General features: G+C 67.7%; 115 protein-coding genes (1 of these 115 cut by a window edge). 26 read left to right on the top strand and 89 right to left on the bottom strand.

Going from position 1 to position 110248, the window contains the following annotated elements:
* The 18 genes from NUG21_RS00575 to NUG21_RS00490 all read right to left on the bottom strand — a co-directional run.
* Window positions 1-267, bottom strand: partial view of an HI1506-related protein gene (locus tag NUG21_RS00575; RefSeq protein ID WP_263391992.1) — the 5' portion only. The gene continues 57 nt to the left of window position 1, outside the view; only the first 267 of its 324 coding nucleotides appear in the window; its start codon is at window positions 265-267; its stop codon lies off the left edge, out of view.
* A 253-nt stretch (window positions 268-520) separates the two neighbouring features.
* Complete coding sequence (locus NUG21_RS00570; protein ID WP_263391991.1) at window positions 521-1414, bottom strand: Mu-like prophage major head subunit gpT family protein; 894 nt, start codon at window positions 1412-1414, stop codon at window positions 521-523.
* A 43-nt stretch (window positions 1415-1457) separates the two neighbouring features.
* Window positions 1458-1862: a hypothetical protein gene (locus tag NUG21_RS00565; RefSeq protein WP_263391990.1), complete on the bottom strand. Its 405-nt coding sequence runs from the start codon at window positions 1860-1862 to the stop codon at window positions 1458-1460.
* A 43-nt stretch (window positions 1863-1905) separates the two neighbouring features.
* A complete protein-coding gene (locus NUG21_RS00560; RefSeq protein ID WP_263391989.1) occupies window positions 1906-3018 on the bottom strand; it encodes a phage protease in 1113 nt (370 codons plus the stop codon).
* A gap of 249 nt (window positions 3019-3267) precedes the next feature.
* Entirely contained in the window at window positions 3268-3831 is a 564-nt protein-coding gene (locus tag NUG21_RS00555) for a phage virion morphogenesis protein (RefSeq protein ID WP_019795888.1), read from the bottom strand.
* Between the two features lie 141 nt (window positions 3832-3972).
* Window positions 3973-5157, bottom strand: coding sequence for a PBECR2 nuclease fold domain-containing protein (locus NUG21_RS00550; protein ID WP_019795887.1), 1185 nt, complete (start codon window positions 5155-5157; stop codon window positions 3973-3975).
* Complete coding sequence (locus tag NUG21_RS00545; RefSeq protein ID WP_263391988.1) at window positions 5150-6751, bottom strand: DUF935 domain-containing protein; 1602 nt, start codon at window positions 6749-6751, stop codon at window positions 5150-5152. Before NUG21_RS00545 ends, NUG21_RS00550 begins: the two co-directional genes overlap by 8 nt.
* Window positions 6745-8349 (bottom strand): hypothetical protein, encoded by a 1605-nt coding sequence (locus NUG21_RS00540; RefSeq protein WP_263391987.1) that lies wholly within the window; start codon window positions 8347-8349, stop codon window positions 6745-6747. The genes NUG21_RS00545 and NUG21_RS00540 overlap by 7 nt, the downstream gene beginning before the upstream one ends.
* 47 nt (window positions 8350-8396) lie before the next feature.
* The gene (locus NUG21_RS00535; protein ID WP_019796457.1) at window positions 8397-8960 is read right to left on the bottom strand and encodes a phage protein Gp27 family protein; all 564 of its coding nucleotides are present in this window, start codon (window positions 8958-8960) and stop codon (window positions 8397-8399) included.
* Between the two features lie 4 nt (window positions 8961-8964).
* Window positions 8965-9270 (bottom strand): VpaChn25_0724 family phage protein, encoded by a 306-nt coding sequence (locus NUG21_RS00530; protein ID WP_019796458.1) that lies wholly within the window; start codon window positions 9268-9270, stop codon window positions 8965-8967.
* Window positions 9267-9527, bottom strand: coding sequence for a hypothetical protein (locus tag NUG21_RS00525; protein WP_019796459.1), 261 nt, complete (start codon window positions 9525-9527; stop codon window positions 9267-9269). The genes NUG21_RS00530 and NUG21_RS00525 overlap by 4 nt, the downstream gene beginning before the upstream one ends.
* Entirely contained in the window at window positions 9524-9628 is a 105-nt protein-coding gene (locus tag NUG21_RS00520) for a TraR/DksA C4-type zinc finger protein (protein WP_263393139.1), read from the bottom strand. Before NUG21_RS00520 ends, NUG21_RS00525 begins: the two co-directional genes overlap by 4 nt.
* 112 nt (window positions 9629-9740) lie before the next feature.
* Window positions 9741-9953 carry a hypothetical protein gene (locus tag NUG21_RS00515; RefSeq protein ID WP_019796461.1) on the bottom strand — a complete coding sequence of 71 codons (213 nt, stop codon included), beginning with the start codon at window positions 9951-9953 and terminating at the stop codon, window positions 9741-9743.
* On the bottom strand, window positions 9950-10639 hold the full coding sequence (locus tag NUG21_RS00510) for a hypothetical protein (protein ID WP_263391986.1): 690 nt from the start codon (window positions 10637-10639) through the stop codon (window positions 9950-9952). Before NUG21_RS00510 ends, NUG21_RS00515 begins: the two co-directional genes overlap by 4 nt.
* Window positions 10630-11352, bottom strand: a complete 723-nt coding sequence (locus NUG21_RS00505) for a transglycosylase SLT domain-containing protein (protein WP_019796463.1) — start codon at window positions 11350-11352, stop codon at window positions 10630-10632. The genes NUG21_RS00510 and NUG21_RS00505 overlap by 10 nt, the downstream gene beginning before the upstream one ends.
* On the bottom strand, window positions 11349-11666 hold the full coding sequence (locus tag NUG21_RS00500; RefSeq protein WP_263391985.1) for a putative holin: 318 nt from the start codon (window positions 11664-11666) through the stop codon (window positions 11349-11351). Before NUG21_RS00500 ends, NUG21_RS00505 begins: the two co-directional genes overlap by 4 nt.
* A gap of 215 nt (window positions 11667-11881) precedes the next feature.
* Entirely contained in the window at window positions 11882-12307 is a 426-nt protein-coding gene (locus NUG21_RS00495) for a Mor transcription activator family protein (protein WP_263391984.1), read from the bottom strand.
* The gene (locus NUG21_RS00490; protein WP_263391983.1) at window positions 12304-12897 is read right to left on the bottom strand and encodes an HI_1489 N-terminal domain-containing protein; all 594 of its coding nucleotides are present in this window, start codon (window positions 12895-12897) and stop codon (window positions 12304-12306) included. The genes NUG21_RS00495 and NUG21_RS00490 overlap by 4 nt, the downstream gene beginning before the upstream one ends.
* Before the next feature lie 5 nt (window positions 12898-12902).
* Here NUG21_RS00490 and NUG21_RS00485 point away from each other — a divergent pair, with 5 nt between their 5' ends.
* Window positions 12903-13466 carry a hypothetical protein gene (locus NUG21_RS00485; RefSeq protein ID WP_263391982.1) on the top strand — a complete coding sequence of 188 codons (564 nt, stop codon included), beginning with the start codon at window positions 12903-12905 and terminating at the stop codon, window positions 13464-13466.
* Window positions 13467-13501: 35 nt separating this feature from the next.
* On the opposite strand, the gene NUG21_RS00480 is transcribed toward NUG21_RS00485, so the two are convergent.
* The 14 genes from NUG21_RS00480 to NUG21_RS00415 form a co-directional block, all read right to left on the bottom strand.
* Window positions 13502-13771, bottom strand: a complete 270-nt coding sequence (locus tag NUG21_RS00480; RefSeq protein WP_263391981.1) for a hypothetical protein — start codon at window positions 13769-13771, stop codon at window positions 13502-13504.
* Entirely contained in the window at window positions 13771-14154 is a 384-nt protein-coding gene (locus NUG21_RS00475; protein WP_019795984.1) for a gp16 family protein, read from the bottom strand. Before NUG21_RS00475 ends, NUG21_RS00480 begins: the two co-directional genes overlap by 1 nt.
* 32 nt (window positions 14155-14186) lie before the next feature.
* Window positions 14187-14420 carry a hypothetical protein gene (locus NUG21_RS00470; RefSeq protein WP_263391980.1) on the bottom strand — a complete coding sequence of 78 codons (234 nt, stop codon included), beginning with the start codon at window positions 14418-14420 and terminating at the stop codon, window positions 14187-14189.
* Window positions 14407-14730, bottom strand: a complete 324-nt coding sequence (locus tag NUG21_RS00465; protein WP_019795986.1) for a hypothetical protein — start codon at window positions 14728-14730, stop codon at window positions 14407-14409. The genes NUG21_RS00470 and NUG21_RS00465 overlap by 14 nt, the downstream gene beginning before the upstream one ends.
* A 20-nt stretch (window positions 14731-14750) precedes the next feature.
* Window positions 14751-15002, bottom strand: a complete 252-nt coding sequence (locus tag NUG21_RS00460) for a hypothetical protein (protein WP_263391979.1) — start codon at window positions 15000-15002, stop codon at window positions 14751-14753.
* Between the two features lies 1 nt (window position 15003).
* On the bottom strand, window positions 15004-15612 hold the full coding sequence (locus tag NUG21_RS00455) for a DUF3164 family protein (RefSeq protein WP_019795988.1): 609 nt from the start codon (window positions 15610-15612) through the stop codon (window positions 15004-15006).
* 55 nt (window positions 15613-15667) lie between these two features.
* A complete protein-coding gene (locus NUG21_RS00450) occupies window positions 15668-16219 on the bottom strand; it encodes a helix-turn-helix transcriptional regulator (protein WP_263391978.1) in 552 nt (183 codons plus the stop codon).
* Entirely contained in the window at window positions 16216-16509 is a 294-nt protein-coding gene (locus NUG21_RS00445) for a Kil protein family (RefSeq protein ID WP_263391977.1), read from the bottom strand. The genes NUG21_RS00450 and NUG21_RS00445 overlap by 4 nt, the downstream gene beginning before the upstream one ends.
* On the bottom strand, window positions 16496-16714 hold the full coding sequence (locus NUG21_RS00440; protein ID WP_019795991.1) for a hypothetical protein: 219 nt from the start codon (window positions 16712-16714) through the stop codon (window positions 16496-16498). The genes NUG21_RS00445 and NUG21_RS00440 overlap by 14 nt, the downstream gene beginning before the upstream one ends.
* 70 nt (window positions 16715-16784) lie before the next feature.
* Window positions 16785-17009 (bottom strand): hypothetical protein, encoded by a 225-nt coding sequence (locus NUG21_RS00435; RefSeq protein ID WP_019795992.1) that lies wholly within the window; start codon window positions 17007-17009, stop codon window positions 16785-16787.
* Window positions 17009-18238 (bottom strand): AAA family ATPase, encoded by a 1230-nt coding sequence (locus NUG21_RS00430; RefSeq protein WP_263391976.1) that lies wholly within the window; start codon window positions 18236-18238, stop codon window positions 17009-17011. Before NUG21_RS00430 ends, NUG21_RS00435 begins: the two co-directional genes overlap by 1 nt.
* Window positions 18235-20241 carry a transposase domain-containing protein gene (locus NUG21_RS00425; RefSeq protein WP_263391975.1) on the bottom strand — a complete coding sequence of 669 codons (2007 nt, stop codon included), beginning with the start codon at window positions 20239-20241 and terminating at the stop codon, window positions 18235-18237. Before NUG21_RS00425 ends, NUG21_RS00430 begins: the two co-directional genes overlap by 4 nt.
* Window positions 20241-20693 (bottom strand): hypothetical protein, encoded by a 453-nt coding sequence (locus NUG21_RS00420; RefSeq protein WP_263391974.1) that lies wholly within the window; start codon window positions 20691-20693, stop codon window positions 20241-20243. The genes NUG21_RS00425 and NUG21_RS00420 overlap by 1 nt, the downstream gene beginning before the upstream one ends.
* A 181-nt stretch (window positions 20694-20874) precedes the next feature.
* Window positions 20875-21219 (bottom strand): helix-turn-helix domain-containing protein, encoded by a 345-nt coding sequence (locus tag NUG21_RS00415; RefSeq protein WP_263391973.1) that lies wholly within the window; start codon window positions 21217-21219, stop codon window positions 20875-20877.
* 223 nt (window positions 21220-21442) lie between these two features.
* Between NUG21_RS00415 and NUG21_RS00410 the strand changes: the two genes are divergently transcribed.
* Complete coding sequence (locus NUG21_RS00410; protein WP_263391972.1) at window positions 21443-21946, top strand: helix-turn-helix domain-containing protein; 504 nt, start codon at window positions 21443-21445, stop codon at window positions 21944-21946.
* Window positions 21897-22259, top strand: coding sequence for a hypothetical protein (locus NUG21_RS00405; protein WP_263391971.1), 363 nt, complete (start codon window positions 21897-21899; stop codon window positions 22257-22259). The genes NUG21_RS00410 and NUG21_RS00405 overlap by 50 nt, the downstream gene beginning before the upstream one ends.
* Before the next feature lie 235 nt (window positions 22260-22494).
* Here the strand turns inward: NUG21_RS00405 and NUG21_RS00400 are convergent, their stop codons facing one another.
* The gene (locus NUG21_RS00400) at window positions 22495-22974 is read right to left on the bottom strand and encodes an Lrp/AsnC family transcriptional regulator (protein WP_184502778.1); all 480 of its coding nucleotides are present in this window, start codon (window positions 22972-22974) and stop codon (window positions 22495-22497) included.
* A gap of 126 nt (window positions 22975-23100) precedes the next feature.
* Between NUG21_RS00400 and phhA the strand changes: the two genes are divergently transcribed.
* Window positions 23101-23991, top strand: a complete 891-nt coding sequence (gene phhA, locus NUG21_RS00395; protein WP_263391970.1) for a phenylalanine 4-monooxygenase — start codon at window positions 23101-23103, stop codon at window positions 23989-23991.
* A 55-nt stretch (window positions 23992-24046) separates the two neighbouring features.
* Here the strand turns inward: phhA and NUG21_RS00390 are convergent, their stop codons facing one another.
* From NUG21_RS00390 to NUG21_RS00380, 3 genes are read right to left on the bottom strand one after another with little or no spacing between them, the layout of a single operon-like run.
* Window positions 24047-24706 carry a DUF799 domain-containing protein gene (locus NUG21_RS00390; protein ID WP_019796364.1) on the bottom strand — a complete coding sequence of 220 codons (660 nt, stop codon included), beginning with the start codon at window positions 24704-24706 and terminating at the stop codon, window positions 24047-24049.
* On the bottom strand, window positions 24703-25074 hold the full coding sequence (locus NUG21_RS00385; protein WP_242082497.1) for a DUF4810 domain-containing protein: 372 nt from the start codon (window positions 25072-25074) through the stop codon (window positions 24703-24705). The genes NUG21_RS00390 and NUG21_RS00385 overlap by 4 nt, the downstream gene beginning before the upstream one ends.
* A 20-nt stretch (window positions 25075-25094) precedes the next feature.
* Window positions 25095-25769: a CsgG/HfaB family protein gene (locus tag NUG21_RS00380; RefSeq protein WP_019796362.1), complete on the bottom strand. Its 675-nt coding sequence runs from the start codon at window positions 25767-25769 to the stop codon at window positions 25095-25097.
* 534 nt (window positions 25770-26303) lie between these two features.
* Between NUG21_RS00380 and NUG21_RS00375 the strand changes: the two genes are divergently transcribed.
* Complete coding sequence (locus tag NUG21_RS00375) at window positions 26304-26822, top strand: hypothetical protein (protein WP_263391969.1); 519 nt, start codon at window positions 26304-26306, stop codon at window positions 26820-26822.
* A 76-nt stretch (window positions 26823-26898) separates the two neighbouring features.
* On the opposite strand, the gene NUG21_RS00370 is transcribed toward NUG21_RS00375, so the two are convergent.
* From NUG21_RS00370 to NUG21_RS00330, 9 genes are all read right to left on the bottom strand, one after another.
* Window positions 26899-27555: an RpiB/LacA/LacB family sugar-phosphate isomerase gene (locus NUG21_RS00370; protein WP_263391968.1), complete on the bottom strand. Its 657-nt coding sequence runs from the start codon at window positions 27553-27555 to the stop codon at window positions 26899-26901.
* A 141-nt stretch (window positions 27556-27696) separates the two neighbouring features.
* Window positions 27697-28452: a 2-dehydro-3-deoxy-D-gluconate 5-dehydrogenase KduD gene (kduD, locus tag NUG21_RS00365; protein ID WP_184502774.1), complete on the bottom strand. Its 756-nt coding sequence runs from the start codon at window positions 28450-28452 to the stop codon at window positions 27697-27699.
* 58 nt (window positions 28453-28510) lie between these two features.
* A complete protein-coding gene (gene kduI, locus NUG21_RS00360) occupies window positions 28511-29365 on the bottom strand; it encodes a 5-dehydro-4-deoxy-D-glucuronate isomerase (protein WP_184502773.1) in 855 nt (284 codons plus the stop codon).
* A gap of 159 nt (window positions 29366-29524) precedes the next feature.
* On the bottom strand, window positions 29525-29914 hold the full coding sequence (locus NUG21_RS00355; protein ID WP_263391967.1) for a VOC family protein: 390 nt from the start codon (window positions 29912-29914) through the stop codon (window positions 29525-29527).
* A gap of 124 nt (window positions 29915-30038) precedes the next feature.
* Window positions 30039-31097, bottom strand: coding sequence for a LacI family DNA-binding transcriptional regulator (locus NUG21_RS00350; protein ID WP_010343057.1), 1059 nt, complete (start codon window positions 31095-31097; stop codon window positions 30039-30041).
* Window positions 31098-31277: 180 nt separating this feature from the next.
* Window positions 31278-32561 carry a TRAP transporter large permease gene (locus NUG21_RS00345; protein ID WP_184502771.1) on the bottom strand — a complete coding sequence of 428 codons (1284 nt, stop codon included), beginning with the start codon at window positions 32559-32561 and terminating at the stop codon, window positions 31278-31280.
* 2 nt (window positions 32562-32563) lie between these two features.
* Complete coding sequence (locus NUG21_RS00340; protein WP_184502770.1) at window positions 32564-33082, bottom strand: TRAP transporter small permease; 519 nt, start codon at window positions 33080-33082, stop codon at window positions 32564-32566.
* A gap of 10 nt (window positions 33083-33092) precedes the next feature.
* The gene (locus tag NUG21_RS00335; protein WP_263391966.1) at window positions 33093-34088 is read right to left on the bottom strand and encodes a TRAP transporter substrate-binding protein; all 996 of its coding nucleotides are present in this window, start codon (window positions 34086-34088) and stop codon (window positions 33093-33095) included.
* A 36-nt stretch (window positions 34089-34124) separates the two neighbouring features.
* Window positions 34125-34949 (bottom strand): 2-keto-4-pentenoate hydratase, encoded by an 825-nt coding sequence (locus NUG21_RS00330; protein ID WP_263391965.1) that lies wholly within the window; start codon window positions 34947-34949, stop codon window positions 34125-34127.
* A 446-nt stretch (window positions 34950-35395) separates the two neighbouring features.
* Between NUG21_RS00330 and NUG21_RS00325 the strand changes: the two genes are divergently transcribed.
* Window positions 35396-36409 (top strand): alpha/beta hydrolase, encoded by a 1014-nt coding sequence (locus NUG21_RS00325; RefSeq protein ID WP_263391964.1) that lies wholly within the window; start codon window positions 35396-35398, stop codon window positions 36407-36409.
* A 115-nt stretch (window positions 36410-36524) separates the two neighbouring features.
* Entirely contained in the window at window positions 36525-38180 is a 1656-nt protein-coding gene (locus NUG21_RS00320) for a carboxylesterase/lipase family protein (protein ID WP_263391963.1), read from the top strand.
* 323 nt (window positions 38181-38503) lie between these two features.
* Here the strand turns inward: NUG21_RS00320 and NUG21_RS00315 are convergent, their stop codons facing one another.
* The 6 genes from NUG21_RS00315 to NUG21_RS00290 all read right to left on the bottom strand — a co-directional run bounded on the left by NUG21_RS00315 (window position 38504) and on the right by NUG21_RS00290 (window position 47380).
* Window positions 38504-39682, bottom strand: coding sequence for a GGDEF domain-containing protein (locus tag NUG21_RS00315; protein ID WP_263391962.1), 1179 nt, complete (start codon window positions 39680-39682; stop codon window positions 38504-38506).
* A 202-nt stretch (window positions 39683-39884) separates the two neighbouring features.
* Complete coding sequence (locus NUG21_RS00310; RefSeq protein ID WP_263391961.1) at window positions 39885-41432, bottom strand: PepSY-associated TM helix domain-containing protein; 1548 nt, start codon at window positions 41430-41432, stop codon at window positions 39885-39887.
* Window positions 41429-41701, bottom strand: a complete 273-nt coding sequence (locus NUG21_RS00305; protein ID WP_263391960.1) for a hypothetical protein — start codon at window positions 41699-41701, stop codon at window positions 41429-41431. The genes NUG21_RS00310 and NUG21_RS00305 overlap by 4 nt, the downstream gene beginning before the upstream one ends.
* Entirely contained in the window at window positions 41691-41981 is a 291-nt protein-coding gene (locus NUG21_RS00300; RefSeq protein WP_263391959.1) for a hypothetical protein, read from the bottom strand. The genes NUG21_RS00305 and NUG21_RS00300 overlap by 11 nt, the downstream gene beginning before the upstream one ends.
* Complete coding sequence (locus NUG21_RS00295) at window positions 41981-44233, bottom strand: TonB-dependent receptor (RefSeq protein ID WP_263393138.1); 2253 nt, start codon at window positions 44231-44233, stop codon at window positions 41981-41983. Before NUG21_RS00295 ends, NUG21_RS00300 begins: the two co-directional genes overlap by 1 nt.
* 768 nt (window positions 44234-45001) lie before the next feature.
* A complete protein-coding gene (locus NUG21_RS00290; RefSeq protein WP_263391958.1) occupies window positions 45002-47380 on the bottom strand; it encodes a TonB-dependent receptor in 2379 nt (792 codons plus the stop codon).
* A 362-nt stretch (window positions 47381-47742) separates the two neighbouring features.
* Here NUG21_RS00290 and NUG21_RS00285 point away from each other — a divergent pair, with 362 nt between their 5' ends.
* A complete protein-coding gene (locus tag NUG21_RS00285) occupies window positions 47743-48504 on the top strand; it encodes an OBAP family protein (RefSeq protein WP_263391957.1) in 762 nt (253 codons plus the stop codon).
* A 135-nt stretch (window positions 48505-48639) separates the two neighbouring features.
* Here NUG21_RS00285 and NUG21_RS00280 read toward each other — a convergent pair whose 3' ends face one another.
* The 6 genes from NUG21_RS00280 to NUG21_RS00255 form a co-directional block, all read right to left on the bottom strand.
* Window positions 48640-49104, bottom strand: a complete 465-nt coding sequence (locus tag NUG21_RS00280; protein WP_019798425.1) for a DUF3828 domain-containing protein — start codon at window positions 49102-49104, stop codon at window positions 48640-48642.
* 316 nt (window positions 49105-49420) lie between these two features.
* Window positions 49421-49861 (bottom strand): hypothetical protein, encoded by a 441-nt coding sequence (locus tag NUG21_RS00275; RefSeq protein ID WP_242082540.1) that lies wholly within the window; start codon window positions 49859-49861, stop codon window positions 49421-49423.
* Between the two features lie 121 nt (window positions 49862-49982).
* Entirely contained in the window at window positions 49983-50375 is a 393-nt protein-coding gene (locus tag NUG21_RS00270; protein ID WP_242082542.1) for a hypothetical protein, read from the bottom strand.
* Window positions 50376-50774: 399 nt separating this feature from the next.
* Window positions 50775-51221: a hypothetical protein gene (locus NUG21_RS00265; protein ID WP_019796746.1), complete on the bottom strand. Its 447-nt coding sequence runs from the start codon at window positions 51219-51221 to the stop codon at window positions 50775-50777.
* 59 nt (window positions 51222-51280) lie between these two features.
* Window positions 51281-51562, bottom strand: coding sequence for a hypothetical protein (locus NUG21_RS00260; RefSeq protein WP_019796745.1), 282 nt, complete (start codon window positions 51560-51562; stop codon window positions 51281-51283).
* 125 nt (window positions 51563-51687) lie between these two features.
* Window positions 51688-52107 carry an immunity 26/phosphotriesterase HocA family protein gene (locus tag NUG21_RS00255; protein ID WP_263391956.1) on the bottom strand — a complete coding sequence of 140 codons (420 nt, stop codon included), beginning with the start codon at window positions 52105-52107 and terminating at the stop codon, window positions 51688-51690.
* Window positions 52108-52318: 211 nt separating this feature from the next.
* On the opposite strand from NUG21_RS00255, the gene NUG21_RS00250 reads away from it, so the two are divergent.
* Complete coding sequence (locus NUG21_RS00250; protein ID WP_019796744.1) at window positions 52319-52996, top strand: hypothetical protein; 678 nt, start codon at window positions 52319-52321, stop codon at window positions 52994-52996.
* Between the two features lie 105 nt (window positions 52997-53101).
* On the opposite strand, the gene NUG21_RS00245 is transcribed toward NUG21_RS00250, so the two are convergent.
* The 8 genes from NUG21_RS00245 to NUG21_RS00210 form a co-directional block, all read right to left on the bottom strand.
* Window positions 53102-53560 (bottom strand): DUF1851 domain-containing protein, encoded by a 459-nt coding sequence (locus NUG21_RS00245; protein WP_263391955.1) that lies wholly within the window; start codon window positions 53558-53560, stop codon window positions 53102-53104.
* Window positions 53561-53630: 70 nt separating this feature from the next.
* Window positions 53631-53894, bottom strand: a complete 264-nt coding sequence (locus NUG21_RS00240; protein ID WP_019797617.1) for a hypothetical protein — start codon at window positions 53892-53894, stop codon at window positions 53631-53633.
* Window positions 53895-53959: 65 nt separating this feature from the next.
* Window positions 53960-54322: a hypothetical protein gene (locus NUG21_RS00235; RefSeq protein ID WP_263391954.1), complete on the bottom strand. Its 363-nt coding sequence runs from the start codon at window positions 54320-54322 to the stop codon at window positions 53960-53962.
* 689 nt (window positions 54323-55011) lie between these two features.
* Window positions 55012-55323, bottom strand: coding sequence for a hypothetical protein (locus tag NUG21_RS00230; RefSeq protein ID WP_263391953.1), 312 nt, complete (start codon window positions 55321-55323; stop codon window positions 55012-55014).
* Window positions 55324-56531: 1208 nt separating this feature from the next.
* Window positions 56532-57476, bottom strand: coding sequence for a DUF2971 domain-containing protein (locus NUG21_RS00225; protein ID WP_263391952.1), 945 nt, complete (start codon window positions 57474-57476; stop codon window positions 56532-56534).
* Between the two features lie 288 nt (window positions 57477-57764).
* Window positions 57765-58238 carry a hypothetical protein gene (locus tag NUG21_RS00220; RefSeq protein ID WP_263391951.1) on the bottom strand — a complete coding sequence of 158 codons (474 nt, stop codon included), beginning with the start codon at window positions 58236-58238 and terminating at the stop codon, window positions 57765-57767.
* A 761-nt stretch (window positions 58239-58999) separates the two neighbouring features.
* A complete protein-coding gene (locus NUG21_RS00215; RefSeq protein ID WP_263393137.1) occupies window positions 59000-62806 on the bottom strand; it encodes a LamG-like jellyroll fold domain-containing protein in 3807 nt (1268 codons plus the stop codon).
* 289 nt (window positions 62807-63095) lie between these two features.
* Window positions 63096-65876, bottom strand: a complete 2781-nt coding sequence (locus tag NUG21_RS00210) for a TonB-dependent receptor (protein ID WP_263391950.1) — start codon at window positions 65874-65876, stop codon at window positions 63096-63098.
* 295 nt (window positions 65877-66171) lie between these two features.
* Between NUG21_RS00210 and NUG21_RS00205 the strand changes: the two genes are divergently transcribed.
* Entirely contained in the window at window positions 66172-67194 is a 1023-nt protein-coding gene (locus NUG21_RS00205; protein WP_263391949.1) for a sugar kinase, read from the top strand.
* 727 nt (window positions 67195-67921) lie between these two features.
* On the opposite strand, the gene fabV is transcribed toward NUG21_RS00205, so the two are convergent.
* From fabV to NUG21_RS00190, 3 genes are all read right to left on the bottom strand, one after another.
* Window positions 67922-69127 carry an enoyl-ACP reductase FabV gene (gene fabV, locus NUG21_RS00200; protein ID WP_019798160.1) on the bottom strand — a complete coding sequence of 402 codons (1206 nt, stop codon included), beginning with the start codon at window positions 69125-69127 and terminating at the stop codon, window positions 67922-67924.
* A 362-nt stretch (window positions 69128-69489) separates the two neighbouring features.
* Window positions 69490-70122, bottom strand: a complete 633-nt coding sequence (locus NUG21_RS00195) for a response regulator (RefSeq protein ID WP_242158054.1) — start codon at window positions 70120-70122, stop codon at window positions 69490-69492.
* On the bottom strand, window positions 70119-71216 hold the full coding sequence (locus NUG21_RS00190) for a sensor histidine kinase (RefSeq protein WP_184502736.1): 1098 nt from the start codon (window positions 71214-71216) through the stop codon (window positions 70119-70121). Before NUG21_RS00190 ends, NUG21_RS00195 begins: the two co-directional genes overlap by 4 nt.
* Before the next feature lie 230 nt (window positions 71217-71446).
* Between NUG21_RS00190 and NUG21_RS00185 the strand changes: the two genes are divergently transcribed.
* The 3 genes from NUG21_RS00185 (at window position 71447) to lldD (ending at window position 74132) form a co-directional block, all read left to right on the top strand.
* On the top strand, window positions 71447-72022 hold the full coding sequence (locus tag NUG21_RS00185; RefSeq protein ID WP_184502814.1) for a methyltransferase family protein: 576 nt from the start codon (window positions 71447-71449) through the stop codon (window positions 72020-72022).
* Window positions 72023-72154: 132 nt separating this feature from the next.
* Window positions 72155-72955, top strand: coding sequence for a transcriptional regulator LldR (lldR, locus tag NUG21_RS00180; RefSeq protein WP_263391948.1), 801 nt, complete (start codon window positions 72155-72157; stop codon window positions 72953-72955).
* 13 nt (window positions 72956-72968) lie between these two features.
* Window positions 72969-74132, top strand: coding sequence for an FMN-dependent L-lactate dehydrogenase LldD (gene lldD / locus NUG21_RS00175; RefSeq protein WP_263391947.1), 1164 nt, complete (start codon window positions 72969-72971; stop codon window positions 74130-74132).
* Between the two features lie 274 nt (window positions 74133-74406).
* On the opposite strand, the gene NUG21_RS00170 is transcribed toward lldD, so the two are convergent.
* Window positions 74407-75384: a non-homologous end joining protein Ku gene (locus NUG21_RS00170; protein ID WP_263391946.1), complete on the bottom strand. Its 978-nt coding sequence runs from the start codon at window positions 75382-75384 to the stop codon at window positions 74407-74409.
* A complete protein-coding gene (locus NUG21_RS00165) occupies window positions 75384-75779 on the bottom strand; it encodes a hypothetical protein (protein ID WP_184502732.1) in 396 nt (131 codons plus the stop codon). The genes NUG21_RS00170 and NUG21_RS00165 overlap by 1 nt, the downstream gene beginning before the upstream one ends.
* Before the next feature lie 162 nt (window positions 75780-75941).
* On the opposite strand from NUG21_RS00165, the gene NUG21_RS00160 reads away from it, so the two are divergent.
* On the top strand, window positions 75942-76244 hold the full coding sequence (locus NUG21_RS00160; RefSeq protein WP_184502731.1) for a hypothetical protein: 303 nt from the start codon (window positions 75942-75944) through the stop codon (window positions 76242-76244).
* 378 nt (window positions 76245-76622) lie between these two features.
* Here NUG21_RS00160 and NUG21_RS00155 read toward each other — a convergent pair whose 3' ends face one another.
* From NUG21_RS00155 to adh, 3 genes are all read right to left on the bottom strand, one after another.
* Window positions 76623-77018, bottom strand: coding sequence for a DUF779 domain-containing protein (locus NUG21_RS00155; protein ID WP_263391945.1), 396 nt, complete (start codon window positions 77016-77018; stop codon window positions 76623-76625).
* Window positions 77018-78046 carry an alcohol dehydrogenase AdhP gene (gene adhP / locus NUG21_RS00150; protein WP_184502729.1) on the bottom strand — a complete coding sequence of 343 codons (1029 nt, stop codon included), beginning with the start codon at window positions 78044-78046 and terminating at the stop codon, window positions 77018-77020. The genes NUG21_RS00155 and adhP overlap by 1 nt, the downstream gene beginning before the upstream one ends.
* Before the next feature lie 124 nt (window positions 78047-78170).
* Window positions 78171-79700, bottom strand: coding sequence for an aldehyde dehydrogenase (gene adh / locus NUG21_RS00145; protein WP_263391944.1), 1530 nt, complete (start codon window positions 79698-79700; stop codon window positions 78171-78173).
* 243 nt (window positions 79701-79943) lie between these two features.
* Here adh and NUG21_RS00140 point away from each other — a divergent pair, with 243 nt between their 5' ends.
* Window positions 79944-81839: a sigma-54-dependent Fis family transcriptional regulator gene (locus NUG21_RS00140; RefSeq protein ID WP_263391943.1), complete on the top strand. Its 1896-nt coding sequence runs from the start codon at window positions 79944-79946 to the stop codon at window positions 81837-81839.
* Window positions 81840-81995: 156 nt separating this feature from the next.
* Here NUG21_RS00140 and NUG21_RS00135 read toward each other — a convergent pair whose 3' ends face one another.
* Both NUG21_RS00135 and NUG21_RS00130 read right to left on the bottom strand, forming a co-directional pair.
* Window positions 81996-82331 carry a hypothetical protein gene (locus tag NUG21_RS00135; RefSeq protein WP_263391942.1) on the bottom strand — a complete coding sequence of 112 codons (336 nt, stop codon included), beginning with the start codon at window positions 82329-82331 and terminating at the stop codon, window positions 81996-81998.
* Between the two features lie 74 nt (window positions 82332-82405).
* A complete protein-coding gene (locus NUG21_RS00130) occupies window positions 82406-84487 on the bottom strand; it encodes a TonB-dependent receptor family protein (RefSeq protein ID WP_263391941.1) in 2082 nt (693 codons plus the stop codon).
* 175 nt (window positions 84488-84662) lie between these two features.
* On the opposite strand from NUG21_RS00130, the gene NUG21_RS00125 reads away from it, so the two are divergent.
* Window positions 84663-85865, top strand: a complete 1203-nt coding sequence (locus tag NUG21_RS00125; RefSeq protein ID WP_010340653.1) for an amino acid aminotransferase — start codon at window positions 84663-84665, stop codon at window positions 85863-85865.
* Window positions 85866-86068: 203 nt separating this feature from the next.
* Here NUG21_RS00125 and NUG21_RS00120 read toward each other — a convergent pair whose 3' ends face one another.
* A complete protein-coding gene (locus NUG21_RS00120; protein WP_263391940.1) occupies window positions 86069-87553 on the bottom strand; it encodes an FAD-dependent oxidoreductase in 1485 nt (494 codons plus the stop codon).
* Between the two features lie 68 nt (window positions 87554-87621).
* Here NUG21_RS00120 and NUG21_RS00115 point away from each other — a divergent pair, with 68 nt between their 5' ends.
* The 7 genes from NUG21_RS00115 to NUG21_RS00085 all read left to right on the top strand — a co-directional run bounded on the left by NUG21_RS00115 (window position 87622) and on the right by NUG21_RS00085 (window position 92484).
* Window positions 87622-88089 (top strand): MarR family winged helix-turn-helix transcriptional regulator, encoded by a 468-nt coding sequence (locus NUG21_RS00115; RefSeq protein ID WP_019797007.1) that lies wholly within the window; start codon window positions 87622-87624, stop codon window positions 88087-88089.
* A gap of 119 nt (window positions 88090-88208) precedes the next feature.
* Window positions 88209-89225, top strand: coding sequence for a class 1 fructose-bisphosphatase (locus NUG21_RS00110; protein WP_242082615.1), 1017 nt, complete (start codon window positions 88209-88211; stop codon window positions 89223-89225).
* Window positions 89226-89488: 263 nt separating this feature from the next.
* On the top strand, window positions 89489-89812 hold the full coding sequence (locus NUG21_RS00105; RefSeq protein WP_019796764.1) for a hypothetical protein: 324 nt from the start codon (window positions 89489-89491) through the stop codon (window positions 89810-89812).
* 80 nt (window positions 89813-89892) lie between these two features.
* A complete protein-coding gene (locus tag NUG21_RS00100; RefSeq protein WP_263391939.1) occupies window positions 89893-90405 on the top strand; it encodes a hypothetical protein in 513 nt (170 codons plus the stop codon).
* A gap of 215 nt (window positions 90406-90620) precedes the next feature.
* Window positions 90621-90893, top strand: coding sequence for a hypothetical protein (locus NUG21_RS00095; RefSeq protein ID WP_019797179.1), 273 nt, complete (start codon window positions 90621-90623; stop codon window positions 90891-90893).
* A 186-nt stretch (window positions 90894-91079) separates the two neighbouring features.
* A complete protein-coding gene (locus NUG21_RS00090; protein WP_019797178.1) occupies window positions 91080-91691 on the top strand; it encodes a flavodoxin family protein in 612 nt (203 codons plus the stop codon).
* An 85-nt stretch (window positions 91692-91776) separates the two neighbouring features.
* On the top strand, window positions 91777-92484 hold the full coding sequence (locus NUG21_RS00085; protein ID WP_184502720.1) for a 2OG-Fe(II) oxygenase: 708 nt from the start codon (window positions 91777-91779) through the stop codon (window positions 92482-92484).
* Between the two features lie 172 nt (window positions 92485-92656).
* Here the strand turns inward: NUG21_RS00085 and NUG21_RS00080 are convergent, their stop codons facing one another.
* The gene (locus NUG21_RS00080) at window positions 92657-93742 is read right to left on the bottom strand and encodes a PA0069 family radical SAM protein (protein WP_263391938.1); all 1086 of its coding nucleotides are present in this window, start codon (window positions 93740-93742) and stop codon (window positions 92657-92659) included.
* Window positions 93743-94129: 387 nt separating this feature from the next.
* Here NUG21_RS00080 and cls point away from each other — a divergent pair, with 387 nt between their 5' ends.
* From cls to NUG21_RS00065, 3 genes are all read left to right on the top strand, one after another.
* The gene (cls, locus tag NUG21_RS00075) at window positions 94130-95602 is read left to right on the top strand and encodes a cardiolipin synthase (RefSeq protein WP_263391937.1); all 1473 of its coding nucleotides are present in this window, start codon (window positions 94130-94132) and stop codon (window positions 95600-95602) included.
* A 102-nt stretch (window positions 95603-95704) separates the two neighbouring features.
* Entirely contained in the window at window positions 95705-95971 is a 267-nt protein-coding gene (locus NUG21_RS00070) for a hypothetical protein (RefSeq protein WP_010340662.1), read from the top strand.
* 12 nt (window positions 95972-95983) lie between these two features.
* A complete protein-coding gene (locus NUG21_RS00065; RefSeq protein ID WP_263391936.1) occupies window positions 95984-96736 on the top strand; it encodes a pyridoxine 5'-phosphate synthase in 753 nt (250 codons plus the stop codon).
* Window positions 96737-96929: 193 nt separating this feature from the next.
* Here the strand turns inward: NUG21_RS00065 and NUG21_RS00060 are convergent, their stop codons facing one another.
* The 12 genes from NUG21_RS00060 to dnaA all read right to left on the bottom strand — a co-directional run bounded on the left by NUG21_RS00060 (window position 96930) and on the right by dnaA (window position 110248).
* Window positions 96930-97337 (bottom strand): ExbD/TolR family protein, encoded by a 408-nt coding sequence (locus tag NUG21_RS00060; RefSeq protein ID WP_019796500.1) that lies wholly within the window; start codon window positions 97335-97337, stop codon window positions 96930-96932.
* A 320-nt stretch (window positions 97338-97657) separates the two neighbouring features.
* Window positions 97658-98071: an ExbD/TolR family protein gene (locus NUG21_RS00055; RefSeq protein ID WP_010340665.1), complete on the bottom strand. Its 414-nt coding sequence runs from the start codon at window positions 98069-98071 to the stop codon at window positions 97658-97660.
* A 3-nt stretch (window positions 98072-98074) separates the two neighbouring features.
* A complete protein-coding gene (locus tag NUG21_RS00050; RefSeq protein ID WP_010340666.1) occupies window positions 98075-98500 on the bottom strand; it encodes an ExbD/TolR family protein in 426 nt (141 codons plus the stop codon).
* A gap of 40 nt (window positions 98501-98540) precedes the next feature.
* On the bottom strand, window positions 98541-99305 hold the full coding sequence (exbB, locus tag NUG21_RS00045; RefSeq protein WP_019796135.1) for a TonB-system energizer ExbB: 765 nt from the start codon (window positions 99303-99305) through the stop codon (window positions 98541-98543).
* Window positions 99306-99401: 96 nt separating this feature from the next.
* A complete protein-coding gene (locus NUG21_RS00040) occupies window positions 99402-100076 on the bottom strand; it encodes an energy transducer TonB (protein WP_242082628.1) in 675 nt (224 codons plus the stop codon).
* 152 nt (window positions 100077-100228) lie between these two features.
* Entirely contained in the window at window positions 100229-101422 is a 1194-nt protein-coding gene (locus NUG21_RS00035; protein WP_184502715.1) for a tetratricopeptide repeat protein, read from the bottom strand.
* 147 nt (window positions 101423-101569) lie between these two features.
* The gene (locus NUG21_RS00030) at window positions 101570-102376 is read right to left on the bottom strand and encodes a M48 family metallopeptidase (protein WP_263391935.1); all 807 of its coding nucleotides are present in this window, start codon (window positions 102374-102376) and stop codon (window positions 101570-101572) included.
* Between the two features lie 68 nt (window positions 102377-102444).
* Entirely contained in the window at window positions 102445-103296 is an 852-nt protein-coding gene (locus NUG21_RS00025) for a CPBP family intramembrane glutamic endopeptidase (protein ID WP_263391934.1), read from the bottom strand.
* A gap of 78 nt (window positions 103297-103374) precedes the next feature.
* A complete protein-coding gene (gene gyrB, locus NUG21_RS00020) occupies window positions 103375-105837 on the bottom strand; it encodes a DNA topoisomerase (ATP-hydrolyzing) subunit B (RefSeq protein WP_242157815.1) in 2463 nt (820 codons plus the stop codon).
* A gap of 113 nt (window positions 105838-105950) precedes the next feature.
* A complete protein-coding gene (gene recF / locus NUG21_RS00015) occupies window positions 105951-107051 on the bottom strand; it encodes a DNA replication/repair protein RecF (protein WP_184502711.1) in 1101 nt (366 codons plus the stop codon).
* A 484-nt stretch (window positions 107052-107535) separates the two neighbouring features.
* Window positions 107536-108636, bottom strand: a complete 1101-nt coding sequence (gene dnaN, locus NUG21_RS00010) for a DNA polymerase III subunit beta (RefSeq protein ID WP_010340416.1) — start codon at window positions 108634-108636, stop codon at window positions 107536-107538.
* A gap of 274 nt (window positions 108637-108910) precedes the next feature.
* Window positions 108911-110248: a chromosomal replication initiator protein DnaA gene (dnaA, locus tag NUG21_RS00005; protein WP_263391933.1), complete on the bottom strand. Its 1338-nt coding sequence runs from the start codon at window positions 110246-110248 to the stop codon at window positions 108911-108913.

Below are 110248 nucleotides of genomic sequence, written 5' to 3'. Positions count from 1 at the left end.
GGCCTTCTCGGCGGCGGCCTTCTCGGCGGCGGCCTTCTCGGCGGCGGCCTTCTCGGCGGCGGCCTTCTCGGCGGCCTCGCGCGTACCGCGCTCGTCCTTGGCATCGGCTGCCGGAGCGACATGCAACTCCGGGTCTGCGGCGATCGCGGCGATCTGGCCTTCGGACAGATCGGATACGGCCAGCGTGACGCCGGCGCGGGTGAAGTGCATGCCGGCGCGCCAGCGACCCTGCTCTGACTTCGCTTTGATGGTGATCTTGTTGACCATGTGCAGCTCCTGGGAATTGGGTGCGGGGTGTCCGCCCGCTGCAGCCGAGCATTTCCGCCCGGCCTCTGCCGATCACGGCGGCAGGGATTGCCGCCCTGAGCGCCCATCAGCGCTGCTCCTGCGTTCGACCTACGTCGACCAGGTGGCAGGTTTCCAGGTGCGCACGCAGGCAATTGCGCCGCCTCCCTGAACTCTGGTGCGGCCATGCCGCGACGAACATGGGGCCGAAGCCCCTGCCTGGCTCACAGGCGGATCAGATCACCCAGGGCGAGTCCAGCGGCTCGACAATTCCCTTCATGATGTTGTCGGTGCCGTTGATCTGGTTTGCGGTCAGGATCGCGGCGGCCTTGAACTTCAGGCTCGGCCGCACGACAAGCAGATCCGGGACCAGGCCAAGCGGACGGCCGTGATCACCCGCGCGCTCGGTGAATGCCGTGTACGCCGCCTGCAGGTTCTCCGCCGTCAATTCCTTGTTGCTGGCGTAGGCCATCTGCCAGAAACCGAAGCCCACGTTCCGCCGCGCGTCCACGCCGTAGCGGAACGCCTTGCGGCTGAAGACCGCTTCGTCCGTCTCGGTGTCCATAGAGACGAAGTTGGGATCCTTGCGGTTCTGGAAGATCAGCGGCTTGAGCGCGCGCTTGGTGGAAAGCAGGTACCAGTAGGAGCCGCTGCCACCGGAGTCGACGTTGCTCTGGGTGACGGTTTTGCCGGTGCCATCCACCACCGGATGATCGGTGTCGAAAAAGTTCTGACCGTCGTAGCAGGCGGTGCTGATACCGGCCTTGAGCAAGCCGAAGGAAAGCTCGTCCGGTTGCGCGGCGACCGACTCGCCCATGTTCTGCATCATCGGCGTATAGATGCCGACGTTGTCGTCTTCGATGTCGTCCCGGTCCACGCCCACGGTCAGCTCGAACGGCTTGTTCTTGATGGTGTAGCCGTGGGTGGCCAGGCCATGCACCACGCGATCGCCGATCCACTCGCGCATACCGGGGATCTTGCCGAGCCAGCCGTACTCGTTGGACTTGGTCGTGGAGGGCACGACGGTGGCGATGCGCTCGTACTGCGTCGGGGCCTGGCCCAAGCCCTGCTTGAAGGCCGCGTTGAACGCAACGAAAAGGGTGTTCAGAGTGCCACGGGTGACTTGCATTGATGTGTGTCCTGTCGGATGCGGGATTCGGATGGAGGCGGAATCAGCCGACCAGGACCCAGACGCCGGCGGCGTCCACGTCGATGATCTTGCCGGCGGCCTTGCGAGCGCCGCTGTTGTCGGTCTTCGCCACGGTCGAGTCGTCGGCGATGTACGCGGTGTTGGCGATGTCCACGATCGAGATCGCGTCGCCGCCGGCGCTGTTGTCGAAGCGCCAGGCCAGGCCGCGCTTGGCCCTGACCGTTGCGGCGCCGTCGCCGGTGACGGTCTCCTGCGCCACAGCGATCGCAGGGCCAGAGCCTGCGGTGCCGCTCGGCACGGCTTTGCCAGTGGCGGTAAGCAGCGACACCTGGGTGCCGGCATAGATGGTGGTGCCGGTATTTACCAGCAGCGCCAGGTCAATGGCGTCACGCCGCGGGGTCTGGCGGCCTTGGGTTGCTGCAGTCATGCAGGGATTCCTCGATGTGTGTCAGGGATGGCGCCGACTACGGTCAGGCGGTCGCCGGCTTGGCCGCGGCGTAGTCCTTCGGTGCGATGCCCGTCATCGAGCACACCGCCAGTTCGCCCGCCGTCAGGCCGTGCTCGTCCTTGGTCCCGGCCGGCGGCTGGCCGCGGGTCTGGGTGCCGGCGAGCGCCGCGATCGGGGCGGCCTTGTCCAGATAGGCGGACAGCGCGGCGAGATCCTTCTTGCCGAGGTCGCTGGCCCAGTCCTTCATCGACGGCAGGATGCGGCCATCGGCCAAGCCGGCCTCGACCAGGGCGTCGACCTTTTCCGCGGTGCGCTCGGCCGACAGCGCGGCGAGCTGGGTGCGGACATCTTCCAGCGCGGCGACCGGCACATACTTGGCCGGGTCCGGCGTGGCGGCGGCGGCCTTGGTCTTGAGCGCGCTGCAGGCGGCCAACGCGGCGTCCGGCGCGGCGGCGCCCAGTTCAGTGGTGAGCTTGTCGAGCGTGTCGAGCTTGGGCTTGAGCGTACTGCAGGCGGCGATGGCCTGGTCTTCGGTGGTCGACTCGGGCAGGCCCAGGGCGGCCAGCAGTGCGGCGAGCAGATTCATGGTGTCTTTCTCTTGGTGGTGGGCGAACGTGGCCGCGGCGCGGGCGGCGAGGCTGGACATGCCGTCGATAGCGGGGTTGTTGGTGATCGCAGCCATCTCGATCGCCAGCACTTCCCCGGTGGCTTCGTCGTAGTACAGAACAGGGGAGACGTAGCGGTACTCGCCTGAGCGGATGAGATCGGCAGCGCGGGCCGTCAGCTCGACGTTTGCCCATAGGCCCGACCCCTCGCGCCAACTCAGGCTGTTCATCCAACCGGCGGCCGGCGCGGGCTGCCCGTTCTCCTCGGTGCGCAGGGTCTGGTGTTCGTAGTCGAGCACCGCGGGGTTCTGCCGCGCGGCGAAGTTGGCGATCACGCGGCTGGCCACGGCCTGGTCGATGTACCAGTGCGGCACCTTCATCTCGCGGCCATCCCGCGGCTTGAAGGCCCCGGCAGGGGTGAGCTGGATCTCGATGGTCCGCGCGTCCTCGGCGGGCGCCGGCAGCGTGAAGCTGCAGGCGGCGAGCGCGATGGCGTGGCTCATTGCGGAGGAGCGGGTGGACTTCGACATGCCGCCCAGCTTCCAGGCGACACCCTCCGCGCTGGGACTAGCCCTTGCTAATGCTGCGTCGGGCGCCCGCGGCGTCTGCGGCCGGGGTGGCGCAAACCATAGCACCGAGGCGGCCGATTGCGGGTCCCGTGCGAACCGGCGGCCTCGGCGCCGGACCGAAGGGCGTTAGAGAGCCGTTTAAATCGCTGCACACGCCCCGAGCGGGGGGAGGGAGGCACCACCGCCGCGCTCAGGGGCGCGCACAGCGCTTCAGGCGCCGTTTCCGGGCGGGTCCAGATTGCCGGGGGCGGCGTCCAGTTCGAGCCAGGCGATGGCGAGGGTGGTGATGCTGGCGTCGTCCTCAGCCGAGACGCCGAGGAACGGGCGCGCCGGCAGGCCCGGATGATGCACCCGCTTTACGAAGGCAGGCCCCTCCCTGCCCGACTTGTCCGTGCGCGTCTGCATCCCCGGCCAGAACAGCGCCTTGCCCGGCTTGGCGACTATCTCGTAGGGGCCGGTGCCTTCCTGGTGCCAGCGTGCCTGCTTGGCATCTGCGCGGATCTCGACCCAGTCCGGCCCGCTGGCCGGGTGGATGCCGTCGCGCATGCGGCCGGTTTCCTTCAGCGGCGTGCGCCCACTGCCGTCAGCCAGTTCCTGCCAGGCGACGCCATCCGGCCCAATGCCGGTGTCAAAGCGCCCCTGTGTCGATTCCGTCAGCGTCTCGCCAATGTCAGCCATCAGGCCGCTCAGGTCGCTAGCGCGGCTCAGCAGCCGAGCGAACCAGCGCTCGGCCTGGTCGGTGCTGACATCCAGGATCAGCGGCTTATCGGCCATGCTAAGCTCCGGCCACGGGCTGGGGTCCAGCCGCCCCCGGCGTCGCGGCTTCGCCGCAATCCTCCCACAGGGTGGGCCAGCACCCTTGGCCCTGCAGGGAGCGCCGCAGAGCGTGTTGGCGCGTCTGTGTGCAAAGGCCCCTCACTCCGGCCGTCCCCACACCAGCAGTCCCTGGCGCGATCGCACCTGCGGCCGAGCGCCCCGGAAGAAGTCGAACGATCCCCACGCGCCGCCCGGCAGCACTTCGGCGATCGTCGTCAGCGCGTAGCGCTTGCCCTCATCCTCGATCTCAACGCGCTTGACGTAGTACCGCCGCAGGCTGACCTGGCCGGCATCGTTGCGCGCCCAGTTGGCCCAGATCTCGTAGGGGTTCTCGATCGTCTCGGCGAGCAGCGGCAGGTACTTCTCACGTCCGTCCAGGCGGGCTGGCTTCTCCAGCCAGTGCTCCACGACCTGGTCTGTGAGCATAACTTCGGCGCCGGACGGATCGCGTAGCGTGCGCGTCTGGCCATACAGATCCTGCCAAAGCTGGCGCACCTGCTGCGGGTCACGCACGCCGCGCTCGAGCGGCGCCGCGCGTGCAGTGTCCAGCGGCAACTGGGCGGGTCGACCATAGTCGGCCGCTGTGCGGCCCGGCAGCTCGCTCCACTTCGCCGCGGCGTCTTTGGCCAGCACGGCGTCAGCGATGTGCTCGCCGCTGGCAGCGTGACCGACGTTGTAGGCCCACTCCGGCGGTGGATCTCCGGGGATCGGCGGCGGCGCTTGGTCCGGCTCCTTGCCTGTGGCGCGCAGCTTTGCCTCGGACACGCCGATGACGCTGCAGCGGCAGCCCCAGCCGTTGGGCGGATAGTGCTCGCGCCACCAGGCGTCGTCTGTCGCAAGCACCAGGCCATCCCAGTGCATGTGCTGCTCGCGCGGGTTGCGCACCGAGTTGTGCTTGTACTTCAGGTAGGGGAATCGCTTGAGGGTCTCCCAGCGGCCAGCCTGGTACGCCGTGCGCAGGTTGGTGTGGTAGATGGTGGCCGTGCGCCAGGCTTCGCCGCCGGGCGTACCTTCGCCCGCCCACCCCGACCATCCGTTGCGCTGAACAATGTCCCGGAAACGCGCACGAAAGTCCTGCAGCGTCTCGCCCTTGCTGATCGCGGCATCGACGGCCTGGCGCAGGTCGGTCAACAACGCGTCGCGCGTAGCCCCTGCAACGACGAAAGCGCGAGCGTGCTGGCCCTGCCACAAATCGTCCCAGCGCCGGGTGGGCAGGTTCACCTTCTGCCTGAAGTAGCTCTCCGCCTCCGGCATGCTCCCGAAGTTGCCGCGGATCTCAGACACGGCTGTCTTCCAGAGCGTCGAGCATGCCGGCGGCGCCGGCGATCGCTAGCGCGTGCTGCATCACCTGGCCGAAACGGCGCGCGTCCATGTCCGGCAGCAACTGCAGCAGCCCATCGCGCACGTCCTCCAGGCCCTGCGCGCGATCGACCAGGTCGCGGATGCGGTCGACCCATTCGCCGATGATCGGGTCAGCCTCCTCGGCCAACAGCCGTGCCAACTGATCCTCGCGATCGCGCGGCACGACAGGCTGCGCAGCCGCTGCCGTGCGCAGGTGCAGGCTGGCGGCGGCGCGTCCCGGCGCAGCAGGGGCGACCGGGGCCGGCTGGACAGCATCGACCAGCACGTCCTGGTCGTTCGCCTCGGCTTCCGGGATGCCCAGCTCGGTGTGCACCCAGCTCCGCTTGATCCGCATGCCGAGCCGCACCAGCGCCGGCAAGGCAGTCGCATAGGTGCCGATATCCTTGATCTCGGCAACATCCAGCACGAAGCGAGGGCAGCGCCGGTAGTCGCCGCTCGCCACCAGCCCGTTGAGCACCGCCAGCGGATACACCAGGTCGCGGGAGATCGTGCGGCCGAGCTGCGCGGCGTCGGAGTCCTTCAACTCCTTACGCACCTCGTTGTGGACATTGCCCAGGGCATTCGTGCTGGTCTTGCCGTCAGCTTGGCTGGTGAGCGTGCCGCCCAGGATCGCCTTCGACTGGCTGCGTTCGCACCAGTCGATCATTGCCATGAACGCGTCCGGATCGCCGTCAGCAATCGTGGGGAAGTCCAGCACCATGCCATCGGGAATGATGCCGGCGGCGTTGTGCCCGATCTGCATCAGGGCGCGCAGCAGCGTCAGTTTCTCCTTCTCGCTGGCGCCGGGCGGGTACTTGCCCACCCGCAGTGGGATGCCGTAGATCTCGAGGAACTCGGCCAGGTCGGCGACGCTGTAGTTCTTGAACAGGTAGGGCCAGACCAGCACACGGAACAACGCGGCGCGCTCCAGATATCCGCTCTTGGCCTTGTGGACGTGCGTGATCCAGCCGAACGGCTGCAGCACCTCGCCATCGCCGGTGCCGGTGCGAAGGCGGATCTCCTGCCGATAGCCGCGCTGTAGCTGGAACCAGGACTGCGGCCGGAACTCGATCGACGCCGGCATCCATTCACTGCCCGAGCGATCCCACTCGATCTCCTGGCACGCGAAGCCCTTGCCGACCGCATCCGTGGTGTCGAACAGGATGCCGTCGATGTCTTCCACCGCCAGCAGCATCTCCTGCAGGGTTGCCGCGGCGGCCTTCTCCGCGGCGGTGGCATTGCGCGGCGGCTCGATCTTCCAGGCCAGGCCGGACACGGCCCGGCGACGTTTGCCCATCTCCGCGAATATGTGAGCATCGCGCTCTTCCATGTCCTCGAACAGCTCGTACTGGCGGATCACGTCGCCCTGTTCGGCCGCCTGCAGGATGCTAGCCAGGCGCGAGGGGGTCAGCCCGCGCGACGGGTGCCCCTGGAACTCGCGCTGCAGCGAACCCAGGCGTGCCGTCTGGGGTTCGGCCAGGTCGCCGGTTCGGATGGGCTGCCCATCGGGACCCAGGATGCGGGAGGGAGTCACCATGCTTCGGGTTCCGGAATAGAGAGATCGTCGTCGTCGTAGGAGACGGTGTCATAGCCGCGCGCGGACACCGGCATCGCCGTCCAGGCGATCTCGGCGCCGGGGTTGCGGCTTGCGTAGTACATGAGGGCAATGGCAATGCCGGCGTCGCCGTGGCGCTGTCCGCCATCCCTGCCAACGCTGCGCTCTGGCACGCGCGCCACGCCCTTGATCACCTTGATGGCACGTAGGTCGCCCAGCACGTCTTTGTCGCGCGGCACGGCGATCGTGTCGTCCTCGAACGCCTTCTTGACCGGCGGCATGTTGTCGCGGTACCAGCCCTCGGTGGCCATCACCAGCGCCACCCGGCTGAAGCCGAACTCTTGAGCCAGGAACTCGGACACCGCGTTGCCGTTGCCGCGGGCATCGACTGCCGCTTTGACGAAGCGCGGCAGTCGCTTGATCACGAACTTGCCGATCTGCTCCTGCTGTCGGTGCGGCATGTTGCGCAGTTCGAGGATGAACGGGATGCGCCGGCGCAGGTTCTGCTCGATCTGCGCTGGCACCAGTACGGTCAGATCCCCCGTGCGGCCGAAATCCTGACCCAGCACGCTCTGCAGATCCGGAACGAGGGCATCCAGTAGTGGAGCCACCTCGGCGTCCAGCCACTCTTGGATGACCTCGGCGCGATGCGCGTCCGGCAGTTCCTCGAAGCCTTTCGGGCAGGTGTAGCGCAGCACAGGTGCGCCATACATGCGCGCTTCGACCAGTGCCGTGCTCAGCCAGGCGCCGCTGCCCTGCGACGGCACCACATCCAGTTCTTCCTCGGCTGCAGCGCCATAGAAGGCATACACGTCCGCGATCCATTTGGCCTGGGCATCGGCATCCCACGGCACGCCTTTGCGCATGCAGACCCGTCCGAACAGCCCCTGGTCAACGGCTTCCTTGAAGGTGATGCGGTGGACGCTCCCTTTGCGTCCGCCCGAGCGGATTTCGTTGACAAGCTCGTTGAACGGGTTCTGGTCGCCGTCGTGCGTGCTGATCACGCGGACCTTGCCGCCCCAGATCAGCAGCGCGAGGGCGGCCTTCAGCAGTTCGTCAAGGGCGCCATGGAATGCCGCCTCATCGATCACCACCACGCCCTGTTTGCCGCGTAGGTTCGCCGGGCGCGAGGACAGTGCCACGATGCGGAATCCGCTGGCGAAGCGGATCGTGTAGGTCTTGATCGACTTCTCGTCGTCGCCGTCCTTGAAAACCTCTTCGCCTTCCTCGACCTCAGAGGCGGCCTGGTTGAACACGCGCGCCCACATGGCACAGGCTTCGATGTACTCGATCGCCATGTCCATGTTGTAGCCGATGTAGTACACGTTCATCCCGCCGGCCTTGCGGGACTTCGATGCGATCAGAACGTTGTCGGACGCCTCGGCCCATGTCAGGCCGACACGGCGGCTCTTCTCGGCAACCTTCAGGTCGCTATCGTCGGCAACCCAGTCGCGCTGGTACTGCAGCAGGACGGCCGCGATCGCGTCGTTGACTTCGTTCGCAAGCGACGCTGGCAGTTCCGCGTCCAGATCCCCTGGCGCCTTCTCCACTGCCTCAGCGAGCGGCTTGCGGGAGGGCAAGTCAGCAGACGCCTGCTTCCGGCCTCTCTTCGGCGGTGCCAGTACCATCAGCCGATCCCCAGGATCTTCTTGCGCAGATCCGCGGCGGTCTCCTCGGAGAGGCCGCCAGTCTTGACGACCTTGTCCAAGTTCGCGGCCTGCTCGCGCAGCAACTGCTCACGCGCCTCGGCGGCGATCGCGCGGCGAACGTTGACGCCGACGCGCTGGGTGTCGATCGCATCCTTCGCTGCGCGGGCCAGCTTGCGGATCTCGTCCACGCTGACCTCTTCCTGGCTCTGCATCTTCAACGCCGCGTCCGTCGCCAGCGTCGTCACGGCCTGCGCCAGCAGCGCACCGGACTTTTCCCCGATTCCATCGCCTAGCTCGCCGACCAGCGCCTGCGCGGCCTGGTCGATTTCGCGCATGCGTGCGGTCAGCTCGGAGAAGCCGCGCTCGTAGCGGTGCAGCGCCGAGCGCGAGACCTCCGCGGCCGGTGTGCCAGGGAATGCGGCTTGCAGCTCGGCGATCATCTCGTCCAGCGTCAGTCGCCCCTCGCGCAGCAGGCGCTCAACGTGCGCCTTCTGCTCAGGTGGGAGCCGGGTGATGCTCGACTTCGCGCGACGCCGTGCCATCTGATTACTTCGGGCTGGGGCGGCTGACGCCGGGCACAACCGCCATACCGCGCGCCACGTCCATGCCGCGATTGGTCAGCTCCGCGACCTGCACGCCCGGCACGGTCTCGATCAGGCGCAGCAGCGCCTGGTCTTTGAGCCAGGACAGATCGGTCAGGACATCGTCGCGGCTGCTGGCCACCGCAAGGTAGTCCAGCCCAGCATGCAGGATGCTGGAGTTCGCGCGGTAGCCGACTTGCTCCGACAGCAGCCGCAGCAGCACCAGCCGCCGGTCTTCCCGCAGGCGCTCGGCGAAAGTTTTCTGGGTCATCGATCGTTCTCCAACAGGTGTTCTTGGACCGTTTGCATGACGCGGTTGGTGGCTTGCACTTGGCCCTCGATCGAGGACAGGCGTTCGTAGATCTGGCGGGTCTCGGCGTGGGTCAGGTTGGCCTGCTGGTAGATCTCCAGCCGAGCGACTCGCTCGGCCAGGCCGGAGTGCCGCCACCACATGACCATGCCGAGCAGTAGGTTGCCGGCGGCCAGCACTGCGACCACGACCAGCAGCGGAATCACGAAGTCGCTCATCTGCGCTCTACCTCCGAGGCGCACCGCACGCAGCGCCGGGTGTGCGGCAGCGCGAGCTGCCGCGCTTCGGGGACCTCGTCGCCGCACTCCAGGCAGTGCATCAGCACGGCGCGACCGAAGACCCTGGCGCGCTCGAGCGCGTGCCGTTGGTCACGCTCACGACGCTCAGCGTCGAATAGCTCCCACGCGCGCGCTTCGTCATCGCTCGCCTTGTCAGCCGCGTCGTGCACTGGGGTGCTCCCGACCGAGGGCCAGATCGTTGATGTCCGACGCGCAGCCTTCGTAGGCGCGCGCCTGGCCACGCAACGCTGCCGCGCGATCGCCGCTCAGCTTCTTGGCCTGTTCGTGGCACAACTGGGCGCGGGATTCGTAGTCATTTCGCAGGCGGATCAACTCGGCCTCCGTTGCCCCGGGCTTTCGCTTCACCGTTGCACCCCTTCGGATCCAGGTCGGCCCGCTCCAGCGCCTTGCAGTACCACGCCCACGCGGTCGCTTCCCACTCGTCGACCGCTTGTGTCAGTCGGTACTGCTTGCTTTGGCAGTCGTGATACTGCGCCGTGACCAGGTCGTGGTTGCCCAGCAGCGTCCCCCACAGATCGTCCGGCGGCAGCGGCAGGTCCGGGCACTGCTGGCGCAGGCTTGGCTGGATCGTCGGCGGCGGCGGGCTTGGCGGTGGGCCGGGCGTTACTCTCGCGCCAGTGGCGCAAGACGTCATCCCCAGCGCGACCGTCACGCAGATCAGGGCGGCGACGCAGTAGTTCGTCCAGGCTCGCGCGGACGGCTGCCGCCTGCTTGCGGTTGATTTCATTGTCGATCTCTCTCTCTTTCGCGATGTCGTTGAGGCGCGCGATGGCTTGGCGGTAATTGACGGCGTCGTCTGCGCTCATCTGGCGTAGTTGCTTGACCTCGATCCGCATCTGACGGATGTACGTCGTCAGCTCGGCGCGATCCTTGATCGCGTGTTGTCCCTCCGCCCAGCGATTGCCCGCCCACATGCCACCGATCAACGCGACCACAAGCACCACTACGAGGAGCCAGCCCAGTACCGGCAGCAGGCCGGCCAGTGGGCTGCCGGTGCTAGCGCGCTTGAGGTCTTCGAGCTTCAGGCGCATGCCGCCACTCCCGGCCAGCCGGCGGCGAGATATGCAGGCTCAAGCTGCAGCAAGATGCGCTGCGGGTAGTGCACGTTCTCCTTGTGCGCCCACGTTGCGCGCGCTCGATACGGCTCCACAGCACGCCAGTCGTTCGCATTTGCGCCCGCCCTCGCTGCCAGCGTCCGCTCGCGGTTGAGCATGGTCTCGCCGCCGTTGTACGCGCGTAGGACGAACGCCCAGCGGCTGCACTCGGACGGCGGGCGCCCTCCATACACGGCCACGCGGTCGAGCAGCCAGCGGTCGTAAAGTGCCGCGGCCAGGATCGCCTGCTGTGCGTTCCAGGGGTCGAAGTTTGCCAGGTCCTTCGGGTAGACCGTGGCGATCCAGCGGGCCGTCACTGGCATAAATTGCGCGATGCCCTGTGCGCCGACCGGCGAGCGCGCATTGGCTCGGAAGCCCGACTCTTGGTGGAGCTGAGCGGCCAGACGGGCGCTGGAGCCTTCGACACCCCAAGCTCGCGCAACGGCCTGCTCGACGCGGTGCCGGTACAGCGCGGAAGCCGGCGACACGCGAATTGCTGACTTCGCTTGCCCCGGCGTAGCGGCGAGTGCCGGGTTGCTGAGCATCGCGGCTGCCAACGCAATCAAGGCAAACAGCGACAAGGCAACTAGAGCAGTTGCCTCGCGCCAGTCGCCATGATGGCGGGTCCAGAACGCCCTCCAGCGCTTCATCCGATCAGCCCCGCAGCGAGCATCGCGCAGCCCAGCAAAGTCACCCGGCGCGTCTGTGCCATGGACTTCTCGATACCCTCCAGGTTGCGCGGGTCAGCACCTCGGAATACCGTCAGATCGACCCCGAAGCCAATGGTGGCTGCCATCGTGATCTTGCTCGCGGCCCAGATGTAGCTGGCCAGAAGCACGGGGTTGATTGCAGCAACGATGACGAGCAGCAGCAGGCTGACGATCAGCCAGAGCCAGATGTAGCCGATGCGGTCGAGCAGCGAGCTGATCGACGCGACGGCGCGGACGAACGGATTGGGCGACATACGCGCTCCTGGCATGTGGCGCCGGCACCGAGATCGTCGGTGCCGGCGTATCCGGGGCGGTTCTGCGTGCTGGCCCACCATGGGCCGGCACTCCCCCCGGTGCGCACACATTGCGCGCGCGCGCCGATCGAGGTGGACTAACCCTTGCTAATGGCGCAAAAAGAAAGCCCCGAGCACTGGCGGGGCTGCTGGCAAAGCGAGCGGCGGCGAGCCGACTATGAGTCGCCGAAGTTGAAGCGTCCTTGCACCTTCGACACGTACAGCTCTTTCTGCTCTCGGCAGATTCGATAGATGTGGATGTCGGTCAGGCCGTACTCGGCAGCAAGTTGCTGGATGTTGCCGCGGCGTGCGCGGTGATAGATCTCCGCATCCCGTAGTGCTTTCCGCAGTCGATCGCCTCGGGGAAGATACAGCATGCGGCCGCCGGCGTACTCGGCCTGGGCAAGCACGCCAGCCGTTGCGAGCTTTGCGGACTGGGCATCGCCCAAACCCAGTCGCCGGTACGTCGCCTCCAGTACGGCCACCATGGCTGCCAGCATTGGCGCCCAGCGATCCTCTGGCACGTCGACGTTGCCTCGCTCGATCAGCTCGATCGCTGCCAGGCCGGTCGGCGTACCCCACATGTCGGGCTGGTCGCTCATTGGTTGCTCCCGTACTTCTCGCGCGCCTTCACGCGCTCTGCGTCGGCCTGTACTTGGTCGAACTGTTCCATTTCCTGCATGCGCGCGATCCACGCGAGCTGCCGCTCCAGCGGCGTCTCCTGCGGCGGGGCAGTGACTGCCGTGCCGACCTGCAGGTGCTGACCAGCACGCGCACCAGCCTCGCGCTGGCGTTCCTGCGCGGCATCGGCCTTATCGGCGAGGCCGAAGACGACAGCGCGAAGATAGCCATGGGATTCCAACGGCAGGCTCAGCGATGCCCGCTGCGCCAGCATCTGCTCAATCCCTAGAGTCCACAGGCCAGCGGAAGCGGGGCGTCGCACGCCCGCGCGCTCGTCCCTGCAAACACTTCCGGTGGCGACCAGGTCCGCGACTTCCGCAGCGATCTTTGCGGCCCGGGACAGACGTAGGGCGGTCTTCGGCGGCTTGAACAAACCGAGATAGGCGATGGTGGCGCGTCCCAGTTCTGCCGGCATGCCCGCAACCGTCATGGCCAGCCGCTTGCCATCATCTTCAGCGAAGAAGGTGCCGATATGCGCTTGAGCGCCGCATTCTGGACAGGTGGCACGCATTAACTGTGACCCCCTATCATCTGGGTCTTAAAGGCATCGGGGGCGACATGGGATCTTGCGTGATTGACTGGAATGCGACAGCGGCATGGGTGCAGGCGTTCGGCTCCATTGGGGCCATCTTTGCTGCGGTTTACATTGGAAAGCGACAGCATCGCCAGGCCATTGAGCTTGTGGAGCGCGAGCGAGAGCGAGTCGAAGCCGAACGGCGCCGAAAGGCCGAGTCCACTGAGCGTAGTGTTCGCAAGCTGTTCGAGAACGTGCTTCTGACCTTGTACTCCGTCGAGCACACGGCGCTGCTCCCGGGCGCCGAAGGGTTGAACGACCAACTTACCGCGTGCGCTTACCACGTGACCCAGTGTGAGAAAGGCATAACCCTCGTGTATGCGTCCATCGGCGCCACCCCTGCCGGTGCGTTGATGCTCCAGGAAATTGGCGGGGTTTTGCGCCACCTTGCCGTATACATGGGCGGAACGGCGAATGATCGAACTCCCGAAGAAGTCGCGAGACGCGCAGGGGACGACTACGAAAGAATTTCTGGCGCGTTGGAAAACTATATCCAGAGCCTTTAGCCACCACCAAGGCGCTGCGTTCGACGCTTGCATCTTCACCCGCGTCGCCCCTCGAGCAGCAGAGGGCGACGCGGGTCACTTGCCGGCTCCGGCTTCAGCCTGACGTGGCTCGCGGGTACTGTCTCGAAGCGAACGCGAACCGGCTCATTGACCACGTACCGCTGGTAATTATCCGGGTCGTGATCGACATCAACAGCTCCCGCGAGCAAGCTGACAACCTTCATGCCGTCAGCCGCCGGCATGAGCGGGTGCTGGTAGCCGATCGACACTATGCACATTGGGCCGTTCTTCGGTTTTGCAGCCATCACTTTCTCCTGTTGGCGTCGATCTGCAGCGCCGCCAGAAGCCGGTGCAGTTGCTCGTCGGTCAGAAACTCGAGGCGATCTACACCGAACATCTGATTCGCGGTGGCGTGTGCGTAGTCCCAGGGCCGCTTAGCATCTGCCAGTAGCGCCTCGACTTTGCGCAACATCGGTACCTTGTCGGTGTTCTTGGGCCGACCTGGCCATGCGCTAGCTGTGTTACCTGTCCATCCCTGCCGTGCCATTTCGGCTAGCACCTGGTCGCGCTGCTGCGGCGTCATGGCGGCCGAAGATTGGCAGCCAGTGATGCGTACCAGCAGAGCGCGGTATGTGTCCTCATCTAGGCCCAGGTGCTTCTGGGCCATCTTGATCTTCGCGATCTGCACGCGACGGTTGGGATCTGCGGCGCGACTCACTGTCAATGGCCTCCGCCGTCGATCAGATCGAAGCGCCATTCATCAATCGCGACGGACTCTCGAACCCGCGTGCCTCCAGGACCGGCGCGCAACTGGCGGTGCGCCTTCGCGGCTAGTTCCTGAGCCGCACTCATAGCCGCGGCGCGGGGGATGGGCGCGCCCAGGTTCGCCGACGGAAGCAGCCAACAAAGCAGCGTGTTGATCTGCAGCGCGGTGCCAGCGTCAGTGATTGCCATGTGCCGACTCCTCGAAGTGGATCAGCGCCGGGTTGTCGATGTGGCGCTTGAGGTGCCACGGCCAGATGTCGCCTCGGGCTTCGATGTACCTGAGCGCTCGCTGGACCTGGGCCAGGTCCCGCTCGGCGTCCGGTCCCGGCTCCACGATCTGCGCCGAGTCGTAGTACACGACGCCGTCGATCCAATGCTGGCGGGCGTAAAGCTCCACCTCAGCACGGACGGTGTCATCGGCGATCGCCTGGGCGAGATCAGCGATGTCGACGGTGGAGTTGCTGCGGGTTTGTTTCGTGCTGTCGAGTTCCTGGTTCATGTCAGTCTCCGTTGTGTTGGTCAGCCACCAGGCCGGCGCAGGTAGCAACGCACCTGCCAAAGCCCTTTTTTCTTGCGCAGCCAGCAGTCATAGCCAGCGGCGTCCTGCTCGTAGAAGTAGGCATGCGCGTCCTTCAGGTCCGCGAAGCTCTTCACCACGTCGGCGGTTTCCTTCCTGAAGAAAATCGAGTCCACCAGCACCACGACGATCACCAGCGCCATCAGTACAAGCGGCATTGCGGTCCACAGATCCATTGCGGTGAAACTCCCCATGTCAGGCTCCCGCGATGTCGAGAGCGATTGGCCGGTACTGTCCATCCGCGTCGCGCTCGTAGACGCGGACGTAGCTCTTCGAGCCGACGACTTGCACGGCTTCGGCGATCGCGCACATGGCTTGCTGCCAACGCGGATCGTCGATCGCAAGCCGCCGCAGTGAGAGCACTTGTCCGGTGCGGATATTGCCGGCCTGGTCGACCCGGAATGCGTCGTTGATCAATGCGCGCAGTTCGCTGCGCGCCCCCTCGGTCCACTCAGTCAGACAAGCGTCGATGAGGGACTTGGCCGCTTGAAGCCGCTCGTCAAAAGCGATGCTTTCCTGGATGGCGCGCAGGACTTTGTAGCGCCCGTCAATGCTCAGAAGCTGCACGTTGCCTTTCTTCCCGCCCAGGCGCACTCGGTACTGCTCGGCACTGAGCTGAATGAATGCTTCGATGTCGCCGAACGTGCCGGCTTTGAACTCGGCGATCGCGCGGTTGAGGGATTTGGCCTTCTGGACGATCTCGCGGACGAGTTCGTCGCGCGCCAGGTCGATCGGCTTGACGTGCGCCAGTGGGATGAGGCGGCCCTGCGCGTCTTGCACGTAACCTTCGGGAATGGCTGTCATATCTCGGTCTCTCTGTTGAAGGCCGCGCGTTTGCCGCCGCGTCGACCGGAGGCGCTCAGGCGGGAGGGAGGGCTTTGCACGCGCCGCGCACGGCACCCGCGGCAGCGACCAGATGCGCGAGCAGGTCATGCGTGAGCTTTCCACGGCAGGCATCTTCTAGAGCTTCCTGCAGGTCATCGGCGATGCAATCCAGGCGAGCGCGTAGCGCGAAGGTGTCGCGCGGCTGGGGCGGTGCTGGGGCCGTGACTGCCGGTGCTCGAACTTCATCCGAGGACGCACGCGCCGGCGCCGGTGCCGCACCTGTCGCTGGGATATCGGCAGTAGCGTTGCCAGGCCGGACCAAGCTGTACAAGCGGTTCGCGGGACTTCCTTCCGCCGTGATGACGCCCTCCTTGCTCAGCGCGCTGAGGGTGTTCCATCGTTGCGGTTTGCTCAGGTCGGGCGTCTCTTCGCGTATCTGGGCCGCGGTGGCCATGCCACCGGCTTCATCCAGCACTGCCAGGATCTTCTCCCTCGGTGTCTCCGCTGCCATGTCTACCTCGTGCGTCGATCGGGTCACCTGCACGCCGTGCAGGCCGAAGCCCAGGGGTTGGAATGGATGGTTCATGCGATGACCACCGAGGGCGGATTGCGGGCTTCGTTGACTTCCCATTCCAGGAGCACGCCCTGGAACGGCGCGACCATCACGTGTCGCCTGGTCAGCGCCGTGCTTTCGCGCCGGCGCATTGCGCCCTGGATCCACGCATCGCGCGGCGGGTCGATGACCACAACCGGCCGGTTGTCGTCCAAGCGGATCTGACGCGGCTGCACCTTGCGCTCGGAAAGCGCGTACACCGCAGCCATCGCGGCCTTCAAATGCTCATTGAAGCGCGCGCAAACCGGATCAAGCCTGTGCATGACGTTGCTCCTGCAGTGCGTTGATGAGCCGCTGAGCAGTGCGATAGCTGACCGCGCGCAGCGCCTGGTCGATCAGGTCGCCGTACTTGGCCGCGACGCCAGCGGATGCCAACGCGTCCGCGTGCTCGTCGGTGACGTAGCGGGTGGGCAGGCCACGGTGCTTGAGCAGCCGCTGGATCTCCCGGCGCTGCCGCAGCGTGGACATGGGGACAGTGGTAGCGGTCTGCCCCTGCGGCCTATAGCCTGCGGGAGCGTGGCCACGCGGCGCGCGGGGCTTAGCGAGCATGGGTCTGCGCATCCTTGCGGCCTTCGTGAGACTGAGCTTCCTTGGCAAGCTGCAGCAGCTCGCCGACCGTCAGTTCGTCCACGGCTTTGCCGTGGTCCGCGATAGATTGCACCACCCGGCAGCGCGTCGGCAACGTGGCCGTGCGCAGGCCACCGATCAGCGCCGTGGCTGTGATCAGATCTGCCGTGATCGTCGGAATGTTGGACTTACGCATCAGCCCAGCACCCCCAGCTCGATGGCTGCGTGTTTGATCTCGTCGCAGCCGATGCGGCGATTGTTGGCCTGCGCATACGTGGCGGCAAGGCGCAGCACCTTGTTCAGCACGCGCAGCGCACCCGAGGTCGACGCAATCTTTCGGATCGCCTCCTTGCAAGGCGAATCCTCGATTCCCCAGGCGGCGATGATCGCGTCCGCATCCCCAGTGGTCGCCCGCTTGAGCAGGATCTTCTTGCCGATACGGCTGTGCAGGCGATCCAGGAAGGGCGCGCGGTTGCCGCCGGCCATCTGGGTGTACACCCGCTCGTTGCCGCAGAGCACAAGGCCGATGCCGGCTTGGTCATTAATCGCACGCACCTGGTCGAGTGCTTGGACCGTCAGGTGCTGTGCTTCGTCCAGAACCAGCACACCGCCAGTGCCGCGGACCCGGGTGAAGATCGCGCGTTGCAGGTATGCCGCGGAGTTGGTCAGGTCGCGCAGGCCCAGGGCGATGGCGATCTCCTGCAGGCAGCTCATCACGCTGCCGGTGGCCGGCGTCAGCTCGACGTGCCAGACGTTCGGCGCGATCTTCCCGTAGCGCTGGATCGTTTTCGACTTGCCCAGGCCGGCGCCGCCGATGATCAGCACCAAGTCGTTGGCCATCTGCGCATAGCGCAGGCCGGCGAGGATCTTCTCGCTGGTGGGAGTCGGAACCCACTCCGGACCCTCCGGCAGCTTGCCAGCCGTCTTGCGATCGTCCAGCGCCTGCAGCCAGGTCTGCAACTTGCGGGCCACGTTCTGCACGCTGCCGGCATAGGTTCCGCCCAGGAACTGCGACAGCGTCGCGCCGCTGACATCGGCCTCGCGTGCGATGCGCGCCTGGGAATAGGTCGGATCATCCTGCGCCACGACTCGGATGCGCTCACGCAGGTCGGCCAGTTGCTCCGGCGAGAGGTCGTTGGTCATGTTGGGCAGGGCTGTGACGTTCATTGACGGGCGTTCCTTGGGCTGGTTTGGAGCAATCGGAGCAACTGGGCGGAGCGGCGCGTGCCGCAGCTTCGCCAGGCGCGCACGCCTGGCTTTCAGGGCGCTACCGGGAATCGGCGGCCCAGGGTTCTTGCGCTGATCAAGACCACTGCGGACGCGCACGTCGGTTCGGTAGCGCATCGGACAGGTCGTTTCTGAGCGGGCGTTGGCGAGGCGCTCGCGGCGGCGCAGCCAGGCGCTGCCGCTGTTCGTCGGCGTCATGCTTCGTCCTCCGCGACGTGCCAAAGCGCGGACGACTGTTGCTGTGCCGCCATCCGCTCCATGAGGGAGGCGAACGCTCCCTCATGGTCATTGGTCCCAGTGCGTTGCAGCGGCACGTCGACGTGCTCCGGCTGCGGTGCCGGAGCGCGCCGGCCGAAGATGGGCGCGACCACACCGGCCGCTGGCAGGTTCTCGGGCATCGGCGAGGGCAACTGCGCAGCCAGGCTGGCGATGTCCATGCGCCTTTCGGCATCGAGTTGCTGTTTGGTGGCGCGGCGATACTGCTTTTTCGCCCGCGCGTGATCGCGCGCAGCTTGGGTGTCAGCGAAGCCCACGGCCGCGATGCAGTCGGCCGCACCGATGTACACGTTGGCGAGGTTGTAAACCTGCACCTCGGCATGCAGGCGTTCCGGATCGAAGCGCAGCATCAGCTTCTGCCCGGCGTGCGCTGCGATCGCCTCAGACCAGTAGCGGTTGCCGGCGAGGCGCACGGCGCCGTCGCGACTGTCGCTCGTCACGACCTCGGTGGCTAGCAGCATCTGCCGCAGTTGCTCCGCCGATGCCTTGCGGATGGTGGAGAACGCATAGCTCGCGTCGAACGTCTCGTTGAAACTGCGGCCATTCGCGGCTCGCGTGCGGCGGCCGAGGCGGTTGTTGTGTGCGGCGATCTCTTCGTTGAGCACGCGCACGAATTCGTCCAGCGCGATGGCTTTGCTGCCGTAGTTCTCGGGCTTCGCGTCGGGCTTGTTGCCGGTGTATGCGCCGGCAAACGCGGGGTGCTTGGCCACGGACTCGCACAGGTCGCGCCAGGCGCGCTCGATCGGCTTGGCCTGGCCGTGGTACGGCGTCGCCCAGTGGATCTCACAGCCCATGCCGGTCAATAGGCCGGTAGGATCGTCTTCGCGCACCTTGAAGCGGAAGCGATTGGCGGTGCCGCCGGTCAGGAGCTTGGACGCGAAGCCACGGCCATTGTCGAGCCACACTTTGGCCGGGATGCCGTATCGCTCGATCACGTCCCGGAACGCGAAGCGCGCAAGGTCGGCGGACTCGGTCTCTGCAACCCGCCAGCCGAGCAGCTTGCCGCTGTAGAGATCCTGGACGCCGACCATGATCGGCCGCGCGACTGTTCCGTCTGGCCAGCGCACGAACACGTCGAACTTGTGGCCGTCGCTGTTGACCGCCTCCAGCGCGTGGAACACCGTGCGGTCCCGCTCCTGCGCCGGGAACGTGCGGTCGAACGCTTCCTGGCCAAGGCGGGCCAGGATCAACACACCCCGCGGTAGTTCCGCCTGGATGCGTCGTTGGAATGTCTTCAGCGAAGGGATCGACCAGCCCTTGACGCGCGCGATGCGCTGGAGGCGTTCGTAGCACTTCGCTGCGGTCGGCGCTTCCACGCGGAGATAATCGACCTTGAATAGGTCCCAGGCTTCCGCCGGGATCTCGGTCGTTGCGGTGCGGCCGGTATACGCCGGCACCAGCATCGCGAGACGGTGCTGTTTCTCGACGCCGGCGACCTGCGCTGCCCAGCGACCGAGGCTGGCCGTGCTGACGCCGCGCATGTTCTCTCGTTGCAGTTGCGCCGCGATCAGTGCGCGCGCGTCCATCACCGGCCGGCCGTCCGCGACGAGTTGCTCAACCGCCTGCAGGGCGCGCAAGCGGCGTGCGGCTTCGTCCTTCAGATGTTGCGGAACGGCCTCGTAGCGCTGCCACGCCGACTGGATCTGCGCGGCCGAGGTGGCGGCCGCGGTGTTGCGGCGTCGCACACGTTCAATTTCCGCATCGGCAGGCACTGCAGCGCCGGCGCGCAGAAACAGCGCTGCCTGCACGTCGGCCGGCAGCGACCGGGCCATGTAGTAGCGTTTCGCGCCACCGCGGGCAGCGCGGGACTCGAACGGCCAGTTCTCCTTTGTCGCGCGGCGCTCGGCCGAGCGCTTGGTGATCCCCAGGGCGCTGGCAATGGCGTTCAGATCCATCGCGTCGGGGGAGCGGCTGCCGTCTGCCATCAGCGCACCCTCCGGCTCAAGCTCTTGAGGGCCTTGATCTGCTCGCACGCGAGCTGGCGCTCACGCTCCAGGCGTCCGATTTCAGCGTCCAGCGTCGCAGCGCCCAGCAGCAACTGGCCGCCCACGACGCTGCCGTGCCATTCGGCCAGGCGCGTGCTGCTGCAGACCACTTCCAGAACCGGCGCCAGCCACAACGGGCAGTTGAAGGCGTCACGGCTCTCGGCCGTGTAGCCGTCCAGCATGGCCTTCGACACGTCGTGTCCAGTCAGGCGACTGGCGCGGGCAGCCACCTCGAACCGGTCGAGGCCGGCGGCGTGCGCGTCCTTCAGCATGTCGCCGACCAGTAGGCTGACCGGTTGCCGATAGTCCATGCTGCCGGGAATCTGGGCGGCAGGCCGCGGCACAGCGAACATGTCGCCGGTGAGGGCGTCGGGGCGAGCTTTGCGCTTCATGCCCCGACGCCCCCACCTACGGCCGCGTGCCGGGTCCCGCGGGCGGAGGTGCGCCCGTCAGCGTCCACGACGTGGAAGACCCGCTCCCCGGCTGCCGGTGTTTTCGCGTGTCGATTCGCGGGGCACCGCCGGCTGATCCCCGCCCATTTGCCAGAGCCAGGCGTATAGAGGGAGGCGCTGTTCATTGCGCGGCCCCGTTTTGCGGATTGCGGACCAGGCGCAGCCTGCTAGGCTTGGCGCCAGCGGGCAGCAACGCTTTCTGACCGCGTTTGCGGTTGGGCTTCCCGTCCTTCCCGTAGCGGGTGGGCCAGATCTCCGGGGCGCTGACACCCAGCGCTTCCGCGATGATGGCTTCTGCCAGCGGGTAAGGCCGGTGCAGCGCCTTCGCGAGGCTGTTCGGATTGTTGTAGCCGTTGAGGATGCTGAGCTGGCGCAGGGAGATCCCTTTCATGCGCAGAGCAGCCCCGATTTCGGCCGGGTGCCAGTCCTTGAGGCTGGTTTTTTTTGCTGCCGTTAGTGCCGTCACGTTTCGGGATATCCGTTGGCGGTGTCTATGCGGCAGATATTAGGCACATTCGTGCTTAAGTCAAGCCCAAAAGTGCGTCGCACTTCGGGCGACCGAGGCGCGGACGTAGTTTTCTGGCTTTTACTTTTAAAATTAGCGACTTACAAAAGTGCGACGCAGCACAGTGCGCGTCGCACTTCGCGTCGCAGTTGGAGGGTTCGAAGTGCGACACGCAGATCTAGGCATGATTGGAGATCGCCTCACCCACATTCGTGGCTCAATGAGCCAAAGGGCGTTTGCCGAAGCGCTGGGTGTCCCCCTAAAGACCTACCAAACCTACGAGCAAGGTCGGCGGGAGCCTGATCTGCGCACGCTTGAGGCGATCTGGGACCGCGGATTTGACCTTCACTGGCTGCTGTTTGGGGAGAAGCAAGAGGGGCTGGAACCCTTGCGGTACATGGGCGGCGCCGTCCATGAGGAGCGGGCTGCCTATCAGTCTCAGGCCGTGAGCGACGAGGCGCTCACGATCGCGCTTGAGTTGGCAGACAAGGTGTTGGGCGACGGCTACCTACCGCGCCCACGCTACGCGCGGCTCGTCAGGCTGATCTACGACGGCATCACCCAGGGGCTTCCGGTGGCCGAGGTGCTTCGGTTTGGCGAGCGCGCCGGACAAGCACTTCAAAAGGGAGACGAGGTAGATGTCGGTGAATCGAAACTGGGTCGGGCAAGTCGAGCAGCTACTGGCTGAGATCACTCCTCACAACAGAGGCGACGGGCAGCCGAAAGCGTTGCAGGACAAGGCTTTTGCCTGGTATGACCTCAACGTGCAACTCGCGCCTCTGGAGCAGTCACCCAGGGCGCGAGCCATCCGAGAGATCACCCGGCTCGCGACTTACCACGGCTGGGGCCAGGAGGTCGCCAGGTTTCTCGACCGCAACCACGCGCCTAGTCTGCCGTCCCTCTCCGACGACGCGCTGCAGGCGCTGCGAGACCACATGTTGCGGCTGGAGGACTGCCTGCACAGCGGGGCGGGGGCGCCCGATGCTCCGCCGGCCTGGTAGGGCCTTCAAACGCCCATAGAACGCCGCTCCCTCTGGGGCGGCGTTTTGCATTTCAAGTGTCTCTCTCGCCAGTCTGGCGCCGATTTCGCAAACCTAAGCCGCAGCTCAGCAGCGGTGGCCGCGTGGCGCCAAAAGCCTCGCCATCACTAGGTTTCGTGCCGTTTTGTCCCGTTTTTTTCCGCCTTGTCCCGGTTTCTCAAACCAGGTGTCCCCCCACAACGCCAACGTCGGGCCACTAGCCGCGCGGCAGCGGCAGGCCGGCGAAGTCCTTGACCGTGCGCAGCACGAAGCTGGAATTGACGTCGGCGACGCCGGCGGCGTTGAGCAACTTGTCCAGCAGAAACGCGGAGAAGTGCGCCAGATCGCGGACGTAGACGTGCAGCAGGTAGTCCATGTCGCCGGTCAGCGCATGGCACGCGACCACTTCGTCCCAGCCCTGCACGCTGTCGGCGAAATGGGCGATGCCGCTCTGGCCGTGCTTCTCCAGCTGCACGCGGACGAAGGCCTGCAGGCCCAGGCCGATCGCCGCCGGCACCAGCCGCGCGGCGTAGCCGGCCACCACGCCCTCGGCCTCCAGCCGCTGTACACGGCGCAGGCAGGCCGAGGGCGACAGGTTCACCTGCGCGGCCAGCTCGGCATTGCTGGCGCGGCCCTGCCGCTGCAGCAGGGCGAGCAGGCGCAGGTCGGTGCGGTCGAAGGTCGGCGATCCGGTCATTTATTGCTCTGCAACATGGCGTCTACGCAACAATCTTGCGCGCGGCGCCAGGATCCGTGCAACTTCGCAAGCCCATTGCGCGGCGGCGCGCCTACCATCGTGGCATCCCGTTCCGGAGCGTCGACCATGGACACCGCACCGCGCCGCGTCGAACACCAGCAGACCGACAAGGGTTACGTGCCGGTCTACACCACCGCCGTGGTGACCCAGCCGTGGGACAGCTACAGCGCCGACGACCACGCCACCTGGGGCACGCTGTACACGCGCCAGCGCGAGCTGCTGGTCGGCCGCGCCTGCGACGAGTTCCTGCAGGCGCAGGACGCGATGGGCATGGGTTCGCAGGCGATCCCGCGCTTCGACGAACTCAACGCCGTGCTGCAGGCCACCACCGGCTGGACCCTGGTCGGCGTGGAAGGGCTGCTGCCGGAGCTGGACTTCTTCGACCACCTGGCCAACCGCCGCTTCCCGGTGACCTGGTGGATCCGCCGTCCCGAGCAGATCGACTACATCGCCGAGCCGGACCTGTTCCACGACCTGTTCGGCCACGTGCCGCTGCTGATGAACCCGCTGTTTGCCGACTACATGCAGGCCTATGGCCGCGGCGGAGTGAAGGCGCATGCGATCGGCCCGGACGCGCTGCAGAACCTGACCCGGCTGTACTGGTACACGGTGGAATTCGGCCTGATCGATACCCCGGACGGCCTGCGCATCTACGGTGCCGGCATCGTCTCGTCCAAGGGCGAATCGCTGTACTCGTTGGAATCGGACGCGCCCAACCGCCTCGGCTTCGACCTGCAGCGGATCATGCGCACCCGCTACCGTATCGACACCTACCAGAAGACCTACTTCGTCATCGACAGCTTCGAACAACTGATGCAGGCGACCTCGCCGGACTTCACCCCGATCTATGCGGGGCTGGCCGACCAGGCGCACCTGCCCGCCGGCCAGGTGCAGCCGCAGGACCGCGTGTTCCATGCCGGCAGCGGCGAAGGCTGGGCGGACGGCGGCGACGTGTGAGGGGCGGCAATGCCCGTCTCCGCCGAACCTGACGGAGACGGGGCGTGAAGCAAGGTCAGTCGGTGCCGTACTTCGGGTTGTAGGGCCCGTACAGCAGACCGCCAGGGTGGCCGGCGGACAGCAGACGCTGACTGGCCACGTTGCCGATCTGATGCCCCTGGTCGGTGACCTGGTTGACGACCTGATTGATCGCAGCCGTCACCAATATACCCAGCAGGCCGCCACCGGCGTTGTTCTGATTTTCGCCGCTCGACGCCTGCGCCTGACCCTGCCACAGCACCGTACCGGTGCGCAGATCCACCAGCTTGGCGTTGGCTGAGACCACCACCACGCTGTTGATGACCTGATACACGGCGCCGTACTTCTCCACGGTGATATACAGCCCGGCGTCCGCCCCGAAGATCTCGCGCAACTTCTCCGGCGAGACCGCCTGCGCCTCATCGGCCACCGTGATGCCGTTCTGCTTGAAGGTCTCATAGACCGGCGCCACCGGCATCACGTAGTAGCCGGCTTCGGCCAACGGCAGCGTGGTCACAGACAGCACGCTCAGGCTGGCGCTGACATCCGGGGCATGACTGACCGGCGGCAGAATCAGGATCGACCGTGGCTTGCTGGCCTTGTACGCGCTGTAATCGCGCGACATCGGCTGTGTCGCACAGGCGCTCAGCAGCAGACCGAGCGCAGCCACGCAGGCCATTCTTGCGATGTTCTTCATTGCGCGCTCCTCGCGTTGCTGCTGTTCTTCAACAGCAGATCGATGTACGTGGCGGACTCGGGGTACTGCGCCTTCTCGGCAAGGAGTTGCTGCTGCGCTTTGGCATCGTTGCCGGTTTCGGCATACAGCATCCCCAGGTGCGCCTGCAGCCCGGGCGGCGGCCTGCGGTTGGCGGCCTGCATCACCTGCAGGTCCTTTTCCAGCGCCTGGATCTGCTGCTCCGGGCTACCGCCCTTGAAGTGGCTGTAGACCTGGTCCTGATAGCTGCCCCACTGGTAGAGCGATGCGCTCTGGTGGGCGCAGCCGACCAGCGCGAGCATGGCGCAGGCGCCGAGCCAGGCCCGCTTGCGGACGTTGATGGTGTTCATGTGCGAGGATCCGTTGCGGGTCACTTGACCGGCTTCCATGCACCGGCGTCGACTGCGGCGGTGAGATTGTTGACGGCCTCTCGGATGGCCAGATCCAGGACTTTGCCGTTGAGCGTGGAGTCGTAGCTGGAAGTCCCGCCGAAACCGACGATCTCACGGTTGGACAACGTGTACTCGCCGCCGCCCTGCACCGAATACACCACTTCGGACGTCGCGCTATCGACCACGTTCAGGCTGACCTTCGCATAGGCCTGCTGCTGCTTGCCGCGACCGAGAATGCCGAACAGCTGCGTATCGCCGGTCTCCTTGCGACCGAACTCGGTCACGTCGCCGGTAATGACATAGTCGGCGCCCTTGAGCTGCTGTGCCTGCCCCTTGATCTGCGCTTCCTGCTTGATCTCGCCCATGTTGTCGCGATCCAGCACGCGGAAGCGATTGGTCTGTTGCAGATGGGTGATCAGGATGGTCTTGGCCTGGCTGCCCAGACGGTCCGCGCCATCGGAAAACAGGCCGCGCATGAAGGACGAGCGATTGTCGAACTTGCCGACCGCGATCGGCGCGCGCGCGCCGGCGTAAGGCACGCTGGCCGCCGCCACGGTCTGCGGTTTGACGCTCTGATGGGTCTCGGTCGCGCAAGCCGCCAAGCCCAACACAAGCGCCAGCCCCACGGCCCCCTTGATCACACTGTCCTTCATTGACTACCCCTTGTTGATACAGCTACGAAAAGAAGAATTGCCGGCAGCTCTGTCCTTGCCCGCCGCATGCGACATGCATGCACGTCGCGTGCGTAACACGCGATGCATGCGATCGGCGAGCGGGAGGAAAGGCACAGCGGAAGATTGATGTCGCTCCATGACCATCCTGCGCAGGGCAGGGAAAGAAAAATCCATGTCGCCCCGCAACGCAGCGGGACCCAGCTAGGTGAAGGGTATCGGCGGCGTCAGCTGAAACTTTAGGCATTTTTTGCCGGCGCGTCGCGATTGCCCAGCGCGTCCCCGCCGCCGTACTGCCCGTCGGGAATGCTGCGGCTGGCGGCTGCGACAAGACTGCGTTGCGGCACAGATCCGCCGGTACACGTCAGCAAATCGGCAATGCGCCGATCCCACGCCACGCATGCCGAACCTACGCTGCGCAGCGAGCGACATCGGTGCGCCACGACGCGGCCACCCGGATTCCCGGACGCTCCCGTCCAACGCGTGTTGGCGGTCCTGTGCGTCGGGAGAATCCTCATGCTCATCTATGTCGGTCTGGACGGCGATCAGGCGGATCAGCGCGGCGCCAAGCTGAAGGCCCTGCAGTCCCACTTCGGCGAAACCCAGTCCCATGCCCTGACCCTGCTCGACGCGACGTCGCTGTCGCCCAGCAACAAGACGCGCGGCAAGCGCCTGGTGATCAATTCGCACGGCAACGTCAACGTCTTCGCTGGGCTGACGCCGGAGGCGTTCCTGCAGCAGCTGCTGGCCAAGGGGCTGGGCAAGGAGTCGTTCGAGGAGATCGTGCTGATGGCGTGCCAGGTCGGCGCGCAGAGCCAGACCAACTCCATCGCCAACAACTTCGCCAAGGACCTGAAGCGCTTGCTGGTCGGCCACGGCATCCTCGCCAAGCTGTACGCGCCGCGCGGCACGCTGACCTACCTCGTGCACACCGAGCAGAAGCTGGGCCAGACGTTCTACGTGGTGGACAGCATGCATGTCGCCTGCCCGGAGCGGAACTATCCGCTGGCGGAAGGCCTGCTGCTGGTGCAGTAGGTCCGCAAGCAAACGCCCCGCAGTGCGGGGCGTTTGGCGAGCGACCGGGCGCGCCCGCCCGGGTGTCTGGGGGACCTTACGCCGCAGCCGCCTCGGCCTTCCCCAGCAGGCCGGCGACGAAGGTGCGCAACTCGGCATCCTGGGCATTGTCGAAGAAGCACTGTTGGAAGCGCGGGCCGCCCACGGCCTGCTTGACCAGGTCCGGGTCCAGCGCGCGCAGGCCGTCCAGGTAGGACTTGGCCAGGGCCTGCTTGACCTGGGTCAGGATGCCGGCGTTGGCCTGCTGCGATTCGCGGCGCTCGGCCGGGTAGCCCATGCCGCGCTCGCCGCTGAAGGCCTTCTCGAAGATATAGCGCACGTTGATCTCCGCGCCCCAGCCGTAGCCCTTGGCGAAGGCCAGTGCCAGCGCGTTGCCGTTGTTGACCTGGGCGAACAGGTAGGCGTCGGTGGGCTCGATGCAGTAGCCGCAGAACACGCCCGGGTGCGCGTTGAGCGACATCATCGCGCCCTGGCCGGTACCGCAGCCGGCGACCACGAAATCCACCGCGCCGGCATTGAGCAGCAGGCCGGCGCAGATGCCCAGGTGGATGTAGGTCAGGCGGTGGTCGGCGTCGCCGTCCATGCCGACGTTGAACACGCTGTGGCCCTGCGCGGCGGCGACGTCGTTGAGCTGCTGCAGGATCACCGGGTTCTTGGCGGCCTGGCTGAACTCGTTCATTAGGGCGATTTTCATGGGGGTCCTTTGGTAGGGATTGGGTGGTGGGATAGATCTGGTTGGGATGAGAGGGGTCGGCGGTGGTCGCACCCTCATCCGCCCTTCGGGCACCTTCCCCCAAAAAGGGGGCCGAGGTCCCGAGGGGAGAAGGAAGGGCGGTTAGCGGGCGAGCCAGCCGCCGTCGACCGGGATCACGGTGCCGTTGACGTAGTCCGAGGCGCTGCTGGCCAGGAACACCGCGGTGCCGCCCAGGTCTTCCGGCACGCCCCAGCGGCCGGCCGGGATGCGCTCGAGGATCGCCTGGTTGCGCGCGGCGTCGGCACGCAGTTGCGCGGTGTTGTCGGTGGCCATGTAGCCGGGGGCGATGGCGTTGATGTTGACGCCCTTGGCGCCCCACTCGTTGGCCAGCAGGCGGGTGATGCCGGCGATGCCGGACTTGCTGGCGGTGTACGAGGGCACGCGGATGCCGCCCTGGAACGACAGCATCGAGGCGATGTTGATGATCTTGCCGCTGCCTTGGGCGATGAAGTGGCGGCCGGCGGCCTGGCACATGAAGAACGCGGACTTGATGTTGACGTTCATGACGTCGTCCCAGTCCTGCTCGCTGAAGTCCACCGCGTCGGCGCGGCGGATCAACCCGGCGTTGTTGACCAGGATGTCGAGGCGGCCGAGGCCGGCCAGGGTCTCGTCGAGGATGCGCTGCACCGGCTCGATGCTGATCAGGTTGGCCTCGATGGCGATGAAGCGGCGGCCCAGCGCGGTGACCTTGGCCTCGGTCTCGGTCGGCGCCTGGATGCCGGCGGCGGCGATGTCGGCGCCGGCCTGCGCAAGGGCCAGGGCGATCCCTTGGCCGAGGCCGGTGTTGGCGCCGGTGACCAGGGCGACCTTGCCTTCGAGACTGAACGGGTGGGTCATTGCGGGGCTCCTAGAGGGGATGACGGTGGAGACGGTGGCGGCGCACGCGGACGGCGGCCTACTTGAGCTGGCAGATGTCCAGCACGTGCATGTCGGTGTAGTCGAGGTTTTCGCCGCCCATCGCCCAGATGAAGGCGTAGTTGGCGGTGCCGGCGCCCATGTGGATCGACCACGGCGGCGACACCACCGCCTCGTTGTTCTGCACCACGATGTGGCGCTGCGCGTCCGGCTCGCCCATGAAGTGGTAGACGCGGTCGTTGGCGCCGAGGTCGAAGTAGAAATAGACCTCGCTGCGGCGGTCGTGCAGGTGCGGCGGCATGGTGTTCCAGACGCTGCCCGGCTTGAGCACGGTCAGGCCCAGCAGCAGCTGCGAGGACTGGCAGGTGGCCGGCACGATGTACTGGTAGATGGTGCGTTCGTTGCTGGTCTCCAGCGCGCCGCGGTCCAGCGCCACCGCCTCGGCGATCGACAGCCGCTTGGTGGCGAAGCGCGCATGCGCCGGGGTGGAGGCCAGGTAGAACTGCGCCGGCACGGCCGCGTCGTCGGAGGCGAACACCACCTCGGCGCTACCCATCGCCACGTACAGGCCGTCCTTCGGGCCCAGCGGATACGCGGTGCCGTCGACGGTGACGGTGCCGCTGCCGGCACCGACGTTGATCACGCCCAGCTCGCGCCGCTCCAGGAACGGGTGGCCGGCGGCCGAGGCGGGCTCGGTCTGCGCCGGCAGGCTCACCGGGCCGGTCACCGGCGCGGCACCGCCGAGTACGAAGCGCTCGTAGTGGGTGTACTTCAGGGTCACCGCGTCGTCCACGAACAGGCCGTCGAGCAGGTACAGGTCGCGCAACTGGTCGTTGCTGGCGCCCTTGATCGCGTCGGGATGGGTGGCGTAGTGGGTCTTGCAGTACAGGGACATGGGCTTCTCCAGTGCAGGCGACGGCATGCGGCAGCCCGCCACGGAGGACAGTCTAGCGGGTCTGGTAAACCGGTGTCATTGCGCAGTGCACGAAGTGCCGGGATTGGGGATTCGGGATTCGGGATGGAAGGCACTGCGCCGCGGGTGCGGCGCAGCGGCTCAGCGCGGCAGGGGCTGGCCGACGTCGATGCGGTTGCCGTCGGGGTCGGCGAAGACGAAGCAGCGCAGGCCGAAGTCGGCGTCGCGGATCGCCTTGATGATGCGCACGCCCTGCGCCTGCAGGCGGTCGTGCAGCGCCGCCGCGTCGTCGACCAGCAGGTGGGCGACGTTGCTGGTGCTGCCGCGGTGGCCGGCGCGCAAAGTCAGGTGCAGTTCGGCGTCGTCCTTCTTCAGGATCACGAAGCCGACCGGGCTGCCGTTCTGGAACACGCTGCGGAAGCCGAGGCGATCGGTGTAGAAGGCGACGGCGCGGGCGATCCCGGCGACGGGCACGGTCGGCGCCAGGCGGCCGAAACGGACCGCGGCGGCGGCAGGAACAGGGGACGACATGGCGAAGGCTCCTCACAGCAAGGCCGCGTGGGTCGGCCCGGGCGGTGCCGGAACGGAGCGGGCCTTGGATGGGCGGAGCGGTGTCCGCACGGTCGGCCGGCAGTCTACACCGGCCGCGCCGCGCTCAGTCTTCCGGCGGCTGGCAGGAGTCGCGCACGATCAGGTGCGGGCGCACGCTGGCCACCGCCAGCGACGGCGTGCCCTCGGGCTGGATCAGCATCGCCGCGGCGGTGCGGCCGGTGTCGCGGGTGTGCCGGCGCACCGAGGTCAGCGAGGGCCACAGCCGCGAGGCCAGCGGGCTGTCGTCGTAGCCGATGATCGACAGCTGGCGCGGGATGTTGATGTTGGCGCGCAGGGCGACCTTGTACACGCCGGCAGCCATCTCGTCGTTGCCGGTGAAGATCGCGCTGGGCCGCTGCTTGCCCAGCAGCAGCTTTTCCGCCGCGGCCACACCCGATTCGAAGGTGTAGCCGGCCTCGACGATGCGCGCCGGCGGCAGCTCGATGCCGCGCCGGGTCAGCGCGTCGATGAAGCCGGCGGTGCGCTCGTGCGCGGAGCGGTAGGCGCTGGGGCCGGTGATCAGGGCGATGTCGCGGTGGCCCAGCGACAGCAGGTAGTCGGCGGCCTCGGCGGCGCCGTCGCGGTCGTGGGTGACCACCATCTGCGAGGTGTCGTCCAGCGGCAGCGAGGCGATGCGGGTGTAGCGCACGCCGATGCCGGCGAGCATGTCGGCCAGCGCCTGGTCCTCCGAGGCGCGCGGCACCAGGATCACCCCGTGCAGCTTCTGCTGCTGCACGAAGCGGCGCACGCCCTCGATGTAGCCGGGGCTGCGGCTGTCGCAGGGATGCACCACCAGCTCGAAGCTGGAGCCGCGCAGCGCGTCCAGCGCGCCGTACTGCATGTCCACGATGTACTGCGCGGTGGGATTGTCGTAGACCATGCCGATCAGGAACGAGCGGCGGAACGCCAGCCCGCGCGCCAGCGGGTCCGGCGCGTAGCCGACCTCGCGCATCAGCGCCTCGACCTTCTCGCGGGTGTCTTTGCGCACCAGCGGCGAGTTGTTGATGATCCGCGACACGGTCTTCTTCGACACCCCGGACAGGCGCGCGATGTCGTTGATCGTCGCGGCCTTGCCGTGAGCGGAAGCGGGAGCATCGGCGGGGCGGGGCTTGTTCGGCGCCATGGACGGAAAACCGGGCGAAAGAGAGGGGATTCTACTGGGTGTCATGTTCGCACCAGCGTACGGTCACGCAACCGCTGTAGACGCAGCGCCCGGCGCGGGGCCGCGGCGGCGCCGACGCCGGCAGCGGCGCTCGGCGCGAACGGCTCGCGATTGCCGCCTGGCGCACGCCACCGGGCCGACTCAGGCGCGCAGCGCGCGCGGCAGCCACAGCGACAGCTCCGGGAAGAACGCCACGATCAGCAGCACGCACAGCGCCGCCAGCCAGAACGGCCAGATGGTGCGCATGCTCTGGGCCACGGTGATCTGCCCGATCGAGGTGCCGATGAACAGCACCGAGCCCACCGGCGGGGTGATCAGGCCGATACCGCCGGCCAGCACCATCACCAGGCCGAAATGGATCGGGTCGATGCCGTAGGCCTTGGCCACCGGCAGGAAGATCGGCGTGCAGATCAGGATCTTCGGCGCCAGGTCCATGAACATGCCCAGCAACAGCAGCATCACCACGATCATCAGCAGCACGGTGTGCTGGCTGTGGGCGATGGACTGCAGGAAGTGCACCGCTGCCGCCGGCACCTGCAGGTAGGCCAGCAGCCAGCCGAACACCGCCGCGGTGGCGATCACGAACAGGATCACCCCGGTGGTGCGTGCGGCATGCGTCACCGCGGCGAAGAACTCGGCCCAGCGCAGCTGCCGGTACAGCAGCGCGGTGACCAGCAGCGCGTACACCACCGCGATCGCCGCACTCTCCACCGCGGTGAAGATGCCGGCGCGGATGCCGACGAAGATCAGCGCGACCAGGCCCAGGCCCGGCAGCGCGCCGACCAGGCGCAGCGCCACCGCGCGCCAGCCCGGGAACGCTTCGGTGCCGTAGCCGCGCGCGCGCGCCACCGCATAGCCGGTGAGCATCATCGCCGCGGTCATCAGCAGCGCCGGGACGATGCCGGCCGCGAACAGGTCGGCGATCGACAGCCCGCCGCCGGCCGCGGCCGAGAACAGGATCAGGTTGTGCGAGGGCGGCACCAGCAGCGCCACCAGCGCCGCGGTCATGCTCACGTTGACCGCATAGTCGCGGTCGTAGCCGCGGTTGATCATCTGCGGAATCATGGTGCCGCCGACCGCCGAGACGTCGGCGATGGCCGAGCCGGACACGCCGCCGAAGAACAGCGAGGACAGCACGCTGACCTGGCCCAGGCCGCCGCGCATGCGCCCGACCAGCGAGGACGCCAGCGCGATCAGGCGATCGGAGATGCCGCCGCGCAGCATCAGCTCGCCGGCGAAAATGAACAACGGGATCGCGATCAGCGACGCCGAGCCGCTGCCGGCGGAGATCTGCTGCACCAGCACCACCGCCGGCAGGTCCAGGTACAGCAGCGTGGCCAGCGCCGCGGCGCCCAGCGCATACGCCACCGGCACGCCGATCAGCAGCAGCACCACGAACAATCCCAACAGGATGGCGATGGCCATGCTCAGTTCCTCCCCATGGTGGTGCCCGGGCGCAGCACCCGCCAGGCCTGGTACAGCGCGAACACGCTCATCAGCGCGCCGCCGATCGAAAGCGGCAGGTAGTTGATGCTCTGCGGCATCCGTGCGCCGGCCATCTTGATGTCCAGCCCGTCCAGCAGCAGCACCGCGCCCCACCAGGCGATCACCGCGCCGATCGCCGCCACCAGCAGCGGGCGCAGCAGGTCGATGCAACGGCGCAGGTTGGCGTGCAGCGTTTCGGCCAGCAGGAAGAAGCCGAAATGGCGGCGGGTGTGCACGCCGGCGGCCGCGCCCAGGCTCATCGCCGTGCTCAGCAGCAGCAGCGTCACCGGCTCGGTCCAGCTCGGCGAGTCGTTGAGCACGTAGCGGGTGAACACCTGCCAGCCCTGCACCACCACCAGCCCGAGCAGGGCGGCGGCGGCGGTGCCGATGGCGAAGGTGGCGATCCGGTCCAGCACGCGCTGCAGCGGCGGCACCGGGAGGGCGGGGTCGTGGTCGGTCATCGGCATGGGCTCAGGCGAAATCGCGGATGCGGCGGTAGAGGGCTTCGATCTCCGGCTGCTGCCGGTGCTCGGCCAGCAGCGGCGCGGCGGCCTTGCGGAAGGCCGGCATGTCGACCTCGTTGAAGGCCACGCCGTAGTCGATGACCTGCTGCCGCGCCTGCGCCTCGGAGGCGTCCCACAGCCGGCGCATCACCGTCACCGATTGCCGCGCGGTGTCCAGCACCAGCGCGCGCTCGTCCGGCGCCAGCGCCTGAAAGCTGCGCCGTGACATCACCAGCACGTCCGGCGCGTAGGAGTGATCGCTCTGCGACCAGTAGTGCGCGGCCTCGAAGTGGCGGCTGGACTGGAAGCTGCGCATGTTGTTCTCGGCACCGTCGATCATGTGCGTTTCCATCGCCGAGAAGGTCTCGCCCAGCGACATCGGCGTCGGGTTGGCGCCGAGCATGCGCATCAGCTTGAGGAAGATGTCCGAGTTCGCCACGCGCAGCTTGAGCCCGTGCAGGTCCTTGGGCTGCCGCAGCGGATGCTTGGTGTTGTAGAAGCAGCGCGCACCGGAGTCGTAGATCGCCAGCCCGACCAGGTCGCGCTGTTCGAAGCTGCGCAGGATGCTGTCGCCGACGTGGCCGTCGATCGCGCGGCGCAGGTGCGCCACCGAGTCGAACACGTACGGCAGGCACAGCGCCTGGGTCAGCGGGAAGGTGTTGTTCAACGCGCCGGAGTAGACGCGGGTGATGTCGATGGCGCCGAAGCGCGCCATGTCGATCGCCTCCGCCTCGCGGCCGAGCTGGCCGGAGTGGTACTGGCGCAGGCGCAGGCGGCCGCCGGTCTGCTGCTCCAGGGCCTGCCCGAACCAGCGCACCGCCTCCACGGTGGGGTAGTCGGCCACGTGCACGTCGGTGGCGGTGAGCAGGCGGGTATCGCCGCGCTGTGCCAGCGCGCCCAGCGGCACGCTGGCCGCCGCCGCGGCGGTGATGCCTGCACCGAGGAATCGTCTACGAGTGATCATGCTGCGCCCTCCCGCGCGTCGTGGTCATCGCGCAGCCTAGGCCGCGACCGCCCTGCAATGAAGTTCGCCGTAGCCATCGAAGCGGATCGTCGCCTGCTGGCCGATGGCGATGTCGTGGATGCCGGTGGCGTTGCCGGTGGCGATCAACTCGCCGCGGCGCAGCGGCCGCCCGCGCCTGGCCGAGCGCGCCAGCGCGAACGCGAACGCCGCACGCAGCCCGCCCGGCAGCAGCGTGGCGCCGCCGGTGCCCACGCATTGCCCTTCGATCCAGGTCTCGGCGCGCAGCGCGGTTTCATCCAGCGCGGTCCAGTTGGGCACCTGCGGGCCCAGCAGCAGGCCGTTGTTGTTGCCGAAATCGGAGATCACCACGCGCGGTCCCAACTGGTTGATCGTGGCCAGCGGGCTGCTCGCCACCTCGACCCCGACGAGCAGCGTCGCCGGCACCTGGGCGGCCTGCTGCGGAGTCCAGTGCAACTGGTCGGCGGGCACGTCCGCGTCCAGGCGCAGCACGTACTCGGCCTCGACCGCGCCGAAGCCGCCGTCGAACACCGGGATGTCGGCTGTTCCACCGGTAGCATTCCATAGCGCAGCAGCGAAGATCGGGCCCAGCAGGCGCTCGTCGCCGGAGTGGTCGCGGCGCTCGGGCGCGATGTAGCCGACCTTCCAGCCGACCACGCGGTCCGGCCATTGCGCGATCGCCAGGTCCTGCACGCGGTAGGCGGTTTCCAGGTCGTCCGGGATGACGCCAGGGAAATCGGGCAACGCGCGGCCCTGGCGGCGGGCCTGGACGAAGCGGGCCGCGATATCGGCCAACGCGGGCGGTGGCGTCTGCGACGGGCCGGAAGGAAGGCTCAAGGGCATCTCCGCAAGGATGGGGGGTCGGGAATTGCTGCGCCGCGCATCGACAGCGCGTTGCGCCGTTGTATATGGTAAACCGGTGTCATTGGCAATGTGCGGTGCGGCAAAGGGCCGCCTTTGGGCGGCGGGATTCGGGATTCGGGATTCGGGATTCGGGATTCGGGATTCGGGATTCGGGATTCGGGATTCGGGATTCGGGATTCGGGATTCGGGATTCGGGATTCGGGCAACAGCAACAGCAACAGCAACAGCAACACAGCGTCATGCGTTGGCGCAGGCCGCGCGCACACTGGAAGCCACGCGCTCTCGGCGGCCATCCGCGCCGCGCGGCTTCCTCCACCCACGACGAGATCTCGATGATGTCGGCCCACCTCCTCCCTACCCGCCTACGTCCCACCGAATCCCTGTCCCCGCGCTGCGGCAGGCGCCGGTCCCGTCCCTGCATCGCCGTGCTGGCGGCGCTGGGCCTGCTGCTGGGCGCGCTCGGTGCGGCCGCGGCGGCCGAGCGGCCGGCCAGCGAGAGCGCCGCCGAGCTGGCGGCGCGGCTGCCGCTGTGGCCCGGGCCGGCGCCGGGGTCGACGGCCGGGCCCGAGCAACCGCAGCTGGTCGAGCGCAGCGACGACCCTGCCCTGCCCGACCGCGCGCTCAGCGGCCTTTACCAGCCCTACTTGGTGGTGTACCGGCCGAAGCACCCGAACGGCAGCGCGCTGCTGGTGGCGCCCGGCGGCGGTTACGCGCGCATCGTGCTGGACAAGGAAGGGACGGCCCTGGTGCCGATCTTCGCCGAACAAGCCGGCATCACCCTGTTCGTGCTGCGCTACCGGCTGCCCGACGCAGCCGTCGACGGCGCAGCGGCGCGCGACCAGCCGCTGGCCGACGCGCAGCGCGCGCTGCGCCTGATCCGCGCGCATGCCGCCGACTACGGCGTGGACCCGCAGCGCATCGGCGCGATCGGCTTCTCCGCCGGCGGCCACGTCGCCGCCAGCCTCGGCACCCGCTACGACGACCCGGTGTATCCGGCCCGCGATGCGATCGACCGGGTCAGTGCGCGGCCGGACTTCCTGTTGCTGCTGTACCCGGTCATCGACATGGGCGGCGGCACCGCGGCGCACACCGGCTCGCGGCTGCGGCTGCTCGGCCGCCACCCGGATGCGGCGACCATGGCCGCCTACTCGCTGCAGAACCGCGTGCACGCCGGCATGCCGCCCACCTTCCTGGTGCAGGCGCAGGACGACCCGGTGGTGTCGGTGGAGAACAGCCTGCTGTTCTACCAGGCGCTGCGCCAGGCGGGGATACCGGCCGAGCTGCACCTGTTCGCGAACGGCGGCCATGGCTTCGGTGTCCGTGGCATCGCCGGCTTGCCGCTGGCGGCCTGGCCGCAACTGGCGTTGAGCTGGATGCGTAACGTGCAGGACGATCCGCGCGCCCGCGCGCCGATCCCGCCGCCGGCGGGCGGGAAGTGAGCCACATGGCCTGCGCGCCGCTGCATGCCCCGCCAGGCGATCGCACCACCGATGGCCGCCGCACCGCCACGCCGCGAACGCGTCCCCCATCGCCTCGTCAGGAGTCCATCCACGCATGACCGTCCGTCCCCGCCTGCCCGGCGCGCACACCGCCGCCTCCGCCGCTGCTGCCCCCGCCGACCACGGCCGGCGCCGCTTCCTGCGCGACGGCGCACTCGGCGCGCTGGCCTTAAGCGGCGCGCTGCCCGGTGTCGCGGCCGTGGCGGCGCCGACGCCAGCGACGCCACTGGCGCGCACCCGCAGCGGCCGCATCCGTGGCGTGCGCGACCAAGGCGTGTGCGTGTTCAAGGGCATCCCCTACGGCGCCGACACCGCGCCGCGGCGCTTCCAGCCGGCGCTGCAGGAACGGCCCTGGCACGGCGTACGCGACTGCAGCGCCTATGCCGCCTCGGCGCCGCAGCGAGGATCCGAGCCGGTCAGCGAGGACTGCCTGTTCCTCAACGTGTGGACCCCCGGCCTGCGCGATGGCGCGCGCCGCCCGATCCTGGTCTACATCCACGGCGGCGCCTACAACAACGGCTCCGGCAGCGACCCGCTGTACGACGGCGTGCGCCTGTGCCGGCGCGGCGACGTGGTGGTGGTCAGCGTCAATCATCGCCTCAACGCCTTCGGCTATCTGTACCTGGCGCCGTTCGGAGGCGACGCCTATGCCGCCTCGGGCAATGTCGGCCAGCTCGATCTGGTGCAGGCGCTGCAGTGGGTGCGCGCGCACGCGGCCGAGTTCGGCGGCGATGCCGGCAACGTCACCGTGTTCGGCCAGTCCGGCGGCGGCGCCAAGATCGCCACGCTGATGGCGATGCCGGCCGCGCAGGGCCTGTTCCACCGCGCCTGGACCATGAGCGGGCAGCAGGTCACCGCCGCCGGGCCGCGTGCCGCCGGCCAGCGCGCGCAGTTGCTGCTGCAGGCCCTGCAGCTGGCGCCATCGCAATTGGACGCGCTGCGCACGCTGCCGCTGCAACGCGTGCTCGATGCCACGCGCACGCCCGATCCCTCGCGCGCCGAACGCACGGCGCTGTACCTGGGCCCGGTGCTGGATGCGCAGGTACTGCACCGGCATCCGTTCTGGCCGGACGCGCCGCCGCAATCGGCGCGCATCCCGATGGTGATCGGCAACACCCGCGACGAGACGCGTGCCTTCCTCGGCCACGATCCGGCCAACTTCGCGCTGAGCTGGGACGCCTTGCCGGACAGGCTGGCGCAGGAGCAGTACGTGGACCTGGCGCCGCAAGTGGTGATCGCCGAATACCGGCGGCTGTATCCGCACTACACGCCGAGCGAGGTGTTCTTCGCCGCGACCACCGCCGGCCGCTCCTGGCGCGGCGCGGTGGAGGAAGCCGAGGCGCGTGCGCGGCAGGGCGCGCCGACCTGGGTCTACCAGCTCGACTGGGGCTCGCCGCTGGACGGCGGCAAGTTCGGCGCCTTCCACACCCTGGACATCCCGCTGGTGTTCGACAACATCCACCAGCCCGGATCGCGCACCGGCGACGGCGCCGACGCGCAGCGCATGGCCGATGCGATGAGCGACGCGCTGCTCGCCTTCGCCCGCCACGGCGATCCCAACCACGCCGGCCTGCCGCGCTGGGAGCCGTATTCGCTGGCCCAGCGCGAGACCCTGCTGTTCGACACCGACAGCCGCCTGGCGCACGACCCGCGCGGCGGCGAGCGCCGGCTCTACGCGCAGGTGCCGTTCGTGCAGCGCGGGACGTTCTGAGCCGATGCCAGCCGATCGCCGCGCGCGGCACGCGTGCCGCGACGACACACGGGTGCGCGCCTGTCGCACGCAGAGGCGCGCGTCCCAGGTCGGTTGGTGTGCCGCGTCGGGACTGAAGTCCCTCCCACAACGGCTGCGGCGACGTCATCGCGCGATGTGCCCATTGTGGGAGCGACTTCAGTCGCGACGCGCTGCGCTGCGATCCATCTGGTAAACCGCCCCCGGCGATCATTCCGCGCAACAGCTGCCTGCATTACGCTGCACACGAAGCGCAGCGGCCACCACACGATGGCGACGCCGCCGCATCGGCGCTCGCCACCTCCCTACCAGCCGGTGTCCTCGGCCAGCACCACACGGTTGCCGACGGCACGCGCTGAGTCCAGCAACGCCTCGGCGCGCTGCATCAGCGCGGCCGGGGTGTCCTCGGGCGTGGCCAGCAGCGCGCCGACGCTGACCGTCAGCGCCGGCGCGTCCGCCGCATCCTGCGCGATCGCCATCACCTCGACCATGTCGCGCAGCGCCGGGGCCACCTGGCGCAGGTGCGCGCCGCTGGCGTCGTACAGCACCAGCGCGAAACGGTCGGCGCGAATGCGCATGGCCACGTCCAGCGGTCGCAACAGGCACTGCATGGCCTCCGCCACCTCCAGCACCGCACGGTCGCCGGCACCGGCGCCGGCGCGCTGCACCAGCGCGGCGAAGCCATCCAGTTCGACCAGGATCAGCGCCAGCCCGCGCTGCAGGCGCCGGCGCTCGGCCAGTGCCACCGCCAGGTGTTCGTCGAAGCGGCGGCGATCGCCCAGCCCGGTGAGCGCGTCGCGCAAGGCCTCGTCGTCGCGCACCCGGCGCTGCAGGAAGCCTTCGCGGCGCGAGTGTTCGCGCAGATAGCCGCCGACCGCACCGACCGGCACGGCCGTCCACAGCAGCCATTGCAGGCGCAGATAAGCGTCGCGTGCCGCGCCGTCCAGCAACAGGTGGCCGGCGGCGGCGCTGATCGCGCACAACAGCAGCGCCACCGCCACGCTCTGCCACAGCGCCAGGCCCAGCGGAAAGAAGCCCGCCACCAGTACCAGGGTCATCACCGCGGCCGCGTAGCGCAGTTCCTGCGGTGGATAGCCGACGCTCGACAGCACCAGCCCGGTGCCGCCGACCAGCAACAGCAACGCGGCGCGGCCGGGGCCGTGCGTGTCGGCGCGGTGGATCGCGGCCGCCACCCACAGCAGTGCCAGCAGGGTCGCCGCGCGCACCGCGATCGCATAGCCGAGCAGGCCGCCACCACCGCGCCAGCCGAAATGCACCGCATCCCAAGCCAGCAGCAGCAGCGCGATCAATACGCCCAGCGAGGCCGCCACACGCTGCGCGAAGCCCAGCGTGGCGGCGGTGTAGTGGCGGTACGCCCGTTCCAGCGGGGGATCGAAACGCAGCGCGGCGAATCCCTTGCGCAGTTGCGCCGCGTAGGCCTCGCCCGGCGGCGTGTCGTGTGGCTCCTGGTAACGCTCGTGCATGCAGTCCCCTGTCGACGGCAGCGCGGCGCGAAGTGCGGAGCAGGTCACATCAAACGTGCAACCTGACTCCATTTCGCGCGGACGCTGCGGTGCCCACGTCGAGACCATGAAAAAGCACCGGCGCGTGATTGTCCACTTTCGCGGCCATCGGTTGCGTGACAGCGGCACCCCCACCGTGCCGCATGGCGCAGCCTGCGGCGCGTCAGCGCGGTAGCGGGAACGCCCACACGCTGTGCGGATCGCCGCCCTGCCCGCGACGGTACGCCGCACGCGCCATCTGCCAGTAGGCCCAGGCCAGCAGCAGCGCACAGGCGTCGATCGCCAGCAGCGTGCCGCTGCTCCACGGCGCCACCCAGCCGGCGGCACCGCGCAACCCGGCCAGCGGCACCAACGCGGTCAACGTCGCGCAGGCCAGCAGCAGTTCGTAGGCGCCGCGCGCCGTCGGCCGCAGCAGCGCCCAGGCCACCGCGAGCGCGAACACCGCGTAGTACGCGCCGCGCTCCATGCCCGGTGGCAGCAGGCGCGCGGCCACGAACAGCGCCGACACCCCGGCCACGCAGCCCAGGCACACACCGGTGGTCAGCCGCGCCATGACGTGGGTGCGCAGCGGCTGCGCGTGCTGGCGGCGCTTGCGCCGCGCTTCCACCCACAGCAGGTTGCCGCTGTAGAACAGGAACGCGCCACCGAGGCCGAGCAGGAAGTACAGCCACTGCAGCGGCCAACGCCCGTAGTTGCCGAAGTGCAGGGTCTGCAGGCCGCGCAGCGCGGCCACGCCCGGCGACATGGTCTGCGGCGACAGCACCCGCAGCACCTGGCCGTCGGCCGCGCGCAGCGCCACGCCGCCGAGGGTGTTGAGCCGGCGCTGGTCCTGGTGGCCGTAGAGCTCGACCTGCGCGTTGGCGTCGCCGGCATCGTGGAAGGACAGGCTCTCCGGCACGAAGCCGGGATTGGCCGCGCGCGCCCGCGCCACCAGCTCGGCCACCGGCAGCATCGGCGCAGGCACGTGCGCGGGCTGCACGTGCGGGGCCAGTTCGAAGTCCGGCTGCAGCACCTGCATCAGCTTGCCGTCGAACACCAGGTACTGGAACGGCGCCAGCAGCAGCACGCCCAGGGTCAGCACCGCGCCGGACCAGGCGAAGATCACGTGGAACGGCAGCGACAGCATGCCGATGGCGTTGTGCGCGTCCTGCCACAGGCGCTTGACGTTGCGGCCGCGGCGCAGCGCGAACAGGTCCTTGAGCAGCACCGGCGCGTACAGCACCACGCCGCTGACCAGGGCCAGCCCGTACAGCAGGCAGACCACGCCGAACAGGTAGGTACCGAAGGTACGCGGCAGCCCGGCGGTGAAATGCAGGTCGTACAGGAAATCGACGAAGCCGCTGCGCTGCGGCAGTTGCAGCGGTTGCCCATCGGCGCCGGGCTGGAACTGCACCATGCCGCCGAAGGCCTGCTGTGCAGCCGGCCCGAACGCATACAGCTGCGGCAGCGCGCGGCCCTCGCCGGGCAGCATCAGGGTGTAGGAGTCGGCCAGCGCCGGATGCCGCGCCAGCACCGCATCGGCCAGCGCCTGCGCGGCCTGTTCCGGCGGCAGCGCAGGCGCGTGCACGGCAGGCGGCCGCGGCCACTGTTCCAGGTCGTGGGTGAACACGTTGATCGCCCCGGCATAGAAGGCGATGAACAAGGCCATGCCGGCGAGCAGGCCCATCCAGCTGTGCGCCGACAGGAACTGGCGCAGGGTCGCGGCCTTCATGAGGTCACCTGCACGAGATGGCTGGCCTTGAGCAGGAACAGCGCCACGTAGCACAGCACGGTCGCACCGCCCAGCCACAGCCACGCGCGTGCGCCGCTGCGGAACACGAAGGCCAGCGACATCACGCCGATCCACGTCGGGAACACCAGCAGCAGCCACGGCAGCGTGTGCACCTGCAGCTGACCCGGCCACAACAGCACGCACAACCCGATCACGCCCACCGCCAGCGGCAGGCCGAGCACGATCGCCGCCAGCCACCTAGCCCACATCGCCAGCCCCTCGGTGCAATTGCCGCCACGCATCCAGGTACGGCAAGGCCACCGCCGCCAGCATCGTCGCGCTCAGCGCGGCGAAGACGCCGGCCCACACACCCAGCGCGGCGATCGCCGCACCCAGCGCCGCCACGCACAGCAGCGTGCCGGCCACGCGCAGCGCGCGCGCGTGCCGGCGCCAGGCCGGGCACAGCCGCTGGTGCGCGGTGGCCAGGTAGAACGACAGCGCCGCCAGCGCGGCGGCCAGCAGATAGCCGGCGGTGGCGAGGGCGGTCATCACCAGCGCGCCTCGAAGCCGATGCCGACCACGCGTGGCGCGCCCAGGATCGCGACCGGCTCGGTGGCCCAGCGGTACTGCACGTAGTCGCGGTCGAGCAGGTTGTTGGCGAAGATCCACGCGCTCCAGTCCAGGTTCTCGTAGCCGAACTTGGCGTTGACCACGGTGCGCGAGGCCAGCTGCACGGCGCCGGCGCCGATGTCGGTGTACACGCGGTCGCGGAAGCTGGCGTTGAGGTTGGCCAGCCAGCCCCCGGCGAAGCGCCAGTTGGCGCCCAGCGCCGCGGTCCAGTGTGGCGCGTAGGCGAACTCGCGGCCGGCGTAGTCGATGACCGAGGCGCCGGCGATGGTGGCGAAGCTGTCGTAGCGGGTGCGCGCATAGCCCAGCGAGCCGTACCAGTCGAAGGCCTCGTTGGGGCGGTGGCTGGCCTCCAGCTCGGCCCCGTACAGATGCGCGCGGCCGGCGTTGACGGTGTTGTAGTCGAAGCTGTTGAGGCCGAAGTAGGCGGTGGTCTGCTTGTCCTTCCAGTCGATGTAGTAGGCGTTGGCGTTGAGGGTTAGGCGCCGGTCCAGCCACTGCGAGCGCAGCGAGGCCTCGTAGTTCCAGGTGTATTCCGGGTCGTAGGGGAAGGCCTGGCTGCGCGCGGAGTTGAAACTGGAGCCGCCGGAACGGTAGCCGCGCTGCACCACCAGGCTGGTCGACAAGTCCGGGTTCCAGTCGTAGCGCACGCCGAGCTTGGGCAACAGGGCGTCGAAGTCGCGCGTGTTCCAGGCCACCTCGCCGTTGGCCGAGCGCACGATGCCGGCCACGCCCTGGTTGATCGCGACGATGGCCTGGTACAGCGCGGTGCCGCTGGCGGCGAAGGCGGCCGGGTCGGGATAGCGGCCGGCGAAGGCGGCGGTGGTGTCGGACGCCATGGCGTAGCGCTGGCGGTCGTAGCGCAGCCCGCCCAGCAGCGAGAAGCCGCTGCCGACCTGCCATTGGCCGTCGGCGAACAGCGCGCGGTTGCTGGAGCGGGTCGGGCTGGCGCTGACGTAGTCGACCGGAATCACCGGCAATGCCTGCGCGTAGCGGGTGGCGATCGCGGTGGCGGTGGCGGCCGGGAAGCCGGCGCTGCGCAGCAGGCCGGCGATGGTCGTGGTCGGCGTGGCGACGTTGTTCAGCAGTTGCGCATCGTTGTCTTCCACGTGCCGCGCCCAGTACGCGCCGATCAGGCCCTGCACCGAGGCGCCGGCGTAGTGCAGGCGCAGTTCCTGCGAGGCGGTGGTGTCGTCGAGCTGGCGCTGCGCGTAGCCGGCGTTGTCCGGGCCATGGTCCATGTCCCACAGGCTGGACGAGGTGACCTTGTTCCAGGCGCTGACCGAGGACAGCGACCAGGCGTCGGAGAGCGCGTAGTCGGCCTGCAGGGTGACGATGTCGCTGTCGCTGCGGGTGCGGTCCGGGGTGTTGTTGGTGGCGTCGCGGTGCTCGAGGTAGTCGGGCAGGTCGGTGCGCACGTAGGTGTACATGTACGGGCCGGTGCGGTGCGAGCGGGTGTAGCCCAGCTGCACCTTCAGCCCGGCGATCGCCGACGGCGTCCACAGCAGCTTGCCGCGGTAGATCGCCGAGACCTGCGCGTCGTCGGCGGCCTGGCGGGTGAGGTTCCAGGTGTAGCCGTCGAAGCTGCGCTGCTCCACCGAGGCGCGGAACGCCAACTCGTCGGGCACGATCGGGCCGCCGATCGCGCCGGCCAGGCTGCGGTCGGACGGATCGGAGGCCAGCACCCGCAGCTTGCCCTGCCAGTCCATGGTCGGCTCGGCAGTGCGCAGGACGATCGCGCCGGCCAGGGCGTTCTCGCCCTGCAGGGTGGATTGCGGGCCGCGCAGGACTTCCACCTGCTGCAGGTCCCACAGGCTCAGCGGCGCCCAGCTGATCGCTTTCCACGGCAGGGCGGCGCCGTCCAGGTAGATGGTGGCCAGCGGCGCATCGCTGCCGCCGTCGATGTTGCGGATGCCGCGGATGCTGAAGCCGGCGTCGCCATAGGTCTGCGCCATGTTGGCGGTGCGGTTGAACACCTCGTAGGCGTTCTGCAGGTTCTCCTGCTCGATGCGCGCTTCGGTGGTGACGGCGACCGAGCTGGTCGTGTCCTGCACGCTGCGGCCGCTCTTCTCGCCGGTGACGACGATCTGGTCGAGGGTGGTGGGATCGGGGGGAGGCGCGGCCTCACCGTCGGCTGCGCGCGTTGTGGGCGCCCAGCCCAGCAGGATGGACACGACAGACAAGGACAACACCGATCGCGCGACGCGCATGCACCACTCCCCCCGAAAGACTCACGGATGAAGGCATGGCGGCGGCTGTGCCCGGCTGCCGGACCCGGCAGCGCTGGGCGCGGACTGTAGCAGAGCGGGGGCGGGGCTGCCATGGGATTTGGGATAGGTGGCAGGTTTGCTCGGGCCTCGGGCCTCGGGGTCGGAGCCCTCGGGGTCGCAGGCGGTGGCGGCGGTCGTAGGAGCGGCTTTAGCCGCGACCGGGGTTTACCGGGAAGGTCGCGGTCGCGGCTGAAGCCGCTCCTACGATTCTTCTTGTCCGGCGCTCACGCTTGAAGCAACAGCAAAGGCTTTCGCCCTTGCGGGCGAGTTACTTTTCTTTGCTCGCGCAAAGAAAAGTAACCAAAAGAAAGCGCGCCCTGCCTCGCGCCCTCCGCGCTGCGCGCTCCGGGTTCGCGTCCAACCCGGGGATCCGCGGAAGGGGCATCCTGCCCCTGCCGCGGACGGCGCACATCCCTGTGCGCCGCCCTTCGGGTTTTCCCCGCGCTGGCCGCCGCTTCGGAAGGGAACCCGGTGAATCAAAAGCAAGAGCCAAAGCCAGGCAACAACAACAGCAACAGCAACAGCAACAGCAACGGCGACGGCGACGGCGACGGCTATGGTCACAGCGACGGCAACGTGCTCCCATCAAACGCAAACGGGCAGGAGGACCATCGCCCTCCCGCCCGCTGGCGCCGGCAAGTGTTGCCGACGTGGTGCTACGACGCTCTGCGATCAGTGCCAGTGCAGGTTGAACGAGACGCCGACGATGCGTGGTTCGTTGTAGACGGCCGCCATGTAGTTCTCGATCACGCCCTTGAGGTTCTTCTCGTTGGTGATGTTGCGGGCGAATGCGGCCACTTCCCATGCGCCGTAGTCGCCGGTGTAGCCCAGCTTCAGCCCGCCCTCGAAGTTGCCGTTGGAGGTGAACTCGGTGGAGTCGTACAGCACGAAGCTGGTGTAGCCCTGCTTGTTCCAGTCGGTGGCGACGAAGAACGCGCCGCCGTCGTTGACCGGGATGTCGTAGCGGGCGGCCAGGTTGACGTTGTACTTGGGGGCATTCGGCAGCGGGTTGCCTTCGATCTGGGCGAAGGTGTTGCTGCCGATGCGGATGGTCGGATCCTTCACCGTGCACACCACCACGCCGTTCAGGCCGCACACCTGCGCGTACACGCGCTTGTCCTGGATCTCGCTGTGCAGCAGGCTCAGGCCGGCGGTCAGCGACAGGTTGGGGATCGGGCGCCAGTCCAGGTCCGCTTCCATGCCGTAGGCCTTGGCCTTGTCGGCGTTGAACAGCACGCCGTTGCCGTTGGAGTCGTTGCCGTTGAGCTGGATGTCGTCGACGGTGTAGGTGAAGCCGGTGACGTTCAGGCGCAGGCGGTTGTCGAACAGGTTGCTCTTGATGCCGGCTTCCCACGACAGGATGGTTTCCGAGTCGGCGGTGGTGAAGTCGGAGTTGAACACCGCCGAACGGCCCTGGATGGTCGGGCCGCGGAAGCCGCGGGCGACCTTCGCGTAGACGTTGACGTTCGGGTTGATCGCATACATCGCGCTCAGGTCCCAGCTCGGCTGGGTGTCGGCCAGGCGCACGTCGCGGCGGCCCCTGTAGGTGACCACGCCGGCCGCGGTGTCGGCGGTCTTGAGCAGCTTGGTCTCCTTGCTGTCGCGGGTCTGGCGCACGCCGGCGGTCAGGGTCAGCGCGTCGGTGACCTTGTAGGTCAGCTGGCCGAAGCCGGCCCAGGAGGTGTTGCTGTTGTGCAGGCGCACCCAGTTGTTGGGATTGCGCGCGGCGGTCTGCAGGAAATAGGCGCGTTGGTAGAAATCGGTGGTGTCCTTGCCGTCGAAGTAGAACGCGCCGGCCTGCCACTGCAGTGGGGCATCGCCTTCGCTGGCCAGGCGCAGTTCCTGGGTGTACTGGTCCAGGTCGCGCACCTGGCCCATCGACTGGCCGTAGCCGTTGGGCACGCCGTTGACAGGGAAGTTGGCCGCGGCGCCGCCGTCGGTGTCGCCGCGGCTGTAGCCGGAGGTGGTCTCGTAGGCGCTGATCGAGGTCAGCGACACGCCGCCGAAGTCGTAGATCGCCTTGAGCGAGGCGCCGTGGGTCTTGTACGCCTGCGGGTTGTCGTGGGCCTCGTCGTAGGCCACCTGGTCGCGCGGCACGTCGACCTTGTTGGAGCCCTTGGTCAGGGCGCCGCGCAGGAACAGGGTGGAGGTGCCGTCGTAGTCGCGGGTGTGGAACGCACCGAGCAGGGAGAAGTTCTCGCTCGGCTTCAGCAGCAGCTGCAGGCGCGCGTTGCGGTCGTCGTAGCCGCCCATCGCGTCCTTCTTCGGGGTGACCGTACCGTCGGCGCTGGGGCCGGTGTAGGTGTTGTCCACCCAGTCGTCGCGGTGCTGGTACAACGTGGACACGCGGAACGACAGCACATCGTTGATCGGGCCGCCGATGCCGCCGTCGACCGAGACCGTGTTGTAGCTGCCGTAGCTGGCGGTGACCCGGCCGGTGTAGTCGTCGCTGGGCTTGATGCTGTCGAACTTGACGATGCCGGCGGTGGTGTTGCGGCCGAACAGCGAGCCCTGCGGGCCGCGCAGCACTTCCACCTGGTCCACGTCATAGACCGGGTTGGACTTCAGCACCACGTGCTCCAGCACCACGTCGTCCTGGATGATCGACACCGGCTGCGAGGCACCGAGGTAGAAGTCGATGTTGCCCAGGCCACGGATGTAGAAGCGCGGGAAGATGCGGCCGGTGGTGGTCTCCGCATAGAAGCTGGGCACGCGGCCGGACAGCGCGAGCAACGTGTCGTCGCCGCCGGCGGTGAAGTCGCGCATCGCCTCGCCCTGCACCACGCCCACCGACACCGGCACCTCCTGCAGGTTCTGCTCGCGATGCTCGGCGGTGACGATGATGGTGTCCAGCGAGGTCGCCGCATCGCCGGTGCCGGCGGCATTGGTCGGGCGGGTCTCGCTGCCGGCCAGCGACGGCGCGCTGTCCTGCGCGGCGGCCGCGGCGGCCACCGACGCCAGCACCAGGGCGGCGCAGGCCTGCGCCAGGCGGGTACGGGCCGGCGCGGCGCGCGCGGTCAGCAGCCGCGGGGAGAGAGGGGAATGCAGCATGTCGGATCCTTGTGAGCGCGCAAAATCGAGTCCGTTCGGCTTGCGCAGCAGCCCGCGACGGCATGCGCCAGACTGTGGCGCAGCGCGGCACGATATGTCGTCTGTGTTGCAACGCCATTGCAATGACGGCGCGGCGGCCACGACGCGACGGTGCATGACCGGCCGACGTCGCGCGACGCGGCTGCAGCAGACATGCGTGGACCTGCATGCGCCATGGCGCCGGCCAGCTTCGCACATCACGACACCGTGCAGACACCCCGGCCACGGCCGATCGACGCGGCGCAGCCGATGCTGGCCCTGTCGTGCGCCACGCGTCCTGGCCATGCGGCCCCACGCCGCCGCGCCGCCTTTGGAGACCCCATATGCGCCAGATCCTGTTCGTTCCCTTGTTGCTGACCCTGGTTGCCTGCGGCCGCGACCGCACCGAACCCGCCACGCAGCCGCCCGGCGCGGCCGAGAGCGCCAAGACCCGGGTGCTGGAAGCCGGCGCCAAGGCGCTGCAGGACGATGGCCCGGCCGCGGTGCTGGACATCCACCTGGTCGGCTTCCATCCCATGCGCGACCACCCGCACCAGCAGATGGAAGCCCACCACTTCTGCCGCCAGGTCAACGAGGACTTCGCCCAGTGCGCCCTGTTCGACGGCGACACCGCGCAGGCCAACCTCACCGGCGTGGAGTACATGATTTCCGAGGTGCTGTTCCAGCGGCTGCCGCCGGAGGAGCGCCGCTACTGGCATCCGCACAACGGCGAGATCCTGTCCGGCCAGTTGTCCGCGCCCGGCCTGCCGCTTACCGCGGAGAAGGCGCTGATGCGCAGCAAGCTCAACAGCTACGGCAAGACCTGGCACACCTGGCATTCGCGCCGCGGCGCGGAGCCCGGCGATGCCCTGCCCCTGGGCGAGCCCATGCTGGCCTGGTCGTTCAACCGCGACGGCGAACTGCAGCCGGACCTGCAGGCCCGCCGCGACGCCATCGCCCCGCACCGCAGCGCCGAGCTGCGCGCCGATCGCCAGGACCTGACGCCGCTGGCCAAGCCGCAGCAGGGCGTGGACCTGCTGCGCGACGCGTTTCCCAAGGCCACGCCGATTCCTGGGGTGGTGGAGGCGGGGACGGAGGAACGGTAGGGGCCCGGGAAGCCGTGCGCCGGCGACGTCATTCAGGCCGAAGATCCCGCCTCGGAGCGGGCTTATGCCACGTGCGGCAGGGCCTGCAGCGGTGCCGGCATCGGCACTGCGCCCTGTGTTTCTCGCCAGTGGACATCAAGGTGTGCAGCGCTCCCCCGCGAAGTCGGCCAGGCGCTGGGTGAGCGTTCCCTCCTGCCACGCGATGTCGAGAATCACCCAGCGCTCGTCTTGCCGCACGAGCACCACCGTGTCCGTCCACTGCAGGTTGTCGACGGCCAGGCGGGCGCGCACCCGTGCGGTATCGCCCTTGACCCGAGCGGTCGTCGAGACCAGCGCCGTGGGCTGATCCGGCCACAGGAAGAACGGGCTCTGGTCCAGCATGTGCGGCTTGACGTCGGCCGGCACAAGCTTCGCGCAGGCCGCCTCGTAGGCGCGCTGCGCCTCCAGCGCCGCGAACAATTCCCGCCCCAGCAGATGCCGCACCTGCGCAACATCCCCGCCCGCGTGCTCGGGCGCGAGCGCCCAGGCATAGAACGCCTGCACCGTGCGCACCGGCGACTCGCCCGCGATGGCGGCGAACGCGCTCAGCCACAGGCTCATCGCACACAGAAACCGCAGTCCCTTCATGGATCGCCGACCCCTTGGGCCGCCAGGCGCGGCCCGGCGATCCTCGGTTAGCCGCTGCGCGGCGTCAATGCGAGCGCTCTCTCGTGCGCGCCAGCGGCCGGCGTGGACGCAGCAACCAAGTGCCCTGGGCAACAGAGACATCCGGTCTCACCGAGCCTCCACCCACGTAGGAGCGGCTTCAGCCGCGACAGGGGTTCCCGTTAAAGCCTGTCGCGGCTGAAGCCGCTCCTACGCAGCGACAACACGTTCCGCTGAGTCACAGCAAAAAGGCCCCTATCAGCACGGCCCTTCAGTCGCTGTCCACCCCGAGCACGCTCAGGCGCAGCGGCGGTGCATCCGAGCCGGTTGGCGCATGCGCCAAGGTGCCGGTCACCCGCACCACCTGCCCAGTGCCTTCCTCGCGCAGATGCGCCGCCTGGTCCGCGGTGACCGCCAGCCGCAGCCGGCGCACCTGCTCGTGCCGCGGCTGCCGCCCGTCCGTCGACGCCGCCACGCACACTGGCTGCGGCAGGATCAGCACCTCTTCCTGGGTCGCTGCCACACCGGCATCGATATGCGTGTGCGCATGCGGCGCGGTAGGCGCGGCGTTCCCAGTGGACGATGGCGCCAAGGTGCCGGACAAGGTGACCTGGGTCGGCCCGTACGGCAGGCAATGCTTGGGCGCTGCCATCACCTCGGGCACAGTGCCGAGCAGCAACAACGGGAACAGCGACAGGCTTCGGATCGGCATCGTGGCGGGCACAGACGGAGACGGGCCGCCGAGCATACCCAAGCACGATGGCAGGCGTGCTGCAGCCGGCGGCATCACCGGCGTGCGCAGCACCGCGTTGCCGCCGAGAAGGCAGCGGCGGTCAGGGTTCGCGCTCCACCACCAGGTCGGTGAACTGCGGTTCGGCGGCGATCAGCGCATGCACCCGCGCAAAGCACGGATCGTCGTCGCGCATCGCATGCCGGCCGAGCACGCGCTCCCAGAACGAGCGTTCCTTCTCGATCTGCAGCATCCAGGTATGGTTGCCATCGACCTCTTCCTCGGCACAGGCGCCGACCAGGTAGATGCGCCCCTGGCATTCCGCTTCGGATGCCCAGCCCCAATCCTCCGGATCCGGTTCGGACAGCACCATGGCGTCGCCCACATGGACGCGCAGCCAATCCAGCAGCGAACTGCCGCGGATCGGGTTGATCGGATTTTCCGGCTCGGCGCTCACCTCGAACAGGCGGGAGCGGAAGTGAATGACAGGATGCATGCGGCAGCTTGATCTCGAACGATTGGATGGCGGACGCCACATCGGCGCAACTGCGTCACGGCAGGCGCGAAGGGACGGTCCCGAAGGGTAAACGCACGTGCGCCGGTCCAGGTGGACAGCGGCGCCGCGCGTCAAGCAGCCCGGTGCGGTCGCTGCGACACGTGGACGCGGCGTTGTGCGTTCGGTGCTCGCAGCGTCGGCGACCGGAGCCGGACACCGTCGCCGCAACCGGCCAGATCGATTGCAGCACGCCTGCATGACAACTCATCGCATCCGCCGTAGACAGGCACGCGTGCCCAGAGATGCCCTGAGACCGATCACAGCGCCGAACCATCTACAGGGCGGGCAATGGTTGCCGCGGTTGCACTGAAGCGGCCGGGATGCGGCGCCGGCACGGGGTCATGGTGATGGCTCCGGCTGCAGATCCGGCTCGAACGGACGATCGGGCAGGCGCTGTCCGCACCACGGACAGAACTGCACGCAGATCGCGTCATTGAGGTACCAGGTCGGATCCTCGCCGCGGAACAACTCGAACCCGATCCGCACCACCCTGTCCGGCTTGGTCACCGCCTCGAACATGCTGAAGCAGCAGTAGCGAGCGACGCGCTCGCGCCACGCCCCGCTCTCGGGAAACTGTGCCTCCAGCCAGAGCGCGCTCCAGGCCTGGCAGGCCGTGCATTGCGCCAGGTGCGACAGCGCCGCATAGGTCGGTGGATCCGGAAAATGCTCCTCTTCCACCTCGATCAAGCCTTCCAGCGCCATCACCAGTTCGGGCCTCTGGTGAATCTGATCGCGCAACGCCGACAGCGTGTGTCGGGTGATGAAGCAGGTGCCGGAATGGGGCATCGGTGCAATCCGTTGCAGTCCAAGGCGAGGAAGCGTAGCGCGATGCAGGCGCTTCGAGGTTAAGCGCCCGCCGCGGTCCACAGCGCATAGCCCAACAGCCCCAATCCCACCAGAGCGAGCCCGCCCCAGAACGCCGCCGCATCGGCCGAGACCACGCGTGGGGCCAGATAGGCGCTGCGCCTGCCGGATTTGCCGCGCCGTTTGCTGCTCCACGGTTCGACGCTGTAGTAGCCGAACGAGAACGCCGGCACCACGAGCATGCCGACGACGTAGCACAGGCCGTAGAGGACGATCTCGAACAGCGGCCGCAGGACGACCTCGGTCAGCAGGCTTGCGGGCATGGTGTCACTGGTCCAGACAGAAGTGATGTGCGGCGCCGGCCACGCCCTGCGTTGAGCCTGCGAGCGATGCTCGCCGAGTGACCGGTGGCCGTCAACGGCGGGCACCCTCGCTCACCGGCTGTCGCTCAGCAGTCGGTGCACCAGCTCGCATCCAAGCACCGGCATCGACGGATAGCGGGTGTATTCGTCCACCGACAGCATCCGCACGAAGGTGTCGCCTTCGTGCAGCTCCCGGCGATGTGGAAGGTCAGCAGCTCCCTGGCGTCGTGGGGCAGCGGCGCGTGGCCGATGAGCTGCCAGTCGCCGCGCTTGAGCTTCTGAGTGCCGGTAAACAGTAAGCGGAGGTCCTTGTCGCCGTCGCGCACCGGCAGCGGCCTTGCCGGCGACGGTCCAAGCGTCGGGGCCGATGCCTGCCGTTCCAGCACACAGAAGCCGATCACCTTGCGATAGTCGCCCTGCGGCACCCACAGCACCTGGCAGAGCGCGTACGTCCCGGTGTCCAACGGGATCGCGAAGACATCGCCGGCCCGGTACTTCACTGCCATTCCACCATCCTCTTGCGTCCGAAAACTGGATCGCAAGGGTATCCCTGCGGCGTGCCTGATGGCATCCACCTGACAAGTCGAGGCGTTCGCCGGGGTCGATGCCGCTGCCCCCTGCCGGCCAGACACCCGCCACATCCTCGCCTACCGATTCACTCGCCACCGGTTCACCCGCAATGGACCACACTACCGCCCCACCTTTGGAGCGACTCTGATGCACAAGACCTGGCTGCTCGCCTTGTTGGCGGTTCCCGCACTGGCTCACGCGGCGCCGGACGAGGACACGGCGATGTGCCGCAATGGCGGCTTCCCCATGAGCACGGCCGGGTTCTCGCTCGCCAAGGTCGCGGTGCCGCGCCTGTACCTGCTCAACGACGACGACGGCTGCCCGGCCAAGGGCGAAGCCGCGTGCCGGCAGCGCGCCTATGTGGTCAAGGACGACACGGTGATCCTGGCGCAGCGCCAGGGCGGCTTCGTCTGCGCGTTCTACCCCAACAAGGTCGGCGGCAGCGCCGGCTGGGTGGCAGCGTCCAGCGTGCAGCCGCTGCCGGCGACGGCCGCACCGAAGCCGCAGGCCTGGATCGGCCACTGGCACGACGGCGACAACGAACTGCAGCTGATCGCCAACGGCGACGGCACCCTCACCGCCAACGGCGATGCCTACTGGCCCAGCGCCAACCCGAACCCAGATCAGGCCCCTGGTGGGCCGCACCTTGGTTCCGTGACCGCGCGTGCCTTTCCGGAAGGCAATCGGCTGGAACTCAGCGAGGACGACTGCAAGGTCCGCCTGCAGCTGGTCGGCGACCTGCTGGTGGCATCGGACAACATGGAGTGCGGCGGCGCCAACGTGAGCTTCAGTGGCGTGTACCGGCGCGAGGCGGCGAAGCGCTGAGGCGTGACCTCTGCGGTTCTCTCGTTGGGCGTGGTCCAGGCGGCGATCCGGTGCCGCCTGGACTCGCTTAGAAGATCGCGTCCCGCGGCGTGATTCCAGTTTGCGTCACAGACCCACGCTTTGCGCGACAAGCTCCGCGAAGACCCACGCATCGCCCTTGTCATAGGTCTCGGGCGCTTCCGTTCCGCCCAGCGTCGGATACGGTTGCGGGATATAGATCTGTCCGGGCTTCAACGGGCCCAGACGCGCAGCGATCGCCCGGACGTGGTCGCCACGCAACACATACTCCTCGAAGCCGGGATCACGCACGATCGCCGCCTCGAACGCCGCGGTGGAGTCGTGCGCGCCATACGACTTGCCGGCAGCCTTGAACGGATGCAGCACCGCATAATCCTGGCTGGCCGGATCATGCAGAAAGAAGTGGCCGAGACTCGAGTAGCCGACGACGACGGTATACGCCGGGAACGCGTCCGCCCAGGGGCCGAGCACCTCGTGCGATTCCGGCGTGATCAGGTGATACAGCGGGACGTTCGTCGCGTCGGCGCGCTCTGCACTCTGGCTCATTGGAGACCTTGCGGCGATGGCGTGCCAGGATACCAAGCCACGCGCGTCCGCCTGCTGTCATCGTGTTCACCTAGGCCTTGGCGACGGCTCCGTAGCACTTCGCCGATCCATCCAGGAAGAACTGCACGTCGCGCGCTTCGCACCAGGCCTCCAGCTCGGCCTTGAACACCGGCCACAGCTCACGCGCCCATGCAGGTGCGCTCTGCGCCCAGGCGTGCTCGGTGGGCACGTAGACAGACGGCACGCCCATCGGGAAATCCAGAACGAACTCGCCGCCCGGGCCGGTGCAGACGAGTTCTTCCTTCCAGCGTGGTTGGTACTGGAATGTGGTCATGGGGGGAACGCGCCCTAGGAATGCTGCGCTAACGGCGACGCGAGATTCTAGATCAGTCACGTCCCTCAGTTACCTACCCACCAGAGGCGTGCAGCCTTCAGAAAGCAGAGCAGCGCCGCAGGCGCGGTGATGTAGACGCCAACCCGCACGCCCGAAAGATGCGACGCGCGATCGACAGTGGGACGCATCACCCTAGCCCACGTCCGCTCGCTCGCGGCAAGACGCCAAAACGACCAGGCAGAGAGAGCAAGAACAATACCGGCAACGGCCAACGACGCCGGCGTAGCGAATTCGCCGTTCCAGTTGTCGAGATAGCCAGCAAAGCTTAGCCCGAGGATCCAGATCAGAAGAACTGCCAGGGCGAACCTGGCTCGGAGCAGGCCGAGGTGAAATGTTCTTGGCCATTTCCATTTACTTCGTGTCTGCATCGTCCACTTCTGCGTTGAACACCGCGCCGAGCTTTTTCCTCCTGCTCGACGGAGCATCAATCATCCGGAGAGCGTAATAGTTGACTGCCCCACACATTAGAAAGACGAACGCCACAATCCCCAACCGAATCGCTGTACCGTCCATCTGCGGCCTATATGCTTCTCTTGCTGCACAAGCGCAGCATGACACGATCCTCGCCGAGCCAGTAGTTGCGGTCAATCGCCCCAATCACTGGAGCGGCGGCGGCGGCGGCGCGGCGTTGGTTCGCATCATTGGCCTCACTACCGTAGACGTCCGACACTCTAACTGGGGTCAGCGTGAACCTCCAAAAGTGTCGCACAAAAGAGAAGCTCACTCTGACCTCTATTTTTGCCTCAGCATGTACTTGATGGCATGCGCTTGGCTACCAAGTATGACAACTACTGGGGCAAACCAAGTTAGTGCGTATTGCCAGAAGTAGCCATCCTTGTGATCAAGGGCCGCCCACAAAACGGAAATGAGAGTGGAACCGATAAGGGTTGGAAGTGTGTACGCGCGTGTAGCTACGGAGCGCGATCGAATCACGAGCCAAATGATGGACACAATGCTTATAAGCCACGCGATTGGGAAGATGATCTCGACACCCATGATCTGCGCTCAAATACCTGAGTTAAGCCGGACCGCGAACGGCGTCGGTTTGGATGAATTGTTAGGCCCCAAGCCAGTGATGCAGAGCATGGCTAAGCTCCCATTGCTCGGAACCCGGGTTTGCAATGAAACCAGTGCTATCTAGGAGCGAAACATTGAACCCTTCTTCTACGTCTTCGTAGTACATCACTTCATCACCGTGTTCCGGCACGACAAAGACGGACTCAACATTGCCGCCGCGAACTATGGGCGTTGCACGCGGCGCCATCTTAATCTGCTTGAACGCCTCTTGCTGGGTAGTGTTAAAACCAGCGAGCTCTCGCTCGATCAGTTGGCTAAGCCCATCTGCTGTGATTGGCTTCCATGTATCCATTGGGGCCTGACGCCTGAATTAAGCCGAACCGCGAATCGGGTTCGGCTTGAGTGAATGGTTAGTGGCCACTGTTAGGCTCCAGCAACGATGATGCATCAAGGTATTCCTGCGAGGGAAACTCAAGCTGAGGATTGGCAAGCCAGTAAGCTTCTCCGTGGATGCGAAGCATGGCCCAGTGCCATGCCTCGTCATGAAAGATGAGCCCGCGTAGATCATTTGGCTCCTCATATGGATAGCGTGCAACTGCCGCGTCGTCAGCGTCCGCTGGGGAGTATGAGCCGTACGAGCGAAGAACCCACGCGAACATGTGTCGTTCGTGTTTCAGGTACTCCAGATACTCATTCTCTGACCAGGTTTGAGTTGCCATGAATCGCGTGTGACGCCTAACAGCTATTGGATCGCCTGAGTAGAGCTTGAAGGGAGCGAGAAAAGAGTCAGAATGAACTTCCAAAGCTCTCACACACAAGAAGAGTTCACTCTGACCCTTATTTTACGTGTCGTCTAACTTAACCTGAACCTGTTATCACCCCGTTATTGATCGTCAGGTGCCGTCGCCGGCACCAAGGTAGTTGTAACAAATGGCTGCGACAAGCACGACAGTCAACGCAATGAGACCGACTCCCTCGATATCCAAGTTCGACCGGAGAAGCTTGCGACGCCAAGACGGGACAAGCAGACATGGCGACACTACCAGCAGCCCGGCGCTGAGGCTAACCAAGCCGAGACCGAGGTTAAATTGCCATGATTCCCAAATCTGGCTAAGCATCTGATCTTGTACCTAATGCCTGAACTAAGCGGACCCGCGCAGCGGCTTCGGCTTCAATGAATTTTTAGACTCATTTTCTTCGCTTTGCGAGTTTGCTTGGTCTTGTAGGAGAGACGAAATACAGCGTATGCGCAGAGCAGGACAAGCCAAAGTGGAAGGCGCACGACCGAGAAGACGATCAGTTGGTAGCTGTGGGATCTTGCGTACCACTCCGCATGTGTTGGTAAGGATGCATGTACGAACGTTACATAGTAGCAGGCATGGATTGCCACCAGGATGCCCCAAGTGAGCAGCACTAGGGGTAATTTTGCAGAAGCCAGCTTGTCGGTTAGCTTAGTCATGCCATGGACTAGCAGTGTCAAAACCGTGAAGCAGAGTTAACTTTCATAGGTCAGCACACAAGAAAGTACACTCTGACCCCTGTTCTTGGTTTTTTTTATTATTAGCTTTTCTTTCGACCCTTGTTCAACCTCTCGGTTATGCCATCCATAGATTTTATGTAAGAGTCAAGGTGTCCAATTCGGTCAAGCATTCGATATGGGTTTCTTATAGCGGCTTCATACCGGTGCTCATCTGTAACTTGACACCATGAGCACTTTTCGTTCCCTTCTGGAATTGGCTCTCTGCAAGATTCACACGAGCATTGGGCAAGGACTATTTCGTCGCCATTGAATATGCAGGTTGCGCCATACCCGTCAAGAAAATATGGAGTGATGGTTGTTCTCCCGATCTGCATATTGTAGAAAGCACAGTCAAAGGAATCTGCTCGAGCTTTCAGTGAATTTTTTAACTCTTCACAACTTTTGGCGCCAGCGATGATTGACGTGATGCAGCTTTTCGGCACTTCTAGTAGAAGAAGATCATTTGACACCCGAACCTCTGCCATATCTGCGACCATCCGACGCTCCATCTCGTAGGACCAACAAGTAGCTTTGGTGAAGTATGCAGCGTAGAACGTTCCGCTTTGCAGAAAATATGTATAGCGCGGCTTTCCGATGACGTGCGCTCTATAAAGCATCTCCGTCAAGCCATCATCAGCTTTATCTTGGTATCGCACGTCATCAAACTTACTCTCCGGGAATAAATCTATCAGCTCATTCTCGTCAAATTCGACTACGAAGCCTGATGCGTTTAGACCGTAGTGCGCCCACATCGGCGAGACAGCAGGCGAGACAGAAAAGCACGTTGTAGGAAGTTGTGGAATTCTACCAATTAGTTCTTGATAACATGCAAGCGCACTTGGATCTGACGAAAAATCAACTGTTAAGAAAAGCTCATATGGATCATTGAAATTTTTTGGCAACGAGCACTTGAGTGCTGCACCGACATCCGAAAAAACAAGATCGGATACCTGCGGGCCAAAGTACTTGTAAATCTTTCCGGGCATGATGACCTCTGGTGGTAGCCAACTGGCATTGGACCGCCAAACGCGGAATAACGCCATGCTCGCCGAGCGATTGAGTACAGTTAATCAGAGAAGGTGGTGAGAATCCTCGCCTTGCCGGCACTCTTTTAGCTCCTATTTCAGGCGATAGAACTAGGTCGGAGTCCAGTTTCTAGGATGCCGGACATGAACAGAACTACATTCCGACCCCATTTTCTCTGATTAGCCAAGAGTACGCTCTAACGCCGGAATTAAGCCGCGCCGCGAAGTGGCGTCGGCTTGAATGAACTGTTAGGTGCCACCCAAGCCACCTACGAGACGCATTGCAGCAAGCGAGAGCGCCATTGAACCGAAAGCGCAGGAAACAAAAGCGCCAAGCCCAACGATCCAATTGAAGATCCGCATTGGCATTGGAGCTACCAGCAATTCCGCGCCTTTGCGGCCGCTCTCTAGCTTACTTTTGAAACGAAATCCGACTGCAACCATCGCCAGAACTTGGCCGAGCATGAAGCAAAGAGAAAGCACGATGCTAATGGATAGAGCGAGCCAGCCGCACTTGAGCAGGTAGATTGCGTTAGCGGGGAGTTGAGGTGGATTGCCCGATAAGAACGCTCCAATAGTGATGGCTTGAACGCCTGCGCTAATGAACATGACCTGCTTTACCAGGCCGTCAATCTTTGACCGCACCTCCACGGAGTACGTGTTGAACATACCCAATGACTCAGCTTGAGAAATTGAATCTTCAGGTTTGCGATCTGTGTTCATGGCACCTAAAACTAAAATTAAGCCGCGCCGCGAAGCGGAGTGGGCTTGAATGACTAGTTAGATTTCTTTTTGCCGCGGACCTTAAGCTTGCCCTCAGCTTGCTTGTTAGCAACAAGTGCAATTCTCCTGAAGACTGATAGAAGAATCTTAAGCTTCATGACGCAGTTGCCACCCGTGGGTTGGTCGATCAGAGCCTCCTGCTCGGAAATCAGGGTCAGAGTTTTTTAAAGCGGACAGACAGTGGAAACCAATCAAATTCGACAACCTTGCTCAACTTATCAATTTTTATTAACCTTTTAATTTAGAGATCAGGGCTTATGCCGACGGTATTGGTTGTTAGTACTTGGACTACGGTAGCTACCACCCTTATGCGATGAGCCATGGCCCGACGTGTAGTGACCGCCGTGACTGGTCGTGTGGTGTGAACCCGCCGCACGCACACGTGCGTCCGCGGATGCAGCAGCCAAGCACATGGCGAACCCAGCCAGCACCGCGATGATCGAGACTTTGGTAAACATCGATTTCCCCTGAGAAAATGTGGCGTTCTAGCGTTCCCATTACAGATGGACGCTCTACGCCGCGCATCCCGCAGGCGCAACCGTCCAATCAGGTCCGCTGGAAGTCCGTTCTCCCCACAGACGATTCTGTTCTAGCACGGCGTCACACTTTTTTGGGAGACAAATGCGGCGTCAGTCGTGAACATTCCGAAGTGAATGCGCGCCCCGCCAGGCAAGGGCGCGTCTTGATGTGGGCCGATTAAATCAGGGCACATCCACCACATTGTTTCTCTGCGTTAGTTCTGCGACGTCGCCCTGGGTGACGATACGCAGCCGACCTTTTTCGACGCTCTTTCCAGCGGGCACTACCAACCGCACCTGTGCCGTCTTCGGCTCCAGATCCCGTGGCGCCGCCAGCGCCGGGAATGCCGCCCGCGCCAATTCCCGGCCGCGCGCATCTTCCAGCACCACGAACCCAGCCGGCGCGTCCGCATGACCAAGGCTGTGCACGGTGACCTTGATGGCATCCGCACTCACCCGCACATCCCCACGCCCAATCCCCAGATCCGGCCGTAGCTCGACCGGCACCGCGGCCGGCGTGACCAGTTCGAACTCCATCACCACCGTCTGCCCGGCCGGGAACTCCACGTCCACCGCCCCGCTCTTCTCGAACGCAAACTCTCGGGTGGCCGCCTTGCCATCGATCTTCCCATCGCCATCGCGATCCACACCCGCACGCATGCGCCACTGCCCAGCCGCGACATTCCACCCGGTCATCTGCGCCCGCTGCGTCTTGCCGCTGGTGTTGTAGCCAATCACGGTGAAGCGATCCTGCCGCGGCTTCGGCAGCAGCAGCGCCACCTGCACGGCGCCTTCGGGATCGGCGAAGCGCCAGCTGACGGTGTGGCCGGGGTAGGTCTGGTTGCGCTTGAGGGCGACGCCGCCGAGGCGGGCGCGCTGCAGGTTCACTGTGGGCGATTCGACACGGTCGCTCCACCAGTGGCCTTCGGTGTTCATGTAGAAGGTCTGCAGTTTGTCGCGGGTCTCGGCGCGGTACAGGGTTTCCAGCCAGCGCGGGTCGCCGGTCTGTTCCCAGGCGACGTGGTGGGCGAAGTCCGGGGCGTCGTCGGCCTCGGCGTCGGCCGCTGCCTTGGCCAGGCTGGCGCCCCAGTTGTCGCGCTTGCCGAGCACGTCGAGGAAGTTCTCGTTGAGCAGGGACAGGCCGCCCGGGCCGGCCTTGGCGACGCGGTAGTCGATCGCCTTCAGATAGCGCGCGTCGCCGGTCCAGCGGTAGGCGGCCCAGAAGGTGTGCAGGGTGTCGGGGCCGCCGCTGCCGTCGAACAGGCTGCCGCCGCGGGTCTTGCCGGTGGCCCAGTCGATCTCGTTGGGCAGCGCCCACTGGCCCTTGGCGTCGGTGTAGGCATGGGCCAGGTAGCCGTCGGCCAGGCCGGTGACGATGCGGCGGCTGTTGGGGTCGGCGTTGTAGCCGCCCAGCAGCATTGCCGGATGCAGGATCGGGAACGAGTAGGGTTTTTGCCACTGCCAGTTCGGTTCGCGGTAGACCTTGCGCCCGCCGAACCAGTTGCTGGCGAACAGCAGGTGGCCCTGCGGGTTGACCTGGATGATGCGGTCGAAGGCCTTCACCGTGCGCATCAGCCGCTCCACCGTCAGCGGGTCGCCCCAGTTGAGGTAGAGCATGGCGCTGTTGATGTTGATGCCCTCCTCGTAGGAATGCAGTTCGTCGGTCTCGATGGTGGAGAGGCCGTCGGTGAACATGCCGTTGCGGTAGTTGGCGTCGGACAGGGCGGTGAGCGAGGCGGTGAGCTTGTCCGGGTCCACACCCATCAGGGCGACGCCGGGCCATTGCTGGGTGAGGTCGGAATCGTCGGAGATGCCGCCGCCGAAATCGCCGTAATCCACCTGGCGTTCGTCGATCCACCAGTGGATGTAGCGGCGCGTGGCCTTGAGGTCTTCCAGCTGCCAGAACGCCCAGCCCGGCACGCCCTTGGGCGGCTGCGGCAGCTGCACCGGCAGCGTGCCCTGATTGCCGTAGCTGATGTCGGCCCAGTACTGGCGGCCCAGCGCGTTGTCCGGGTCCACCCGCAGCAGGTCGTGGATGTCGGCATCCAGGCGCGCGTACAGGCGCTGGCGCTTGGAGGTGGTGTGTTCCTCGACCAGGAAGCCCCAGTTGTCCTTGACCTGGTTGAAGCGGTCGGCGATGTGTTCGGCCTTGGCCTGCGCGCGCGGCTTGAACAGCAGGCGCAGTTGCGCGCCGTCCAGCGCGCGCGCGTCGAAGCCGGGTGCGGCCGAGGCGATGCTGAGCATCAGGCTGTCGTCGGTCAGGATGCGGTCGCGCAGGTCCAGCCACAGCGTGCGCGCCTGCCCGGGCGCGACCGAGACCGACACGTCGAGCATGTCGCGGCCGGGCCAGATGGGATCCTTGACGCGGATGTTGAGCGGGATCAGGCCGTCGTGCGTGGCCGGCAGTTGCAGCGCCGGCAGGTCGATGGCGATGCCGTCCAGGCCGTCGTGCATGTTCTCCCAGCCGTACGACCAGCTGCGCATCAGCGGCTGCGCGGCTGGGGCGTCGCCGAGGTTGGAGGGAATGAGCACGTGGACGATGGGCAGCGGCCGCACCGCGGTCTCGTCATCGGCGCGCTTGCGCGAAGGCGCCTTGGTCGGCAGCGCGACCACGGTGCTGCGCTCGTCCGGCGGATAGCGCCCGGCGATGTAGGCGCGCAGCGCGGCGAGGTTGGCGTAGTCCGGGGCGATGTCGCTGCGCACGGTGTAGCGCAGCGTGGCGCTGGGGGTGGCCGGCTCGGCGCCTGCGCCGACGTCGTAGGCCCAGATCTCCTGGATCGGGGTTTCCTGGGCGACGTTGCTGAAGCGCAGGTGGCCGCCGCGGCGGCGTTCGAACTGGTCGACGCTGCGCACGCTGCCCTGGGCGCGCGCGAACAGCGGCGTGGGCTCCGCGCCATCGGCGGCATAGGTGGCCTGACCGTAGGCGGCGCCGCGCAGTTCGATGCGGTTGAACGGTTCGTCGGGCAGGGCCAGGTCCAGCGCCTTGCCGCCTTCGACGTAGACGTTCCAGTCGGGCAGCTGGAAGTAGTCGTTGCGGCCGGGCAGCCGCGAGCGGTTGTACACGCCGGGCCAGGTGGTCTCGGCAATGCCGTCGGTCGCCTTCCACATCCACTCCTTCAGGTCCTTGGCATCGGCGAACTCGACCTTGCGGATGCGCGTGGAGGGGGCATCCAGCGCCGGTGGGGCGCGGCCGTGGTCCCAGCCGAAGCGGTGCAGCCAGGCGTTGCGCGCGGCGCTGTCGGGTACGGGCTCGGCGCTGCGCGGTTCCTGCTGCCGGGCCAGCGCGGCGATGCCGGCGGCGTCGAGCATGCGGTCGTAGACGCGGATCTCGTCGAAATCGCTGCCGCGCAGGAAGTTGTAACGGCTCTGCACCTGGTGCGGCGCCAGCACGCGCGCGGCCAGGCCGAGCTGGTCGAGCGCGGCGTCGAAGTCGAGCGAGCCGCCATCGGCGCAAGCCTGGGTGCAGTCCACGCGCGCGGCTTCCTTGCCGTCCACGTACAGGCGCACGCCGCGGGTCTCGTCCCAGGCGAAGGCGAGGTGGGTCCAGGCGCTGGGCGCGGGGACCTTGTCGAGTTTGAAGGAGACGCGGGTGCGCGCCAGGTTGGCATCGGTGACGAAGGCATCGAAGCCGTGGCCGTTCCAGTCGATGCGCAGCCAGGCCATGTCCCAGCTGGTGTGGTCGGCGTAGCCGACGCGGAAGATCACGAACGGGGCTTCGCCCACCGGGTAGCGCGAGCGCCAGAAGAACGACAACGTGCCGCGCTGGGTGTAGAGGTTGCCGGGGGCGTTCCATGACAGCACGCCGTCGTCGGCCCATTCGATGGCCTGGCCGGAGACGCCGGTGGGCACCAGGGCGATCTTGTCGCGGAAGTTGGGTGTCGGGTCGCCGTGGGCGACGTCGGCGTCCAGGCCGTAGTCGGCGGAGACGCGGAACAGGAGTTCGGGCGCCGCGGCGGCGGCGATGGTGGGACAGACGAGTCCGCACAGCAGGGCGAGACTGTGGAGCACGCCGCGCAGACGCACGTGGAGTGCCGTGGAGGACCGAGGCCAGCTGTCGCGGCTGAAGCCGCTCCTACGAGGAGCCGGTGCGCGTGCAGGAGCGGCTTCAGCCGCGACGATGTGGTCGGCGACGGCGCCACTGCGAATTGCCTGTTTCATCTCGCTCCTTTGCGATCGGCGCGCACCGTGGCGGCGCGCGTCGATCTCCCTCCCCGGCCCGCGAGTATGCGGGCAGCGGGGCGTTGCCGATGCCGCAGCGCGGCACCGGCGCACGCAGACATCAGAACTTGTAACGCACCCCGATCGCGTACTGGCGGCCGGTCTCGCTGTAGGTCAGCGGCAGTTGCGCGCCGCCCGCGCTGGTCTGCACCCACTCGTAGTACGGCACGTTGGTCAGGTTCGAGCCTTCCAGGCTGATGTCGATCTTCTCGTCGATCTTGTAGGTCAGCTTGGCGTCGACGACATTGGTGCCGCGCATGCCGTGCATGTCGAAGCCGGTCTCGGTGGCCGGCACCTGGGTCAGGTAGCCGTCGCGGTGGGTCAGCGACACGCGGCCGCTGAAGCGCTCGCCTTCGTAGAACAGCGTGGCGTTGTACGAATTCTTCGACAGGCCGGTGAGGTCGGTGTTGAAGGACAGCGCACCGGTGCCGGTGACGTACTGGATCTTCGACTGCACGTAGGTGTAGTTGAGCTGGGTGCCGAAGTTGGCCCACTTGCCCGGCAGGAAGCTGAAGGGCTGGATGTAGTTGAACTCGGCGCCCTTCAGCTTGCCGCCCGGCGTGTTGAGCGGCACGCTGAAGACGAAGTCGTCGCTGGCCGCCGCGCCGGTGCCGTCGAGCAGGCTGACCGGCAGGCCGCTGCTGGAGTACGGGGCGATGGTGCGCGCCGTCTGCACGAAGCTGTCGATGTCCTTGTAGAACAGCGCCAGGCCCAGCATCGCGCCTTCCTGCAGGTACCACTCGAAGCCGAGGTCGGCGGTCTTGGCGCGGATCGGGTCCAGGTTCGGATTGCCGCCGCTGACCGTGCGCGCACCACCGGCGACGGCAACGGTCACGCCCGGGGTCAGGCTGCCCAGGCCCGGCCGCGTCATCACCTTGGCGGCGCCGAAGCGGATCAGGAAATCCGGGGTGATCTCGGCGACCAGGTTCAGCGACGGCAGGGTGTCGTGGTAGTCGCGCTCGACCGTGGTGTTGATCAGGTTGGAGCCGACCAGGGCGTAGCCGGTGGAGGACTGGTTGGTCTTCACGTAGCGCACGCCGATGTTGCCGGAGAACGGGATCGCGCCGATGTCGAAGGCGAAGTCGCCCATCAACCAGGCGCCGCGGTCCTTTTCTTCCACGCTGCGGGTGTTGACCGCGCGTTCGGTCAGCGTCCAGGTGCCGGTGCCGCTGTAGATGCCCAGCGCATCGGCGATGCCGTTGAGGTCGGGCACCGCCCAGTTCGACGGGGTGCCTTCGATGCCCTTCAGCCCGGCCAGCGCCACCAGGTCGACCGGCACGATGCGGTTGCCGGTGGCGAAGGTCGGCACGCTGGTCTCGGAGGCGCGGCGGAACTCCTTGGTGTCGAAGCCGTAGTTCTTGGCCAGCACGCCGCCCTTGAGGGTGAAGTTCGGGCCCAGGTTCCATTCGAAGTTCAGCGAGCCGGTGTCGAAATCGTTGTTGGCCGACTGCGGGCGCATGCGCACTTCGGCCAGGGTCCAGCCGTTGGCGGCGGTGGGGTCGATGCCGTAGTTGAACACCGGGGAGGTATCGCTGTTGCGGTAGTCGTAGCTGTAGCCGGCGACGTTGTTCTTGTCCATGATCACCGTGGTCTGGATCGGGTTCCGGTGCTTGGAACTGGAGGTGCCGACCTCGCCGGTGATCTTGAAGGTGTCGCTGAAGCGGTGCTCGCCGCTCAGGGTGAGTTGCTTGAAGACCGTGTTCCACTCGTCGTGGCGGTTCTCCGAGCGGATGTCGACATTGTCGAAGCGGCCGTACAGCAGCGCGCCGGAGGCCGGATCGACGTAGCCGTCGCGCACGATCATCTCCGGCTTGCCGTTCTGCGAGCGGCCCCGGCTGAAGCTGATCGCCTCGATGTAGTGCTCGTCGCGCTTGGCGTCGATCTTGGAATACAGGCCGTCCAGCGAGAACTCGGTGCTGTCGTTCGGCTTCCACTGCAGCGAGCCGGTCACGCCCAGGCGGTTCTGCTTGTGCTCCATCTGCGTGTAGCGCGGGATGCGCGGGCTGAACACGTTGGCGCCGTTGGCCGCGGCGAACGGCGAGGCAGGGCTGTAGCCGTTGTTGCTGGGGCCGTTGGCCCAGCGGGTGGTGCCGCTGCCTTCCTCGAGCACCTGGCGCTCGGAATAGGCCACCGACATCAGCGCGCCGAAGGTGCCATCGGCCCAGGTGTTGGCGACCAGCGCGGCGATGCGCGGATCGGCCTTCTCCGACATGCCGTTGTAGGTGGCCTGGCCGTTGGCGGCGAAGGTGAAGCCGTCGTAGTCGAACGGCCGCGCGGTGCGCAGGTCGACCGTGGCGCCCAGCGAACCTTCCTCGACGTCGGCCGAGGCGGTCTTGCGCACCACCATCTGGGTGAACAGGTCCGAGGCGAACACGTTGAAGTCGAAGCCGCGGCCGCGATTGGTGCCGCCGCTCTGGTCGCTGGCGCCGACCGTGGTCAGCGCCTCCATGCCGTTGATGCGCACGCGGGTGAAGTCCGGGCCGAGGCCGCGCACGGAGATGTTGCGGCCTTCGCCGGCGTCGCGGGTGATGACCACGCCGGGGATGCGCTGCAGCGATTCGGCCAGGTTGGTGTCGGGGAACTTGCCCACGTCCTCGGCGACGATGGCGTCGACCATGCCCTTCTCGGCGCGCTTGATGTCCAGCGCCTTCTCCACGCTGGCGCGGTAGCCGGTGACGACGACGGTGTCGAGCTCGGTGGTGGCGTCGGCGGAGGCCGTGGCCGGCGCCTGCGCCGGCGCCGGGGCTTCGTGCGCCTGCAGGGCACCGGCCTGCAGGGCCAGGCCGATCGACAGCGCGAGCAGGGTAACCGGTGTCTTCCGGCGTTCGATACGTGATTGCATGTCCTCCCCTCCCAAGGGTTACATGACGGCGTTGAACTGCGGGCGTTGTCGCGAATGACACCGCTGGTCAAAATCAACGTTAACAGTTGCGAAACATTGCGGCATCTTGCAGCGCAACAGAGTGTCACGCGTCGCAAGGGTCTTTCCAGTCAATGAGATAGCGGATGATCGCGATGGCGGCCAGTGCCGAAACGCCTGTTGCCGCACAGAAATGACACCGCTAGTCAGTTTCTCTGGCCGACGTCCGCGTTTCGCGGCATGCTTGGCGTCCCTTCGCCGCCCGGACCCGCCCGCCATGACCGTTTCCCGCATCGTCTGCTTCGGCGAACTGTTGCTGCGCCTGGGCGCGCCCGGCCACGAACGGCTGCTGCAGACGCCGCGGCTGGAGGTGCAGGTGGGTGGTGCCGAGGCCAACGTGGGCGTGGCGCTGGCGCATTTCGGCCATGCCGTCTCCGTGGTCAGCGTGCTGCCGGACAACCCGCTGGGCCAAGCCGCGGCCGGCGAGTTGCGCCGGCACGGCGTGGACACCAGCGGGGTGCGCTTCGTGCCCGGGCGCATGGGCCTGTACTTCCTCAGCACCGGCGCCGGGCACCGGCCGAGCGAGGTCACCTACGACCGCGCCAGCTCGGCCTTCGCGCTGGATGCCGGCGACCAGCACGACTGGCCGACGCTGCTGCGCGGCGCGCAGTGGCTGCACCTGTCCGGGGTGACCCCGGCGCTGGGCGAACGCGGCGCGGCGGCGGCGCTGGCCGCGGCACAGGCAGCGCGCGCGGCCGGGGTGCGGGTGTCGTTCGACGGCAACTACCGGCCCAAGCTGTGGGAGGCCTGGCACGGCGATGCGCCGGGCATCCTGCGGCAGCTGCTGGCCCAGGCGGACGTGCTGTTCGCCGACTATCGCGACCTGGAGGTGGTGCTGGGTCACCGCTACCCGCAGGACAGCGTGCCGGCGCGGGTGGAGGCCGGTGCGCGCGACGCCTTCGCCGCGTTCCCGCAACTGCAGGCGATGGCCTGCACCCAGCGCGTGGCGCACAGCGTGGACCGGCACAGCCTGGGCGCGATGCTGCTGCGCCGCGATGGCAGCGTCGCGCAGGCGCCGGCCGAAGAGCTGAGCGGCATCGTCGACCGCATCGGCGGCGGCGACGCCTTCGCCGCCGGCGTGCTGCACGGGTTGAGCCAGGGGTGGGACGACACCGCCACGATCCGCTTCGGCCTGGCCGCCGGCTGCCTCAAGCACACGCTGCCCGGCGACGTGCTGGCGCTGAGCGAAGCCGAGGTGCAGGCCTGCGTGGGGGCGACGCGTTTCGATGTGAGGCGGTGAAAAGCCGGGATTCGGGATTGGGGATTGGGGATTGGCAAAGGCGCTAGCGCTGCGGGTTTCGCGGCGCGGGGCGGCGCCGTGGTATCGAACCGACCTCATTCCCGGCACGGTTCGGTCAATCTAGCATCGCGGCTTCGGTTGTCGCGGCTGAAGCCGCTCCTACGGGGAAAGCGGCTGCCGCGGATGGCTGGTGTATTTGTGGGAGGGCTTCAGTCCCGACGCGATTCGGTCGACGCACGCATTGCCGCTTCGCTTGTCGCGGCTGAAGCCGCTCCTACGAGGAAGCGGCTGCCGCGGATGGCTGGTGTATTTGTGGGAGGGACTTCAGTCCCGACGCGATTCGGTCAATTCACGCATCACGGCTTCGGTTGTCGCGGCTGAAGCCGCTCCTACGGGTGCGGCGTGCGCTGTCGGCGGCGTGCGCTCTCGTAGGAGCGGCTTCAGCCGCGACAAGCAATCGAACATTGGCAATGCGCGGTGCGAGCGCAATGGCGCACATGTCGCTGCTTCGGTGTTGCGGGCAGCGCCGCTAATCCACTGTACGGCCTGGCCCGCCGCCACTGCACAGCCCTCGCCTGTCTCGCCCATGGAGGCCGCTCATCCCGGCGCAGCCATCGCTTCGGCTGCCATCGAAAAAGAAAACGGCCGACATCGCTGCCGGCCGCATGTTCTCTCCAGGATCCGGGATCACAACGACTCCCGAGCCCCACTCCCCAATCCCCGCTCCTCAGAGCTCCACGCAATCGAACTTGACGTCCGGGTCGACATCGGCGTCGTGGTCCACGTCCTGGCGTTCGAAGCCGAACAGCTTGAGGAACTCGTGCTTGTAGCCGGCGTAGTCGGTGAGCTGGAACAGGTTCTCGGTGGTCACCTGCGGCCACAGCGCCTTGCAGGCGTTCTGCACGTCGTCGCGCAGTTCCCAGTCATCCAGGCGCAGGCGGTTCTCGTCGTCGGTGGCGGCCGGCTGGCCGTCCTCGCGGTACAGGCGCTCGCGGAACAGGCGGTCGGCCTGTTCGATGGTGCCTTCGTGCAGGCCCTTTTCCTTCATGATCTTGTAGACCATGGAGATGTACAGCGGCATCACCGGGATCGCGGCGCTAGCCTGGGTCACCACCGACTTCAGCACCGCCACGTTGGCCGCGCCACCATGTTGCTGCAGGCGCGTGTGCAGGCGCTGCGCGGTCTGGTCGAGGTCGACCTTGGCCTTGCCCAGTGCGCCGTGCCAGTAGATCGGCCAGGTGATCTCGGTGCCGATGTAGCTGAAGGCGACGGTGCGTGCGCCCGGGGCGAGCACGCCGGCGGCGTCCAGCGCATCGATCCAAAGCTCCCAGTCCTGCCCGCCCATCACGGTGACGGTATCTTCGATCTCCTGCTCGGTGGCCGGCTCGATCGAAGCCTCGATGATCGCGTCCTTGTTGGTGTCGATCGCGGTGGCGGTGTAGGTCTGGCCGATCGGCTTGAGCGCCGAGCGCTTCACTTCGCCGGTGCTCGGCAGCTTGCGCACCGGCGAGGCCAGCGAATACACCACCAGGTCGACCTGGCCGCCCATGTCCTGCTTGATCAGCTCGATCACCTTCTCGCGCGCCTGGTCGGAGAAGGCGTCGCCGTTGATCGACTTGCTGTACAGACCGTCGGCCTTGGCCTGCTTGTCGAAGGCGGCGGCGTTGTACCAACCGGCGGTGCCGGCCTTCTTCTCGCTGCCGGGCTTCTCGAAGAACACGCCGAGGGTGGCGGCGCCGAAGCCGAACGCGGCGGTGATGCGCGAGGCCAGGCCGTAGCCGCTGGACGCGCCGATCACCAGCACGTTCTTTGGCCCATCGTGGCGCACGCCGCGCGCGCGCGTGGCGGCGATCTGCTCGAGCACGTTGCGCTCGCAGCCGAGCGGATGCGTGGTGGTGCAGATGAAACCGCGGACTTTCGGATGGATGATCAACGTGAATTCCTCGTCGGCACAATGCCCGCGGCATCTTAATGTCTGCGGCGGGCATGCAGAAGTCCCGGTGGCAGCACACGGCAGGGTATGGAACGCGGTGCGGGTGGAGGCGCGCGCGTGCGGGGGTGTCGCGTCGCGACTGAAGTCGCTCCCACAAAGGCAGGCATCGTGGTGGCGGGCGCTGCGCTGGCGCGAGGTGGATCGCGCTGGTCGGCGAGCCACGCATCGCGCCGTCGGTTGTCGCGGCTGAAGCCGCTCCTACGGCAAGCGGGGGCATAGCGCGGTGGATGGAACCGGTGTGGAAGGGACTTCAGTCCCGACGCGCTGCCGGTGGACGTCGCAGCGCCACCGCCTGCGCGGCATCAGATGATGCGCAAGGTGATCGCCTTGAGCACGGCGCGGGTGCGGTCGCGGGTGCCGAGCTTGTCGAGGATGGTGGAGACGTAGTTCTTCACCGTGCCTTCGGCCAGGAACAGGCTGCGCGCGATCTCCTTGTTGGAGTAGCCGCCGGCGAGCAGGCGCAGGATCGCCACTTCGCGTTCGTTGAAGGTGTCGCGGGGGGCATCCTCGTCGCGGTAGCGGTAGCGCGCGCGCACCGGGTCGGTGCTGACCGGCTGCAGCAGGGTCTCGCCCGCGGCTACGCGCGCGATCGCCTCGCGCAGATCCTCCGGCGCGGCGTCCTTGAGCAGGAAGCCCTGCGCGCCGGCGGCGGTGGCGCGCAGCAGCAGGTCGGATTCGTCGAAGGTGGTGAGCAGCAGCACCGGCGTGCGGTCGCCGCGCGCGCGCAGCTGCTGCAGCGCCTGGATGCCGTCCATGCCCGGCATGCGGATGTCGCTGAGCACCGCGTCCACCGGCGTGGCCGCCACCGCGTCGAGCAGGGCCTGGCCGTCGTCGGCCTCGCAGGCGACGACGATGCCCTGGGTCTGCAGCAGCGCGCGCAGCCCCGCGCGCACCAGCACCTGGTCGTCGGCCAGGGCGATCCGCAGCGCGCTCACAGCGGCAGCCTCACGCTCAGCTGCATGCCGCCGAGCGGCGTGCGGCCCAGGTCCAGGCGCCCGTGCAGCGCGGCCAGGCGCTCGCGCATGCCGGCGATGCCGTTGCCCTCGCGGATGCGCTCGGCGCGGTGGCCGTCGTCCTCGATGTCCAGGCACAGCTGCTGTCGGTCCTGGCCCAGGCGCACCCGCACGTGCGCGGCGTCGGCGTGCCGCGCGGCATTGGTCAGCGCTTCCTGCACCAGCCGCAGCAGGGTCTCGGCCAGGTGCGGGTCGGTGATGCGCAGCGCCGGGTCGATCTGCAACTGCAGCTGCGGCCGCGGGAATGGCGCGGCCAGGGCACACAGCGCCGTCTCCAGGTCCACGCCGCGTTCGTCGCGCAGCGACTGCACCACCGCACGGATGTCGGCCAGCAACTCGCCGGACAGCCGCTCCACCGTCGCCACCTCCGCCCGTTGCGCCAGCGCCGGATCGGCCAGCAGCAGGCGCAGCTGGATGCGCATGGCGGTGAGCTTGTGCCCGGCCACGTCGTGCAGTTCGCGCGCCAGGCGCAGGCGCTCGGCATCGCGGGTGCTGTCGGCGAGCAGCGCGCGGGTGGCCAACAGGTCGGCATTGACCCGCGCCAGCGCCTCGCGCGCCAGTTCGGCGGTGCGCGCGTAGTGCGCACTCAGGCCGGCGAAGGCATGGAAGCCGGCGTAGATCAGCGTGGTCGGCAGAGGATGCCTGATGCCGGCGGCGGACAGCGCCAGGAACGTGCCCAGGTTGGCCAGCAACGCCAGCGCCAGCACCTGCCGCGGCGGCCACTGCAGCGCCAGCTGCGCGACCACCACCACCAGCAGCACCGGCGCCGTGCCGACGTGCGGCTCGAGCCAGACCAGGGCCATCGCCGCCGCCGCCTCGAGCCACAGCGCGGCATCGCGCCAGCGCCCGGGCAAGTAGTGGGCGCCGAGCAGCGGCAGCAGGAACAGCATCGCCGCGAGCCAGCGCCAAGCCGCCAATGCATGCGGCGCGAACTGGAACGACCACAGCACGGTGGCCACGGTCAGCAGCCCGGCCAGGCGCTTGGGTTCGATCAGGTCGCGCAGGAATCGGTTCATGCGGCGGATGCTGACCGCGCGGCGACGCCGCGGCAATGGGCCGGACGCAGAAAGTGACTTCCGGCAGGCGGAGCGGGTGACCAGCGGCCACTGCCCCGCCACCACGATGGCGGCACACTGCGTCCATGCCCTGCTGCGCGCTGGACGCCCGGCGCGCTGGATGGGGGCGATTCATCCACCCTGCCACGCAATGTCGGCATTGCACGCCGCACGAGGACACCGCCATGCCCATGACCCTGCACCATCCGGATCTTCTGTTCATGCTGCTCGGCCTGAGTTGGGGCGCCTACGAAATCCTGCTCGGCCGCCGCCGCCGCGCGGCCGATGGCGGCGCCCGCGACCAGGGCACGCTGCGGCTGCTGTGGCGCGTGCTGTACGCCGCGGTGGCGCTGGGCGTCGTGCTGTCGATGCTCGGCGTGTGGCGGTATGCGCCGCACCTGCGCGAGCCGTTGCGCTGGACGGCGTGCGTGCTGCTGGCCAGCGGCCTGGCGCTGCGGTTGTGGTCGATCCGCGTGCTGGCGCGCTGGTTCACCGTCGATGTGACCATCCAGGAAGGCCACCGCCTGGTCCGCCACGGGCCGTATCGCTATCTGCGGCATCCCTCCTACACCGGCGCGCTGCTGGCGTTCTACGGGCTGGCGCTGGGCATGGGCAACGTGCTGTCGCTGCTGGCGATCGTGCTGCCGGTGACTTGGGCGTTCCTGCGCCGCATCCAGGTCGAGGAAGCGATGCTGACCCAGGCCTTCCCCGAGGAGTACCCGGACTACGCCGCGCACAGCTGGCGGCTGCTGCCGTGGGTGTGGTGAGGCCACGTCGTTGGTCGCGCCCCCACTGATTGGTATTACCAATGCTCTGCAGCCATCGCGTTGAAGCGATTGACGCCACGTGATCTCAGGCGCTTAATGCCGCCGTAGCGTTCTGCTCTCCGCGAAATTGGTATGACCAAAATCACCATTGCCGCCAGCACACCGGCAGCCGCCGAGCCCCCTGCCCGGCTCAGCGACCGGGTCGCCGCCCAGTTGCGGACGCTGATCGTGCAACGCGGCCTGGCGGTCGACGCGCGCCTGCCCGCCGAGCGCTCTCTGGCTGCGGAACTGGGCGTGTCCCGCCCGGTGTTGCGCGAGGCCCTCGCCCAGCTCGCCAGCCAGGGGCTGCTGCGGGCCCGCGTGGGCGGCGGCACCTACGTGCAACGGCCACCGACCCCGGAGGACCAGGTGGTGGCGCCGCTGCAGCCGTTCCTGCCGCTGCTGCACGCCGATCCGGAATACCGTTTCGACGTGCTGGAAGCCCGCCACGCCCTGGAAGGCGCCACCGCCTGGCACGCGGCGCTGCGCGCCACCGACGACGACCGCGCGCGCATCGACGCCGCGTTCGAGGCGCTGCTGCAGACCCATGCGCAGGCCGATGCGGCCGCCCAGGCGCACGCCGATGCCGACTTCCATCTGGCCATCGCCGAGGCCACCCACAACCGCGTGCTGCTGCAGGTGATGCGCGGCCTGTTCGACCTGCTGCAGGCCAACATCTCGCAGAGCCGGCAACAGCTGTTCGCCTCGCCGCGCATCTTCGCCGCCCTGCACGCCCAGCACCGCGCCTTGCGCGACGCGATCCTGGCCGGCGACCCGGAACGCGCCCGCGCCGCCGCGCACGCCCACCTGGAATTCGTGCACAGCGCGCTGCGCACCCTGGACGAGGACGATGCGCGCCGCGCCCGCGCCTCGCGCCTGCCCTCCTCTTCCTGACCGCCCTGCCCCGATGATCATTTCCGCGTCCACCGACTACCGTGCCGCCGCGCAGCGCCGGCTGCCGCCGTTCCTGTTCCACTACATCGACGGCGGCGCCTATGCCGAGCACACCCTGCGCCGCAACGTGTCCGACCTGAGCGACATCGCCCTGCGCCAGCGGGTGTTGCGCGAGGACATGTCGGCGCTGGACCTGCGCACCGAGCTGTTCGGCGAACGCCTGGCCTTGCCGGTGGCGCTGGGGCCGGTGGGCCTGACCGGCATGTACGCGCGGCGCGGCGAGGTGCAGGCGGCCAAGGCGACCGCGGCCAAGGGCGTGCCCTTCACCCTGTCCACGGTGTCGGTGTGCCCGATCGAGGAAGTGGCGCCGGCGATCGACCGGCCGATGTGGTTCCAGCTCTACGTGCTCAGGGACCGCGGCTTCATGCGCAATGCGCTGGAACGGGCCAAGGCGGCCGGCGTCACCACCTTGGTGTTCACCGTGGACATGCCGGTGCCGGGAGCGCGCTACCGCGACGCGCATTCGGGCATGAGCGGACCCAATGCGCCGCTGCGGCGCATGCTGCAGGCAGTTACCCACCCGCGCTGGGCCTGGGACGTGGGCCTGCGCGGGCGCCCGCACGACCTGGGCAATATCTCCACTTACCGCGGCCACCCGACCGGGCTGGCCGACTACATCGGCTGGCTCGGCGCCAACTTCGACCCGTCGATCACGTGGAAGGATCTGGAATGGATCCGCGCGTTCTGGACCGGGCCGATGGTGATCAAGGGCATCCTCGACCCGGCCGACGCGCGCGATGCGGTGCGCTTCGGTGCCGACGGCATCGTCGTCTCCAACCATGGCGGACGCCAGCTCGACGGCGTGCTGTCCAGCGCGCGGGCATTGCCGGCGATCGCCGATGCGGTGCAGGGCGAGCTGAAGATCCTGGCCGACTCCGGTGTGCGCAGCGGCCTGGACGTGGTGCGCATGCTGGCGCTGGGCGCCGACGCGGTGCTGCTCGGCCGCGCCTTCGTGTACGCGCTGGCCGCCGCCGGCCAGGCCGGCGTGGAGCACCTGCTGAGCCTGATCGAGAAGGAGATGCAGGTGGCGATGACCCTGACCGGCGCCAAGTCGATCGCCGCGATTTCGCGCGAGTCGCTGGCGCAGGTGACGCGCGAGGCGATGGTCTCGGCGTAGGGCGTGTCAGCCAGTCGCAACCTGCCAGGCCGCGATGGCGCGTGCCTGTCGCGAGGACGCCAGAACGCGGATGGCAAGGCACGCCAGCGAATGACGCCCTTGCCACCGCGCGCGCTCGGGTTGCCAGGCGAGCCGCGGCATTGACGGCGCGCGGCACGACCTGAAGACCGGCTGGCGCTGTGCGCCGCACCGCCGGCGGCGCGCTCGCCGGCCCGATGCGGTGCGTCGCCCTCCGGATCGGTGGCACACCTGGCGCCACCACCACCGACCCGCCCTAGCCCGCCTTGCGCCGCGCCGGCGCCTTGCGTGCGGCCGGCTTGGCCTTGGCTGCCGCCGGTTTCGCGCGCGTGGCTTTCTTCGCCTTGCCGGACGCCGCCTTGGCCGGCTTGCTGGCCTTTTTGGCGGTCTTGCGCACGGGCACACGCTCGTCCTGCCTGGCAGGCGTGCGCTTCTTGGCCTCCAGGCTCTTCTGCAGCAGCGACATGAAGTCGACCACGTTGGTGGCGGCATCCTCGCGGTGCGGGGCCTCGGCGTCCTCGTCGACCTGGGTGGTGCCCTCCTGCGCCTTGATCCGCTTCTGGATCACCGCGTGCAGCCGCTCGCGGAATTCGTCGTGGTAGGCATCGGGATCCCAGCGCCCGGACATCGAGTCGATCAGCTGCGCCGCCATCTCGGTTTCCTTGGCGCTGATCCGGTAGTCGGCGGCCTTGCCGCTGGGCAGCGTGTAGTCGTCCAGGTCGACCAGTTCCTGCGGATAGCGCAGCAGGATCAGCACCAGCGCATCCTGCAGCGGCATCACCGCCGACAGGTATTCGCGGGTGCGGATCACCACCCGCGCGATGCCGACCTTGCCGGTGCTGCGCAGCGTCTCGCGCAGCAGCACATAGCCCTTCTCGGCCTTCTTGCCCGGCACCAGCACGTAGGGCTTTTCGAAGTAGCGCAGGTCGATCTCGGCGGCGTCGACGAAGGCTTCCACCTCCACCGCCTCATGGCTCTCCGGCGCGGCCGAGGCGATGTCCTGCTGCTCGACCACCACGTAGTTGCCCTTGCTGTATTCGTAGGCCTTGACGATGTCCTTCCACGGCACTTCCTCGCCGGTGTCGGCATTGACCCGCTCGAAGCGGATCGGGCGCTTGTCGCGCGCGTCGAGCATGCGGAAGTGCAGATCGACCCGGCGTTCGCCGGACATCAGCGACACCGGCACGTTGAGCAGGCCGAAGGACAGCGTGCCGGTCCAGATCGGGCGCGGCATCAGTGCGCCTCCATGCCGGTCGCCTGCGCCGGCAGGTGATCCAGCGCCTGCCAGGCGTCCTCGACCACCTGCCGCGCCTGGTCCCAGTCCAGCCGCGAGTCGCCGCGCACCAAGTCCCAGTGCGCGGCCAGCTCGCCATCGGTCTCCGCTTCCGGCCCGCGCGGCCAGCCGCGGGCGTGGGTCTGCAGGGCGAAGGCATAGGCCGGGCACAGGTCGCGCCACGGGGTGCGGTGGCGCGCACGGCGCTGGCGATAGTCGGCCAGGCTGTAGCGGCGGTAGTCCGGCGCATCCTGCGGGCGCGGTGCGGCGCCACGGCGACGCGGCGGCGGCACGCTCGGCAAGGGGTCCAGATGGGCGTTGAACAGCAAGGGGTCGGGGCGGTCGCTGGGGCGCATGGCAGGGCTCCGGGCGGCAACGTCGGCGGGGGGATGCGCAGCAGTAGCGCCCGCCCCGTTAGCAGTTCGTGACCGACGCGTGCAAGGACCGCGATTCGCAATGGCTTCACTGCCGCGGCGGTGAACTGGACCTCCGCCGCCATTCCTCTGGAGGAACCGGACATGACCACGCCCACCGATCCGCTGCGCCAGGCCCCGCCCGTCCCCGGCGAACAGCGCGGCAAGCGTCACACCCAGGACCGCGAAGACCGCGGCGCCGGCGACAGCCCCGAGACCATCGTCGAACACGAACCGCGCACCGGCGAAAACCGCGCTGCGCCGCAGGACACGCCGGCGCACTCCACCCCCGACACCGCGCACGGACGGCATGCCGACGCCAACCAGGACGAAGCGCTGGAAGAAACCTTTCCCGCCAGTGATCCGGTGTCGCCGTTCGTGCCGGCGAAGCCGCCGAAGGGGTCTTAGCCGGACCCGTCTTAGGGCGTTGTTGTCGCGCTCGTCGTCGTTTTGCGATGTACAACGGATGTGTGTAGGAGCGGCTTCAGCCGCGACCCGGGCGTTCCCGGTAAGGCCCGTCGCGGCTGAAGCCGCTCCTACGGGAGTGCCCGGCGCTGCGTTGTGGTGAGCATCATCGCGGCATCCTTTGCATCGGCCAGTACATCGACCTGGTCGGTGACGTGCTCAATGGAAGAAACTTGCTTCACCAGGGACACGAACCCTCCTCCACTGCGTCCGAATCCCGTCCATGTAGGAGCGGCTTCAGCCGCGACCGACGTTACCGGTAACGCCACGGTCGCGGCTGAAGCCGCTCCTACACATGCATACGGTCGCGCGCTTCCACGACTACACCTTCCCCGCCGCCTCCAGCGCGGCGTACTCGCTGTCATCGAACAACCGCGAGCGCACCAGGAAGCGCACACCCTCGCCGTTCTCCAGCGAGAACATGCCGCCGCGGCCGGGCACGACATCGATGATCAGCTGCGTGTGCTTCCAGTAGGCGAACTGCGACGGGCTGATGTAGAACGGCGCCTCGCCGATCTCGCCCAGCAGCACGTCGCGGTCGCCGACGATGAAGTCGTCCTGCGGATAGCACATCGGCGAGGAACCGTCGCAGCACCCGCCGGACTGGTGGAACAGCAGCGCGCCGTGCCGCGCCCGCAGCTTGGCGATCAGCTGCAGGGCCGGCAGCGTTGCCAGTACCTGCGGCGGCAGCGCGGCCGCGGGCGCGGACGGATCCATCAGGCGGCCATGTCCAGCACGATGCGGCCTTCGATCTTGCCGGCGTGCATGCGTGCGAACACGTCGTTGATGTTGTCCAGGGTGTCGGTGGCCACGGTCGCGGCGACCTTGCCCTGCTCGGCGAATTCCAGCGACTCCTGCAGGTCCAGGCGGGTGCCGACGATCGAGCCGCGCACGGTCACGCCGTTGAGCACCATGCCGAAGATGTCCAGCGGGAACTCGCCCGGCGGCAGGCCGTTGAGCGACACGGTGCCGCCGCGACGAACCATGCCGATGGCCTGTTCGAACGCCTTCGGCGAGACCGCGGTGACCAGCGCACCGTGCGCACCGCCGATCTCCTTCTTCAGGTACGCCACCGGGTCGGTGGTGCGCGCGTTCACCGTCACCGTCGCGCCCAGGCGTGTGGCCAGCGCCAGCTTGGCGTCGTCCACGTCCACCGCGGCCACGTTCAGGCCCATCGCCTTGGCGTACTGCACCGCCATGTGGCCGAGGCCGCCGATGCCGGAGACCACCACCCAGTTGCCAGGCTTGGTGTCGGTGACCTTCAGGCCCTTGTACACGGTGACGCCGGCGCACAGGATCGGTGCGACCTCGACGAAGCCGATGCCCTTCGGCAGGTGGCCGACGTAATTGGCATTGGCCAGCGCGTACTCGGCGAAGCCGCCGTTGACCGAGTAGCCGGTGTTCTGCTGCGTCTCGCACAGGGTTTCCCAACCGCCCAGGCAGTGCTCGCAATGGCCGCAGGCCGAGTACAGCCACGGAATGCCGACGCGGTCGCCTTCCTTGACGTGGTCCACGCCGGCGCCGACCGCCACCACGTGGCCCACGCCCTCATGGCCGGGAATGAACGGCGGATTCGGCTTCACCGGCCAATCGCCTTCGGCCGCGTGCAGGTCGGTGTGGCACACGCCGCAGGCCTCGATCTTGACCAGAATGTCGCCGGCCTGCGGCCGCGGTACCGCCACTTCCTCGATCGCCAGCGGCTTGCCGAATTCCCGCACCACGGCGGCTTTCATCGTCTTGTCCATTGCAACGCTCCTGAGAAAAACGGGTGATGTCACCATCGCGCGACCGGCGACGGAGTGCCTTGATCCAGATCAGTTGCTGGCAGGCGACGACGCGCTGCTGCGTGCCGCCACCCTGCCCCATGCGTCAGAAGAAGCCCAGCGCCTTCGGCGAATAGCTGACCAGCAGGTTCTTGGTCTGCTGATAGTGATCGAGCATCATCTTGTGGTTCTCGCGGCCGATGCCCGACTGCTTGTAGCCGCCGAAAGCGGCATGCGCCGGGTAGGCGTGGTAGCAGTTGGTCCACACCCGCCCGGCCTGGATCGCGCGGCCCATGCGGTACAGCCGCGCTGCATCGCGGCTCCACACGCCGGCGCCCAGCCCGTACAGCGTGTCGTTGGCGATCGCCAGCGCCTCGGCCTCGTCCTTGAAGGTGGTCACCGACACCACCGGGCCGAAGATCTCCTCCTGGAACACGCGCATCTTGTTGTGGCCCTTGAACACCGTCGGCTTGACGTAGAAGCCGCCGGCCAGGTCGCCGTCCAGCGCGTTGCGTTCGCCGCCGATCAGCACTTCGGCGCCCTCCTGCTTGCCGATATCGATGTAGGACAGGATCTTCTCCAGCTGCTCGCTGGAGGCCTGCGCGCCGACCATGGTGTTGGGGTCGAGCGGGTTGCCCTGCTTGATCGCCGCCACGCGCTTGAGCGCCTTCTCCATGAAGCGCTCGTAGATCGATTCCTGGATCAGCGCGCGCGACGGACAGGTGCACACCTCGCCCTGGTTGAAGGCGAACAGCACGAAGCCTTCCACCGCCTTGTCGAGGAAGTCGTCGTCCTCGGCCATGACGTCGGCGAAGAAGATGTTGGGCGACTTGCCGCCCAGCTCCAGCGTCACCGGGATCAGGTTCTGGCTGGCGTACTGCATGATCAGCCGGCCGGTGGTGGTCTCGCCGGTGAAGGCGATCTTGGCGATGCGCGGGTTGCTGGCCAGCGGCTTGCCGGCCTCCAGGCCGAAGCCGTTGACCACGTTGAGCACGCCTGGCGGCAGCAGGTCGCCGATCACTTCCATCAGCACCAGGATCGAGGCCGGGGTCTGCTCGGCCGGCTTCATCACCACGCAGTTGCCCGCGGCCAGCGCCGGCGCCAGCTTCCAGCACGCCATCAGCAGCGGGAAGTTCCACGGGATGATCTGCCCGACCACGCCGAGCGGTTCATGGAAGTGATAGGCGATGGTGTCGTGGTCGATCTCGGAGATGCCGCCTTCCTGCGCGCGCACCGCGCCGGCGAAGTAGCGGAAGTGGTCCACGCACAGCGGCACGTCGGCGTTGAGCGTCTCGCGCACCGGCTTGCCGTTGTCCCAGGTCTCGGCATAGGCCAGCAGTTCCAGGTTCTGCTCGATGCGGTCGGCGATCTTCAGCAGCACGTTGCTGCGCTCGGTGCTGGAGGTCTTGCCCCAGGCGTCCTTGGCGGCGTACGCGGCGTCGAGCGCGGCTTCGATGTCCTCGGCGTTTGAGCGCGCCACCGCGGTGAACACCTTGCCGGTGATCGGCGTGCTGTTGTCGAAGTACTGCCCGCTCTTCGGCTCCACCCACTTGCCGCCGATGAAGTTGCCGTAGCGCGACTTGAAGATGGACTGCGGATCGGTGGCATGCGGCTTGGCGGTGCTGACGGCGTTCATCGTGTTCTCCTTCGGCGGTCGGAAAGGACGGGCAGGGCCGTCCGGTAGCCGCATGTGCGCAAGTCCGATGCCAGGTTTTGCGTGCTGCGCCGCGTCACGCGGTCGCACCGCGACACAACGACGCAGGTGCGCCGGTTTTGCTGCGTCGCGTCACGTATGGCGATTGCACCGCGCCGACGGATGTGCTGTTTATCGGGACACCCGTATCAACAGGTGTCGCAATCTGCGACAGCGGAGCCGGACATGGCGCAACCATCGCAACATCAGCTCGGCCTGGCGCGCCGCGCCTTCTTCGAACGCGGCGGCGCGCCGGTCGGGCAGGTGCCCGACACCATCCTGCAGTCGTGGCAGCGCTGCCAGCGCCTGGGCCTGGCCGCGGACGCCAAGCCAGCGATCGAGCCGCTGGAGGCCTCGCGCCTGCGCGCCCTGCGCGAGGCGCACGAGCGCCTGTGGCGGCTGGCCCGCGCCGAGTTGGAAGGCCTGGCCGGCGACGCCGCAGCCACCGGCAGCATCGTGCTGCTCACCGACGAGGCCGGCTGGATCCTCGACGCCGAAGGCAGCCCGCGCTTCCTCGACAAGGCGGGCAGGGTGGCGCTGATGCCCGGCGCGTGCTGGAGCGAAACCCAGGTCGGCACCAATGCGATCGGCACCGCCATCGTCGAAAGCCGCTCGGTGGAAGTGCGCGGCGGCGAGCATTACTTCGCCCCGCATCAGATCCTCAGTTGCGCGGCGGTGCCGATCTTCGATCCCTATGGCGGCCTGGCCGGCGTGCTCGACATCTCCGGCGACGCCAGCGTGCAGCACATGCATGCGCTGGCACTGGCGCGGATGGCGGTGGCCAACATCGAGCACCGTTACTTCGACGACGGCATTCCCGGCTGCGAACTGCTGCGCGTGCACCACGACCCGGCGCTGCTCGGCACCGCGCGCGAGGCACTGCTGGCGTTCCGCAACGGCCGCCTGGTGGCCGCCAACCAGGCCGGGTTGCGGCTGTTCGGGCTGGAACGCCACGAACTCGGGCGCGCGCCCTACGAGGCGCTGTTCGAGGAACCGCTGTCGCGGCTGCGCCAGCAGGGCAGCGTGTTCGACCTGCAGGGGCGCGCACTGCACGGACGCATCGACAGCCCGGCCGACGACCGTCCGCGGCGGCGCCCGCAGCAGGCGCCGATCACCGTGACCGCGTCGTCGCGGCCTTCGGCGGCGGCCGCGTCCGACGCGCCGTTGTTCGATGCGGCGCAGGAGCTGGCGCTGGAACGCGCGCGGCGCGTGCTCGACGCGCAATTGCCGGTGCTGGTGCAGGGCGAGACCGGCACCGGCAAGGAAGTGTTCGCGCGCGAACTGCACCGGCGCAGCGCGCGCGCCGGGCGCCCGTTCGTGGCGGTCAACTGCGCGGCGCTGCCGGAAGGGCTGATCGAAGCGGAGCTGTTCGGCTACGAGGACGGCGCCTTCACCGGCGCGCGCAAGCACGGCAGCCCGGGCCTGCTGCGCCAGGCCGATGGCGGCGTGCTGTTCCTGGACGAGATCGGCGACATGCCGCTGGCCTTGCAACCGCGGCTGCTGCGCGTGCTGCAGGAACGCGAGCTGCTGCCGCTGGGCGGCGGCAAGCCGGTGAAGCTGGATTTCGCGCTGATCTGCGCCACCCACCGCGACCTGGACGCGGCGATGGCCGAACAGCGCTTCCGTCCCGACCTGTACTACCGCATCGCCCACCACTGCGTGCAGGTGCCGGCGCTGCGCGCGCATCCGGACCGGCGGACGCTGGTGGCCGACCTGTGGACGCGGCTGGGGCAGGGCAGGCGCCTGACCGAGGCGGCCCTGGCGACGCTCAGCGCCTATGCGTGGCCGGGCAACCTGCGCCAACTGGTGGCCTGCCTGCGCACGCTGGTGGCGTTGAGCGAGGCGGACGCGCTGGTCGATACCGACGCCTTGCCGGCCTACCTGCCCGGCAACCGCGCGGCGGAGCAGGGCGGCCACGGTGGCGCCGCGATGCCGTTGCCCGATGCCGACCTGGACAGCCTGGCGCTCGGCGCCATGCGCCAGGCACTGGATGCCTGCCACGGCAATGTGTCGCAGGCCGCGCGCCGGCTGGGCATCAGCCGCAGTACGCTGTATCGGCGGCTGCAGTTGGGGGCGCACTGAAGCAGGGTGTCGCGACGCTGCCGGCAACACTGCACACGATCATCGAGCTCGCCTGTAGTGATCGCCAATCGCCAGCAGGGACGTGATGAGCATGCGTGTGAGGCGGCTACGTCCCGGCGCCTGGCTGCGCTGCTGCGCCTGTGCCGCCAGGACCGCTCAGGGAAGGAGGCGCACGCGCTTCACGAACCGCAACCGCTCGTCCGGGTCCGGACCCGCAATGCGGTCGCCGTTGGCTTCGGTGGCGTACTCCAACGCGACCTGCCTGCCCTTGAGTGCCTTCTTCAACACCGACACCTCGCTTTCTGGGTCGACGACAAACCAGTCGCCACACTCCATCGCGCAATACGCCTCCACCTGCCGCCCATCGGCCGCACGCACGACGATGGTCATGTCGTCGATGCCGCCGCCATCGACCAGCGTGCCGGTGACGGACGCGGCCAGCGCGGTGATCGGCGTGAGAGCGAGCAGGGCGAGCAGCCATCCGGTTTTCATCAGCGTCTCCAAACGCGTGCGAGGGTGGCCCCGTACTGACGGTGCCCGCGCAATGCTGCACGTCGACGACCCACTCAGGGCATGAAATCCCATTGCAACCCGACCGTATAGCTGCGATCCGGACCCGGCTCGTAGTAACGGCCATTGCCGTCGTTGACGATGACCGAACCGATGTAGCGGCGATCGAAGGCGTTGTCGATGCGCGCGAAGGTCCGCAGGGTGCCCTGCGCGGTGGCCCAGCGCCGCGCCGCTTCCAGGTTGAGCACGGCGTAGCCGGGCGCGGCCTCGCTGGCTAGGTCGTTGACCACGGTGTCGCCGGCGGCCACGCCCTCCACCGCGAACTGCCAGGCGCGCGGCTGCCACTGCCAGCGCGCGAACAGTTGCTGGCGCGGCACGCCGGGCAGGCGCGTGCCGGCGGCCACCACCGCGGTGGGCGTGGCGCAGCCGCTGCTGGCGCAGGTCAGGTAGGCCTGGCGCACGGTCGCCTGCAGCCAGGTGTAGGCCAGCTGCAGTTGCGCGCTGTCGCCCAGCGGCAGGGTCAGGCTGGTCTCGGCGCCCTGGCGGCGGGTGCGGCCGATGTTGCGGTAGGTGCTGCGGCCGTTGGTGTTGCTGGCCACCGCCAGTTCGTCGTCGGTGCTGGCGCGGAACAGCGCCGCGTCCCAGCTGGCGCCGGCGGCATTGCGCCACTTCGCGCCCAGTTCCAGGTTCTGGCTGCGCGCAGCGGCCAGGTCCAGGGCCAGGCCGGCGCCGCCGTCGCGGCGGTAGCCCAGCTCGTTGAAGGTCGGGGTCTCGAACCCGCGCCCGGCCGAGGCGTAGAGCCGCAGATCGTCGCTGACGCGGAACACCAGCCCGGCCACCGGCGTGGTCGCGGCATAGTCGGTGCGGCCGCTGTCGTCGGGGTTGCGGCCGACGATGTAGGCGTCGTCCGAGCGGAACCGCACCTGGCTGTGGCGCAGACCGGCCAGCAGCGACCAGCGCTCGGCAAACTGCCACCAGGCCTGGGCGAACTGGTCCACGTTCTCCACCCGGTCCTGCTGGTCGCGGCGCAGCCGGCCCTTCACCCCCAGCGTGCTGCCGACGAAGTTCTCGTAGCCGGTGCGGTGCTGTTGCTGGCGATCGGCATTGGCACCGACGGTGAACTGGAACGGGCGGCCGCCCAGTTCGCCCTGCCAGGCCCAGCGCGCGTCGAGGCCGCCGTAGTCGCCATCCAGGTCGATCACGCCGCCGGCATTGAGCGGGTTGCTCTGCGCGCCCACCGGCACCGACAGGTACTGCTCCACGTCGCGGCGCCCGGCGTAGCCCATCAGCCGCCAGGTCTGCCGGTCCACCTGCTGGGTGAAGATGGCGCCGGCCTGCACCTGGCGGGTGGACTTGCGGGTATCGAACTGGCTGGCCGCGGCGGTGGCCTGGCGCGGGTCGGCGGCGACCTGGGCGCGGCTCAGGCCCAGCGGATCCTGCGCATCGGGCGCCTCCAGTGCGTTGAGCAGTAGGTCCAGGCGCCGCCCCGGTGCCAGGTCGATGCCGATCTTGGCGTTGAAGGTGGTGCGCTGCGCGTGGCTGTGGTCGCGGTAGCCGTCGGTGCTGAAATGGGTGGCGGCCAGGTTGTAGTGGACGTCGCCCTGCTGGCCCAGCGCCTGCGCGCTGAGGGCGGCGGTGCCGTGGCTGCCGATCGCGCTGCGCAGCCGCCACGGATCGTCCGGCTGGCCATCGGCGCTCCACAGCTGCACCACGCCGCCGGAGGAATTGCCGTACAGCGCCGAGAACGGCCCGCGCAGCACCTCGACCCGCTCGCTGCCGAACAGGTTGAAATTGGACAGTTGGCCCTGGCCGTCCGGCATGGTGGCCGGGATGCCGTCGAGCAGCAGGCGCACGCCGCGCACGCCGAACGCCGAGCGCGCGCCGAAGCCGCGGATCGACAGCTGGGTGTCCTGCGCATAGTTCTGGCGGTCGCGCGCGAGCAGGCCGGGCACCCCGGCCAGGGCCTCGGACGCCTGCACGCCGAGGCGGTCGCTATCGCCCAGGCCGGTGGTGGTCAGCGACGCCGGCAGGTCGAAATCGGCCACGCCGCCGACGCGGGCGGCCTGGACCTGCAAGACGGGCAGGGTGGTGGCGGGATCCTCGCCGGGGGCGGCGCGGACCAGGGACGACAGCGCCATGGCGCAGGCCCCGCAAAGCAGGGCGGAGGGGAGGGGAACGGACATGCGCCATCATCGCCCATGTGCCGCCGCCCCGCACCCGGCCAAGCGCGACCGCGTTTGTTAGGATGAGGTGTTTGACCGCGCCGGCTCCGGTCCCCCCGGCCCCCACCTTCGCCACCGAACGAGTACCGCCGTGTCCTTCTTTGCAAACGTGGAACAGGTCCCAGGCGACCCGATCCTGGGCCTGACCGAGGCCTACAACGCCGACTCCCGCCCGACCAAGGTCAACCTGGGCGTGGGCATCTACTACGACGAAAACGGCCGCATCCCGCTGCTGCGCGCCGTGCAGCAGATCGAACAGCAGTTGGCGCAGGAGGCCAAGCCGCGCGGCTACCTGCCGATCGACGGCCTGCCCGCCTACGACCTGGCCACGCAGAAGCTGCTGTTCGGCGCCGAGTCGCCGCTGCTGGCCGCCGGCCGCGTCGCCACCTCGCAGACCGTCGGCGGCAGCGGTGCGCTGCGCGTTGGCGCGGACCTGCTGAAGAAGCTGCTGTCCACCTCGACCATCGCCATCAGCAACCCGAGCTGGGAGAACCACCGCGCGGTGTTCACCGCCGCCGGCTTCGACGTGGTCGACTACACCTATTTCGATCCGGCCAGCCACGGCTTGAACTTCGACGGCATGCTCGCCGACCTACGCGCGCTCGCGCCCGGCAGCGTGGTGCTGCTGCACGCCTGCTGCCACAACCCCACTGGCGCCGACCTGAGCCAGGCGCAGTGGCGCACCGTGGCCGAGCTGCTGAAGGAACGCAACCTGTTCCCGTTCGTGGACATCGCCTACCAGGGCTTCGACAAGGGCATCGACGCCGATGCCTACGCGGTGCGCCTGCTGGCCGAGGTCGGCATCGACAACTACGTGGTTGCCAGTTCCTACTCCAAGTCGTTCTCGCTGTACGGCGAACGCGTCGGCGCGCTGTCGGTGGTCTCGGCCAACGCCGCCGAGAGCAAGGCGGTGCAGTCGCAGGTCAAGCGCATCATCCGCACCATCTACTCCAGCCCGTCCACGCACGGCGCCGCGCTGGTCGCCGGGGTGCTCAACAGCCCGGAACTGCGCGCGATGTGGGAGCAGGAACTGACCGAGATGCGCGAGCGCATCCACGCCCTGCGCGCCGGCATGGTGCAGAAGCTGGCCGCCCTGGGCGCGCCGGAGTTCGGCTTCATCCAGCAGCAGGCCGGCATGTTCTCCTACTCGGGCCTGAGCAAGGCGCAGGTGGACCGGCTGCGCGAGGAGTTCGGCATCTACGCGGTCGGCACCGGCCGCATCTGCGTGGCCGCGCTGAGCCAGAAGAACCTGGACTACGTGACCCAGGCCGTGGCGACCGTGCACAAGGGCTGAGTGCCGCCGGCGAGGCCGCCGCCTGGCGGCCTGATGCAGTCCGGCCAGGACATCGCACCGGGAGCGCGCAAGCCTCCCGGTTTTTTTATGCCCGCCGCCAACGCCGGCGGCTGGGTCGCGCAGGCGGCGCTGTGCCGTGTGGCGCGATCGATCGGGTCGCCGCACGGCATCCTGTGCCACCTGCGCAGGCACGCCAGCGCAGATCACGCCGCATGCCGTTGGAAATGGCCGATCAGCGCCGCGAGGTCCGAGGTCGCCACCCGTGCGGCGACGTAGCCGTCCGGGCGCACCAACAGCCACTCGCCCGGGTACGGTGCGTAGGCGTCGGCGAAGTGGCCGTGCACATCGCGCAGATCCCCGGCCGGACCGATGATGTGCACGTGCAGTCCGCGGCACCCGGGGGCGAGGGCCCGATCGGCGGCATAGCCGAGCAGGGTCCAGTGGGTGCCGCGCAAGACCTCGAACAGCCGCAGCGGCTGCCCGCCCGCACCGCGCAGCGGCGCATCCGGCGCCCGGTCGCCCGGCTGTATCCGGCGCTCGCCCGCGTCGGCCTGCAGCGACAGCGACGAGGCCCGGTACTGCAGGTCGAGCTGCTGCACCTCGCGACCGCGCCGCTGGTCGCCGTGGCGGGCGCGATCGAGCAGCCGCGTGGACAGGCCCAGCATCGCGGCGGCGATCGGCCGCCGCTCCTCCTCGTAGGTATCGAGCAGGGCGGCGGGCGCGCCGCGCAGCACCGCGGCCAGCTTCCAGCCCAGGTTGTACGCATCCTGGGCGCTGGTGTTCAGCCCCTGGCCGCCGGTCGGCGGATGGATGTGCGCCGCATCGCCGACCAGGAACACGCGCCCGGCGCGGTAGCGATCGGCCAAGCGCGCGCTCATCTGATAGGCCGATGCCCAACAGACGCGGTCGATCACCAGGTCGTCGCGGCCGGTGCGCGCGCGCAGCATGGCCGCCAGGCCCGCGACCGACAGGTCCACCTCGCCGTCGCGCGGCACCGGCGCCTGCAGTTGGAACAGCGCCGTGCCCAGCAACGGGCACAGCGAAATGCGCCGCGCGTTGTCGTCCTCGTGGAACGTATGCCAGGCATCACGCGGCAGCCCGTGCAGCACGATGTCGGCGACCACCGCGCGCACGCCCAGGGTCTGGCCGGGAAAGCCGATGCCCAGCATGGGGCGCACCGCGCTGCGGCCGCCGTCGGCGCCGATCAGGTAGCGCGTTGCGATGGTCTGCTCGCCGGCCGGCGTGGCCACGCGTACGGTGACGCCCTCGGCGTCCTGCGCGAAATCGAGCAAGGCATGGCCGAACTCCACCTGGTGCCCCAGTTCCGACAGGCGCGCGCGCAGCGCCGCTTCGGTCAGGAACTGCGGCACCATCAACGGGCTGCGATAGGGTTCGGCCGGGGTGGCGGGACCGCCGTCCACCACGACCGTGTCGACCCAGCTGCCGTCGGCGCGATGGGTGCGCGACACCGGGTAGAGGCCACCGGCGGCGAACAGTCGATGGATCAGGCCCATGTCCTCGAACATCTCCTGGCTGCGTGGCTGGATCCCCTTGCCGCGGGAGCCGGGGAAGGGCTGGTCGCGCTGTTCCAGCAGCCGGAACGCGACCCCGCGGCGGGCCAGTTCGATCGCCAGGGTCAAACCGGCCGCGCCGGCACCGCAGATCACCACCTCGGGGGACATCGTCATCGCTGCAGGCTCCATAAATGTGCAAAATGCACTTAACTGGAGAGGACGATATGCCTGCCGATAAGAGAGTGCAAGATACACATATCTCGCCCGAACTGAAGTCGCTGCACCTGTCCATGGTCAGCATCGCCAGCGTGATGAACCGCCCGCGCAACGACGCGCGGCTGCTGGAAGAAGCCGGCCTGACCCTGGACCAGGCGCTGTTCCGCCTGCTGGTGGTGATCGAGCGATTCGGGCCGATCGGGGTGGTGGACCTGGCCGAGCGCCTGGGCCGCGACTACACGACCATCAGCCGCCAGGTCGCCAAGCTGGCGGCGATGGAGCTGGTCGAACGCCGCGGCAACGCGCAGGACCGGCGCCTGCGCGAGGCCACCGTCACGCCCAAGGGCAAGGAAATGACCGACCGTCTGGATGCGGCACGCGAGCGCATCGGCCGGCGGATCTTCGCCTCCTGGGCACCGCAGGACGTGACGGATCTGGTGCGGCTGATGGCGAAGTTCGCCGCTGCCCTCGAAGCCGGCGAGCGCACGCCATAGCGGCACGCGCGCGTCGGCCGCTACGCGGCGTTTCGACGCGCGTGCAGCGCGGCGCATCGAAATCCGCGGCGCAACCCGCGACAATGGCGGTCCCCTTCTCACGCAAGGCCGCCCTGCCCATGTCGCGAACGTCGCTGACCCGCTTCCTGATCGAAGAACAGCATGCCGGGCGTATCGGCCCGGAACTGCGCCAGCTCATCACGATCGTGTCCCGCGCCTGCAAGCGCATCTCCATCGCGGTCAGCAAGGGCGCCCTTGGCGGCGTGCTCGGCGATGCCGGCACCGGCAACGTGCAGGGCGAAGCGCAGAAGAAGCTGGACGTGCTCAGCAACGACATCCTGCTTGAAGCCAACGCCTGGGGCGGTCACCTCGCCGCCTGCGCCTCGGAAGAAATGGACCACTGCCAGCCGGTGCCCGACAAGTACCCCAGCGGCGATTTCCTGCTGCTGTTCGACCCGCTGGACGGCAGCTCCAACATCGACGTCAACGTCTCGGTCGGCACCATCTTCTCGGTGCTGCGCGCGCCGCCCGGCACCGACAAGCCCGGCGACGAACACTTCCTGCAGCCGGGCACCGCGCAGGTCGCCGCCGGCTACTGCATCTACGGCCCCAGCACGATGCTGGTGCTGACCCTGGGCCACGGCACCCACGCCTTCACCCTGGAGCGCGAGGAGGGCAGCTTCCTGCTGACCCAGGCCGACATGCGCATCCCCGAGGACACCGCCGAGTTCGCGATCAACATGTCCAACCAGCGCCATTGGGAAGCGCCGATGCAGCAGTACGTAGCCGACCTGCTCGCCGGTACCGAAGGCGTGCGCGGCAAGAACTTCAACATGCGCTGGATTGCCAGCATGGTCGCCGACGTGCACCGCATCCTCACCCGCGGCGGCATCTTCATCTACCCCTGGGACAAGAAGGATCCCGGCAAGGCCGGCAAGCTGCGGCTGATGTACGAAGCCAACCCGATGGGCATGCTGGTGGAGCAGGCCGGCGGTGCCGCCAGCACCGGCCGCGCGCGTATCCTCGGCCTGCAGCCGGAGCAACTGCATCAGCGCGTGCCGGTGTTCCTCGGCTCCAAGAACGAAGTGGCCGAGGCGGTGCGGTATCACCTGGAGCACGACAGCCGCCAAGGCTGAATGTGCGGTGGTGCGACGGTCGCGCGTCCGGGCGATCCTGGACGATGGCGGCTGTCGCCAGCGCTGCCGTATAGTCGCTGCCGCAACGCCGACGCATCGCCGCGGTGGTGCAGGGGAAGCCGCCACAGGCGGCGTATTGCGCTTCGGCGAGATCGTCCTGGAACGGCAGCCGTCGCTTCTGGGCGGCGCCTCGGCGCGATGATGTGCGCTATCGCGGTCGCAGCGCCGGTTGCGGTAAAACAACTCAAACAGGGGAAAGTGCGATGAAACATGTCTTCGGACTGCTGCTGCTGCTCGTCTCGGGTGTGGCCTGTGCCGACACCACGCAACAAGGGAAGATCACCCGTGTGGTGGTCGAATCCAGCTACGCCTCGGTCTGGCTGGAGAACCAGCCGACCAACAACGAGTGCGCGTCCGACGGGCGCTGGGTGATCGATTTTTCCGCGGACGCCATCGCCAAGGAAAAGTATTCGGCCATCCTCTCCGCCGCCTCTTCCAGGACCCAGGTCGTGCTGCAGTTCACGACCAGCGAGGGCTGTGGCGGCTTCGGTGCGAAGAAGATCCACTACGTCGACCTGCTGTACTGATCGCACACGCGCGCCGCGCCCTGGCCGGGCGCGCAGCGATGCGGCAGGATGCAGCGACCAAGACGAACAAGGAGGTTCCGATGCGCTGGTGCGTGATGCTGGTGGCGGTGTTATGGAGCGGCCTGCTGTCGGCGGCCGAACCCTTTCGCATGCAGAACCTGATGCTGCTGCAGCCCGACTCGGTGATGCGCGAGCGTGCCGAGCACATCGAAGCGCTGGCGGCGTATGTGAAGGCGCTGAATGCCGCGGCGTCGCGCGAACTGGCGCGGGTCGGCACGCCCCGGCCTGCTGCCGGCTTCGTGGCCGTGGCCGTCCGCCCCGGCGGCCGTTCCAGGATCTGGCTGGATCTGGCACCCGCTCTTCCCGATGCGACGGCGACTGCGCTGACCACGGCACTGGAGCGAGTGCCACCATTCCAGGCCAAGGGCGGCGTGGTGGTGTTCGCGCTCAACGTCACCCTGTGGGACGCGCCGCCGACCGAGCGCCAAGGGCCAGCACCAGCGGCCTGGCAGCGAGCCGCCGAGGGCCAATGGGCGCCGATGGAGATCGGCGACCTGGTCGAGCGGGTCTGGCCAGCGCGTGCGGCGCACTGAAGCCGCCTCTGCGTCTTTGGTTGCATCGTGGCGCACGGCAGGCCGTCCACCCCGACGGGCCCCCCGGATTTGCGCCGACGGCCGTTGGCATATCGGCTTCGGCTCGGCTAAGCATCCAGGCTGCGGTAGGGTAGCGGCAGCCCGGTGACATGCGCCGAGGGCGCCATGCCTGGCGATCGTCGCGTGCACCGGTCGTACCGGGCGGGAGGAAACCCATGAACCAGACCCTCGTCGTGCTGTTCTTCTTCGCCACCGCACCGGTCGCGCTGATGCCTACCGTCATCGCGCTGTTCACCCGCCACCGCTGGCGAAAGCGCATCGTGTTGATCAACCTGGCGCTGTGGACGCTGTTGTTCTTCGCCGCCAGGAGCTTCACCCTGTCCAACTCCAGCCGTTTCGAGTTGCCGACCCTGCTGGCGCTGGCGATGTGGCTGGTGCTGCTGGGCATCGCGATCCGCGGCAACCCGGCGCCGGCCGCCAAGCGCTAGGCGACGGTCGCCGCGGCACATGCTGCGCTAGAGCACGACAGCCAGTGCGCCCGCAGTCCGTCTGTCACCGCTGGGTCGCGATGCAGCCCGCCACGTCCACCTCACCCGGCCTGCACGCAACAGCGACGGCATGCGCATGCGCGACCGGCCACAGTGCGGCCACCCATCGTCCTCACGGAAGCAGCCATGTCCCTGCGCGCCTTCGGCCTGAACTGCACGCTCAAGCGCGGTACCGCGCCCTCGTCCACTCAGCGCCTGCTCGACCAGGTGCTGCAGGCACTGGCGGCGCACGGCGTGCAGGGCGATTCGGCGCGCGTGGCCGACTTTGACGTGCGGCCCGGCGTGCGTGCCGACGAAGGCGAGGGCGATGCCTGGCCGCAGCTGCGCCAGCGCGTGTTGGACGCAGACATCTTCGTGTTGGCCACGCCGATCTGGGTCGGCCATCCGTCGAGCCTGGCGCAGCGCGTGCTGGAGCGCATGGATGCGTTTCTTGGCGAAATCGGCGACGACGGCGTCTATCCGACCTTCAACCGCGTCGCCATGGTCGCGGTGGTGGGCAACGAGGACGGTGCGCACAAGGTCAGCGCCGACCTGTACCAGGGGCTCACCGATTTCGGCTTCAGCGTCGCCGCCGGCAGCCCGCCGTACTGGGTTGGCGAAGCCATGGGCAGCACCGACTACCGGGACCTGAAACAGACACCGAAGGTGCTGGCCGACACCATCACGACCGCCGCCAGCAACGCCGCGCACCTGGCGCGCCTGCTCAAGGCCAATCCGTACCCGCCGCCGCTGGCCTGAGGCGGCCCGCCGCGTCGCCGCGCCGATCGCTGGGGGCCGCTTCGCTGCGGCTGCAACCCTGCGAAATCGCTGGTAAGGTCGCGCGATGTCCGACCCGCATCCCGATTTCATCGAAGTGTTCGAGGGCGCCATGTCCCGCGAGGACTGCGCCGCCATCCTGCGCCGTCTGCGCGGCAGTACCCAGTTGCGGCCCGGCGAAGTCGGCAGCGGCGTGTTTCCCGAGCTCAAGCGCAGCCGCGACCTGCGCATCAGCGGCCTGGAACCGTGGCGCGACGTGGAACAGCGACTGCAGCAGGCCGTGTTCGGCGGGCTGCTGGGCTACCTGCGCAAGTACCCGCAGACCCTGATCTCGCCGCTGATGCTGCAGGTGCCGGGCGCCGACGGCCAGCCGCACCGGCTCAGTGCCGACGACTTCGCCCTGCTCGACGACGCGGCACTGTCCAACCTGGCGCGCACCTGCCTGCGCCCGGGCGCGATCAACCTGCAGTGGTACGAGGCCGGCGAGGGTGGCTATCCGTACTGGCACTGCGAGCTGTATCCGCGCGATCCCGGCGCCGAGACCCTGCACCGGCACCTGTTGTGGACCCTGTACCTCAACGACGATTTCGACGAGGGCGAGACCGAGTTCCTGTTCCAGCGCCGCAAGATCGCCCCGCGCGCCGGCAGCCTGCTGATCGCCCCTACCGCCTTCACCCACACCCACCGCGGCAACCGCCCGCAGCGCGGCGACAAGTTCATCGCCACCAGCTGGATCCTGTTCCAGTCGGCGCAGGCGTTGTACGGCCGGGAGTAGGGGTTCGTCAAAAGCAGGGAGTGGGGATTGGGGATTCGCAAGAGCGGCTTTCTTGGCGGTTGAATTGCAATGGCGGCGGACCGCGGCGTCGCGCCGCTTTTGCGAATCCCGAATCTCAAATCCCGAATCCCTGCTTTCGACGAATCCCCAATCCCGAATCCTCAATCCCCGCTCAAAACAACTCGCCCTGCGGCGATGGCGGGCGCGGCGGCAGCGGTTTGACGAAGTGGCTGCAGTCCAGGCGGCGGCGTGGGGACTCGGCATAGCCCAGCCGCTTGTGCGCCAGGGCGAAGCGCCGCGCCAGCAGGTCGGCGTAGACGCCTTCGCCACGCATGCGCTTGCCGAACGTGCTGTCGTAGTCCTTGCCGCCGCGCAGTTGCTGCACCGTGCTCATCACGTGCGCGGCGCGATCGGGGTGGTGCGCCTGCAACCAGTCGCGGAACAGCGGCGCCACTTCGTGCGGCAGGCGCAGCAGCACGTAGCCGGCAGACTCGGCGCCTGCTTCGCGGGCCGCTTCCAGCACCGCTTCCAGCGCGTGGTCGTTGATCCACGGGATCACCGGCGCCACCATCACCCCGACCGGCACCCCGGCGGCGTGCAGGGTACGCATCGCCCGCAGCCGCGCGTGCGGGGCGGAGGCGCGCGGCTCCAGCCTGGCCGACAGCCGCGGGTCCAGCGAGGTCACCGAGAAGTGCACGCTGACCAGGTTGTCGCGGGCCAGCGGCGCCAGCAGGTCCAGGTCGCGTTCGACCAGCGCGTTCTTGGTGATCAGCGAGAACGGGTGGCGGGTCTCGGCGAAGACCTCGATCAGGCGCCGGGTCAGCTGCAGCTTGCGCTCGATCGGCTGGTAGGCATCGGTGTTGATGCCCAGCGCGATCGGGCTGGGCACGTAGCCGGGCTTGGCCAGCTCGCGGCGCAACAGCTCCGGGGCATTGGTCTTGGCGAACAGCCGCGTCTCGAAGTCCAGCCCCGGCGACAGGTTGAGATAGGCATGGCTGGGGCGGGCGAAGCAGTAGCTGCAGCCGTGCTCGCAGCCGCGGTACGGGTTGACCGATTGCGCGAACCCCACGTCCGGCGACTGGTTGCGGCTGATGATGCTGCGCGCCGTCTCCTCGCTCACCTGGGTGCGCAGGCGCGGGGCGGCGAATTCCTCGCTGTCGTCGGGGTACCAGCCGTCGTCCTCGGCCTGGCTGACGGTCCGTTCGAAGCGGCCGGGCAGGTGGCTGCCGGCGCCGCGGCCCTTGATGGCAGTGCTCATCGGCATAGGCTACGCGCCGAGCGTCTCGGCGGATGCGACGGTGCCTGCCGCTGCGCTGAATGTTTCAGGCCGACGATTGCGGCACGGCCACCTTCTCCGATTGCGCAGGATTGCGCGCTGGCAGCGCAGCAGGTCGACGCTCGCGGTGCCCGGCCGCGATGATGCCGCGCTTGGCCGGGGCCCGGTCCCCGTAGCGCGCGACCAGGTCCCGCAGGTGTCACGCGGCTGCCGCGGGCAGCTGTCATACACCGTGCAGTGCCATGCCGGTTCGCGTCGCCAGTTGCCAGCAGCAAGACAGGCGGCCACCGCGTCGAGCCGGCCGACCGCGACATCCCGCGCCTGCACCGCCTTCGCCGCAACCTCCACGCCACCCTCTAGAATCCGCCGATGCTCGTGATCGCGACTCTGCAGAACACCTGGGACCGGCTGACCGGTATCCCGCACATCGGCGCCTACCTCACCGCCGCCTACCTGCTGTACATCCTGTGGCTGAGCGGCTGGATCGTGCTGCAGAAACGCGAGCCGGCGGCCACGCTGAGCTGGGTGCTGTCGCTGGCCACCTTGCCCTACCTCGGCTTCGTCATCTACTACCTGCTGGGCCCGCAGAAGGTGAAGCGGCAGCGCCTGCGCCGCGGCCGTTCGCGCTCGGGCATGGAGCACTACAGCAGCGTGTGCCCGCCGGACGCCGACTGCACGGAACTGGCCAAGATCGGCCAGGCCACCACCGGGCTGGCGCCCAGCTCGGCCACCGCGGTGCAGTGGCTGGTCGACGGCGCGGCCACCTACGAGGCGATCGTGCGCGACATCGGTGCCGCCCAGCACCACGTGCACCTGGAGTACTACATCTTCAATCCCGACCGCACCGGCACGCGCATCCGCGACGCGCTGGTCGAGCGCGCCCGCGCCGGGGTGCGGGTGCGCCTGCTGCTGGATGCGGTCGGCTCCTCGCAGGTGCGCAAGCGCTTCCTGCGGCCGCTGCTGGAGGCCGGCGCCGAGGTCGCCTGGTTCCATCCCACCCAGTTGCTGCGGCCGTTCAAGTTCAAGCGGCCCTGGGTCAACCTGCGCACCCACCGCAAGATCGTGGTGATCGATGGCCGCATCGCCTTCACCGGCGGCATCAACGTCACCGACGAGGAGAACGAAGCGCTGCGCGCCGATGCCTACCGCGACCTGCACCTGCGCTGCGAAGGCCACGTGGTGCGCAGCCTGCAGCTGGTGTTCGTGGAGGACTGGCTGTACGCCACCCGCCAGGGGCGCGACGCCTTCGACATGGCGCGGATCTGGCCCAGCGACATGCCCAGCCGCGACGCCGGCAGCATCCAGGCGCAGGTGCTGGTGTCGGGGCCGGATTCGTCCTGGGAGAGTATCCACCGCCTGCAGGTCGCGGCGATCTACGAGGCGCAGCGGCGGGTGTGGCTGGTCACGCCGTATTTCGTGCCGGGCGAGGCCGCGCGCATGGCGCTGACCTCGGCGGCGCTGGGCGGGCTGGACGTGCGCCTGCTGGTGCCCAAGCGCAGCGACTCGCGGCTGGTGACGCTGGCCGCGCGCTCGTACTTCGACGAACTGCTGCAGGCCGGCGTGCGGATCTACGAGTACGGCCCGCGCATGCTGCACACCAAGGCGCTGATCACCGACGAGGACCTGTGCCTGGTCGGCAGCGCCAACTTCGACAACCGCAGTTTCCGGCTCAATTTCGAGGTCGCCACGCTGTTCCGCGACCGGGGGCTGACCAGGCAACTGGCCGAGCTGCTGGAAGGGGAGATGGCCGATGCGGTGCGCGTGCGCGACGACCGCAAGCGCTCGCTGTGGCGCTACCGACTGCCGGAGGCGGTGGCGCGGCTGACCTCGCCGCTGCTGTAAGCGCCGCGCCCCGGCGCCGGGGCCGGCGCGCGCCGGCCGCCACGCCACGTGGAACCGGCACGCCCGGCAGCGCTACACTGCGCCATCCTTGGGGAGATCGTCATGTACTGGCTCTTTCTGCCGCTCGCGCTGGGTGCTTTCGTTCTGGCGTTCACGACGCCGCACATGTGGTTGCTGGTGGTGAGCCTGCTGGCCGCGCTGGCCTTTCTGCTGGCCTGGGCGCGCGGCTGGTACGTGGCCAAGATCGGCGACGCCAGCCAGCGCGACGCGATGCCGATGATCGACCCGGCCGAACTGCGCCGGCTGCGCGAGCAGGCCGAGGCGCGCCGCGCCGCGGCCGCCGCCAGCGACGACGCCGCGGCACCGTAAGCGGTTCGCCGGATGACCAAGCTCAGCGTCAACGTCAACAAGATCGCGGTGCTGCGCAATTCGCGCGGCGGCGACCTGCCCAGCGTGCTCGACGCCGCCCGCGCCTGCCTGGACGCCGGCGCGCACGGCATCACCGTGCACCCGCGCCCGGACCGGCGCCACATCCATGCCGAGGACGTACTGGCGCTGGCCGAGCTGACTCGCGAGCGCGGCGTCGAATTCAACATCGAGGGCAACCCGTTCGCGCCGCCGCGGCCCGGTTATCCCGGGCTGATCGCGCTGTGCGCGCAGACGCGTCCGGCGCAGGCCACCCTGGTCCCCGACGGCGACGGCCAACTCACCTCCGACCATGGTTTCGACTTCGGCCGCGACAGCGACCGTCTGCGCCCGCTGATCGCCGAACTGAAGGCCTTGGGCTGCCGGGTCAGCCTGTTCGTCGATGCCGACAACCCCGATCTGGCGGTGGCGGCCGAACTGGGCGCCGACCGCATCGAGTTGTACACCGGTCCCTATGCCGCCGCGTGGGAGCAGGGCGACAGCGCCGCGGCTGCGCCGTTCGCCGCCGCCGCACGCCGCGCGCAAGCCGCCGGACTGGGCGTCAACGCCGGCCACGATCTGGCCCAGGCCAATCTCGGCGCGTTCCTGGCGACGGTCCCGGACGTGCTGGAAGTGTCGATCGGCCACGCGCTGATCGGCGAGGCACTCTACGCCGGGCTCGACGCCACGGTGAAGGCCTATCTGGCGGTGCTGGCCGGCGCACGCTGAGCCAGGCCGACCACGCGAGGCGTGCGCTACCCTGCTGGCCTGCCCGCTGCGCGGACGCGATCGCGTTCTGCAAGACAATAGCGATCAGCGCAGTCCGGTCAGCGTGGGGTTTCCGCTGCCTCCCGCAACAGGGGGACGCGCGTTGCCAGGCGCGACGCCACCGGAACAGTGGCGTCGCATCGCGGGCGGCCTGTTACTGCACGAAGCCGATGCGCTGCACGTCGGCGTTTTTCGCCGCCGCCAGCACCTTGGCCATGGCGTCGTAGTCGGCATCCGGGCTGGCATCGATGCGCACATCCGGTGCGTTGTTGCCGGCCTGTGCCATCGCTTCCTGCAACCGCGGCTGCAGTTCGCGCAAGGGCAGGGGGATGGCATTCCAGAAGAGTTGCCCGCTCGCATCCAGGCGTAACTCGATCGGCTCGGGTGGTGGCAGCGGTCGCGTCGGCCTCGAATCGCGCTGCGGCAGGTCCATGGCGATCGTCCGCGTCAGCATCGGCGCGGTGACGATGAAAATGATCAACAGCACCAGCATCACATCGACCAGCGGGGTGACATTGATCTCCGCCAGCGGTCCCCGATTCCCTGCAGCACTGAACGCCATGGCCAGCCTCCTGTGGGTGTGGTGTCGCGCTGCCAGCCTACACCTGCTACGCGGCGGTGCGCGAGGGGGGGAAGGATGGCGTGGTCGGCGTGACGGCCTGGCCCGGGCGGCGGACAAGCAGGCTGCAGGATGGACGGGAGGCGCGTGTCCGAACCAATCGGACGCATGTCGCTCCAGCGCATTCGGCCGCGGACCGGGCACGCCTGGCGAACGGGCAGGGGATGGCTTCCGTCCGCGCATAAAAAAACGCCACCGTTGCCGGTGGCGTTTGCAGTCGCGTCATGACTGAGGTGTTGTGGTGAAGCGAATTGCGGTGAAGCTTATTGCTGCACGAAGCCGATCTTCTTCATGTCCGAGTTCTTGGCGGCGGCCAGCACCTTGGCCATCACTTCGTACTCGGAATCCGGATTGGCATCGATGCGCAGTTCCGGCTGGTTGGTCGGATCGCGCTGGACTTCGTTTTCCATCATCTGCGGGAGCGCACTCACCGCCACCGGGCTGTTGTTCCAGAACACCTGGTTCGACGCATCGATCCGCAGATCGATCGGCGGCGGCGGATCGCGCAACTGCGGCGGCGGGTTGATGACCCGCTGCGGCAGATCCACGTCGATCGGGTACGTCATGATCGGCGCGGTGACGATGAAGATGATCAACAGCACCAGCATCACGTCGACCAGCGGCGTGACGTTGATGTCGGCCATGGGACCACGGCCGCCTCCTGAGCTGAACGCCATGGCTCAGTTCCCCTTCTCTTTGGTCGCAACGAAGCCGACGTCCAGCATGCCCTGACTCTGCGCGATCTTGGTGATCTCGTTGATCGTGCGCATCTTGGTGGTGCGGTCGCCACGCAGGTTGAGCGGCGGCTGCGGGGTCTGCTGTGCCGCGGTCGAGAAGCGCGACTCCAAAGCTTCCTTGGAGATCGGCTCATCGTTCCAGTACAGCGACCCATCTTCCTTGACCGCCAGCGTGATCGGATTCGAACGCTTGTCGTCCTTGTCCGGATCCTGCTTCAAGTTGGCTTGGGGCAGTTCCACCTTGACCTTGTGGGACATCAGCGGTGCCGTGATGATGAAGATGATCAGCAGCACCAGCATCACGTCCACGAGGGGCGTGACGTTGATGTCGGCCATGGGGCCGCCGCTGTTACCACTACTGAAAGCCATAACGGGCTCCGTTAACGTTGCGTGGACGACTTAGCCGGGATCAGCGAACGCGCGAACCGGTGGCGAAGAAGTCGTGCAGGTCGTGAGCGAAGGTGTCGAACTTGGCGATCACCGAGCTGTTGACCTTGCTGAAGAAGTTGAAGGCGAACACGGCCGGGATCGCGACGAACAGACCGATCGCGGTCATGATCAGCGCTTCACCGACCGGGCCGGCCACGGCGTCGATGGAGGCGGAGCCGGTGGCACCGATCTTGATCAGCGCGCCGTAGATGCCCCACACGGTACCCAGCAGACCGACGAACGGCGCGGTCGCACCGACGGTCGCCAGCAGGGTCATGCCCGACTGCAGCTTGGTGCTTTCGCGGGTCACGGCCTGACGCAGGGCGCGGTCGACGAACTCCGAACGGCTCAGGGTCTCGCCCAGGCCGGTGCCGGCGCCGGCTTCGGCGCGCTGGTGGTGCGCAGCGGCCTGCGCGGCGTCCAGGGCGATCTTCGAGAACGGCTCGGAAGCCGGCTGCTCTTCCATCGCACGGATGGCGTCCTGCGCGTTCGGGGTGTCCCAGAACAGGCTGGTGACGCGGTCGGCCTGGCTCTTCAGGCGGGTGGCGCGGAAGATGTTGATGATCGTCCAGTACCAGGACGAGGCGGACATGATGATCAGGGTGATGAGCACCACCCAGGAGACGGCGAAGTCACCCGGCTTGGAGGTCATTTCGGTGATCAGGTGCTCGAAGCCCATCTGCGACAGGGCGTTCGATGCGTTGTTGCCCCCCGCAGCAGCGGCGATGAAAATTTCCTGCAGCATGACGCTTACCTTTGTTGTGTGTGGTGGTGATGAGGGTGGTGCAAAGAGTAGACAGGCCGTGCGGACCGGCGGTGCGCCGGCCCGCGAACCCTTGTATCAGTTCAGCGCGAAGTTGACCGGGACGCGGACGCGGCCGGCAGTCTTCTGTCCATTGACGACAGCGGCATTGAACCGCCACTTGCGCGCTGCTTCCATGGCGGCGCGGTCCAGGTCGCGGTTGCGGCTGGATTTCTCGACGGCAACGTTCGTCACGTTACCACTGGCATCGACATCGATGATCAGGATCACCTCGCCCTGCGCGCCCGACCGGAATGCAGCCGGCGGGTACTTCGGCGGGTTCATGTTCTTCGACGAAATATCGACGCTAGCGCTGATGTCCGAGGGTGCGGCCGGCGGCGCAGGCGGCGACGGCGGCGTGGCGACGTCGTTCGGGCGCGGCTCCGGCACGTCGATCACCGGGGCTTCCGGCGGCGGCGGCAGCGGGGTCGGCTTCGGCGGCGCCAGGTTCTTCACCGGCGGCGGCGGAGTTTCCGGCGGCTTCGGCGGCGGCGGCGGCGGCGGGGGAGGCGGCGGCGGTGCATCCACCAGGGTGACCATGATGTTGCGTTCCTTCTCCGCCACCGCCTTGGGCGCAACGGCCGGAATCAGCAGCAACATCAGCGCCGCAAGATGCAGCGCGATTACGAAGGCAATACCGATGATGCGCGGCCAGCTGAGGCCGGAGGCGTCATCTTTGTCGTACTGCCGATGGATGACCAGTTGTTCCGTCATGCGCCAATGACTCGATTAAAGGGGGGCGGATTCCGCTGTGGAGCGGGATCCAAGTTCACGCGGCGATGACACCGCAGGAACCTCCAAGCTTATACCAATCCCTGTTACCTGCACTACTTTCAGCACTGGTCGTCGGGGGCTTTTTTTGCGTGCTACTTCAGGTTGATGATCTTCTTGGCGTCTTCGGGCTTTTTGACGCCCTTGGCCAGTGCCTGCTGCGCGGCCTGCTTGGCTTCGGCCACACGGCCTTCCGAATGCAGCACCTTGGCCAGGTTCAAATAGGTTTCGCCGTCCTTGGATAGCGGCGCGGCCTTCTGCCAGTTCTCGATCGCCTGCGGCAGCTGGTCGGTGTAGTAGTACGACTGCGCCAGGGCGAGGTAGGTCTGGTAGTCCGGCTTCAGAATGCCCTTCTGCATGCCTTCGTTGATGACCGCGATGACGTCCTTTTCGTGGCCCTCGGTGTTGGCGTAGATCGAGTACAGCTGCTTGTATTCCTTTTCGTCGGTCAACTGACCGGCGGCACGCAGCTTGTCCATGACCGCTGCGGCCTTGTCCATCTGGTCGGCCTGCATGTACATGCTGGCCAGGTTGAGCTGGGCCTTCTTGTCGTTGGGCGACTTGGCGGCCAGCGCCTCGGCGGCCTTGACCGCCTCACCGGTCTGGCCGGCTTCGGCGTAGGACGCCATCAGCAGCTGGTTCCAGCTGTCCTTCGGCTCCGGCGAGGCGGCGATCGCCTGCTTCAGCACGGGGATCGCTTCCTGGTAGCGCTGCGCCTGGTACAGGGCCTGGCCCTTGAGGATCAGGTCTTCCGGACGGGTCGACTTGGACTCGGCGAGGAACTTGTCCAGCGAGGCCAGGCCTTCGGCGGTCTGGTCGTCCTGCAGCTGCAACTGCGCCAGCATCAGCATCGACTGGAAGTGGCCGTTGTTGTCCAGGCCGTTGAACTGGATCGCCTGCTTCAGGTACGCCTGCGCGGCCTTGCTGTCGTCGAGGTTGTAGGCGGCCTGCGCGGCCAGCTGCGCGGCCAGCGACTTGTCGTACTCGTTGGCGCCGCTGTTGGCCAGGATCTCGTCGGCCTGGGTGCGCACCGAGGCGTAGTCCTCGCCCTTGTTGTAGGTGTCGATCAGTTTCTGCAGCTTGCTGCCGAGCTTGGACGACGGCTTGCCGTTGGGCTCCTTGCGCTCGGCGTTGGGGAAAAGCACCGCCGCCTTCTCGGTCTTCGCGTTGCGCGAGGAGCGGTGGTCGGAGCGATCGCTCTGCGCAGCGGCATCGGTCACCACTGCGCCACCGAGGGCACCTGCGATCACCAGGGACAACAACGCTTGCTTGCGGATGCGGAATTTCATGGGTCACCTCGGTGGAAACCGCCCGGAGCGGCACGGAAGACGGAGCGGCCATTCCTCGGCCGAGCCAGCAAACCTATCAGAAACCTGTACGCCGTGAAAACGTTTTTAGATGCGTTTTCTGTGACAGGCGCGGGGACGACGACCGACTCAGCCGCACTTGGGCGTCCTGCCGGCGCTGCGCGCCTGCGCATACACCGGTTCCAGCGCGGCGACGTCGCGCTGCAGCTCGCCGATGCGGGCACTGGGATCGGGGTGGGTGGAGAGCCATTGCGGCGGACGATCGCCGCCGGCGGCCATCATGTTCTTCCACAGATCCACCGCCTGCGCCGGGTCGAATCCGGCCTGCGCCATCAGGCGCTGGCCGACGATGTCCGCCTCGGTTTCCTGCTGGCGCGAACCGGGCAGCAAAAAAGCCGCCTGCGCGGTCATGCCGCCGACTTGGCCGACGGTGTCGGCCGCGCCCTGGCCGTAGCGCGCGCCGACGACGGCGCTGGCCAACGTCAGGCCCGCCTGCGCGCCGAGCTGGCGGGTGATGCGTTCTTCGTGGTGACGCGAGATGACGTGGCCGATCTCGTGGCCGAGCACGGCGGCGAGCTGGTCCTGGTTCTTGGCCACGCTGAAGATGCCGCTGTTGACCCCGACCTTGCCGCCGGGCAGGGCGAACGCGTTGGGTTCCTTGTCGTTGAACAGCGCGGTTTCCCAGCCGGTTCCGCGCCATTGGTCGGGCAGTTGCGCGACCAGCGCGTTGACCACGCAGCGCACGTACGCATTGCGCTTGGAATCGGTGTCCAGCTGTTCCTTGGCCTTGGCTTCGGCGAACGCCTGCGCGCCCATCTGGTCGAGTTGTTGTTGCGAGATGCCGCCGACGACCTGGGTGCGCCCGGTTGGCGATGTCGTCGTCGCACACGCTGCCAGCAGCATCGCGAGCGACGCGCCAAGTACCACTTGTTTCATACGGTCCCCCCTCCTAACACGCGTGGCAGTGTGGGGGGCCACGTCTTAACATTTCGTCAAACAAACCTTCAGGTTGCGCCAAACCAATAGAGCCCGGCCACCGCGAGGGCGTTGTTGAGCCCATGCGCGGCGATCGGCGCCCACAGGGTGCCAGTGCGCTTGTACAGCCAGGCGAACGCCGCGCCCATGCCGCCGTAGACCAGCCACAGCTGGGCGGTCGCGGCCAGGCTGTTGCCGGTGGTTCCCGGCACCTCGTGCACCAGGGCGAAGGCGGCGCCGCTGAGCAGCATGCCCAGCCGTGGCCGGCCGGCATCCCACAGCCGCCCGAACAGCACGCGGCGGAACAGCAGTTCCTCGTAGGCCGGGGCGATCACCACGGCGAACACGATCAGGAACAACGGCATCTGCGCCATCGCCTCGCGCATCAGCGGCAGGTTGGTGGGTTCGGGCTTGATGCCGAACTGCGCCGTGACCGCGGAGATCGCCGCGCTGCCGAAGAACACCCCGGCCGCGACCAGCAGCACCCAGCCCCAGGTCGACGGCACGCGCGCCGCCTGCCACGAGGCGCGGCGCTCGGCGGCACTGGCCGGGCGCCGCAGGAAGTACAGCAACAGCGCTGCGGACAGGGTGCTGACCAGCGCGATCAGCAGCTGCGCCAGCGCGCCCGGCTGGCCGACCTGCTGCGCGACCAGCGTGGCCAGGCGATCGGCGGGAATGCCCTGCGCCTTCAGCTGCATGGCCAGTTGGAAGCCGCGCAGCACGCCCCAGACCAGGCCGCACAGCACGCTCACCCCAAGCAGCACCACCGCCGCCAGCAGCACGTCGAGGAAGAAACCGAGGATCGGCCGGCGCGGACGGGTCGGCGTCGGCGGGGAGGACAAAGACAGCGGAGCGGCGGGTAACGGCGGCGGTGCGGTCATCGCGGTCCTGCGCGGAAGCGGGCGGAAGGCACGGAGGGCAGCCGGCCCCGGCACGCGCCGGGCCGACCGCCGCCGCGGTCAGATGTCGAGGTTGGCGACCTTCAGCGCGTTTTCCTCGATGAAGTCGCGGCGCGGTTCGACCACGTCGCCCATCAAGGTGCTGAAGATCTGGTCGGCGGCGACCGCGTCCTCGATGCGCACCTGCAGCAGGCGGCGCGTGTCCGGGTTCACCGTGGTCTCCCACAGCTGCTCGGCGTTCATTTCGCCCAGGCCCTTGAAGCGCTGGATCTGGCGGCCCTTCTTGGCCTCCTCGAACAGCCAGGCGTAGGCCTGGGCGAAGCTGGTGATGGCCTGGGTCTTGTTGCCGCGCACGATCTGCGCGCCCTCGCGCACCAGCCCGTGCAGCTCCCGCGCAATCTCGCGCAGCGGACGCAGCTCGCCGCTCTCGAACACCGCCATCGGCACCACGTAGGTGGTCTCCTCGCCCATGTGCCGGCGCTCCACCAGCAGGGTAGCTGGACGCTGCGCGTTGGAGGCCTGGAAACGCAGGCTGTAGCGCGCCGAGCCCAGGCTGCCGCGGTTGAGCACCGCCTGCAGCGCCTCCAGGCTCGGATGCGCCTCGCCCTCGGCCTCGAGCTGGGCCACGTCCAGCGGCGGCAGGTCGATCAGCGCGCTCAGCAGTGCCGGGTCGTAGCGGTGCGCATTGCGCGCCACCGCCTCGTTGGCGCTGGCGAACAGCAGCAGCAGCTTCTCCAGCGCCGCGCCGGTGATCGGTGGCTCGTTGCTGGCCGGGATCAGCGCCGCCCCTTCGACCGCGCTGCTGGCCAGGTAGGCGTTGAGCGCGTTGTCGTCCTTCAGGTACAGCTCCTGCTTGCCCTGCTTGAGCCGGTACAGCGGCGGCAGGCCGATGTAGACGTAGCCGCGCTCGATCAGCTCCGGCATCTGCCGGTAGAAGAAGGTCAGCAGCAGGGTGCGGATGTGCGCGCCGTCGACGTCGGCGTCGGTCATGATGATGATGCGGTGGTAGCGCAGCTTGTCCGGGTTGTACTCGTCGCGGCCGATGCCGGTACCCAGCGCGGTGATCAGCGTGCCGACCTGGTCGGAGGACAGCATGCGGTCGAAGCGCGCGCGCTCGACGTTGAGGATCTTGCCGCGCAACGGCAGCACCGCCTGGTTCTTGCGGTTGCGGCCTTGCTTGGCCGAGCCGCCTGCCGAGTCACCCTCGACGATGAACAGCTCCGACAGCGCCGGATCCTTTTCCTGGCAGTCGGCCAGCTTGCCGGGCAAGCCGGCGATGTCCAACGCGCCCTTGCGGCGGGTGAGGTCTCTTGCCTTGCGCGCGGCCTCGCGGGCGCGGGCGGCATCGACGATCTTGCCGGCGATGGCCTTGGCCTCGTTGGGGTTCTCCTGCAGGAACTCCTCCAGGCGCGCGCCGAAGGCGTTTTCCACCGCCGGGCGCACGTCGGAGCTGACCAGCTTCTCCTTGGTCTGGCTGGAGAAGCTCGGGTCAGGCACCTTCACCGACAGCACCGCGATCATGCCTTCGCGCATGTCGTCGCCGGTCAGGTTGATCTTGGCCTGCTTGGCGATGCCGTTCTGCTCGATGTAGGTGTTGAGCACGCGGGTCAGCGCGCCGCGGAAGCCGGCCAGGTGGGTGCCGCCGTCCTTCTGCGGGATGTTGTTGGTGAAGCAGTACATCGTCTCCTGGTAGGAGTCGGTCCACTGCAGCGCCACTTCCACGGTGATGCCGTTGTGCTCGCCGGTGACCGAGATCACGTTCGGGTGCAGCGGGGTCTTCAGCTGCGCCAGGTGCTCGACGAAGCTGCGGATGCCGCCCTCGTAGTGGAAGTCGTCGCGGCGGCCCTCGCCGCGCTCGTCGGCGAGCACGATCTTGACCCCGGAATTGAGGAAGGACAGTTCGCGCAGGCGCCGGGCCAGGATGTCGTAGTGGAATTCCACGTTGTTGTGGAAGGCCACCACCGACGGCCAGAAGCGCACGGTGGTACCGCGCTGGGTGGTCTCGCCGAGCTTGGCCAGCGGCGCCACGGCCGCGCCGTTGCTGAATTCCTGCTGGTAGTGGAAGCCGCCCTGGAACACGTCCAGCAGCAGCTTCTCCGACAGCGCGTTGACCACGCTGACGCCCACGCCGTGCAGGCCGCCGGACACCTTGTAGCTGTTGTCGTCGAACTTGCCGCCGGCGTGCAGCACGGTCATCACCACCTCGGCGGCGGAGACCTCACGGCCGAGCTTGGCGCTCATCTGCGCGTGCTTGCCGACCGGGATGCCGCGGCCGTTGTCGGACACCGACACCGAACCATCGGCGTGGATGGTCACCGCAACGTGATCGGCATGCCCGGCAAGGGCTTCGTCGATGGAGTTGTCGACGACCTCGAACACCATGTGATGCAGGCCGGTGCCGTCATGGACGTCGCCGATGTACATGCCGGGCCGCTTGCGGACCGCCTCCAGGCCTTCCAGAGCGGTGATGCTGTTGGCGTCGTAGTTGCCGTTGCTTGCCGGGGTGTTCTGTTCGTCGGTCATTGCGCGTGCCGTAGGCTCCACGAGGCGGCGAAGACAGGCCGGGGCCGGTTCGCGCCGCTGGATAGGGGATTGGCGGAAATTATAGCAGCCCGGGCCGCCGGACCCGTGGCGGCCTAGGAAACGGCCAGGATCTGACCATGTTCCACGTGGAACCGCGCGATCGGCAGGCCGGCGTCGGCCAGCGCCTGCGGCGTTTCGGTCGCGGTGACGAAGACCTGCGCCGGGCCGGCACGCAGCCGCTCCAGGACCCGGCCCTGGTGGTGGCGGTCCAGTTCCGAGGCCAGATCGTCCAGGGCAATCACCGGCCATTCGCCGCGTTGCTCGGCATAGTCCTCGGCCTGCGCCAGCAGGCAGGCCAGGGCGGTGAGCTTGGCCTGCCCGCGGGAAAGCGCGTCGCGGCCGGGGATCTCGGCGAAGCTGAGGCTCCAGTCAGCGCGGTGCGGCCCGGCCGAGGTATAGCCCAGTTGCCGGTCGCGTTCGCGATTGAGCAGCAGCGCATCGGCCAGCGAGACCTCCTGGCGGCGCCAGCCGGGCGCGAACTGCAGATGCGCGATCCCCAACGCCGGCGCCAGATCGGGGGCAAGGGCGAGCAGGCGCTGCAGCAGGCGGTCCAGATAATCCTGGCGGCGCGATGTCAGCGGCTCGCCCGCCTCGGCCAGTTCGTGATCCCAGGCGTCGAGCGCCGCGCCGCTGCCGCCGCTCTTGAGCAGGGCGTTGCGCTGCTTGAGTGCCCGCGCATAGCGCCGCCATAGCGACAGGAAGTCAGGTTCCACGTGGAACAAGCCCCAATCGACGAAGCGGCGCCGCGGCTCGCCACCACCGCTGACCAGCAGATGACTGCCCGGCTCGAAGGTGACCACCGCCAGTGCCGCGCACAGTGTGCCGAGGTGGGCGACGTCCTGCCCGTCGAGCCGGCCGCGCCATTCCTGGCCGCTGTGGCGCAGCCCGGCGCGCCGCCGGCGGGTCGCGCCAGCATCGTCGGCCTGTTCCTGCCATTCCACGAAGACATCCAGCGCCTCCTGACCCTGGCGGACCAGCCCATCGCGCACACGGCCGCGGAAGCTGCGGCCATAGGCCATCAGGTGCATCGCCTCGAGCACCGTGGTCTTGCCGGCGCCATTGTCGCCGGTGATCAGGTTCAGCCCGGGCGCAGGGGCCAACTCGAGCGTCACGAAGCGGCGCAGATGGTGAAAGTCGAGGCGAGAGACGTGCATGCGGGGATAGAGGCGAAAGCGCTCGCGCCGGGCGCACGCAGATCGAAGGCTGTGGGGTAGGGCGGCAGCATACCCAAAACGGTTGGGTCGCGTTGGTCGGGCAATCCCGTGCGGGGGCACGCTACGTCATACCGCTTTCGTTATGTCCCGCTGAGCCAGGCAGCTCGCGGCCTAGCCCAACGGCGGTGCGCTGCGTCGAAACGCAAGCCGCAAGACATGGAGGAAGGGGCGCTGCTTCCGGTTCATCGACGACGGGATGTGCTTGGCGTCGAAGCCGTCCCTCGATGTCCTTGCGCCGAGCCGGACAGCGTCTCCGTCGATGACCTGCGCGCGCACCGAATGGATCCACCTCGTCGGTCATTGGCCTGCGCGGATCCAGCTCAATGCGCCTTGCAGTGCTTCGTCCCAAGCGACAAAAAGAAAACCCGGCACAAGGCCGGGTCGCTTTTCGCGCGTGTTCCACGTGGAACACGAAGCGAGAACGTCAGAGACGCAGCGGCATCACCACGTGGCGCGAGCGGGCGCTGCTGGCTTCGCGCACCAGCGCCGACGAGTTGGCGTCGCGCAGCTGGATCACCACGAACTCCTCGCGCAGCGCGGACAGCGCATCGAGCAGGTAGTTAACATTGAAGCCGATCGCCAGGTCGCTGACCTTGGTGTCCGCTTCCACTTCTTCCTGCGCTTCTTCCTGCTCCGGGTTGTGCGCGCTGATCTTCAGTTGGCCCGGGGAGACTTCCACGCGCACGCCGCGGTACTTCTCGTTGGACAGGATCGCCGCACGCTGCAGCGCCGCGCGCAGGGTTTCGCGATCCAGCTTGACCTCGCGGTCGGCACCGATCGGGATCACGGCTTCATAGTCGGGGAAGCGACCATCGATCAGCTTGGAAGTGAAGGTGACATCGTCGCGCTTGACCCGCACGTGCGCGCGGCCGACTTCCAGTTCGACTTCGCGCTCGCCGCCTTCCAGCAGGCGCTGCAGCTCGGTCACGCCCTTGCGCGGCACGATGATCTGGCGCTTGGCGCCGCCAGCGTTCTCCAACTCGGTCTCGCACAGCGCCAGGCGATGGCCATCGGTGGCCACGCAGCGCAGGGTCTGGTCGCGCAGGTCGAACAGCAGGCCGTTGAGGTAATAGCGCACGTCCTGCTGCGCCATTGCGAACGCGGTGCGCTCGATCAGTTCCTTCAACGCGGCTTCCGGCACCACCACGCGCTCGGTGGCTTCGACTTCGTCGACCGACGGGAAGTCGTTGGCGGGCAGAGTGGCCAGGGTGAAGCGGCTGCGACCGGCCTGCACAGTGATCTTGTCGCCGGACTGGGACACGGTGACCTTGCTGCCGTCGGGCAGGGCACGCACGATCTCGAACAGCTTGCGCGCCGGGATCGTGGTTTCGCCGTCCTGGGCATCGTCGACCGCAATGCGCGAGACCATTTCCACTTCCAGATCGGTACCGGTCAGCGACAGCTGGCCGCCCTGCACCTGCACTAGGAAGTTGGCCAGAACCGGCAAGGTCTGGCGGCGTTCGACCACATTGACGACTTGCGCCAATGGCTTGAGGAAGGCTTCGCGCTGCAGTGTGAAACGCATGTGGTTCCGTGCCCCTATGCTTTAAAAGATGTGGAATAAATCAAGAGCTTGGTGGTGATGGTAGAGCGAAATTCGGTGCAAATGTAGCTCAAGCCACTGAAAACAAAGAATTTTTGGCGCTCCCAATCCCGTGTACTACTGTCCCGGAACTGGTGGGGAAACCTGTGGATAGTTTTGCCGTCGCCGCCGCGTCGCGCTTTATCCACAGTTTCTCCCGGATTTGTCGCGAAGTCATGCACCGATTTATCCGGCGTCCTCCGCACCGCCGGCCGCCCTACTCGCTGAGCTTGCGGATCAGCTTGTCCCAGTCCTCGCGGAGCTTGCCGTCGGTCTCCATCAGGTGCTTGATCTGGCGGCAGGCGTGCAGCACGGTGGTGTGGTCGCGCCCGGCGAACGCATCGCCGATTTCCGGCAGGCTGTGTTCGGTCAGTTCCTTGGTCAGCGCCATCGCCACCTGCCGCGGCCGCGCCAGCGAGCGCGTACGCCGCTTGGACAGCAGATCCTTGATCTGCAGGCCGTAGTAGTCGGCCACGGTCTTCTGGATGTTGGGGATGCCGATGGCCTGCTGCTGCGCGCGCAGCAGGTCGCGCAGGGTTTCCTGGGCGAACTCGGTGGTGATCGCGCGGCCGGTGAAGTTGGCGCGGGCGGCCAGCGTGTTGAGCGCGCCTTCCAGGTCGCGCACGTTCGAGCGCATCTTCTTGGCGATCAGGAACGCCACGTCGTCGGGGATTTCCGCGCCGCGCTCGCGCGCCTTGGCCAGCACGATCGCCGCGCGGGTCTCGAAATCGGGCGGATCGATCGCCACCGACAGGCCCCACGCCAGGCGCGACTTCAGCCGCGGCTCCAGGCCCTCGACCTCGCGCGGATACCGGTCGCAGGTCAGGATGATCTGCTGGCGGCCGTCGAACAGCGCGTTGAAGGTGTGGAAGAACTCTTCCTGGGTGCGGTCCTTGCCGGCGAAGAACTGGATGTCGTCGATCAGCAGCGCGTCCACCTGCTGGAACTGGCGCTTGAACTGGTCCATGGTCTTGTCCTGCAGCGCGCGGATCATCGCGCTGAAGAACTGTTCCGAACGCAGGTACATCACCCGCGCATTCGGGTTCTGCTCGCGCATGGCGTTGCCGGCGGCGAACATCAGGTGGGTCTTGCCCAGGCCGGTGCCGCCGTACAGCAGCAGCGGGTTGTGCGCGCGGTCGCCGGGCTTCTGCGCGGCCTGCACCGCTGCGGCCAGGCCGAGCTGGTTGCTGCGGCCCTCGACGAAGTTGGCGAAGGTGTAGTGCGAATCGAGATTGCCGGCGAACGGCTCCAGCAATGGCGGCGCCGGCGTGCGCGCTGCGGCCTCGCTGGGCGGGGCGGCGACCGGTTCCGGCGCGCGCGGGCGCGAGCCGACCTGCAGCAGCACCTCGCCGCTGCCGGCGAAGTAGGTCAGCAGCTCGCGGATGCGCGGCAGGTAGCGCTCGCGCACCTGCTCGACGATGAAGGCGTTCGGGGCGTACAGCACCATGCTGTTGTCATGGCGCTGTTCGGCTTGCAGCGGTTTCAACCAAGTGTGAACGTCCTCGGCTGGAAATTCGGCTTCCAGACGTTCCAGGCAACGGGGCCAAGCATCCAT

It is taken from the genome of Xanthomonas sp. CFBP 8445 (assembly GCF_025666235.1).
In the GTDB taxonomy this organism is placed as follows: domain Bacteria; phylum Pseudomonadota; class Gammaproteobacteria; order Xanthomonadales; family Xanthomonadaceae; genus Xanthomonas_A; species Xanthomonas_A indica.
The sequence above is the reverse complement of the archived record's forward strand: the minus strand, read 5'-3'. Positions and strand labels throughout refer to the sequence as shown.

Bases quoted from the DNA above. Each gene is read 5' to 3' on its own strand.
- NUG21_RS00495 (WP_263391984.1), bottom strand. From the start codon at position 12,307: ATGAGCGACCAGCCCGACATGTGGGGTACGCCGACCGGCCTGGCAGCG.
- NUG21_RS00050 (WP_010340666.1), bottom strand. From the start codon at position 98,500: ATGGCTTTCAGTAGTGGTAACAGCGGCGGCCCCATGGCCGACATCAAC.
- NUG21_RS00070 (WP_010340662.1), top strand. From the start codon at position 95,705: ATGTACTGGCTCTTTCTGCCGCTCGCGCTGGGTGCTTTCGTTCTGGCG.
- NUG21_RS00570 (WP_263391991.1), bottom strand. From the start codon at position 1,414: ATGCAAGTCACCCGTGGCACTCTGAACACCCTTTTCGTTGCGTTCAAC.
- NUG21_RS00095 (WP_019797179.1), top strand. From the start codon at position 90,621: ATGAACCAGACCCTCGTCGTGCTGTTCTTCTTCGCCACCGCACCGGTC.
- adhP (WP_184502729.1), bottom strand. From the start codon at position 78,046: ATGGACAAGACGATGAAAGCCGCCGTGGTGCGGGAATTCGGCAAGCCG.
- NUG21_RS00435 (WP_019795992.1), bottom strand. From the start codon at position 17,009: ATGCGTAAGTCCAACATTCCGACGATCACGGCAGATCTGATCACAGCC.
- NUG21_RS00280 (WP_019798425.1), bottom strand. From the start codon at position 49,104: ATGAGCCTGTGGCTGAGCGCGTTCGCCGCCATCGCGGGCGAGTCGCCG.
- NUG21_RS00425 (WP_263391975.1), bottom strand. From the start codon at position 20,241: ATGGCAGACGGCAGCCGCTCCCCCGACGCGATGGATCTGAACGCCATT.
- adh (WP_263391944.1), bottom strand. From the start codon at position 79,700: ATGAACGCCGTCAGCACCGCCAAGCCGCATGCCACCGATCCGCAGTCC.
- NUG21_RS00285 (WP_263391957.1), top strand. From the start codon at position 47,743: ATGCGCCAGATCCTGTTCGTTCCCTTGTTGCTGACCCTGGTTGCCTGC.
- NUG21_RS00230 (WP_263391953.1), bottom strand. From the start codon at position 55,323: ATGGATACATGGAAGCCAATCACAGCAGATGGGCTTAGCCAACTGATC.
- NUG21_RS00375 (WP_263391969.1), top strand. From the start codon at position 26,304: ATGCTCATCTATGTCGGTCTGGACGGCGATCAGGCGGATCAGCGCGGC.
- NUG21_RS00355 (WP_263391967.1), bottom strand. From the start codon at position 29,914: ATGTCGTCCCCTGTTCCTGCCGCCGCCGCGGTCCGTTTCGGCCGCCTG.
- NUG21_RS00155 (WP_263391945.1), bottom strand. From the start codon at position 77,018: ATGGATCCGTCCGCGCCCGCGGCCGCGCTGCCGCCGCAGGTACTGGCA.
- NUG21_RS00105 (WP_019796764.1), top strand. From the start codon at position 89,489: ATGAAACATGTCTTCGGACTGCTGCTGCTGCTCGTCTCGGGTGTGGCC.
- NUG21_RS00520 (WP_263393139.1), bottom strand. From the start codon at position 9,628: ATGCACTGCCTGGAGTGCGGCGACGAGGTCCCCGAAGCGCGGCAGCTC.
- NUG21_RS00300 (WP_263391959.1), bottom strand. From the start codon at position 41,981: ATGACCGCCCTCGCCACCGCCGGCTATCTGCTGGCCGCCGCGCTGGCG.
- exbB (WP_019796135.1), bottom strand. From the start codon at position 99,305: ATGCTGCAGGAAATTTTCATCGCCGCTGCTGCGGGGGGCAACAACGCA.
- NUG21_RS00135 (WP_263391942.1), bottom strand. From the start codon at position 82,331: ATGAAAACCGGATGGCTGCTCGCCCTGCTCGCTCTCACGCCGATCACC.
- NUG21_RS00405 (WP_263391971.1), top strand. From the start codon at position 21,897: ATGTCGGTGAATCGAAACTGGGTCGGGCAAGTCGAGCAGCTACTGGCT.
- phhA (WP_263391970.1), top strand. From the start codon at position 23,101: ATGGACACCGCACCGCGCCGCGTCGAACACCAGCAGACCGACAAGGGT.
- NUG21_RS00225 (WP_263391952.1), bottom strand. From the start codon at position 57,476: ATGCCCGGAAAGATTTACAAGTACTTTGGCCCGCAGGTATCCGATCTT.
- NUG21_RS00240 (WP_019797617.1), bottom strand. From the start codon at position 53,894: ATGACCACATTCCAGTACCAACCACGCTGGAAGGAAGAACTCGTCTGC.
- NUG21_RS00320 (WP_263391963.1), top strand. From the start codon at position 36,525: ATGACCGTCCGTCCCCGCCTGCCCGGCGCGCACACCGCCGCCTCCGCC.
- NUG21_RS00185 (WP_184502814.1), top strand. From the start codon at position 71,447: ATGACCCTGCACCATCCGGATCTTCTGTTCATGCTGCTCGGCCTGAGT.
- NUG21_RS00480 (WP_263391981.1), bottom strand. From the start codon at position 13,771: ATGGCTGCAAAACCGAAGAACGGCCCAATGTGCATAGTGTCGATCGGC.
- NUG21_RS00250 (WP_019796744.1), top strand. From the start codon at position 52,319: ATGCACAAGACCTGGCTGCTCGCCTTGTTGGCGGTTCCCGCACTGGCT.
- NUG21_RS00190 (WP_184502736.1), bottom strand. From the start codon at position 71,216: ATGAACCGATTCCTGCGCGACCTGATCGAACCCAAGCGCCTGGCCGGG.
- NUG21_RS00340 (WP_184502770.1), bottom strand. From the start codon at position 33,082: ATGACCGACCACGACCCCGCCCTCCCGGTGCCGCCGCTGCAGCGCGTG.
- NUG21_RS00490 (WP_263391983.1), bottom strand. From the start codon at position 12,897: ATGCGTGCCACCTGTCCAGAATGCGGCGCTCAAGCGCATATCGGCACC.
- cls (WP_263391937.1), top strand. From the start codon at position 94,130: ATGCTCGTGATCGCGACTCTGCAGAACACCTGGGACCGGCTGACCGGT.
- NUG21_RS00140 (WP_263391943.1), top strand. From the start codon at position 79,944: ATGGCGCAACCATCGCAACATCAGCTCGGCCTGGCGCGCCGCGCCTTC.
- NUG21_RS00025 (WP_263391934.1), bottom strand. From the start codon at position 103,296: ATGACCGCACCGCCGCCGTTACCCGCCGCTCCGCTGTCTTTGTCCTCC.
- NUG21_RS00165 (WP_184502732.1), bottom strand. From the start codon at position 75,779: ATGCGCCCCAGCGACCGCCCCGACCCCTTGCTGTTCAACGCCCATCTG.
- NUG21_RS00040 (WP_242082628.1), bottom strand. From the start codon at position 100,076: ATGACGGAACAACTGGTCATCCATCGGCAGTACGACAAAGATGACGCC.
- NUG21_RS00450 (WP_263391978.1), bottom strand. From the start codon at position 16,219: ATGAACCATCCATTCCAACCCCTGGGCTTCGGCCTGCACGGCGTGCAG.
- NUG21_RS00500 (WP_263391985.1), bottom strand. From the start codon at position 11,666: ATGTCGCCCAATCCGTTCGTCCGCGCCGTCGCGTCGATCAGCTCGCTG.
- dnaA (WP_263391933.1), bottom strand. From the start codon at position 110,248: ATGGATGCTTGGCCCCGTTGCCTGGAACGTCTGGAAGCCGAATTTCCA.
- NUG21_RS00335 (WP_263391966.1), bottom strand. From the start codon at position 34,088: ATGATCACTCGTAGACGATTCCTCGGTGCAGGCATCACCGCCGCGGCG.
- kduD (WP_184502774.1), bottom strand. From the start codon at position 28,452: ATGACCCACCCGTTCAGTCTCGAAGGCAAGGTCGCCCTGGTCACCGGC.
- lldD (WP_263391947.1), top strand. From the start codon at position 72,969: ATGATCATTTCCGCGTCCACCGACTACCGTGCCGCCGCGCAGCGCCGG.
- NUG21_RS00310 (WP_263391961.1), bottom strand. From the start codon at position 41,432: ATGAAGGCCGCGACCCTGCGCCAGTTCCTGTCGGCGCACAGCTGGATG.
- NUG21_RS00245 (WP_263391955.1), bottom strand. From the start codon at position 53,560: ATGAGCCAGAGTGCAGAGCGCGCCGACGCGACGAACGTCCCGCTGTAT.
- NUG21_RS00380 (WP_019796362.1), bottom strand. From the start codon at position 25,769: ATGAAGGACAGTGTGATCAAGGGGGCCGTGGGGCTGGCGCTTGTGTTG.
- NUG21_RS00400 (WP_184502778.1), bottom strand. From the start codon at position 22,974: ATGACCGGATCGCCGACCTTCGACCGCACCGACCTGCGCCTGCTCGCC.
- NUG21_RS00390 (WP_019796364.1), bottom strand. From the start codon at position 24,706: ATGAAGAACATCGCAAGAATGGCCTGCGTGGCTGCGCTCGGTCTGCTG.
- dnaN (WP_010340416.1), bottom strand. From the start codon at position 108,636: ATGCGTTTCACACTGCAGCGCGAAGCCTTCCTCAAGCCATTGGCGCAA.
- kduI (WP_184502773.1), bottom strand. From the start codon at position 29,365: ATGTCCCTGTACTGCAAGACCCACTACGCCACCCATCCCGACGCGATC.
- NUG21_RS00080 (WP_263391938.1), bottom strand. From the start codon at position 93,742: ATGAGCACTGCCATCAAGGGCCGCGGCGCCGGCAGCCACCTGCCCGGC.
- NUG21_RS00460 (WP_263391979.1), bottom strand. From the start codon at position 15,002: ATGGGGAGTTTCACCGCAATGGATCTGTGGACCGCAATGCCGCTTGTA.
- NUG21_RS00525 (WP_019796459.1), bottom strand. From the start codon at position 9,527: ATGAGCGACTTCGTGATTCCGCTGCTGGTCGTGGTCGCAGTGCTGGCC.
- NUG21_RS00290 (WP_263391958.1), bottom strand. From the start codon at position 47,380: ATGCTGCATTCCCCTCTCTCCCCGCGGCTGCTGACCGCGCGCGCCGCG.
- NUG21_RS00100 (WP_263391939.1), top strand. From the start codon at position 89,893: ATGCGCTGGTGCGTGATGCTGGTGGCGGTGTTATGGAGCGGCCTGCTG.
- NUG21_RS00305 (WP_263391960.1), bottom strand. From the start codon at position 41,701: ATGTGGGCTAGGTGGCTGGCGGCGATCGTGCTCGGCCTGCCGCTGGCG.
- NUG21_RS00565 (WP_263391990.1), bottom strand. From the start codon at position 1,862: ATGACTGCAGCAACCCAAGGCCGCCAGACCCCGCGGCGTGACGCCATT.
- NUG21_RS00510 (WP_263391986.1), bottom strand. From the start codon at position 10,639: ATGCGCCTGAAGCTCGAAGACCTCAAGCGCGCTAGCACCGGCAGCCCA.
- NUG21_RS00205 (WP_263391949.1), top strand. From the start codon at position 66,172: ATGACCGTTTCCCGCATCGTCTGCTTCGGCGAACTGTTGCTGCGCCTG.
- NUG21_RS00410 (WP_263391972.1), top strand. From the start codon at position 21,443: ATGATTGGAGATCGCCTCACCCACATTCGTGGCTCAATGAGCCAAAGG.
- NUG21_RS00270 (WP_242082542.1), bottom strand. From the start codon at position 50,375: ATGCATCCTGTCATTCACTTCCGCTCCCGCCTGTTCGAGGTGAGCGCC.
- NUG21_RS00160 (WP_184502731.1), top strand. From the start codon at position 75,942: ATGACCACGCCCACCGATCCGCTGCGCCAGGCCCCGCCCGTCCCCGGC.
- NUG21_RS00430 (WP_263391976.1), bottom strand. From the start codon at position 18,238: ATGACGCCGACGAACAGCGGCAGCGCCTGGCTGCGCCGCCGCGAGCGC.
- NUG21_RS00555 (WP_019795888.1), bottom strand. From the start codon at position 3,831: ATGGCCGATAAGCCGCTGATCCTGGATGTCAGCACCGACCAGGCCGAG.
- NUG21_RS00030 (WP_263391935.1), bottom strand. From the start codon at position 102,376: ATGAAACAAGTGGTACTTGGCGCGTCGCTCGCGATGCTGCTGGCAGCG.
- NUG21_RS00420 (WP_263391974.1), bottom strand. From the start codon at position 20,693: ATGAAGCGCAAAGCTCGCCCCGACGCCCTCACCGGCGACATGTTCGCT.
- NUG21_RS00470 (WP_263391980.1), bottom strand. From the start codon at position 14,420: ATGGCAATCACTGACGCTGGCACCGCGCTGCAGATCAACACGCTGCTT.
- NUG21_RS00110 (WP_242082615.1), top strand. From the start codon at position 88,209: ATGTCGCGAACGTCGCTGACCCGCTTCCTGATCGAAGAACAGCATGCC.
- NUG21_RS00465 (WP_019795986.1), bottom strand. From the start codon at position 14,730: ATGAACCAGGAACTCGACAGCACGAAACAAACCCGCAGCAACTCCACC.
- NUG21_RS00345 (WP_184502771.1), bottom strand. From the start codon at position 32,561: ATGGCCATCGCCATCCTGTTGGGATTGTTCGTGGTGCTGCTGCTGATC.
- NUG21_RS00170 (WP_263391946.1), bottom strand. From the start codon at position 75,384: ATGCCGCGCCCGATCTGGACCGGCACGCTGTCCTTCGGCCTGCTCAAC.
- NUG21_RS00235 (WP_263391954.1), bottom strand. From the start codon at position 54,322: ATGCAGACACGAAGTAAATGGAAATGGCCAAGAACATTTCACCTCGGC.
- NUG21_RS00055 (WP_010340665.1), bottom strand. From the start codon at position 98,071: ATGGCGTTCAGCTCAGGAGGCGGCCGTGGTCCCATGGCCGACATCAAC.
- NUG21_RS00210 (WP_263391950.1), bottom strand. From the start codon at position 65,876: ATGCAATCACGTATCGAACGCCGGAAGACACCGGTTACCCTGCTCGCG.
- gyrB (WP_242157815.1), bottom strand. From the start codon at position 105,837: ATGACCGACGAACAGAACACCCCGGCAAGCAACGGCAACTACGACGCC.
- NUG21_RS00255 (WP_263391956.1), bottom strand. From the start codon at position 52,107: ATGGCAGTGAAGTACCGGGCCGGCGATGTCTTCGCGATCCCGTTGGAC.
- NUG21_RS00275 (WP_242082540.1), bottom strand. From the start codon at position 49,861: ATGCCGATCCGAAGCCTGTCGCTGTTCCCGTTGTTGCTGCTCGGCACT.
- NUG21_RS00445 (WP_263391977.1), bottom strand. From the start codon at position 16,509: ATGCACAGGCTTGATCCGGTTTGCGCGCGCTTCAATGAGCATTTGAAG.
- NUG21_RS00220 (WP_263391951.1), bottom strand. From the start codon at position 58,238: ATGAACACAGATCGCAAACCTGAAGATTCAATTTCTCAAGCTGAGTCA.
- NUG21_RS00455 (WP_019795988.1), bottom strand. From the start codon at position 15,612: ATGACAGCCATTCCCGAAGGTTACGTGCAAGACGCGCAGGGCCGCCTC.
- lldR (WP_263391948.1), top strand. From the start codon at position 72,155: ATGACCAAAATCACCATTGCCGCCAGCACACCGGCAGCCGCCGAGCCC.
- NUG21_RS00530 (WP_019796458.1), bottom strand. From the start codon at position 9,270: ATGACCCAGAAAACTTTCGCCGAGCGCCTGCGGGAAGACCGGCGGCTG.
- NUG21_RS00370 (WP_263391968.1), bottom strand. From the start codon at position 27,555: ATGAAAATCGCCCTAATGAACGAGTTCAGCCAGGCCGCCAAGAACCCG.
- NUG21_RS00535 (WP_019796457.1), bottom strand. From the start codon at position 8,960: ATGGCACGGCGTCGCGCGAAGTCGAGCATCACCCGGCTCCCACCTGAG.
- NUG21_RS00330 (WP_263391965.1), bottom strand. From the start codon at position 34,949: ATGCCCTTGAGCCTTCCTTCCGGCCCGTCGCAGACGCCACCGCCCGCG.
- NUG21_RS00130 (WP_263391941.1), bottom strand. From the start codon at position 84,487: ATGGCGCTGTCGTCCCTGGTCCGCGCCGCCCCCGGCGAGGATCCCGCC.
- NUG21_RS00385 (WP_242082497.1), bottom strand. From the start codon at position 25,074: ATGAACACCATCAACGTCCGCAAGCGGGCCTGGCTCGGCGCCTGCGCC.
- NUG21_RS00085 (WP_184502720.1), top strand. From the start codon at position 91,777: ATGTCCGACCCGCATCCCGATTTCATCGAAGTGTTCGAGGGCGCCATG.
- NUG21_RS00265 (WP_019796746.1), bottom strand. From the start codon at position 51,221: ATGCCCCATTCCGGCACCTGCTTCATCACCCGACACACGCTGTCGGCG.
- NUG21_RS00505 (WP_019796463.1), bottom strand. From the start codon at position 11,352: ATGAAGCGCTGGAGGGCGTTCTGGACCCGCCATCATGGCGACTGGCGC.
- NUG21_RS00315 (WP_263391962.1), bottom strand. From the start codon at position 39,682: ATGCACGAGCGTTACCAGGAGCCACACGACACGCCGCCGGGCGAGGCC.
- NUG21_RS00120 (WP_263391940.1), bottom strand. From the start codon at position 87,553: ATGACGATGTCCCCCGAGGTGGTGATCTGCGGTGCCGGCGCGGCCGGT.
- recF (WP_184502711.1), bottom strand. From the start codon at position 107,051: ATGCACGTCTCTCGCCTCGACTTTCACCATCTGCGCCGCTTCGTGACG.
- NUG21_RS00065 (WP_263391936.1), top strand. From the start codon at position 95,984: ATGACCAAGCTCAGCGTCAACGTCAACAAGATCGCGGTGCTGCGCAAT.
- NUG21_RS00440 (WP_019795991.1), bottom strand. From the start codon at position 16,714: ATGTCCACGCTGCGGCAGCGCCGGGAGATCCAGCGGCTGCTCAAGCAC.
- NUG21_RS00060 (WP_019796500.1), bottom strand. From the start codon at position 97,337: ATGGCGTTCAGTGCTGCAGGGAATCGGGGACCGCTGGCGGAGATCAAT.
- NUG21_RS00350 (WP_010343057.1), bottom strand. From the start codon at position 31,097: ATGGCGCCGAACAAGCCCCGCCCCGCCGATGCTCCCGCTTCCGCTCAC.
- NUG21_RS00545 (WP_263391988.1), bottom strand. From the start codon at position 6,751: ATGGTGACTCCCTCCCGCATCCTGGGTCCCGATGGGCAGCCCATCCGA.
- NUG21_RS00560 (WP_263391989.1), bottom strand. From the start codon at position 3,018: ATGTCGAAGTCCACCCGCTCCTCCGCAATGAGCCACGCCATCGCGCTC.
- NUG21_RS00035 (WP_184502715.1), bottom strand. From the start codon at position 101,422: ATGAAATTCCGCATCCGCAAGCAAGCGTTGTTGTCCCTGGTGATCGCA.
- NUG21_RS00090 (WP_019797178.1), top strand. From the start codon at position 91,080: ATGTCCCTGCGCGCCTTCGGCCTGAACTGCACGCTCAAGCGCGGTACC.
- NUG21_RS00260 (WP_019796745.1), bottom strand. From the start codon at position 51,562: ATGCCCGCAAGCCTGCTGACCGAGGTCGTCCTGCGGCCGCTGTTCGAG.